General features: G+C 65.5%; 110 protein-coding genes, 2 tRNA genes and 1 pseudogene (2 of these 113 running past the window's edge). 64 read left to right on the forward strand and 49 right to left on the reverse strand.

The window, feature by feature from the left end; all coding sequences use genetic code 11:
- On the reverse strand, positions 1-809 hold the 5' portion of the coding sequence (locus ABQF30_RS13665; protein ID WP_448464468.1) for a T6SS phospholipase effector Tle1-like catalytic domain-containing protein. Its footprint begins 253 nt before the window's first position; 809 of the gene's 1,062 nt are visible here — the first part of the coding sequence; its start codon is at positions 807-809; the stop codon falls past the left edge of the window.
- Positions 810-1,455: 646 nt separating this feature from the next.
- Here ABQF30_RS13665 and ABQF30_RS13670 point away from each other — a divergent pair.
- From ABQF30_RS13670 to ABQF30_RS13695, 6 genes are all read left to right on the forward strand, one after another.
- Positions 1,456-4,074, forward strand: coding sequence for a sensor histidine kinase (locus tag ABQF30_RS13670; RefSeq protein WP_448464470.1), 2,619 nt, complete (start codon positions 1,456-1,458; stop codon positions 4,072-4,074).
- Positions 4,071-4,517, forward strand: coding sequence for a roadblock/LC7 domain-containing protein (locus tag ABQF30_RS13675; protein WP_448464472.1), 447 nt, complete (start codon positions 4,071-4,073; stop codon positions 4,515-4,517). Before ABQF30_RS13670 ends, ABQF30_RS13675 begins: the two co-directional genes overlap by 4 nt.
- Positions 4,514-4,891 (forward strand): DUF742 domain-containing protein, encoded by a 378-nt coding sequence (locus ABQF30_RS13680; protein ID WP_448464474.1) that lies wholly within the window; start codon positions 4,514-4,516, stop codon positions 4,889-4,891. The genes ABQF30_RS13675 and ABQF30_RS13680 overlap by 4 nt, the downstream gene beginning before the upstream one ends.
- Positions 4,872-5,456: a GTP-binding protein gene (locus ABQF30_RS13685; RefSeq protein WP_448464476.1), complete on the forward strand. Its 585-nt coding sequence runs from the start codon at positions 4,872-4,874 to the stop codon at positions 5,454-5,456. The genes ABQF30_RS13680 and ABQF30_RS13685 overlap by 20 nt, the downstream gene beginning before the upstream one ends.
- A 14-nt stretch (positions 5,457-5,470) precedes the next feature.
- Entirely contained in the window at positions 5,471-6,256 is a 786-nt protein-coding gene (locus ABQF30_RS13690; protein WP_448464478.1) for an MHYT domain-containing protein, read from the forward strand.
- 506 nt (positions 6,257-6,762) lie between these two features.
- Positions 6,763-8,055, forward strand: a complete 1,293-nt coding sequence (locus tag ABQF30_RS13695) for a hypothetical protein (protein WP_448464480.1) — start codon at positions 6,763-6,765, stop codon at positions 8,053-8,055.
- A gap of 124 nt (positions 8,056-8,179) precedes the next feature.
- On the opposite strand, the gene ABQF30_RS13700 is transcribed toward ABQF30_RS13695, so the two are convergent.
- The 5 genes from ABQF30_RS13700 to ABQF30_RS13720 form a co-directional block, all read right to left on the reverse strand.
- Entirely contained in the window at positions 8,180-9,118 is a 939-nt protein-coding gene (locus ABQF30_RS13700; protein ID WP_448464482.1) for a type IV toxin-antitoxin system AbiEi family antitoxin domain-containing protein, read from the reverse strand.
- A 250-nt stretch (positions 9,119-9,368) separates the two neighbouring features.
- Positions 9,369-9,854, reverse strand: a complete 486-nt coding sequence (locus ABQF30_RS13705; protein WP_448464484.1) for an SRPBCC family protein — start codon at positions 9,852-9,854, stop codon at positions 9,369-9,371.
- Positions 9,855-9,856: 2 nt separating this feature from the next.
- Positions 9,857-10,198, reverse strand: coding sequence for an ArsR/SmtB family transcription factor (locus tag ABQF30_RS13710; RefSeq protein ID WP_448464486.1), 342 nt, complete (start codon positions 10,196-10,198; stop codon positions 9,857-9,859).
- 59 nt (positions 10,199-10,257) lie between these two features.
- A complete protein-coding gene (locus ABQF30_RS13715) occupies positions 10,258-11,706 on the reverse strand; it encodes a GntP family permease (RefSeq protein ID WP_448464488.1) in 1,449 nt (482 codons plus the stop codon).
- 90 nt (positions 11,707-11,796) lie between these two features.
- Entirely contained in the window at positions 11,797-12,303 is a 507-nt protein-coding gene (locus ABQF30_RS13720) for a gluconokinase (RefSeq protein WP_448464490.1), read from the reverse strand.
- Positions 12,304-12,426: 123 nt separating this feature from the next.
- Between ABQF30_RS13720 and ABQF30_RS13725 the strand changes: the two genes are divergently transcribed.
- A complete protein-coding gene (locus tag ABQF30_RS13725; RefSeq protein WP_448464492.1) occupies positions 12,427-13,149 on the forward strand; it encodes a FadR/GntR family transcriptional regulator in 723 nt (240 codons plus the stop codon).
- A gap of 12 nt (positions 13,150-13,161) precedes the next feature.
- On the opposite strand, the gene ABQF30_RS13730 is transcribed toward ABQF30_RS13725, so the two are convergent.
- Positions 13,162-13,662 carry a cupin domain-containing protein gene (locus ABQF30_RS13730; protein ID WP_448464494.1) on the reverse strand — a complete coding sequence of 167 codons (501 nt, stop codon included), beginning with the start codon at positions 13,660-13,662 and terminating at the stop codon, positions 13,162-13,164.
- A 125-nt stretch (positions 13,663-13,787) separates the two neighbouring features.
- On the opposite strand from ABQF30_RS13730, the gene ABQF30_RS13735 reads away from it, so the two are divergent.
- On the forward strand, positions 13,788-14,687 hold the full coding sequence (locus tag ABQF30_RS13735) for a LysR family transcriptional regulator (protein ID WP_448464496.1): 900 nt from the start codon (positions 13,788-13,790) through the stop codon (positions 14,685-14,687).
- 86 nt (positions 14,688-14,773) lie between these two features.
- Entirely contained in the window at positions 14,774-15,781 is a 1,008-nt protein-coding gene (locus ABQF30_RS13740; protein ID WP_448464498.1) for a sugar-binding transcriptional regulator, read from the forward strand.
- Here ABQF30_RS13740 and ABQF30_RS13745 read toward each other — a convergent pair.
- A complete protein-coding gene (locus tag ABQF30_RS13745; protein WP_448464500.1) occupies positions 15,702-17,036 on the reverse strand; it encodes an MFS transporter in 1,335 nt (444 codons plus the stop codon). The two genes, ABQF30_RS13740 and ABQF30_RS13745, sit on opposite strands and share 80 nt — an antisense overlap.
- Positions 17,033-18,427: an FAD-dependent oxidoreductase gene (locus tag ABQF30_RS13750; protein WP_448464502.1), complete on the reverse strand. Its 1,395-nt coding sequence runs from the start codon at positions 18,425-18,427 to the stop codon at positions 17,033-17,035. Before ABQF30_RS13750 ends, ABQF30_RS13745 begins: the two co-directional genes overlap by 4 nt.
- A gap of 192 nt (positions 18,428-18,619) precedes the next feature.
- Here ABQF30_RS13750 and ABQF30_RS13755 point away from each other — a divergent pair, with 192 nt between their 5' ends.
- From ABQF30_RS13755 to ABQF30_RS13765, 3 genes are all read left to right on the forward strand, one after another.
- Positions 18,620-18,997, forward strand: a complete 378-nt coding sequence (locus tag ABQF30_RS13755; protein ID WP_448464504.1) for a VOC family protein — start codon at positions 18,620-18,622, stop codon at positions 18,995-18,997.
- 37 nt (positions 18,998-19,034) lie between these two features.
- Complete coding sequence (locus ABQF30_RS13760; RefSeq protein ID WP_448464506.1) at positions 19,035-19,319, forward strand: DUF1905 domain-containing protein; 285 nt, start codon at positions 19,035-19,037, stop codon at positions 19,317-19,319.
- 166 nt (positions 19,320-19,485) lie between these two features.
- Entirely contained in the window at positions 19,486-20,091 is a 606-nt protein-coding gene (locus tag ABQF30_RS13765) for a hypothetical protein (protein ID WP_448464508.1), read from the forward strand.
- A gap of 22 nt (positions 20,092-20,113) precedes the next feature.
- Here the strand turns inward: ABQF30_RS13765 and ABQF30_RS13770 are convergent, their stop codons facing one another.
- From ABQF30_RS13770 to ABQF30_RS13800, 7 genes are all read right to left on the reverse strand, one after another.
- Entirely contained in the window at positions 20,114-20,752 is a 639-nt protein-coding gene (locus tag ABQF30_RS13770; RefSeq protein ID WP_448464510.1) for a TetR/AcrR family transcriptional regulator, read from the reverse strand.
- 71 nt (positions 20,753-20,823) lie between these two features.
- A complete protein-coding gene (locus tag ABQF30_RS13775; RefSeq protein ID WP_448464511.1) occupies positions 20,824-21,699 on the reverse strand; it encodes an LLM class F420-dependent oxidoreductase in 876 nt (291 codons plus the stop codon).
- A gap of 19 nt (positions 21,700-21,718) precedes the next feature.
- Positions 21,719-22,597 carry an NAD(P)H-binding protein gene (locus ABQF30_RS13780; protein ID WP_448464513.1) on the reverse strand — a complete coding sequence of 293 codons (879 nt, stop codon included), beginning with the start codon at positions 22,595-22,597 and terminating at the stop codon, positions 21,719-21,721.
- A 34-nt stretch (positions 22,598-22,631) separates the two neighbouring features.
- Entirely contained in the window at positions 22,632-23,519 is an 888-nt protein-coding gene (locus ABQF30_RS13785; protein ID WP_448464515.1) for an SDR family oxidoreductase, read from the reverse strand.
- The gene (locus ABQF30_RS13790; protein ID WP_448464517.1) at positions 23,516-24,313 is read right to left on the reverse strand and encodes an SDR family oxidoreductase; all 798 of its coding nucleotides are present in this window, start codon (positions 24,311-24,313) and stop codon (positions 23,516-23,518) included. Before ABQF30_RS13790 ends, ABQF30_RS13785 begins: the two co-directional genes overlap by 4 nt.
- Positions 24,314-24,366: 53 nt before the next feature.
- Positions 24,367-25,626 carry an MFS transporter gene (locus ABQF30_RS13795; RefSeq protein ID WP_448464519.1) on the reverse strand — a complete coding sequence of 420 codons (1,260 nt, stop codon included), beginning with the start codon at positions 25,624-25,626 and terminating at the stop codon, positions 24,367-24,369.
- A gap of 128 nt (positions 25,627-25,754) precedes the next feature.
- A complete protein-coding gene (locus tag ABQF30_RS13800; protein ID WP_448464521.1) occupies positions 25,755-25,925 on the reverse strand; it encodes a hypothetical protein in 171 nt (56 codons plus the stop codon).
- Between the two features lie 271 nt (positions 25,926-26,196).
- Between ABQF30_RS13800 and ABQF30_RS13805 the strand changes: the two genes are divergently transcribed.
- Positions 26,197-27,528 (forward strand): DUF2252 domain-containing protein, encoded by a 1,332-nt coding sequence (locus ABQF30_RS13805; RefSeq protein WP_448464523.1) that lies wholly within the window; start codon positions 26,197-26,199, stop codon positions 27,526-27,528.
- Positions 27,529-27,553: 25 nt separating this feature from the next.
- Here the strand turns inward: ABQF30_RS13805 and ABQF30_RS13810 are convergent.
- Both ABQF30_RS13810 and ABQF30_RS13815 read right to left on the reverse strand, forming a co-directional pair.
- Positions 27,554-27,990, reverse strand: a pseudogene (locus tag ABQF30_RS13810) (hypothetical protein).
- Positions 27,991-28,130: 140 nt separating this feature from the next.
- Complete coding sequence (locus ABQF30_RS13815) at positions 28,131-29,225, reverse strand: helix-turn-helix transcriptional regulator (protein WP_448464525.1); 1,095 nt, start codon at positions 29,223-29,225, stop codon at positions 28,131-28,133.
- A gap of 23 nt (positions 29,226-29,248) precedes the next feature.
- On the opposite strand from ABQF30_RS13815, the gene ABQF30_RS13820 reads away from it, so the two are divergent.
- The 3 genes from ABQF30_RS13820 to ABQF30_RS13830 all read left to right on the forward strand — a co-directional run bounded on the left by ABQF30_RS13820 (position 29,249) and on the right by ABQF30_RS13830 (position 32,600).
- Positions 29,249-30,715 (forward strand): FAD-dependent oxidoreductase, encoded by a 1,467-nt coding sequence (locus ABQF30_RS13820; RefSeq protein ID WP_448464527.1) that lies wholly within the window; start codon positions 29,249-29,251, stop codon positions 30,713-30,715.
- Positions 30,712-31,434, forward strand: coding sequence for an alpha/beta fold hydrolase (locus ABQF30_RS13825; protein WP_448464529.1), 723 nt, complete (start codon positions 30,712-30,714; stop codon positions 31,432-31,434). The genes ABQF30_RS13820 and ABQF30_RS13825 overlap by 4 nt, the downstream gene beginning before the upstream one ends.
- Before the next feature lie 257 nt (positions 31,435-31,691).
- Entirely contained in the window at positions 31,692-32,600 is a 909-nt protein-coding gene (locus ABQF30_RS13830; RefSeq protein ID WP_448464530.1) for a serine hydrolase, read from the forward strand.
- 24 nt (positions 32,601-32,624) lie between these two features.
- Here the strand turns inward: ABQF30_RS13830 and ABQF30_RS13835 are convergent, their stop codons facing one another.
- From ABQF30_RS13835 to ABQF30_RS13845, 3 genes are all read right to left on the reverse strand, one after another.
- Entirely contained in the window at positions 32,625-33,728 is a 1,104-nt protein-coding gene (locus tag ABQF30_RS13835; protein ID WP_448464532.1) for a coiled-coil domain-containing protein, read from the reverse strand.
- A gap of 148 nt (positions 33,729-33,876) precedes the next feature.
- Positions 33,877-34,626, reverse strand: a complete 750-nt coding sequence (locus tag ABQF30_RS13840) for an SDR family oxidoreductase (RefSeq protein ID WP_448464534.1) — start codon at positions 34,624-34,626, stop codon at positions 33,877-33,879.
- A 34-nt stretch (positions 34,627-34,660) separates the two neighbouring features.
- Positions 34,661-34,960, reverse strand: a complete 300-nt coding sequence (locus ABQF30_RS13845) for a type II toxin-antitoxin system ParD family antitoxin (RefSeq protein WP_448464536.1) — start codon at positions 34,958-34,960, stop codon at positions 34,661-34,663.
- Between the two features lie 227 nt (positions 34,961-35,187).
- On the opposite strand from ABQF30_RS13845, the gene ABQF30_RS13850 reads away from it, so the two are divergent.
- From ABQF30_RS13850 to ABQF30_RS13860, 3 genes are read left to right on the forward strand one after another with little or no spacing between them, the layout of a single operon-like run.
- A complete protein-coding gene (locus ABQF30_RS13850) occupies positions 35,188-35,553 on the forward strand; it encodes a MarR family winged helix-turn-helix transcriptional regulator (RefSeq protein ID WP_448464538.1) in 366 nt (121 codons plus the stop codon).
- Between the two features lie 19 nt (positions 35,554-35,572).
- A complete protein-coding gene (locus tag ABQF30_RS13855; protein WP_448464540.1) occupies positions 35,573-36,325 on the forward strand; it encodes an NADPH-dependent F420 reductase in 753 nt (250 codons plus the stop codon).
- Positions 36,326-36,376: 51 nt separating this feature from the next.
- Entirely contained in the window at positions 36,377-37,273 is an 897-nt protein-coding gene (locus ABQF30_RS13860; protein WP_448464542.1) for an LLM class F420-dependent oxidoreductase, read from the forward strand.
- Between the two features lie 622 nt (positions 37,274-37,895).
- Here the strand turns inward: ABQF30_RS13860 and ABQF30_RS13865 are convergent.
- Entirely contained in the window at positions 37,896-38,798 is a 903-nt protein-coding gene (locus tag ABQF30_RS13865) for a LysR family transcriptional regulator (RefSeq protein WP_448464544.1), read from the reverse strand.
- 161 nt (positions 38,799-38,959) lie between these two features.
- Here ABQF30_RS13865 and ABQF30_RS13870 point away from each other — a divergent pair, with 161 nt between their 5' ends.
- Both ABQF30_RS13870 and ABQF30_RS13875 read left to right on the forward strand, forming a co-directional pair.
- Entirely contained in the window at positions 38,960-39,271 is a 312-nt protein-coding gene (locus ABQF30_RS13870; protein ID WP_448464546.1) for an EthD family reductase, read from the forward strand.
- A 149-nt stretch (positions 39,272-39,420) separates the two neighbouring features.
- A complete protein-coding gene (locus ABQF30_RS13875) occupies positions 39,421-39,912 on the forward strand; it encodes a MarR family winged helix-turn-helix transcriptional regulator (RefSeq protein ID WP_448464548.1) in 492 nt (163 codons plus the stop codon).
- A 5-nt stretch (positions 39,913-39,917) separates the two neighbouring features.
- On the opposite strand, the gene ABQF30_RS13880 is transcribed toward ABQF30_RS13875, so the two are convergent.
- Positions 39,918-40,664 (reverse strand): SDR family oxidoreductase, encoded by a 747-nt coding sequence (locus ABQF30_RS13880; RefSeq protein ID WP_448464550.1) that lies wholly within the window; start codon positions 40,662-40,664, stop codon positions 39,918-39,920.
- 194 nt (positions 40,665-40,858) lie between these two features.
- Between ABQF30_RS13880 and ABQF30_RS13885 the strand changes: the two genes are divergently transcribed.
- Complete coding sequence (locus ABQF30_RS13885) at positions 40,859-41,008, forward strand: hypothetical protein (protein ID WP_448464552.1); 150 nt, start codon at positions 40,859-40,861, stop codon at positions 41,006-41,008.
- A gap of 483 nt (positions 41,009-41,491) precedes the next feature.
- Here ABQF30_RS13885 and ABQF30_RS13890 read toward each other — a convergent pair whose 3' ends face one another.
- From ABQF30_RS13890 to rpsF, 5 genes are all read right to left on the reverse strand, one after another.
- Complete coding sequence (locus ABQF30_RS13890; RefSeq protein ID WP_448464554.1) at positions 41,492-44,560, reverse strand: replicative DNA helicase; 3,069 nt, start codon at positions 44,558-44,560, stop codon at positions 41,492-41,494.
- Positions 44,561-45,045: 485 nt separating this feature from the next.
- A complete protein-coding gene (gene rplI / locus ABQF30_RS13895; protein ID WP_448464556.1) occupies positions 45,046-45,501 on the reverse strand; it encodes a 50S ribosomal protein L9 in 456 nt (151 codons plus the stop codon).
- 12 nt (positions 45,502-45,513) lie between these two features.
- Positions 45,514-45,774, reverse strand: a complete 261-nt coding sequence (gene rpsR, locus ABQF30_RS13900) for a 30S ribosomal protein S18 (protein ID WP_395309231.1) — start codon at positions 45,772-45,774, stop codon at positions 45,514-45,516.
- A 35-nt stretch (positions 45,775-45,809) separates the two neighbouring features.
- A complete protein-coding gene (locus tag ABQF30_RS13905) occupies positions 45,810-46,328 on the reverse strand; it encodes a single-stranded DNA-binding protein (protein WP_448464558.1) in 519 nt (172 codons plus the stop codon).
- Positions 46,329-46,395: 67 nt separating this feature from the next.
- Positions 46,396-46,686: a 30S ribosomal protein S6 gene (gene rpsF / locus ABQF30_RS13910; protein ID WP_069414353.1), complete on the reverse strand. Its 291-nt coding sequence runs from the start codon at positions 46,684-46,686 to the stop codon at positions 46,396-46,398.
- Between the two features lie 156 nt (positions 46,687-46,842).
- On the opposite strand from rpsF, the gene ABQF30_RS13915 reads away from it, so the two are divergent.
- The 3 genes from ABQF30_RS13915 to ABQF30_RS13925 all read left to right on the forward strand — a co-directional run bounded on the left by ABQF30_RS13915 (position 46,843) and on the right by ABQF30_RS13925 (position 48,984).
- Entirely contained in the window at positions 46,843-47,529 is a 687-nt protein-coding gene (locus ABQF30_RS13915) for a hypothetical protein (RefSeq protein ID WP_448464561.1), read from the forward strand.
- A gap of 63 nt (positions 47,530-47,592) precedes the next feature.
- Positions 47,593-48,102 carry a hypothetical protein gene (locus tag ABQF30_RS13920; protein WP_448464563.1) on the forward strand — a complete coding sequence of 170 codons (510 nt, stop codon included), beginning with the start codon at positions 47,593-47,595 and terminating at the stop codon, positions 48,100-48,102.
- Between the two features lie 90 nt (positions 48,103-48,192).
- A complete protein-coding gene (locus tag ABQF30_RS13925; protein ID WP_448464565.1) occupies positions 48,193-48,984 on the forward strand; it encodes a phytanoyl-CoA dioxygenase family protein in 792 nt (263 codons plus the stop codon).
- A gap of 36 nt (positions 48,985-49,020) precedes the next feature.
- Here the strand turns inward: ABQF30_RS13925 and ABQF30_RS13930 are convergent, their stop codons facing one another.
- From ABQF30_RS13930 to ABQF30_RS13940, 3 genes are all read right to left on the reverse strand, one after another.
- Entirely contained in the window at positions 49,021-50,670 is a 1,650-nt protein-coding gene (locus tag ABQF30_RS13930) for a glycosyltransferase family 87 protein (RefSeq protein WP_448464567.1), read from the reverse strand.
- Positions 50,667-53,036, reverse strand: a complete 2,370-nt coding sequence (locus ABQF30_RS13935; RefSeq protein WP_448464980.1) for a transglycosylase domain-containing protein — start codon at positions 53,034-53,036, stop codon at positions 50,667-50,669. Before ABQF30_RS13935 ends, ABQF30_RS13930 begins: the two co-directional genes overlap by 4 nt.
- Before the next feature lie 142 nt (positions 53,037-53,178).
- Positions 53,179-53,610 carry a DUF5318 family protein gene (locus tag ABQF30_RS13940; RefSeq protein WP_448464569.1) on the reverse strand — a complete coding sequence of 144 codons (432 nt, stop codon included), beginning with the start codon at positions 53,608-53,610 and terminating at the stop codon, positions 53,179-53,181.
- 90 nt (positions 53,611-53,700) lie between these two features.
- Here ABQF30_RS13940 and ABQF30_RS13945 point away from each other — a divergent pair, with 90 nt between their 5' ends.
- The 10 genes from ABQF30_RS13945 (at position 53,701) to ABQF30_RS13990 (ending at position 64,226) form a co-directional block, all read left to right on the forward strand.
- Positions 53,701-54,540 (forward strand): DUF1707 SHOCT-like domain-containing protein, encoded by an 840-nt coding sequence (locus ABQF30_RS13945; RefSeq protein WP_448464982.1) that lies wholly within the window; start codon positions 53,701-53,703, stop codon positions 54,538-54,540.
- Between the two features lie 120 nt (positions 54,541-54,660).
- Positions 54,661-55,206, forward strand: a complete 546-nt coding sequence (locus ABQF30_RS13950; protein WP_448464571.1) for a PadR family transcriptional regulator — start codon at positions 54,661-54,663, stop codon at positions 55,204-55,206.
- A 51-nt stretch (positions 55,207-55,257) separates the two neighbouring features.
- Positions 55,258-56,337 carry an inositol-3-phosphate synthase gene (locus ABQF30_RS13955; protein ID WP_448464573.1) on the forward strand — a complete coding sequence of 360 codons (1,080 nt, stop codon included), beginning with the start codon at positions 55,258-55,260 and terminating at the stop codon, positions 56,335-56,337.
- 34 nt (positions 56,338-56,371) lie between these two features.
- On the forward strand, positions 56,372-57,310 hold the full coding sequence (locus tag ABQF30_RS13960; RefSeq protein ID WP_448464575.1) for an Rv0045c family esterase: 939 nt from the start codon (positions 56,372-56,374) through the stop codon (positions 57,308-57,310).
- A 103-nt stretch (positions 57,311-57,413) separates the two neighbouring features.
- The gene (locus ABQF30_RS13965; protein ID WP_448464577.1) at positions 57,414-59,471 is read left to right on the forward strand and encodes a PhoX family protein; all 2,058 of its coding nucleotides are present in this window, start codon (positions 57,414-57,416) and stop codon (positions 59,469-59,471) included.
- A gap of 94 nt (positions 59,472-59,565) precedes the next feature.
- Positions 59,566-60,366, forward strand: coding sequence for an LLM class F420-dependent oxidoreductase (locus ABQF30_RS13970; RefSeq protein WP_448464579.1), 801 nt, complete (start codon positions 59,566-59,568; stop codon positions 60,364-60,366).
- Between the two features lie 87 nt (positions 60,367-60,453).
- Positions 60,454-61,119: a GntR family transcriptional regulator gene (locus ABQF30_RS13975; protein ID WP_448464581.1), complete on the forward strand. Its 666-nt coding sequence runs from the start codon at positions 60,454-60,456 to the stop codon at positions 61,117-61,119.
- Positions 61,120-61,164: 45 nt separating this feature from the next.
- The gene (locus ABQF30_RS13980) at positions 61,165-62,940 is read left to right on the forward strand and encodes an ABC transporter substrate-binding protein/permease (protein WP_448464583.1); all 1,776 of its coding nucleotides are present in this window, start codon (positions 61,165-61,167) and stop codon (positions 62,938-62,940) included.
- Positions 62,940-63,674 (forward strand): amino acid ABC transporter ATP-binding protein, encoded by a 735-nt coding sequence (locus ABQF30_RS13985; RefSeq protein ID WP_448464585.1) that lies wholly within the window; start codon positions 62,940-62,942, stop codon positions 63,672-63,674. Before ABQF30_RS13980 ends, ABQF30_RS13985 begins: the two co-directional genes overlap by 1 nt.
- A gap of 75 nt (positions 63,675-63,749) precedes the next feature.
- Positions 63,750-64,226, forward strand: coding sequence for a MarR family winged helix-turn-helix transcriptional regulator (locus ABQF30_RS13990; RefSeq protein ID WP_448464587.1), 477 nt, complete (start codon positions 63,750-63,752; stop codon positions 64,224-64,226).
- Between the two features lie 7 nt (positions 64,227-64,233).
- Here the strand turns inward: ABQF30_RS13990 and ggh are convergent, their stop codons facing one another.
- Entirely contained in the window at positions 64,234-65,574 is a 1,341-nt protein-coding gene (gene ggh, locus ABQF30_RS13995) for a glucosylglycerate hydrolase (protein WP_448464589.1), read from the reverse strand.
- Between the two features lie 54 nt (positions 65,575-65,628).
- On the opposite strand from ggh, the gene ABQF30_RS14000 reads away from it, so the two are divergent.
- Positions 65,629-66,294: an SDR family oxidoreductase gene (locus ABQF30_RS14000; protein WP_448464591.1), complete on the forward strand. Its 666-nt coding sequence runs from the start codon at positions 65,629-65,631 to the stop codon at positions 66,292-66,294.
- Between the two features lie 54 nt (positions 66,295-66,348).
- On the opposite strand, the gene leuS is transcribed toward ABQF30_RS14000, so the two are convergent.
- Positions 66,349-69,186 carry a leucine--tRNA ligase gene (leuS, locus tag ABQF30_RS14005; RefSeq protein WP_448464593.1) on the reverse strand — a complete coding sequence of 946 codons (2,838 nt, stop codon included), beginning with the start codon at positions 69,184-69,186 and terminating at the stop codon, positions 66,349-66,351.
- 231 nt (positions 69,187-69,417) lie between these two features.
- Here leuS and ABQF30_RS14010 point away from each other — a divergent pair, with 231 nt between their 5' ends.
- Together ABQF30_RS14010 and ABQF30_RS14015 are read left to right on the forward strand one after the other, a co-directional pair.
- Positions 69,418-70,284 carry an LpqN/LpqT family lipoprotein gene (locus ABQF30_RS14010; RefSeq protein WP_448464595.1) on the forward strand — a complete coding sequence of 289 codons (867 nt, stop codon included), beginning with the start codon at positions 69,418-69,420 and terminating at the stop codon, positions 70,282-70,284.
- A 70-nt stretch (positions 70,285-70,354) separates the two neighbouring features.
- Entirely contained in the window at positions 70,355-70,705 is a 351-nt protein-coding gene (locus tag ABQF30_RS14015) for a hypothetical protein (RefSeq protein ID WP_448464597.1), read from the forward strand.
- A gap of 7 nt (positions 70,706-70,712) precedes the next feature.
- On the opposite strand, the gene ABQF30_RS14020 is transcribed toward ABQF30_RS14015, so the two are convergent.
- Entirely contained in the window at positions 70,713-71,318 is a 606-nt protein-coding gene (locus ABQF30_RS14020) for a YqgE/AlgH family protein (protein ID WP_448464598.1), read from the reverse strand.
- 123 nt (positions 71,319-71,441) lie between these two features.
- Here ABQF30_RS14020 and ABQF30_RS14025 point away from each other — a divergent pair, with 123 nt between their 5' ends.
- Complete coding sequence (locus ABQF30_RS14025; RefSeq protein ID WP_448464600.1) at positions 71,442-72,728, forward strand: MFS transporter; 1,287 nt, start codon at positions 71,442-71,444, stop codon at positions 72,726-72,728.
- A 10-nt stretch (positions 72,729-72,738) separates the two neighbouring features.
- Positions 72,739-73,527: a TIGR03084 family metal-binding protein gene (locus ABQF30_RS14030; protein ID WP_448464602.1), complete on the forward strand. Its 789-nt coding sequence runs from the start codon at positions 72,739-72,741 to the stop codon at positions 73,525-73,527.
- 83 nt (positions 73,528-73,610) lie between these two features.
- Here the strand turns inward: ABQF30_RS14030 and ABQF30_RS14035 are convergent, their stop codons facing one another.
- Together ABQF30_RS14035 and ABQF30_RS14040 are read right to left on the reverse strand one after the other, a co-directional pair.
- Entirely contained in the window at positions 73,611-74,102 is a 492-nt protein-coding gene (locus tag ABQF30_RS14035; protein WP_448464604.1) for a pullulanase, read from the reverse strand.
- An 18-nt stretch (positions 74,103-74,120) separates the two neighbouring features.
- Positions 74,121-75,605, reverse strand: coding sequence for a CCA tRNA nucleotidyltransferase (locus ABQF30_RS14040; RefSeq protein ID WP_448464606.1), 1,485 nt, complete (start codon positions 75,603-75,605; stop codon positions 74,121-74,123).
- 84 nt (positions 75,606-75,689) lie between these two features.
- On the opposite strand from ABQF30_RS14040, the gene ABQF30_RS14045 reads away from it, so the two are divergent.
- From ABQF30_RS14045 to ABQF30_RS14080, 8 genes are all read left to right on the forward strand, one after another.
- Positions 75,690-76,502 (forward strand): NUDIX hydrolase, encoded by an 813-nt coding sequence (locus ABQF30_RS14045; protein WP_448464608.1) that lies wholly within the window; start codon positions 75,690-75,692, stop codon positions 76,500-76,502.
- The gene (locus ABQF30_RS14050) at positions 76,484-78,910 is read left to right on the forward strand and encodes a DUF6049 family protein (RefSeq protein WP_448464610.1); all 2,427 of its coding nucleotides are present in this window, start codon (positions 76,484-76,486) and stop codon (positions 78,908-78,910) included. The genes ABQF30_RS14045 and ABQF30_RS14050 overlap by 19 nt, the downstream gene beginning before the upstream one ends.
- Entirely contained in the window at positions 78,907-82,530 is a 3,624-nt protein-coding gene (gene murJ / locus ABQF30_RS14055; protein ID WP_448464612.1) for a murein biosynthesis integral membrane protein MurJ, read from the forward strand. Before ABQF30_RS14050 ends, murJ begins: the two co-directional genes overlap by 4 nt.
- Before the next feature lie 100 nt (positions 82,531-82,630).
- Positions 82,631-83,245: an RNA polymerase sigma factor SigM gene (gene sigM / locus ABQF30_RS14060; RefSeq protein ID WP_448464614.1), complete on the forward strand. Its 615-nt coding sequence runs from the start codon at positions 82,631-82,633 to the stop codon at positions 83,243-83,245.
- Positions 83,208-83,915, forward strand: a complete 708-nt coding sequence (locus ABQF30_RS14065) for an anti-sigma factor family protein (protein WP_448464616.1) — start codon at positions 83,208-83,210, stop codon at positions 83,913-83,915. The genes sigM and ABQF30_RS14065 overlap by 38 nt, the downstream gene beginning before the upstream one ends.
- Before the next feature lie 97 nt (positions 83,916-84,012).
- Entirely contained in the window at positions 84,013-84,948 is a 936-nt protein-coding gene (gene trxB / locus ABQF30_RS14070) for a thioredoxin-disulfide reductase (protein ID WP_448464618.1), read from the forward strand.
- A gap of 36 nt (positions 84,949-84,984) precedes the next feature.
- On the forward strand, positions 84,985-85,317 hold the full coding sequence (trxA, locus tag ABQF30_RS14075; protein ID WP_448464620.1) for a thioredoxin: 333 nt from the start codon (positions 84,985-84,987) through the stop codon (positions 85,315-85,317).
- 129 nt (positions 85,318-85,446) lie between these two features.
- A complete protein-coding gene (locus ABQF30_RS14080; RefSeq protein WP_448464622.1) occupies positions 85,447-86,637 on the forward strand; it encodes an N-acetylmuramoyl-L-alanine amidase in 1,191 nt (396 codons plus the stop codon).
- 437 nt (positions 86,638-87,074) lie between these two features.
- On the opposite strand, the gene ABQF30_RS14085 is transcribed toward ABQF30_RS14080, so the two are convergent.
- From ABQF30_RS14085 to rpmH, 9 genes are all read right to left on the reverse strand, one after another.
- Entirely contained in the window at positions 87,075-87,830 is a 756-nt protein-coding gene (locus tag ABQF30_RS14085; RefSeq protein ID WP_448464624.1) for an acetyltransferase, read from the reverse strand.
- Positions 87,831-88,058: 228 nt separating this feature from the next.
- Positions 88,059-89,063: a ParB/RepB/Spo0J family partition protein gene (locus tag ABQF30_RS14090; protein WP_448464626.1), complete on the reverse strand. Its 1,005-nt coding sequence runs from the start codon at positions 89,061-89,063 to the stop codon at positions 88,059-88,061.
- Between the two features lie 60 nt (positions 89,064-89,123).
- On the reverse strand, positions 89,124-90,125 hold the full coding sequence (locus tag ABQF30_RS14095) for a ParA family protein (protein WP_448464628.1): 1,002 nt from the start codon (positions 90,123-90,125) through the stop codon (positions 89,124-89,126).
- Between the two features lie 2 nt (positions 90,126-90,127).
- Positions 90,128-90,835: a 16S rRNA (guanine(527)-N(7))-methyltransferase RsmG gene (rsmG, locus tag ABQF30_RS14100; protein ID WP_448464630.1), complete on the reverse strand. Its 708-nt coding sequence runs from the start codon at positions 90,833-90,835 to the stop codon at positions 90,128-90,130.
- A 60-nt stretch (positions 90,836-90,895) separates the two neighbouring features.
- The gene (locus tag ABQF30_RS14105; protein WP_448464632.1) at positions 90,896-91,438 is read right to left on the reverse strand and encodes a Jag family protein; all 543 of its coding nucleotides are present in this window, start codon (positions 91,436-91,438) and stop codon (positions 90,896-90,898) included.
- Between the two features lie 36 nt (positions 91,439-91,474).
- Positions 91,475-92,569 carry a membrane protein insertase YidC gene (gene yidC, locus ABQF30_RS14110; protein WP_448464634.1) on the reverse strand — a complete coding sequence of 365 codons (1,095 nt, stop codon included), beginning with the start codon at positions 92,567-92,569 and terminating at the stop codon, positions 91,475-91,477.
- On the reverse strand, positions 92,562-92,876 hold the full coding sequence (gene yidD / locus ABQF30_RS14115) for a membrane protein insertion efficiency factor YidD (RefSeq protein WP_448464636.1): 315 nt from the start codon (positions 92,874-92,876) through the stop codon (positions 92,562-92,564). Before yidD ends, yidC begins: the two co-directional genes overlap by 8 nt.
- Positions 92,873-93,229, reverse strand: coding sequence for a ribonuclease P protein component (gene rnpA, locus ABQF30_RS14120; RefSeq protein ID WP_448464638.1), 357 nt, complete (start codon positions 93,227-93,229; stop codon positions 92,873-92,875). Before rnpA ends, yidD begins: the two co-directional genes overlap by 4 nt.
- A 31-nt stretch (positions 93,230-93,260) precedes the next feature.
- Positions 93,261-93,404 (reverse strand): 50S ribosomal protein L34, encoded by a 144-nt coding sequence (gene rpmH / locus ABQF30_RS14125; RefSeq protein ID WP_003898363.1) that lies wholly within the window; start codon positions 93,402-93,404, stop codon positions 93,261-93,263.
- Positions 93,405-93,906: 502 nt separating this feature from the next.
- Between rpmH and dnaA the strand changes: the two genes are divergently transcribed.
- From dnaA to ABQF30_RS14190, 13 genes are all read left to right on the forward strand, one after another.
- Positions 93,907-95,406, forward strand: coding sequence for a chromosomal replication initiator protein DnaA (dnaA, locus tag ABQF30_RS14130; RefSeq protein WP_448464984.1), 1,500 nt, complete (start codon positions 93,907-93,909; stop codon positions 95,404-95,406).
- Between the two features lie 499 nt (positions 95,407-95,905).
- A complete protein-coding gene (gene dnaN, locus ABQF30_RS14135) occupies positions 95,906-97,099 on the forward strand; it encodes a DNA polymerase III subunit beta (protein ID WP_448464641.1) in 1,194 nt (397 codons plus the stop codon).
- Positions 97,096-98,019, forward strand: coding sequence for a phosphogluconate dehydrogenase (NAD(+)-dependent, decarboxylating) (gene gnd / locus ABQF30_RS14140; protein ID WP_448464986.1), 924 nt, complete (start codon positions 97,096-97,098; stop codon positions 98,017-98,019). Before dnaN ends, gnd begins: the two co-directional genes overlap by 4 nt.
- Before the next feature lie 40 nt (positions 98,020-98,059).
- The gene (recF, locus tag ABQF30_RS14145) at positions 98,060-99,214 is read left to right on the forward strand and encodes a DNA replication/repair protein RecF (protein ID WP_448464643.1); all 1,155 of its coding nucleotides are present in this window, start codon (positions 98,060-98,062) and stop codon (positions 99,212-99,214) included.
- Positions 99,211-99,780, forward strand: a complete 570-nt coding sequence (locus tag ABQF30_RS14150; RefSeq protein ID WP_448464645.1) for a DUF721 family protein — start codon at positions 99,211-99,213, stop codon at positions 99,778-99,780. Before recF ends, ABQF30_RS14150 begins: the two co-directional genes overlap by 4 nt.
- Positions 99,781-99,999: 219 nt before the next feature.
- Positions 100,000-102,027, forward strand: coding sequence for a DNA topoisomerase (ATP-hydrolyzing) subunit B (gene gyrB / locus ABQF30_RS14155; RefSeq protein WP_448464646.1), 2,028 nt, complete (start codon positions 100,000-100,002; stop codon positions 102,025-102,027).
- 38 nt (positions 102,028-102,065) lie between these two features.
- Positions 102,066-105,131 carry an intein-containing DNA gyrase subunit A gene (gene gyrA / locus ABQF30_RS14160; RefSeq protein ID WP_448464648.1) on the forward strand — a complete coding sequence of 1,022 codons (3,066 nt, stop codon included), beginning with the start codon at positions 102,066-102,068 and terminating at the stop codon, positions 105,129-105,131.
- Between the two features lie 52 nt (positions 105,132-105,183).
- Positions 105,184-106,044 (forward strand): DUF3566 domain-containing protein, encoded by an 861-nt coding sequence (locus ABQF30_RS14165; protein WP_448464650.1) that lies wholly within the window; start codon positions 105,184-105,186, stop codon positions 106,042-106,044.
- A gap of 80 nt (positions 106,045-106,124) precedes the next feature.
- Positions 106,125-106,198: transfer RNA gene (locus tag ABQF30_RS14170), tRNA-Ile, on the forward strand.
- A 160-nt stretch (positions 106,199-106,358) separates the two neighbouring features.
- A tRNA-Ala gene (locus tag ABQF30_RS14175) sits at positions 106,359-106,431 on the forward strand.
- Between the two features lie 311 nt (positions 106,432-106,742).
- Entirely contained in the window at positions 106,743-108,857 is a 2,115-nt protein-coding gene (locus tag ABQF30_RS14180) for a hypothetical protein (protein ID WP_448464652.1), read from the forward strand.
- Positions 108,858-108,966: 109 nt separating this feature from the next.
- Complete coding sequence (locus ABQF30_RS14185; protein WP_448464654.1) at positions 108,967-109,431, forward strand: SRPBCC family protein; 465 nt, start codon at positions 108,967-108,969, stop codon at positions 109,429-109,431.
- Between the two features lie 170 nt (positions 109,432-109,601).
- Positions 109,602-110,204: an Rv0361 family membrane protein gene (locus ABQF30_RS14190; protein WP_448464656.1), complete on the forward strand. Its 603-nt coding sequence runs from the start codon at positions 109,602-109,604 to the stop codon at positions 110,202-110,204.
- A gap of 2 nt (positions 110,205-110,206) precedes the next feature.
- Here ABQF30_RS14190 and cwsA read toward each other — a convergent pair whose 3' ends face one another.
- A complete protein-coding gene (gene cwsA / locus ABQF30_RS14195; RefSeq protein ID WP_448464658.1) occupies positions 110,207-110,602 on the reverse strand; it encodes a cell wall synthesis protein CwsA in 396 nt (131 codons plus the stop codon).
- Positions 110,603-110,705: 103 nt separating this feature from the next.
- On the opposite strand from cwsA, the gene ABQF30_RS14200 reads away from it, so the two are divergent.
- Positions 110,706-111,251, forward strand: a complete 546-nt coding sequence (locus tag ABQF30_RS14200; protein WP_448464660.1) for a peptidylprolyl isomerase — start codon at positions 110,706-110,708, stop codon at positions 111,249-111,251.
- Between the two features lie 75 nt (positions 111,252-111,326).
- Here ABQF30_RS14200 and ABQF30_RS14205 read toward each other — a convergent pair whose 3' ends face one another.
- The gene (locus tag ABQF30_RS14205) at positions 111,327-111,734 is read right to left on the reverse strand and encodes a PH domain-containing protein (protein WP_448464662.1); all 408 of its coding nucleotides are present in this window, start codon (positions 111,732-111,734) and stop codon (positions 111,327-111,329) included.
- A gap of 155 nt (positions 111,735-111,889) precedes the next feature.
- A complete protein-coding gene (crgA, locus tag ABQF30_RS14210; RefSeq protein ID WP_448464664.1) occupies positions 111,890-112,174 on the reverse strand; it encodes a cell division protein CrgA in 285 nt (94 codons plus the stop codon).
- Positions 112,175-112,268: 94 nt separating this feature from the next.
- Here crgA and ABQF30_RS14215 point away from each other — a divergent pair, with 94 nt between their 5' ends.
- Positions 112,269-113,018 carry a DUF881 domain-containing protein gene (locus tag ABQF30_RS14215; RefSeq protein ID WP_448464666.1) on the forward strand — a complete coding sequence of 250 codons (750 nt, stop codon included), beginning with the start codon at positions 112,269-112,271 and terminating at the stop codon, positions 113,016-113,018.
- Between the two features lie 17 nt (positions 113,019-113,035).
- Entirely contained in the window at positions 113,036-113,710 is a 675-nt protein-coding gene (locus ABQF30_RS14220) for an aminodeoxychorismate/anthranilate synthase component II (protein WP_448464668.1), read from the forward strand.
- Here ABQF30_RS14220 and pknB read toward each other — a convergent pair.
- Positions 113,688-115,343, reverse strand: the 3' portion of a protein-coding gene (pknB, locus tag ABQF30_RS14225; RefSeq protein ID WP_448464670.1) for a Stk1 family PASTA domain-containing Ser/Thr kinase. 219 nt of this gene lie beyond the right edge of the window; the window shows 1,656 of its 1,875 coding nt (coding positions 220-1,875); the start codon falls outside the window, past its right edge; it ends in the stop codon at positions 113,688-113,690. The two genes, ABQF30_RS14220 and pknB, sit on opposite strands and share 23 nt — an antisense overlap.

The raw sequence follows: 115,343 nt of genomic DNA on the forward strand, positions 1-115,343 counted from the left end.
AAGCCCGCCGGTATCGCTCCGTCCAGCATCCACTTCAACGCGATCGTCGGAAGCGTCGGATCGTCATCGAAGGTGCCGCCGACATCGGAGTGCACGCCAGCGAACCAGGCCTCGTCGGTCTCGGGAAACGGGCCCTTGTCCGGCCGCTCGACCACATATTCGCGGTACGGGTAGCGCTTCTCGTCGATCGAGATCGCGTGCCGAACGGTCTTGGCATTACGGAGTGTTCGCGTGTACGGCCAGCGCAACTTCCACCGCAGGAACCCTGCCGCCTTGACCGAGTCCCAGATCCCCACGAAGTGGACGGGCATGCGTGTCGGGAAAGCGACGGTTTGTGCGAACAGCTGGGCGAACTTGCCTTGCTGGGCCCAGTCGTCGTCGGAGCGATCCTTGCTTCGCGTGTAGATCGACACCGCATACGGGACGAGGTTCTCGCAGCCCGGGCGCAGGATGCCGAACCCGTCGAGCATCCCGCACAGCGCGCGCGCCGTGTAGGCCCCTCGGCTGAAGCCGAAGATGAAGATCTGGTCGTCGGGCTCGTAGGTGCGCACAAGGTACGAGTACGCCTCCGCGAGGTTTGCCTTGAGGCCGGATCCGAACGCGAGGCCGAAGACCTTCGACAGCCACCGGGCCACCGGTGTCCACGCCGCACTCGAGCTGAAGGTTCCGACGCCCGGGTCGTAGTACGCCACCTGCTTGGCCGGGTCCCCGAGTTGCAACATCCCGTAGAGGAGCACGACGTTCGTGTTGCCCCTGGCTTTGAGCTGATTCCCCGTGCCGTCAAGGCAGATGACGATGTTCTTCGGCACTTCGACCTCCTTGGCCCACCGTTGATCATCACCTGAGAAGGTTGAGGTGGGCGGGTTTCCGCACCGACGGGATCCGCCCGCACTGGCCATGCCCAAGCGAGCAACAAACGTCGACATTGACCGCTTGGCCGACTAACAACGTTGCGTTCGGCGCACGTGAAGTCACGACTGCTGCCCGGCTGGCGTCGGCAAGGCCGAGGGGAGGTGCGGGATCGTGATCCGCAGGCCGCTCCTGAGGGCGCCGTTCTTCGGCTGGCGAGTTCGGTTTCCTTGTCCCTCGAACCGAAAGCCAAGACCGTCATATCCCCTGGTTAACGCGTGTTTTCAAACGCCGGCCCTCCTCCGCAACATGCCGCTGAGGCAGGTCCGAGTCATCAGGCGCATCGAGCAGACCCCCGCACGACGACGCATTGGGATCGCGGGAGGCAACTGAATCCGTAGGTCGGGTGGCGGCAACAATCGCAACATCCTCTTAGATTGCTGGAAAACCCGCACGTTAACGCGTTGCACACATGCCGCTGCAGCGCCAGCGAACCCGCCGTCGTTCGCCCCGTCGATGCAGAATTGTTATCAGTCATTTACCATCTGCGGTGGCCGAGGTTCTCCTACCTGTACGTCAATAAGCTCGGCGAAGGGTGGTGCGGCCGTGGATGCGAAAGATCCGAATATCGGTGACCATGCGCGTCCGACCGTGTCGCGGGCGTCGGTGGAAGGGTGGCCGCTGCGATGGAAAGTCGCGGCGACCTTGATCCTGCCCATCTTGCTCGCTGCGACGTTCGGCGCGGTCCGGATCTACAACGAACTGACGGCGGCATCAAGACTCAGCGTCGCTTCCGACAACGCCGTGATCGTGGTGCCTGCGGTCGAGCTGGTGGACCGGCTCGACGGGCTCGCATACGCCGCCGCCTCGGGGGCGCCGATCGAGGAACCGCTCGCGCAGTTCGACGCGAGCGCGGCAGACCTGGCGTCGCTGGTCACATCCGCCGAGTTCGACCCGTCGGTCGCGGCAAAGCTGACGACAGCCTCCTCGACCGCCACCGCGTTGCGTGACGAGATCAGCTCCGGGCGGGTACCCCAGCCGGAAATCGCCGAGCGAGCGCAGGATGTGGCGGCCGGCGTCGCCTCGGCGATCGCGACCACCACAGCGACAGTCGACGACGGCGCCGTGCGCCCGTACGCGGACCGGCTCCTGGACGCCCTAGCCGCCCAACGGGCGCTGACAACCCAGCGGGTGCTGGTAACCACGCCGGGTTTCGTCGATTCCGTCGAGCTGCGGACCGAGGCGGCAGATGCGGCCGGCGCCGAAGGAGCGGCGATCGATCGGCTCGCACAGCCGGCGGCCACGGATGAAGCCACATCGTTGCGCGAGGCGTCCGACGTTCGTCGCGACGCCTACACCCGATCGCTGAGCGAATCCGTGCACGGCCCCGAGTTCAGAAGCGCGATGCAGACGAGCGTCGAACAGTATCGCGCGATGACCGAACAGCTGTCCGCCGATCTCGACCGCACACTGCATGCCCGAGCCAACACACTGCGGTCCGACGGCCTCCGCGACACCGCGATCATCCTCGGCGCGGTGCTGGCCGCGCTCGTCTTTGCACTCGCGGTCGGCCGGTCGCTCATCCAGTCGATCGGTCGCCTGCGCCGCGGCGCGCTGCAGGTCGCGCAAGTTGAGCTGCCCGAGGAGATCGATCGCCTCAGCAAGGGCGGAGGCATGCCGGAGATCACCGCGCTGCCCGTCCATACGAATGAAGAGGTAGGGCAGCTGGCGCGCGCGATCGACGACATCCACGCCCAGGCGGTCCGCCTCGCCAGCGAGCATGGCGTCCGCCTGCAGATCGGCGACATGTTCGAAACCCTCTCCCGACGAAGCAGGTCGCTCGTCGAAGAGCAGCTTGCCCTGATCGAGACTCTTGAGCTCGACGAGGACGATCCGGTCCGGCTCGATCACCTCTTCCGGCTCGATCACCTCGCGACGCGCATGCGCCGCAATGGCGACAACCTGCTGGTGCTTGCCGACACGGTCGAACGCCACCGCATGTCAGCGCCCGTTCCGCTGCCGGACGTGCTGCGCGCGGCGATGTCCGAAGTCGAGGAGTACCGCCGGGTCCAGGTCGGCCCCGTCGTCGACGTCTCGATCGTCGGCTCAGCGGCCGGCGATGTCGGCCACCTGATCGCTGAGCTGCTCGACAACGCGCTGCGCTACTCACCGCCGGAATCGCCGGTATTGGTGACGGTCGGGCGCGCGGTCGACGCCGGACTTCTGGTCGAGGTGGCAGACCGCGGGCTCGGCATGCCCAAGGAGGACTTGCGCGCGACGAATGAACGGCTCGCACTCGGTGGCGAGGTCACCTCCGAGACCGCCAAACGCATGGGTCTGTTCGTCGTCGGTCGGCTTGCGCGACGCCATGAGGCGACGGTGCGACTGCGCACCACCAGCGGGCTGACCGATCGGCCCGGTGTGACGGCGAGTGTGCACCTGCCCGGCGCGCTGATCGCCCCGCCGACGGAAATCGTCGATGCACTCGGCGACCCGCATGCCGGTTCGTTTGCAGACGCGCCGCTTCGGTCCATCGAGGACCGGCGGGTATCAGAGCCTGCGTTCGGAGACCTCGAGGTTCCGGTCGCGACACCGCCGCAGGCTACAGATGCGTTGGTCCACTCCACCCGCAATGGCAGCACGCTGCCGAAGCGGTCGCCCGGGGCGAGCGGGGTCAACGGCGTGCCTGTTCCCGCGAACGGGATGGCACCGCCGGTTCCGGAGGAGGCGCGACCGAATCCGCTTTCCTACTTCACCGCGTCAAAGCCGCCTCAGCCGACGCCCTCGCCTTCGCCGGCGTCGCCTTCACCTGAGCCCGCGTCGCCTGAGCCGGCACCGGCCATCGAACCCGCGCGGCTGGACATCGAGTCCGAGAGTTGGGAAAGCGCGCCGATCTTCGAGCGGATGACGTCCGAATGGCTCATGGATCCGGTGGCACGAGAATCGCGTGACAAGATCTGGTCGAGCTCCACCGACGCCCTCTGGGCCGCCGCCGCGAAGGCCGCCGAGCAGGAGCCGAAACGACGCACCGAATCCGGGCTGCCGATCCGAGAACGCGGCGCACGGCTGGTGCCGGAAGATACAAGATCAGAATCGGACACCAGGGCGGAGGCAGGCCATGATCCCGCGGCGATCCGAGACATCCTGAGCCGACAACTGGCCGGCGTTCGCAGGGGCCGGGCCGAAACCGACGCAGCACACCGCCGAATCGAAGGAGACCGATGAACACCGGCACGCAACCACACGCTGGGTCGGCTGGCTCTGCTCCTGCGAGCAAGCGCACCCTCGACTGGTTTGTGTCCAACTTCGTCCGCGATGTGCCGGGCGTGACGCATGCGATTCTCGTGTCGGCTGACGGCCTGCTGATGGCGTCGAACTCACACCTTCCGGCCGATCGCGCAGAGCAATTGGCTGCCGTGACATCTGGTTTGGCGAGCCTGTCGACCGGCGCGGCCCGGTTGTTCGAGGCCGGGAACGTTCGTCAATCGATCGTCGAGATGGACGATGGTTTCCTGCTTTTGATGGGCGTCGGAAACGGGTCGTATCTCGCTACGCTGGCGTCGGTCTCGTGCGATATCGGTCAGGTCGGGTACGAGATGGCGTTGCTCGTCGACCGGGTCGGCAAGACCGTCGAGGCGGCCCCGCGCGGCGCGCAGGGAGTTCGATGACGCTCAGTATGAACCGGCCCGAGCAGAAGCAATCAGCCAATCGCGCCCGGCCATACACGCTGACGGGCGGGCGAACCCGGGCCCCGATCGAGATTCCGATCGAAGCTTCGGTGGAGGCCCTGGCGTCGAGCGACGAGTTGGACTGTGCGCCAGGGGATGTCCCCGCTGTCATCGTCCGGTTGTGCAGCGACCGGCCGTCGATCGCCGAGATCTCGGCCTACGCCGGTCTGCCCATCGGGGTGACCAGGGTGCTCGTGGGGGATCTGGTCGAGAGCGGCCATCTTCGGGTTCACGCCACGCTGACCGACCGTTCGACCGCGACGGAGCGGCGCCGACTGATCGAAAGGACCCTCAGTGGATTACGCGCACTCTGACTCCGGCGCCACGGTGTCGTCGACGAAGATCGTGATTGCCGGCGGCTTCGGCGTCGGCAAGACCACGTTCGTCGGTGCCGTGTCGGAGATCGTGCCGTTGCGCACCGAGGCCCTCGTCACGACCGCCTCTCAGGGCCACGACGACCTTGAGGCCACTCCCGGCAAGGACACCACCACGGTTGCAATGGATTTCGGCCGGATCACAATCGCGAGCGACCTCGTGCTATACCTGTTCGGCACACCGGGGCAACGCCGGTTCTGGTTCATGTGGGATGACCTGGTCCGCGGTGCGATCGGCGCCGTGGTGATGGTCGACACCCGCAGGCTTGAGGACAGCTTCGCGGCCGTCGACTTCTTCGAGGCGCGAAGCCTACCGTTCCTGGTCGCGGTCAACGAGTTCGACGACGCGCCGACCCACGCCGTGGAAGATCTGCGCGAGGCGCTGGCCGTGTCCCCCAACGTACCCATCATCAGCGTCGATGCGCGGCAACGCGATTCGGCGAAGAACGCGCTGATCGCGATCACCTCCTACGCGCTGGATCGTCTGCCGACGACCGTGCCCTGATCCAAGGAATAGTCATGAACCATCACGTGCACCACTTCGACATGGGCCTCTGGCTGCTGTTTCTGGCGTACATCGTCTCGGTGACCGGCTCAGTTGTCGGTTTGGCATGCACCCGCTGCGGGGCCCGAGCGGCCGACGAACGCGACCGGCTGCGGTGGCTTCTCGTGGCGTCGATTGCCATCGGCGGGGTCGGGATCTGGCTCATGCATTTCATCGCGATGCTCGGCTTCGCGATCCCGAACAGCGTGGTCCGGTACCACCTCGGGTGGACGGTAGCCTCTGCGGCACTGGCGATCTCGGCGGTGTTCGCCGGGCTTGTCACCATCGGCCGTACCTTCGATCTGCGCCGGCTCATCGCCGGCGGCGTGATCACCGGCCTGGCAGTCGCCATGATGCACTACACCGGCATGTGGGCCATGCAGATTCAGGGCACGATCTCCTACGACAAACTCCTTGTCGCGCTGTCGTTTGTGATCGCAGTGGTCGCGGCGACCGCCGCGCTGTGGTTCACGCTCGTCCTCAAGACACGAGTGCTGCGATTCGGTGCGGGGCTCGTGATGGGCGTCGCCGTCGTCGGCATGCACTACACGGGCATGGCCGCGGTCCGGGTTACCGTCGATCGCACTGTGCCGGTACCGGCCGGGCCCGAGGTGTTCTCGTTCCTGTTCCCGGTCTTCGTGATCGGCCTGCTTGCGCTCGTCGTCCCGATCACCGCCGTCATGCTCGCGCCCGAACGCGGCGCCGGCGGAGACGAATCCGAATCGCGGCCCGTTGCTTCTGCAACCGGGCGACATCGCTGAACCCGACGTAGCCAAAACCCCTGACTGACATCACCTGATGTCATATATTGAGCCGGCGTGTGTTCGCGGCGGCTGGCACTCCCGTCATCGGCGGATCCGGACATCACCGTGGAATGTCAAGGGGGACATTGGTAATGGTGGATGCTCCGAGCTGCCCGCAGCACGACAGACGGATACCACTCCGATACGGCCTGGCCGTCGTAGCGGTCGGCATCGGGATCGCAGGCGCCAGTGGGCAAGCGGTGGCGTGGGCGGACCCCGGCCACTCCGATTCATCGGGCAAGTCATCGAGTCAGACCAGTTCGGAGACTGCCAAAGGCCCCAAGAAGTCGACCGACGGCCACGGCAAACGTCACCGCCCGTCGTCGTCGGCGACGAAGCCGCGGGACTCTGCGACGGACGCATCTGAACGATCCGCGGCCGACAAGCCGAGCGCTCGGGTTCGCACACGTGAGACGGCAACGACCAAAACCGTTCCATCTCACCCGGCGGCGAAGCGCCTGGGGATGCTGACCCCACGCGCGGAACGCGGCTTCGCGAAAGCGCAGGCGGTGGCGGAGCGCGAGATCACCAGGCCCGACACCGTTGCCGTCACACAAACCGCGCCCGGGATCGCTGCGGCAACGACCTCCTCCACCACCAACGTCGCTCCCAGCGAGCCCGAGCCGCTGTCGCCGATCGCTGAGATCGTCGCTCTGCCCGGACGCGTCGTCAATACCGTGCTGCAAGCGCTGGACATCACCTCCTCCGCCGACGGCCCGACCAGCCCGCTCAACTTCGCACCCATCAACGACGCCTTGTTCGCGGCGTTCCGGGAAGCCGAAGAGAAGTTGGGGCTCACCAAACCCCCCGCCGTGCAACATGTCCCGCCGGCACTGGACTACACGGGCCCCACCACGGGCAAGACCCCGACGGTGTCCCAGTTCCTCAACGCCGCGACCGCCGCGTACGTGCTCGGCGGTACCCCGGGCGACTTGAAACCGTTCACGGTCGACGGCAAGCAGATGGAGTCCACGAATGTGCTGACCGGCATGTCCGGCAAGGCGTGGGTGACCCCGGAGGGCCAGATCATCATCGCCTACCAGGGCACCACCGGCGGCACGAACCTGCTGTTCAACCCGCTGATCGCAGTCTCGCAGGTGATCACCGACGTGCAGGTGATCTTCACCGACACCACCCCACAGGCCTTCATCGATGCGCTGGACTTCCAGCGGCAGGTGGAAGCCGCGGCCATCGCGCAGGGTTACCGCAGGGAAGACATCTACCTCACCGGCCACTCGCTCGGCGGGTGGGAGGCGTCATACGTCGCTCAACAAACCGGCCTGGGAGGCATCGCATTTGAGAGCCCCGGCCTCAACACCTCGGTGCCCGGCAACGGCGCCAACTCCGGATTCGTCAACGTCCTGACCTACGGCGACGTGGCGGGCTATTTCTCCACCGACCTGCCGGGACTGCAGCCGTTCATGCCGGAGTATGTGCCCGGCGGAGGAAGCAAGCCGCACTACGGCTCGATCGTAATGATCGGCGATCCCGACGCCGCCATACCGTTGATGAACGCGTCGGCGCTGTGGGGTACGAGCCCCGTCGGAAGCGCGATCTTCCTGGCGGACGTCCTGGGCAACTTCCTCCAGTACCACCTGCCCGGCGTTCAGGCCTACCACCTGGGCGTCACCCCGGACCCTGGCGTGGTGCCGTGGCTCGGATCGCCGATGGGGCCGGTCAACGCCGACTACGCGGACATGACGATTCCGGAACTGCAGTACGCGGCCTCACAGGCGGGCACGCTGATCACGCCATAGGGGTTGTCCACCAGTCTGCGGTACAAGCGCCGATTCAGGGCTTCGCATAGGGCGATCCATCGTTAAGCCTAGGAATCCAGCCACTATGTGGCTGCCACCCTAGGCATTAACGTTTAGCATTCGCTCAGGCGGCGCGGTCGAGCATTGTGAACTCGCAGCCCGGCCCACACATGCGGCCATTCACCGCGATCCCGTGACGCCACAAGACGTGAGCCACCTTCGCGGCGGTCCGACATGGTCGGTCGAAAACCTGCCGGTACGAGAGCCTTACGGTCGATCTGCCGTCGACTGCAGCATCGAGGTCACGCTCGAAATCCGCATCGCGCTTGGTCGCAGAGTCGTGGAACATCCGGCCGTCCAATTCGACCACGAGCCGTCCGCCGTACTCCGTATCGCGGTAGCAGACGCCCACAGATGTCGTCGAACGTTGTTGCCGCGTGGCGCGGGGCAACCCATGCGGGCGCTCCACGCGATTGAGGTACCCGTGCTCGAGGACTGAGCAGGTTCCGTCGGCGATGTCGACCAGGACCGCCCGCAGCCAGCGGCGACCGCGAACGCGCTTGCGCGCATCAAGAGCTCGCAGCAGGTGTCCTGCGGTGGTGCGCCGGGACTGACACGCGTCGGCCAACACCGCGATAGCGTCGAGTTCATTGGTCGCCCGGCACGCGACGTCAAGCGCGGCTTCGTCGTAACGCATCCTCGGCGGACCGACGTTCCATAGCACCCGCCCCTCGAGGTACGCCAGATGGTGAATGCTGACACCCGCGGGCTCGACCAACATGGCTCTGCGCCGACAGACGGCGACATGGATTGGGGAACCTTCATCACGCAAGGCCGATTCGAAGCACAGTGCCGCAGGAGCCGCGTAAAGCACAGCGGCCCAAGCCCGTTGCAACCAGGTCAGAGGCCCGGTGTGATCGACGTACACGCCGTCGTGGACCCGCGCCCACGCGTTGCGCCTGATCATTCGCCTGAGGTCATGCTGTTGCATGCCCAGATCCATTGCCTGTCGACGCGAGATGATCCCGGACTGCTGACGCAGGATGTGGGCTGTGATTTCCACAGCATCGATGATCGTATGCGCGCGCCGCGTCCACCAGAGCTCGATGACGATCTGTGGATAACACGCTACGCCGAGGGATTCAGCCACTATTGAGCAGTAATCCTAGGCGATAACACTTTTCGGCCGCGGGAGACTTCAGCGAGTCGCGCTCGTAGCGTGATGGCGAAGAACTCGTCTCAGACCGCCACGCCAGCCCTGCAAGCACAACCCGATCCTGGGCGGTGAGTGCAGGTTTCCGGCGCGGCAACGATCAGGAGGCGATCAAGTCGTCGATCTGGTTGATCGCCGACGACGCCCCCTCGACCACACCCATGTCCAGCACCTGCTGAAGTGCCTCGGCGGATTCGTAGGTGCTGACGTAGGTCGCGCGCGTGCCGCCGTCGTGCTCGGCAAAGGCGTACACATTCCTGGAGACCGGCATGTCCGGGTTCGGCTTGAGGTCCTCGTCGGCGAAGCCGTCGACGAATGAGAAGCTCGTCGGCTCGTCGACGGCGGTGATCTCCCAGTAGCCGGCGTGCTTGTCGCCTTCCGGACCGGTCATGACGTAGGTCATGCGGCCGCCGGGCGTGAAGTCGTGGTCGACCACGGTCGCCGGGTAAGTCGGTGGGCCCCAGACTTTTTCGAGCTGACGCGGGTCGGCGTAGACCTGCCAGATTCGCGTCACCGGCGCGGCGAAGTCCGCGGTGATCGTCAGAGTCAGGTTGTCGATGTCGTGTTGTACGTCGGTCACGGGCATGGTCAGACCTCCTTGGTTGGATCGGATGAGATGAGTTCGTCGATGCGGGCGATGCGACCACGCCAAACCTGTTCCAGCTCAGTCAACATGGACGCCACCGACCGCACCGCCGCCACGTCACCGCTGGCCAACTGCTCACGACCACTGCGTCGCTTGACGAGCAGGCCGGCCTTCTCCAGCACGGCGACGTGCTTTTGCACTGCGGCGAAGCTCATTTCGTACTTCTCCGCGAGCACTGAGACTGAGTGCTCGCCGGCCAACACCCGGCGCATGATGTCACGCCTGGTCCGGTCGGCGAGTGCGTGGAACAGGGCATCCGCCCTGTCCTCGTCAGCCTCGGTCACGAGACCAACATACAACCAACTGGTTGTAGGTTGTCAAGACCCCTTCGCAGCGCTACCCGTCAACCCACCAACCAGAGCACCACGCTGAGCGCGAACGCGCTCAGGCCGAGTGTCGTCTCCAGCACCGTCCAGGTCTTGAGCGTCGTCTTCACGTCCATGCCGAAGAACCGACTGACCAACCAGAAGCCCGAGTCGTTGACATGCGAAAGGACTGTGGCGCCGGCGGCGATGGCCATGACCAGTGCGGTGAGTTGCAGATTGCTCAGGCCGGCGTCGGCGACCGCCGCGGCCAGTAGACCAGCTGTCGTCGTCAACGCGACAGTCGCCGAACCCTGCGCGACCCGGAGCAATGTCGCGATGAGGAACGCCTGCAGGATCAGGGAGATCCCGAGGTTCGACAACGATCCGCTCAACGCATCCCCGATACCGCTCAACCGCAGCACGCCGCCGAACATGCCGCCTGCGCCGGTGATCAGGATGACCGCGCAGATCGGTCCGAGGGCCTTGTCGAGGATCGTGCTGACATCCGCCATCGAGCCTTGGCGCAGGCCGAGCACGAAGACCGCAACGATCACCGTGATGAGCAGGGCGACACTTGTGTTGCCGAGCAGACGCAGGAACTGCGCCCAGGTGGCGTCCTCCTCGATCACGCCCGCGGTCATGAGCGTGTTGAGCACGGTGTTGAACGAGATCAAGACGAACGGCAGCAGCAGCACTCCGAGCACCGTGGCGAACGACGGAGCTGTGCGGGGCTTGGTCTCGACGGCCTGACCGCCGCCTCCGCCGGCGGTAGCGGTGTCGTCGCCGGCCGGGTCAACGGTGTCGCGGCCATCGTTGATCTCGCCGAACAATGCCGTCGGGATGTCGACGTACACCCGGTGCCCGATGACCCGGGAAACGAGATACGCACCGACGTACCAGGACACGATCGCGACGGGGACGCCCACCAGCAGTGTCAGCCCGATGCTCGCACCCAGTAATTCGGCTGCCGCGACCGGTCCGGGATGTGGCGGCACCAACGCGTGCATGGCGGCGAAGGCACCGGCGGCGGGCAGCGCGTAGAGCAGCACCGACCCGCCGAACCGTCGCGCGACGGTGATGATGATCGGCAGAAACACGACCAGACCTGCGTCGAAGAAGATCGGGAAGCCGAACAGCAACGCCGCAATGCCGAGCGCCAACGGTGCCCGCTTCTCACCGAAGCGATTGATCAGAGTGTCGGCGAGCACCTGGGCACCGCCGGTGACCTCCAGGAGTCGGCCGATCATCACGCCGAAACCGACGAGGAGGGCGACCGATCCGAGAGTATTGGAGAAACCGAACGCCAGGGCATCCGGGATGTCCCCGACGGGAATGCCGGCCGCCAGCGCCGTCAGCAAGCTCACCAATACCAGTGCGACGAAGGCATGCAACTTCACCTTCATGATCAGGAACAGCAGTATCGCGACTGCCGCCGCTGCGATCAGCAATAGCGTTGTGGCGCCATATGCCGGCTCAATTGCTTCCACGAGGCCTCCGAACTGTCAGTGCCCGGCCTTTGCCGGGCGTTGTGCGATCTGTGAATCGAGGTTGATGAATCGGCTTGCCGAACCGGCGGGTCATCGGTTCTCTTGCCCGGAATCGATTGAGTCGACGTAGGTTTGGATGATGGAATCGATGTCCTGATCGACATCGATGATGGTGCCACGCTCGTCGGGTTCGAGCGGCTCGAGCGTGTCGAACTGTGAGGCCAGCAGCGCTGCCGGCATGAAATGTCCCGGCCGGCTCGCCTGCCGTCGGCCGATGACCTCTAGCGACCCGGCCAGATGGAGGAACTCGACGTCGGCGCGGTGCCGCCGCAGCTGGTCACGGTACTTGCGCTTGAGGGCCGAGCAACTCATCACGCCGCCGGCCTGCCGCGCCGCGAGCCACTCCCCGATGGCGTCCAGCCATGGGTAGCGGTCGTCGTCGTTGAGAGCGTGACCGGCCGTCATCTTGGCGATGTTGGCCGGCGGGTGAAAGTCGTCCGCGTCGGCGAACGGCACGCGCAGACGCTGGGCGAGGGCGGCTCCGACGGTCGACTTGCCAGAGCCGGAAACTCCCATGACGACGATGGGTGACTGCATCTACTCCACCTACCCAGTTGTGTTTGGCATCACACAGCTTGCCGTAATAGGCATACGATTGCAAGGAGACTCTGTGAAGATATGTCTTTATAGGGCAGATCGCAGCTATGACAGGATGTCACCATGTCGGATCGACCAAACGTCAGTGCTCTGCACGACAGTTTGCTCACCGCCTTGGGCACCGCGATCGTGTCCGGGAAGTACAAACCCGGCCAGGTGTTGACGCTCGACGGAGTGGGCGCCGAGCACGGTCTGTCCCGTAGCGTCGCCCGCGAGGCGATCCGCGTGCTGGAATCGATGGGCATGGTGGAGTCGCGGCGTCGAGTCGGCATCACGATTCGATCGGCGGAGCACTGGAACGTCTTCGATCCCCGGCTGATCCGCTGGCGGCTCGAGTCGAGTGATCGTGCTGCCCAACTGGTTTCACTATCGGAACTTCGGCGCGGATTTGAGCCGGCTGCGGCGGCACTGGCTGCGAAGCGGGCCGACGCACATCAGTGTCGGATCATGGCGGCCGCGGTTTCCGACATGGTGATTCACGGACGCTCCGGTGACCTGGAAGCATATTTGTTGGCGGACAAGGTGTTTCACCAAACCCTGCTCGAGGCGAGCGGCAACGAGATGTTTCGCGCCTTGAACGCCATGGTTGCCGAGGTGCTCACCGGCCGCACACATCACGGCATGATGCCTGCGATCCCGAACCCGGCTGCCATCGAACTGCACGACGACGTCGCGCGCGCGATCAGGACCGGTGACGAGACCGCAGCCGAACGTGCCATGCGCGCGATCATCGACGAGTCCGAATCGGCCATAGCAGACGAGTTCTCGACGTCCCCTCCGAAGTAGGCCGAGGGTGGCCTAGGGCGCGGGCGGCGGGGCGAGGATGGTGATGCCGTGGCGGGCGGCTGTTTCGGTCAGTGCGGCAAGGTCCGGCGGTACGGCGGGTTCGGGAGGCAGAGTCAGCGCCCGGGCGGGCTCGCCGACCTCGGCTTCGAACTGCTCGAATCCGCCGGGGTTGTGCAAGGTGAGAAAGCGCGCCTGCGCTGAAGTGACTACATACGCGTGGCGAAGACCTTTCGGCAACACCGCAACAGTTCCGGGTCCGACGTTATGTTCGTCGTCGCCGACAATGACCCGCAGTGCGCCGTCGAGCACCACCAAGGTCTCGTCCTCATGGTCGTGGATATGAACGGGACTGGCGTTGCCGCGCGGGGCGAGATTGTCGGTCAAAGAGAAAGCCCCGCCGGTCTGCTCGCCGCTGAGGCGCACCTGGGACAACACACCAAGGAACCAGATAGCTGTCTGGGTGTCCTGCCTGGAGATCACCCCACCGGTCACGGGCGCGATGTGCTCAATCATGGCTTCGACCCCTTCCTGGCCGTGGCTATGGGGGTACGTCGTACTCGCAGCCCCAATCTTCAGGTAACCACTCTTGAATCGATGATGTCCAAGGACTATTTGGTATGGATTGATAACCTGCCTGCATGGATGTGGATGCGCGATTGTGGCGATCGTTCGCCGCTGTGGCCGACGAGCTCCACTACGGCCGCGCCGCCGCCCGCTTGTCCATCACGCAGCCCGCGCTGTCGCGGCAGATCCGAGACCTGGAACGAACTCTGGGTGTCAGGTTGTTCGACCGAACCAGCCGACGGGTCGCACTGAGCCAGGCCGGCCAGGCAGTGCTCGATCAGGTGCGCCACGCACTCGTCGAGTCCGACCGCGCCGTCCGGCTGGCCAGGCTCGCGGCCCAGGGCGACTGGGGCGAGCTGTCCCTCTCGGCCCTCCCATCGGTCACGCTGTCGCTCCTGCCCGCGATCATCCGGGCCCACCGCGAAACCCACCCGGCGATCGGGGTCCGGATCAGCGAGAGCTTCGATGACGAACAGCTGGCGGCACTGACAAGGGGCCGGATCGATGCAGGATTCTTGCGTGCGACCGCGGCGCCGCCGGGCATCGAGCTGGAGACGCTGCTCTCCGAGCCACTGCTGGCCGGCGTTCCCGCCGACCACCGACTCGCTCTCCGCGACCAGATCGCGCTTTCTGAACTGGCCGAGGAGCCCTTCGTATTCTTCCCACGCCATCGCTCGGTGCTCGCGTACGACGAGTTCATCGCCTCGTGTCGCGCCGCCGGCTTCAGCCCGACCATCGTCCAAGAAGCCAGTGGCCTCGCCGCCCTCGGCTTGGTCGCCGCAGGCCTGGGCGTAACGGTCGTAGCTGCCTCGTACCGGTCGGTGTCCCTGACCGGTGTGCAGTTCGTCCGCGTCATCGGCCACCACCTGAGCCTCCAATTGGCCTGGTCGGCGGACAACACCAACCCCGCCCTTCCCGCCTTCCTCGAAACCGCCCGCCAGATCTCCATGCAACACACCCATGATCTGGCGTAGACACCCTCGCAGGGACCGCTGAGCAGGAGTGCTCGTGCCTGACATCCTGGCCTTGAGTGGACGGACGACCGTGAGCGAGGGAGTCGATGGCTGAAGACCACCAGACCGACCATCATCTTGATCATCGAGTCGATGAGGCGTTGCGGGTGGCGCAACGCTATTACCTGCACGGCGTGACGATGGACGTCATTGCCCGGCAGATGGGTACGTCGCGCTCTACCGTCTCGCGCTTGCTGCAGTATGCCCGCGATTCCGGCCTGGTGGAGATTCGGATCATGCCTCCGGATTCCCGGGCCCATCCGCTCGAGCAGTCGCTCGCCGAAACCTTCGGGCTACGAGCTCATGTCGCGCATGTGCCGTCGACGGCAACCACGGTCGAGCGGCTCGAACGGACGGCCGTCGAGGCCGCCCGACTGCTCCATTCAATTTTCGAATCCGACATGACCATCGCGATCTCCTGGGGAACGATGGTGAACGCCATCAGCGAATGCCTGATCCCCAAGGTCACGACCAACTGCCAGTTCGTCCAACTGAACGGGATGGGCTTCTCCCGGACGACTGGTGGACACTATGCGAATTCGATCATGGCCCGGTTCGGTGAGGCGTTCTCCGGTTATGTGCGGCAGTTCCCGGTGCCGGTCTTCTTCGATCGGGCTGAGACCAAAGTGGCTCTGCTAGAAGAGCGCAGCATCAAGAGCATCATCTCCTTGCACCACGGCGCCGACGCCGTCCTGTTCAACGTCGGCACCGTCACCGAGGGGGTCCCAAGCAGCCCCTACCTGAACGGGTACTTCCTCGACGACACCGACTTCGCCGCGCTCGCTGCCGACGGTGCCGTCGGCGACATCGCCACGAGCTACCTCCGGCAGGACGGAAGCCACTCCGGGATCGGCTTGAACGCGCGCACGTCAGGCCCCGACTTGGGCAAGCTCCGGACCGTGAAACACAGGATCTGCGCTGTGTCGGGCGATCACAAGATCGACGCCTTGGATGCTGCGCTCGCCGGCGGATACATCACCGAGTTGGTGATCGACGAGCTGACTGCAGGTCTTCTTCTCGACCGGCATCGGGGCGCGGCGGCGCTTCATCGATGAACGAGATGTCGCGCCCATCCTTGGTCTGGGATGCACCGAAGATGGCGATGACACACATGATCACCATCACCGATGAGATTGCCCAGGTGCCGTCGGTACGCGAGGTCAGGAAGGCAGCGATGAACGGCAAGGTGCCGCCGGCCAGGGCAGCGGAAAGCTCACGGCAGAAGGCGATTCCGGTGTAGCGCACCTTGGTGTCGAACTGCTCGGCCAGCATCGCCGCCTGAGATCCCAGCATCAGATCGTTGGCGAAGGTGAGCACCACGACCATCGCGAGCCAAACCGCCAAGGCATTGCCGGTGTCCATGAGCCAGAACATCGGGAAGGCGGCGACCGCACACAACACTGCACCACTTATGAAGACTTGTTGGCGGCCAAGGCGATCGGACAGCCAACCGGACAACGGCAGGGTGACCAGCTTGATCGTATTGGCGATCATCAGCCCGACCGTTCCGACCGCAGCAGCCATCCCGACGTTGTCGGTGATGTAAGTCAGTGCGTAGACGCTCGGGACGTACGTCGCGACGTTGGGTCCGATGCTGAGCAGGAAGCCGAACAGCAGGGGCTTGGGTGCCGTCTTCACCACGGTGATCAACGGGGCGATCTGCTGCTCGCCTTTCTCGGCCACGTTCTTCTCGAAAGCCGGTGTCTCGTCGACGCGGAACCGGATGTAGAGACCGACCGGCAGGATCAAAATGCTGACCAGGAAAGGAATCCGCCATCCCCACGACAGGAAGGCATCCTCGGGAAGCCAGGTGAAGGGCGTGAAGACCAACGCCGCCAGGATGACGCCGAGCGCGTTGCCGGTCGGCGGGATGGCAGCGAAGAAGCCCCGTCGCCCGGGCGGCGCATGTTCGGCGGCCATCAGCGAACCGCCGGCGTATTCCGCGCCGGCGCCGAGACCCTGGAAGATCCGCAGCAGCACCAGGAGCGCCGGTGCGGCGACCCCGATCGAGCCATAGGACGGGATCAATCCGATCAGCGTGGACGAAACCGCCATCACGATCAGCGTGATCATCAGAATCAGCCGACGACCGTACCGATCACCGAAGTGGCCGAACAACAGACCGCCGACCGGCCGCGCGAAGAAGCCGACCGCGAAGGTCGCCAGCGATGCGAGCGTTCCGACCGCAGGATCGCTGTCCGGGAAGAAGACCCGGCCGAAGACCAATGCCGACGCGGTGCCGTACAGCATGAAGTCGTACCACTCCAGTGCCGTGCCGACGGTGCTGGCCGAGACGACCCGGCGGATCACCGTACGGCCTCGGTTTCGAAGGCGGGACCGAGATAGGCACCTTGGGCGAGAAGTTGATCTTGCAACTTGGTCACGTCGATGGCACGTGGCTGGACGTTCCGGGCCACCGCCTGGGCGGCGGCCGTACCGGCGGCTTCACCCATGGCGAAGGACGGCGGCATGACCCGCACGGCGGCCAGAGCCTCGTGGGTGGCCGAGATGCAGCGGCCCGACATCAGCACGCCGTCAAGGGATTCGGGCACCAGACTGCGATAGGGGATCTCGTAGATATTCGCGGTGGCGGGAATGTCGTCGTTGAACGGACCCGCGGTGCTGACCGGACTGTGGATGTCGACCGGGTAGCCGGCGACCGCAATGACGTCGGGGAAATGGTGACCCTCGACCAACTCGTCGAGGGTCAGGACGTGCTCGCCGACGATGCGTCGGCTCTCCCGGACACCGATCGTGGCCGCGGTGTCCAGGAGCGTGCAGTTCTCCATGCCGGGAAGCTCGGCGCGGAAGAAGCGCATCAGCTCCAAAACCTGATCGCGAGCAGTCAACTCGGCCCGGGTCAGGTCGTCGACGTTGGTGCCGTCGACGCCGAGCACACGGGTGGTGTTGATCCGCCACACCCCGGACTCCAAGGTCTTGAAGAGCTGCACACCTCGGCGCGGTAGGTCATACGTCCCGTCGCGCTGGACCTGTTCGACGATGCCCTGGAAGGGGAAGTAGTCCTCAGGATGCTCGCGTCGGTGGCGCTCCACGGCGGCGTCGTCGACGCCGGCGACCCGGAAGAACAGGGTCATCGGCTGGACCTCGCCGTCCTCGGGACGGCCGTACTCGAATTTGGCGTCACCTCGGGCCGCGACATCGCCGTCGCCGGAACAATCGATGATCACCGACGCGGGTATCAGGCCGAGCCCGCTCTTGCTGGCCGTGATCACCCCCGTCGCGGCGCCGTCTTCAACCTTGGTGTCGACGACGAAGCTGTGCAGCACAAGGTCGACGCCGGCCTCACGGCACATCTGGAGCGCCACCACCTTGGCAACTTCCGGGTCGAATGGAGTAACTGCCTCATGGCCGAACACCATGAAACCCGAATACTGGCTACCCGACTTGGTTTTCGAGGGATGCACCGCACCGCCCTGACATTCCATCCGGCGGACGAACTCGTCGAATATGCCACGCACCAACTGAACCTTGCCGTCGAGCGAGAACGACGTCATGCAGGGGCCGACCAGACCGGCGGTCAGATTGCCACCCAGGAATCCGAACCGCTCGATCATCCGAACCGACGCGCCGTTGCGCGCCGCCGCGATGGCTGCCCCCAAACCGGACGGGCCACTGCCGACGACGAGTACGTCGGTTGGGCGTGCGATCGGGACATCGCATGAGTAACGAGCAGATGCCAACGCCAACTCCTTTGTTGGTCTCAAACCTGAAGGTCGATCAACTACAGCGAAGCGTGCACGCCCGGTCAATGGGTTTGCACATACGTGCACAATGCGCATCGGCCCAACCTCGGTTAGGGCATTAGCGGGCGCTTGCCTCAGCTATACGGGCGATGACTTTCTGCCTGGGGCGGGGTCTCAATGAGCATGACAATGACAACGAGAGTTCTGAGCGTGTCGGTGCCGGTGGCTGACCAGGACGCCGCGTTGAAGTTCTACACCGAGGTGCTCGGCTGCGAGCTCCGCAACGACGTGGAGGTATGGCCGGGTGCGCGGATGGTCGAGGTAGCGCCGCCCGGCTCGAGCGTCTCCCTGGTGCTCCTGCCTGCCGACAGCCAGATTCCGGTCGCGATCCGGTTGGGTACCCCTGATGCTCAGCAGGCCCACGACAAGATCCGCGAAGCCGGAGTCACGCTGCACAACGCCGAACTGGTCCGCATGGACGGAATTCCAGCGATGTTCTCCTTCACCGATCCCGACGGCAACGGCCTGGTCTACCTGGAGGACGCCGGCGACAGCGAATCCCGGTGAACACTCATCCCCACCCACACGTCGGAGGCCCACGATCATGACCGCCCCTCAGCCGTTGGATATCAAGTTCATCGCTCGCCTGGGCAAGATCCGTCCACAAGACACCTGGATCTGTGTCCAATTGCCTGACTCAGCACGGATTTTCGGTACCCGAGGGCTGGTGAAGGTCGCCGGCACCGTCGACGGGCACCCGTTCACCGGGGCGTTCATGGCGCTGGGAGATGGCACCCACAAGCTCCCGGTCGCCGAGTCCATCCGCAGGGCCATCGGTAAGAACGCCGGTGACGACGTCTCGGTCCACCTCACCACAAGACTCAACTGAACTGTCAACGCGCTCAGCGGAGCTCGACACCCGGGCAGGCTAGCGCCGAACAAAGATGTGCCGGCTAGTAACCGTGGTCTGTCCGTCAGGCGGCGATTCTGCGATCATCTGTTCACGGGCGCCGTTCAGGGGCCTTGACGCGGCACACACCGCAGCGGGGAGAATCATGAGCAGCCCGATTGCCGCCAATCTTCTGCTGAACGTGTGGACTGGTTTCGCGACGTTCCAGCCACCCGACGTGTGGGGCCTGGACATCGTTCATACTGATCGCCGGACGTTCGGCGGGATGATCGTTACGAAGACGACTTACCCCAGCGGCGCTTCACGAATGCGCATGGACAGGCCGGATGGGTCTTTCACCATCACTTTCGACGATTCTTCGGGCCGTATCGTCTACAGCGTCGAAGGGCGCGCCAATAAGGACGCGAGCGGTAACACGACTGCCGAGACGACCGCGATCCATTACTCGTCATTTGGTACAGAGCGGGAAACCGTTCGGACGAACTCCGTCACCAGCCAGATCGGAAAAGTGGTGAGCCAGAACATGTTTACCGAGAATGCTGACGACGGAACGCAGACGTCGGTGACATTCGAGGACTATGCGGCCAGTGGGCCGATACGGCACACGACCATCACGACGGACGCTGCGGGCAACACCCAGGAACTCGATATCACGATCCGGATCGACCAGCACGATTACGTCCGCGAAGAAGTGCAGAAGCGCAACGGCGTTGTCACTGGCCGCAATACCGAGCGCGGTCCGATCCCGTAATCGTCCGCCGTCGTCGAGGCACCTAGGACGGCGTTCCTGCAACGATGGGCCCGAACAGATTGTTGATCAGCTTGTCGACGTACTCGTTGTCCAGCGGTTCACCGAAGAGCATGACCTTGTGGTAACAGGCGCCCCACAATTGGTCGGCGAGGGTCAATAGGTCCATGTGGGCGGGGATCTGACCGCGGCCGCGGGCCACTTCGAACATATCCATGGTCAGTTGCCGCCGTGGACGGGTGTAGTACTCATGAAAGGCCCGCGCCAGTGTGCCGTCGCCTTGCGCGGCGCCAACCATTTCAGCTATCACGTGGCCTCGGGTCCGCCCTCCGCGAACCGGGCGCTCCATCAGCGTGCGAACGAAACCGTGCAGCTGGGTGCGCAAATCGCGGATGAAGTCGCCCGTGTCCGGAAACGTGAGAACTGGCTTGACGTCGGCGTGGTAGGCCTCGAAGGCCAGCACCGCTGGTGAAGGCCACCACTTGTACAACGTGACCTTGCTTGCGCCGGCGGCCGCTGCCACCCGCTCAAAGGTCACGGCACCCAAGCTTTCCTCGTAGAGCAAGCGGACGGCGGCGTCGAGGACCGTCCGTCGTACTTCGGCCGCGGGCCGTCGACCCCTTCGCGGGCGGTCGGCGGCTCCAGCGGGTGCTCCGTCGGGCACTGATACCTACTTCCGAGACTTACAAGTAATGAACAAAAAGTATACAAATGCCGCGTGTGAGGCTGCGCCCGTCAAGTGAGTTCGGCGAGCCGGGGCACGGTAGGAGCGAATGCGTCGATCCACGCCGCAGGGGCTCCAGTCGTCGGTGTGACGATGACCGTGTGAACACCGAGGCGCGCATAATCGGCCATCCGCCGGACGAAACCGTCGCGGTCGGCCGGCTCCGGGCGGGGCTGGTTGGCGGTGACGGTGATCCGAATCTGGCTGAAGTCGCGGTCGGCGTCGTCACAATGGCGGCGTAGAACGTCGAGTTTGCGTGCGACGTCCTGCACCGAGGTGGTGAAGAAGTTGCACGCATCGCCGTAGCGGGCGACCAGTTTGAGTGTTTTGCGTTCTCCCCCACCGCCGATCATCACCGAGGGCCGTTTGATGGGCTGCGGTAGGCAGAGTGTCTCGTTGAGGAAGTAGTGCTTGCCGACGAACGGTCCGTTGTTGTCGGGATCCCACATCTGATTGCAGATCCGTAGTGCCTCTTCGAGGCGTTCGAAGCGTTCAGCCAACGGCGGGAAGGGCACGCCTAGCGCGGTGTGCTCGCGCTCGAACCAAGCTGCGCCGAGGCCCAGGGCGGATCGGCCACCGGAGAGCACATTGAGGGTGGTGACGATCTTGGCCAACAGCCCAGGATGGCGATAGGTGACGCCGGTGACCAGCACACCCAATTTCACGGTGCTGGTGTGGGCCGCTAAGAACGCCAGGGTGCTATAGCCCTCCAGCATGTTGGACTCGGCGGGCAGGCCCGTCGGCTCGATCTGAAAGTAGTGGTCCATCACCGACAGCCACGTGGCGCCGGCGTGCTCGGCGGCGGCGCCGACTCGGGCGAGTTCGGCGGCAATGGCGGTGGTGCCACCGTCTATGTCGAAGATGGGAAGGTGGAATCCGAGTTGCATCGTCGTCCTCGCTCGTAATTCAGCACGTCAGGGTGGGTGTGAGAACGTCCTGACACCACTGACGGAACGTGGTGGGCGTGCTGGCCGCGGCGGTGCGTGGTTCAGCGTTGTCGAGCCCATCGTTCTTGGCCAGCGCCATGTCGAGCATCCCTTGGGCCATGGCGTCGGACATGCCCTTGGCAACGAGGTTTGCCTTGTAGGCGGCACCGTCGGTCTGCTGGAACCGCACGGCTCGGCCCAGGACCTCGGACATGATCGCGGCCATGTCGTTGAACGACAGATCTTCTGGCCCCAGCACGGGAACGCTGCTCGCGCCGCTCCAGCAGTCGTCGAGCAAGAGCCGGGTCGCGACCGCGGCGATGTCGCGCGTGGCGCAGCTGGGCATCTTCCGGTCCCCGTCGATGGGCGAGAAGAAGACGCCACGGCTCTTGATCGTCTCGGCCTGGCGCAACAGGTTGTCCATGAAGGACGGCATCGTCAATGCGCGGTAGTTCATCCCCGTGCTGGTGATGAGGTCATCCATCGCCAGGGAGGCGGTGACGAACCCGGCGTTGCGTGCTGCCCCGCGCCCGAGCGCCGAAATCCCCACCACCCGATCGACTTTGCCGACACGGAGGGCGTCGCACGCGGGCCGGGTGAAGTCGACGTAGGCGGCGCGCACGCTGTCAGCGCGCGGATTCGGCGGCACCAGCCAGAACACTGCGTCGGCGCCATTGAAGGCTGCGGCCACGACGTCGGGGTCACCATGGGATCCTTCGATGACCTGCGCGCGGTCTCGCACGCCGTCGGTGAGCCGGTTCGGATCACGTGCGACGACGCGCAGCGGCGTCTCGAGGGCGAGGAGTCGGTCGACGACTTGACGGCCGATGCTGCTGGTGGGTGCGGTCACGGTGATCATCGAGGAGTCCTCTCGATTGCTCTGGGCTGCTGGGTCATTCGCTGTCATCCGGCGCGTGGTCAGCGTCGGGCAAAGCAGGTGTACTGCCACGGGTCAGTTCGCGCAGGAACGCTTGCACCGTTCGGGGTTGCCGGCCGAGCAGGGTGGTGAGCACCTGGGCGTTTCCTGCGGGCAGGCCAACACGGTCGTAGTAGGCCATCATGCGCAGGAACGCAGCGCGATGCGGTTGCGGGAGTCGTTGCGCGTAGCCGGCAGCGGGGATGTGCACGGCGGTGATGTGTTTTCCCGTGATCTCGCTGAGCATGGCGGCCGTGCGGACGCCGTCGAGTATTCCTGGTGAACTCAGTTCGAAGGTGCCATGGCTGAGTTGGTCACTGGTCATCGCTACGGCGGCGACTTCGGCGACGTCGCGGTAGTCCACCCAGGACATGCTGGAAGTCACCGAGTACGGCATCGCCAGCTCGTCGCGATCGGCGAGCCAATAGTCCCGGAGTGTCTGCATGAACCGCGCGGGCTGCAGCACGGTGAAGTCCAGACCGGAGCAGTAGAGAGCATCTTCGACCGGCAACTTCGCGGCGTGGTTGGACAGCGCCGAGATCGTTGGATGGATGACCCCGGAGAACACGAACTTGGGGACCCGGGCGGCGCGGGCGGCGGCAACGAGCGCGGTTCCCATGTCGGCTTCGTGGGGGGAAAGGCCGGGGCCGATGTGAAAGACGCCGTCCATGTCGGCGACCGCCGACCGGAGACTGTCCGGACGAGTCAGGTCGGCTACGACCGCTTCGTGGGCGCCGCGGTCTCGGGCGGCGGCGACGCGCTGTGGGCTGCGCACCAGCGCACGTACCCAAACTTCGCGCCGCAGGAGTTCGTCGAGCACCAGATGGCCGTACCGTCCGGTCGCGCCGACCATAACTACCCTCATCGGCGTCCCCGTCCATCGGGCCGCCGCTGCACCGTGGATGCCGGACCTCGGGGCGCCGGTCGTGGTGGATTCATCGCGCCGAACAGTTCGTCGTAGGTGTGATCGTGTTCGGCCTGGCGCAGCGGTGCGACTCTCGCGACCGTGATCTCGGTGAGTCCGCCCGCGGTGAGCAGTGTCATCGTTTCGGCGATGTAGTCCTCAAGCGGCATCGCCCGCGGATCGTCGGTGTCTCGCAGGGCCGTGCGCACCTGCGGTGGAATGATCTCAATGACCTCGATGGCGGTATCGCGCAACTGATGTCGCAATGACTGCGTGTAGGAGTGCAGCGCCGCCTTGGTGGCGCTGTAGGTGGGCATCGCGGCGTTGGGCACGAACGCCAGACCCGAGGTGACGTTGATAATCGCCGCGCTGGGTTGCGAGGCCAACCCAGGCAACAGCGCTGCGGTGAGTCGGATCGGGCCCAGCAGATTCGTGGCGATTTGCGTCACGGCTGCCTGTACGTCGCCAGTCGTCAGGTCTTCGGGCCGTTGAATGCCCGCATTGTTGATCAGGACGTTGAGTTCAGGTCGCAAAGCAGCCAGCGCGGCGGCGAACCGGGCGATGTCGGCCGGATCGGTCTGATCCAGAACGAGATACTGCATCCCAGAGTTGGCCCGCGCCACCTCTTTGAGTGCCGTTTCGCGTCGGCCGGCCACGGTGACGTGGTTTCCCAGCCGGTGTAAAGATTCGGCGATGCCGCGGCCGATCCCACTTCCGCCACCGGTCACCAGGACGTGGTTGCCTGTCATTCGCATGTCGACCCTCTCCGCTGTCTAGGTGAAAATGATTCGATGAGGCCAGATTTGGTTCATGCGGCGTGTGGGATGGGTGTTGCGCCCTGAAGGTCCATTGCACGCGCGAGCCGCGGTGTCGCCACCAGCATGAGTGCGATCGCCACCACGATTTGTGCCGCTACGGTCGCGTAGGCGACGAGGGGGCCAGCCACTTGGTAGAGCCAGCCGATGACCAGAGGGCCGATCACTTGTGCTAGTGCCATGGTCGCAGCGACGGCCCCCTGAACGCGGCCCTGAGTATGGGCGTCCATGCTTTCCGACATGGCCGCGGTGAGACTGGTCTGCACCAGTGGCTGGCCCAGACCGAACAGCACGACGCCGAGGTAGACAAGCGACGTCGACGCGGTGACAGCGAACGCGGCCAGTGAGATGAATGCGGCCACGGACAACCCGGCGCCGGCAATGGCGAGCTGGATCGCCCGGAAGCGTTGCGCCAGAAGCGGTATGACACCGAGTTGGATCACGACGACTAGCACACCGTAGATAACCAGGATGGAGGCAATACGCCCGGTGTTCCAGGCAGCGCGCTCGGCCATCAATGTCGGCAAGTTCGACGACAGGGCGATGACGCTGGGCCAGAACAACAGGTAGCTCAGCAGCAGCAGACGCAACTGCGGAAACCGCAAGATGTCCCGCAGCTGAGACAGCGGGTTCATCTCGGCGACGTGCAGGCTCACCGCTCGCTGTGCCGGTGGCAGGCTTTCCGGCATCGAGTAGAAACCCCACACCAGCGCGGCGAGAAGCATCGCCAACAGAACAAACAGCGGCGTGACGGGGCTGGTCGTTGAGAAGAGGCCGCTGGTGGCGGGGCCGACGATGAACGCCGATCCGATCGCTGCGGTCAGGAACGCGAAGAACCGGGTGCGCGTGCCTGGCTGTGTGGTGTCCGCAACGTACGAGAACGCCGTCGCGATCCAGCAGTCGCAGGCGCCGACGATGATCCATCCGACGAACAGCACCCACAGCCCAGCGCCGGTCGCCGCGCCTGCGGTGAAGATGGAGAAGCCGATCAAGGCGCCGACCACGCTGAAGACCAGTACGGTGCGGCGGCCGTAGCGATCCCCGAGCGCTCCCAGGACGGGTGCGGTGAGGAACTGCGCGAGGGAATAGGTGGAGAAGAGCAACCCGATGGCCAGCGCGTCCCCGCCCAGGGGCCCGGCGATGGCGGGCAGTATCGGGCCCAGCAAGGCCACGTAGTAGGTGCTGAGGAAGGCGATGCCGAGGACGAAGGGATGCAACCGGCGAAGGGTTGTAGGCGCTGACGTGGACGTCATGATGGATTCTCCTAAAGCGTTGCGGGGGGTGGCGTCAGCGCCTGGCGGGCCAAATGTCCGACGCGTGAACGGTTTTGGGTTACACGAGCGGTGGTAGTCGTACCCGTCCTAATGCGCCGTGGGGAGGTTCAGCACTTCACGTCGACGTAAACGGTTTCGGAGATCACGGTGGCGTTCATCGCGCGGTCCACGGTGCCCACCCCTGATGGGGCGCCGTTCGCTGGACCCGCCAGTGACAGTGCGGCGGCCACGACGCCGGCGACAAGGTATGGGCCGATCCGTCGAGCGGGCGTGGCCATTGGGATCTGAGCATTGCGAAACACTGCTCTACCTTCCGAGTGATGTGAACACTTTGTACAGATTCCCACTATATACAAGTCGTTCATATAAACAAGGGCGCAAATTGCGTACCGCCTCTGGCGGGCGGGGTTGAGAGACATAACTGCAGCTCATGGGCCAGTACGCCACCGCCGCACGATTCAACTGTTGTATGAACCGTTCACATACGGTCAGACGGTTGCACCAGGGCCGTAGCGGTTGAGCAGCGCCCGCGCCGGGCATCTAGTGCAGATGAGTAGTACGGAACTCGGCCCTAACCACGACGAACGGGAGTCGTTCATCGTCGCCAGCCTCGTCGACGCCTTCTCCGATCTGATGGCGGCAGATCCAGACGCGTTTCGAACCAAGTTCCGCAAGATGGCGGCTGACCCGTTCGCATTCTTCCGCGGCAGTGCCTGCCTCTTCTACGCCGACGTATCCGCACGCGACGACAGGTGGGCCGACGAGCGCACCAGCCGGGTGTGGATACAGGGCGATCTCCACTCGGCCAACTTCGGCACCTACATGGACGGCGCGGGAGTGCTGATCTTCGACGTCAACGACTTCGACGAAGCGTACGTCGGGCACTTTACCTGGGACATAAAGCGATTCGCCGCGAGCATCGCACTGATGTGTTGGCAGAAGGCCTTTTCCGACGAGGCGATCACCAAATTGATCGAAACGTTCGTCCGCGCCTACGTGCGGCAGATTCGGTGGTTTGTCGACGTCGAAGACGATTCCACCTTCTCGCTCAATCTCACGACAGCCCACGGGGCCGTGCTGTCGGCGCTTCAGGCGGCGCGACTCTCGACGCGTGCCGAGATGCTCAACCACATCACCGTGGTCGATGAATGCGACCGTCGCTTCCGTGAGCTGCCAGGCGTGGTGCGACTGGACGACGACGAGCGGGCAAAGGTGGAAGCGGCCTTCGACCGCTATCTCGGCACGATTCCGGAGACGCAGCGATTCCGTGGAATCGCCTATGACGTCAAGGATGTGATCGCCAAGACCGGATTCGGCATTGGTAGCGCCGGTCTGCCTTCCTACACGGTGCTTATCGAAGGCTTCAATCAGGCGTTGGACAACGACGTCGTGCTCTCGATGAAGCAGGGCAACGTGGCGGCCCCGAGCCGCGTCGTCGAAGACCGAGAGGTGCACGAGTATTTCAAGCACCATGGGCATCGGACCGCGGTCTCCCAGCGCGCGCTGCAGGCGCACGCTGACCCGCTGCTCGGTTACACCGACATCGACGGGGTTGGATTCGTGGTCAGTGAGCTTTCGCCCTATGAGGCCGATCTGGATTGGAGCGAGCTGACCGAACCGGACGAGCTGGCCGACGTCGTCGAGCAACTCGGCCAAGCGGTCGCCAAGGTGCACTGCGTGAGCGACACCGACAGTGACCAGTCGCTGGTCGACTTTCAGACCGAGGATGCGATCGTCGCGGTAATCGGTGACCACGAAGACGAATTCGTGGCCGACATGGTCGAGTTCGGGTTGACCTACTCCGCCATCGTTAGAGACGACCATCGCCACTTCGTGGAGGCGTTTCGGGAAGGCCGGATTCCCGGCGTCACCGCCATCTGAGTTCGCTCTACCCGTGTCAAACGGCTCAGGTCGTGATCCGCATTTCAGCACCCGGGTGTGAGCTGAGCGTGACGACCACTGTGCCGCTTCCCGTCTCGAACATGGTGTTGGCGTAGCCGATGAAACCGTAGTGCCCGTCAATCGTCGATACCGCGGTGATGTCACTGGTTCCTGAAGCGCCGGTGTCGAGATTCGCCCAATCGGCGGTCACCGTGAGCGCACACGAACCGTCGTAGATGCCGGCGTCATAGTGGATGGCAACGCGGACACCGTTCTCGACACGATCACCGACCTGCACGGCGCCACCTGAGCCTCGGCGCTGACGCTACCGCCACAGGTCGGGGACGCCACGATCGGAACTCGACCGAGTTGCGCGAAGGCCTCGGCCTGGGCTGTTGCCACCCAAAACCAGGACGCCGTCAACGCGATGGCTATCGCGCCGGTAGCGCGGAACAGGGTCATGCCATTGTTATCGGCGGTCGCTAGGGCAGTGTTAGCCCGCGGTCAGACTGCCCGGAGTCAGGCCTTCAGCGACTTCTTTGGGATCGAGTGCTGCTTGGCCCGGCATTCGGAGCGCTTCATTCCTCGGAACCGCTGTGCGCCTACGGGATGATTGCCAGCAGCAGGCGGACCAACTCGGCTTGCCGATGTGTGTCGGTCTTGTCGAATATGTGTTGGAGATGAGTGTTGACGGTTGCCCTCGATAAGGCGAGGTCCAGCGAGATCGGTTTCAGACCGTCACCACGCATTACCCGCAGTGCTACATCGGCTTCCGAGTTCGTCAAGCCGAAGAGCCGTCTTATCAGGACCTTTGGCGGTTCGTGGTCCTGCTCTGGGTCGATGATCATCACCAGAGCCTTTGCCGCTAACAGGCCTTCGGCTAGAGGGAGCGGCAGCACGTGAATAACATAGGGACGTTTTCCAGACGGGCGGCTACACACGAAAGTATCCCCGCTGCGAGAACCGCATCGCTGCTCGACAAGAGCTCCAGTGATACTGCGCTGCAACTGTTCGTCGGTGGACGTGCACGTCGCCTCGACGCTGCCGTCGCGGATACACAACCCATCGCCGGACTTGATAATCCGGTCGGCTACCGAGTTGAGTTGCGCGACAGTCCGTCCCGGCCCGACGATGACGACACCGTGCCGTACAGCCTCGATCACGCCGGCGATCTCCTCTGCTGCTCCGCGTAACTCCGCGAGGTGATCCTGAGTGCGAAGCGATTGCTGCAGGTGGCGGGTTACCGCACTGACGAACTTAACCCGTTCGGCAGTATCAAACGGTTCCTGCCGTTTCGGCGCTGCGGCGAGAAAGCTCGCGGGCGTCGTGCCCACGTTCAACTGCATGAACAGTCCGTCGTCCATGTGATGTGGACGCAGGAAGTCGGACTCGAACTCTGAATGGGTCCTGAGCGCAACGAGCGCCTGGCCGCCGTGTATCAAACCGCCAGGGCCCTTCTCGACGGCTTCGAGTATGTAATCGACCGTGTAAAAGTGTTCGGTATAGGATTCGCGCGCCTCCGAAGGGACGGTGGCGCTCATCAGGGAGCGGCTTGTCCCCCGACCGATATAGATTGCGCAGCCTGATGCGTCGAGCACGCGGCCGATCTCAGACAATGCCACCGGCCAGTTCGCTGGGTTGATCGACGACGCGTAGATCTCGGAAACCACGCGCGAAAACTCATCGATCGTGACCATTGCCGAGTCCCAGCCGTCGCACCGTGGCGTTTGTCGCCCACCGGTTAGCTGGACAGTACTCGGTTTCATTCATTCGGATGATGCTTAGGCAGTTTCCGTGGGGCTTTCTTAACACCATGGTCAAGAACGGGCGCACCTCGGTGAACGGGCAAAATGGTCACGCCGTCGTTCTCGGGGCAAGCGTGGGTGGACTGCTCGCCGCCAGGGTATTGGCCGACTTTTACGACGCCGTCACAGTGGTCGAACGCGATGCGTTGCCTGTCGATCCGGTGAACCGGCGGGGTGTGCCGCAAGGCCAACACGGCCATGTCGTCCTGCCGCGCTGCTCGCAAGTGCTGGACGAATTGTTCCCGGGCTTTCTCGATGAGCTAGTCGCAGACGGTGTTCCCGTCTGGGACGACGGGGACCTGTCCAAGGTCGACGTTTCGGTAGGCGGTCACCAATTTTGCCGCTCCGGTTCACTGCGGAACCGTGACTCATCCCAGTACTATCCGAGCCGGCCGTTTCTGGAAAGCCATCTGCGGCAACGGTTACAGGACATTCCCAACGTAAAGTTCCTCGATCGTCACGACGTCGCCGGACTGACCTCAGACCATGGCCGTGTCATTGGTGCACGGGTCGTGAACCGCCAAGGCGGCGCCGAGACGACTGTGATGGCCGACCTCGTCGTGGACGCGACGGGGCGCGGCTCACGTACCCCGGCCTTTCTGGAAGCGCTCGGTTACGGCCGCCCGCGCGAGGATGAAGTGGTCGTGCACCTGGCGTACGCCAGTCAACTCCTGCGTATCCCTGCGGGAACCCTCGATGTGGGCCTGTTCGGTGTCTTCCCGGAACCCGGCCGGCCGACCACCTTCGCGTTCGTGGGATACGAGAATGACACGTGGATGCTCACTCTTGGCGGGATGCTCGGACTGCAGCCTCCTACCGAGCGGGCCGCAGTGCTGAAATTCGGCGAGCAGTTGGCGCCGCCTTCGGCGCTCGCAGCGTTGCGTGACGCCGAACAAGTGGAGGAGCCGGCGCGCTATCGCGTCCCATCCAACCGGTGGCGCCGCTACGACAAGATGCGTCAGGTTCCCGACGGCCTGATCGTTTTCGGCGACGCCGTCTGCAGCTTCAATCCGATTTACGGGCAAGGCATGACGGTGTCCTCAATAGAAGCGCTCGTGCTGCGCGACTGCCTGCGCCGCGGAGAACGTGACCTGCCGCGACGGTTCTTCCGGGACAGCGCCAAGAAAATTCGTGTGGCGTGGCAGATGGCCGTGGGCTCCGATCTAGCCCTACCGGATGTGGTTGGACCGCGGCCACTTTCGATGCGTATCACGAACGCCTACATAGAGAAAGTTCTGACCGCCGCCGAAACAGACCTGCCTGTCGCCGAGCAATTCCTAAGAGTCAGCGGAATGATCGACTCACCGGCCCGCTTACTGCATCCCTCGCTGATGGTGCGAGTGGTGCGAGCCAACCGCCGGCGGATAGACAGCCCCGCGTGACGACGTTTGCCCTGGTGCATGGTGCTTGGCACGGTGCCTGGTGCTGGGAGCGACTAACTCCACTTCTGCAGCAAGAAGGCCACGATGCGGTGGCTATAGATTTGCCGTGCGACAACGCCTCGGCGAGCTTCGAGACCTACGCCGATGTGGTCTGCGCCGCCCTCGATGGGTGCAACCACGATGTGGTGCTCGTGGGACATTCATTGGGCGGCAATACGATTCCGTTGGTCGCCGCTTCTCGTGCAGTACGCCATTTGGTGTATTTGTGCGCCGTCATCCCGGCCATCGGCCGAAGCGTTTACGATCAGATAGCCGGAACCGACATGATGCTTCCGGGTTGGGACGCCGGTTTGAGTGCACCCGATGCGCAATCCCGAACGACATGGGTCGATCCTGATTGTGGTCGAACGCTGCTATATGCCGACTGTGACGAACCGACTGTAGAGGCCGCGTTCAACCGTCTTCGACCCCAGGCAAGTTACCCGAGCACCCTACCGTTCTCGCTGACCGAATTCCCCGCAGTCAGTTGTACTTCCGTGATTTGTAGCGACGACCGGGTGATCAGCCCTGACTGGTCGAAGCGAATCGCTCGCGATCGGCTCGGCGCCGATGTGGTCGAGCTCTCCGCGAGTCATTCCCCGTTCCTCTCACGACCATCAGCCCTCGCGGCCGTGTTGCTCCGCTTGGCGGAGACGCAAAATGTGACGGCGACTAGGTAAGCCCTGCATTGGCGGTCGGAGACTTTGAGAAGCCTTCGGCGTGTTGATCGACCCAGATGCACGGCCTGCTGACAGGGCGCATTTGTGCCCTGTCGTGTGAGGGCGACCAACAAGTATTCGGATCGCCCTTGTGGTGAGAGGTGACCGGCACCAACTGCGCGATGCCGCGCAAGTTTCATTCCCATAAGCTGGGGGTAATCGGTCCGAACGGCGGTGACCCCCGCTCCCCTGCTTCAGGACCTGTTTGGAGGAGACCAATGCGTCGGTGGTTGCCGAATCAGATGATCACGATGGCGGCGATCGGCTGTGTGGCGATGCTCGTATCCGGTTGTGAGGCACAGGTCTGGGCTACGCCGCCGGCAGCTGACCGCACCCCGCCGGCTTCGTTTGCGCCGATGCCGGAAGCCCCGCCCGCCCAGCCGGTGGCGCCATTCGAGGGACTCGACGCCCGCGTCCGTCAAGCCACCGCCGATGCGGCCGAATCCGGGGCCGATATCAAAGTCGTTGTGCTGGACCGCAACACCGGCCAGATCGTCTCCAACGCGGCCAACAGTCCCTTCCCGATCGCATCGGTGGTGAAGTTGTTCATCGCCGACGACCTGCTGTTGCAGGAGTCCGAGGGCAGGGCGGAACTTTCCCCGGCCGACCGCAAGTCACTCGATGTCATGCTGCGTTCCTCCGACGACAGTGCCGCCCAGAGCTTCTGGGACCGCAGCGGTCAAAACGCCGTCATCGCGCGCGTCGTCGCGCGGTACGGGTTAACGGGCACGACGGCGCCCGCGAATAGGCACTGGGACGTCACGCAAAGCACAGCAAGCGATCTCGTCCGCTACTACGACATGCTGTTGGATGGCGCCGGTGGGCTTCCACCCGAACAGGCCAACGTCATCATCAGCAATCTCGCGCAATCGACACCGACGGGAAATGACGGGTACCCGCAGCGGTTCGGCATCCCCGACGGGCTCAATGCCGAGCCGGTTGCGGTCAAGCAGGGCTGGTTCTGCTGCTGGAACGGCGGCAACCAGTTGCACGTGTCCACCGGCGCGATCGGACCCGAGCGCCGCTACGTGATGGCGATCAGCTCCTTGGACCCCACCAGCGCCGCCGCGGCCCGCGAGAACATCACTCAGGCCGTCAAGACGATGTTCCCCGGTGGGCACATCTGAGCGGGTAGATTGCCGACCCGTCAGTCAGCGGCGTCGTGTCGTGGTGATGTGCACGTGGTCGTAGTGGCCGTAACCCGATGCTTGCGGACCAGATGGCGTGTAATAGGTGCCCCGCCAGATCACGTCCTGTAACCCGAATCGGGCCGCATTACTCATCGCGAACGCAAGAATCTCGTTTCCGAGCGCGATGCCCTCGGGGCTTTCGGGATTGGGAATCATGATGTCGATCGCCAGACCGCTGGGATGCCACGGCTTCGAATCGGGCCGGACCCCATCGATGTCCGCAATCTGGGGAAACCGTGCGCTGACGGCCCGAGCGGCCAGGACCGTGTTGGGCTGCAACCCGGCCTCGTTCGCGACACCGACGGGCAACGCCTCCGGGATGTCAGCCCGAGCAGCTGCGAGAGATGGATCGGCGGGAGGCACGCCGGGCATCGCCACGATCGCCGGGTCTGCCGGCGCGGGTGCACTCGGCGGCGGAGGTGTGCCCGCATTGTCGATCACCGCTTGCTGTTGCGGTGTCAACGCCGCGTATTGCGCCTCCGCGGCGGCGACCTGACGCAACAGTTCACGCCACTTGGCCTGCAGGTCTGCGCGCACCTTGGACGCCTGCTCGGCCGAGGCGCGAGCGTCCGCGGCCGATCTCTCCGAGGCCTGGGCAGCGGTGGCCGCACGCTCACGTGCTGATTTATAGGCCTCCAACTGGTCGGCTGTCCCCTCGGCGAGCGTCCGCTCTAGCGACAGCTGATCGATCAGCTGCTGCGGGGAGGCCGCCGTGAGCAGCGCCGCCACCTGACCCGTGCGTCCACTCATGTAGGTCATCGCCGCCAGGCGGTCGACCGCAGCCTGGTGGGGCTGAAGCTGGGTGTTCGCGGCCTCAAGGGTTTGCAGATCGGCGCGGTGACGCTCATCGGCTGTCGTCTGAGCGGCCAGCTTGGCGTCGACTTCGCGTTGGGCAGTGGTGACGGCCTCGCGCGTCTGCAATGCCTGCTGGGACAGCTCATTGAGTTTGGCCAGCGCGTCAGCGGCCGGGTCTGCGTACGCACCGCTCATCGAAATGGCCAGCGCCAGGATCGCGGCTACCGAACCGCACACCGTTCGCCGAAGTGAATGGCGCACGCGGGTCATTCGGAGAATCACGATCCTTCGCTGCAAGGACCGATCTTGGCCCGGCTTTATCTGACCCGGCAAGGCTACGAACTGACACCGACGATGTCCACTCTTCCTTAGATGTGATTGGCCGATCCGGTCGGACCCCGCACCAGCGAGCAACCGATCAACAGAAGGGGATCGAGGCGATCATCGCTCCGACCCCGGTGACCAGGCTGTCCTTCTTCAACGTCGTACCGAAGTAGGCCGCCTGCCGATCGACCACCACCCGTTGATCGTCGTGGTGGAGGGCCAGCACCTCCCGGGCCAGCCGAGCGAACGAGATCTTCTCGGGCCCACCGATGTCGATCACGTGGTTGCGCGGCGGCGATATCGCAACCTCGGCCAGGAACGCTGCCACCTCGTCGGCCGCGATCGGCTGAATCAGCGCATCCGGCACCCGTACGTCATGCTGGTCGTCCACATCCGCATCGGTCTCGACAACCATCGATTCGACGATCGCCGCCGCGAACTCATGAAACTGCGTGGCCCGCACGATGGTGTAGGGCAGCCCCGACGACGCGATGATCCGCTCCTGGGCGACCTTGGCCCGCATGTAGCCGCTGTCCGGCAAATGGTCGGCGCCCACGATCGACAGTGCGACGTAGTGGCGCACGCCCGCCGCCCGTGCCGCGGCCACCAGATTGGTGGTCGACCCGACGAAGAAGTCCATCACTTCCTCGTCGTCGAAGGACGGCGAATTGGTGACGTCAACGAGGGTGTCGGCGCCCGAGATCGCCTTGGCGAGGCCCGCGCCGCTGCGCACATCGGCACCGGAACGCCGGGATGCGGCGACCACGTCCTCGCCCTCCCGGGTCAGGAGATCGACGAGGAGGGTTCCGATGAGGCCACTGGCCCCCATTACTGTCACCTTCACTGTGCGAACACCTTTCGTCGTGGCCGCCGCCGACTTAGGTGTCGGAAACCCAGATTACGTCGCGCAATGCATCGAAGGTTGCGAAAAGGACGTCCGCTGCATGGGTCAGTCGAGGTGCCGGTCGGCATCCATCCGTTGGTGGCGTCGACTCACCACTTTGTTCGCCAGCAATGAGGGCCAGCCTCAACGCGCGCAGGCGGGTTTCACGATCCTCAAGCAACCGCAGAGCGGACCGCACGACGTCGCTGGCCGAGCCGTAACGGCCCGATGCGACCTCCTCCTCGATGAACGCGCTGTAATGCTCATCAAGGCTGAACGACGTGTTCTTACCCACACGCAAGAGGATACGAATTATTGGTATCGCCAGGCGGGGCAACCGACATCACGACGGCCCTCAAGAACCTTGCCGGCATCGAAGGCCAACCCCCGATTTATCTAGCGTGCTAGTATCTCGAATGATAGCAGATGGCCTGCTAGGGAAGCGGTCGGACTGTGCCGAAGGCATCTCGTAATCACTTGGGTCAGCAGCTTTCGTTTGCGTTGTACGGGGCCGCTAACCGGATGATTCGTCAGCACAAGCCTTTCCTCGAACCGCTGGGCTTGACGTTTCCGCAATACCTAGTGGTACTGGCGCTACTGGATGGCGCGCCGCTTCCGGTCGGCGCTCTAGGCGCCCGCCTCGACATGGACACGGGCACGATCACGCCGTTGGTCAAGCGACTCGAGGCCATCGGCATGGTGACGCGGACACGGGACACGGCTGACGAGCGGAGAGTGTTCGTCGATCTGACAGCCCGTGGCCGCGAGCTCGAACCCGAGATCCGAGGCATTACCGACCAAATCAAGTCAGCGTGCCAACTCACCGACGCGGGCATCGATGACCTTCGGCGCACGCTCGAAGGACTCGCACACCCCGCGGTCGACTAGGCCAGGCACTACGAAGGAGATGGCAATGAAGATCGGAATCATCGGCGTCGGCCACATTGGCAAGACACTGAGTCAGCAGCTCGCGGCCGCCGGCCACGACGTCAAGGTAGCCAACTCACGCGGCCCAGAAACGATCGAGGCCGAGGCACTACGGACAGGGGCACGGGCAGTGCCGGCATCGGACGCCGTGAAGGATGTCGACGTCGTCATCCTTTCCGTCCCGCTCAACCGCGTTCCCGGCATCGCGCCGATTGTGGACGATGCGTCACCGGCCACCGTCGTCATCGACACGTCCAATTACTACCCGACGCGGGATTCCCAGATCCGGGCCATCGAGGACGGCCGGATCGAAAGCCTCTGGGTTGCTGACCAACTCGGTCGCCCAGTTGTCAAGGCATGGAACGCCATTGGATCAGGATCATTCGCCAACAAGGGCGTGCCGCCGGGAACGCCGGGCCGCATAGCGATCCCCGTTGCGGCCGATGATGCCGCGTCGCGGGCCGTCGGCATTGCCCTGGTGGAGGAGACGGGCTTCGACGGTTTCGACGCCGGAAGGCTGGACCAGTCGTGGCGCCAGCAACCCGGAACGCCGGCGTATTGCACCGACCTGACCAGCGATGAGATGCCGGCCGCGCTTGCGGCAGCCGACGTTGCCAGATCACCCAAGCGCCGCGACATCGGTATGGCCGCCATCGCTGAACGGTTCGGCGCGGACGGAACAAACCCGGACGAGGACTATGGCGTTCGCCTGAATCGGGTTCTCAACATGTGACGGAGGCAGGAAGCCACCACGAATTCGAACTCTTATGCAGAACGGAAAGTAATGCGCACCAACGAATCAGGCATCGCTGCAACAGCACCGGCGACACCGCGCGATACGGCCGGCAAACCCGACCTCGGGAAGTTCGGCGTGTGGACGACCACCCCGGTCTCCCCCGAGGTCGCCGTGGAAATCCAAAGGCTGGGCTATGGGGCGGTGTGGGTCAGTAGCGCCGCCCCTGACGACCTGTCCTGGGTCGACCCGATCTTCGATCAGACCACGGCGCTGAAGGCTGCCACCGGGATCATCAACATCTGGACCTCTCCGGCCGCATCCGTGGCAGAGGCGTTTCACCGTCTCGAGCGCAGTTACCCGGGACGGTTCGTGCTCGGCATCGGCGCGGGCCACCGCGAAGCAATCTCTCAGTGGGACAAGCCCTTCGATGCACTCAACGCCTACCTTGACGACCTGGACCGCTACGGCGTGCCCGCGCACCGCCGCGTCCTCGCCGCACTCGGCGACGGGATCTTGAAGCTGTCCGCGCGGCGCGGGGCCGGTGCGCACCCCTATCTCACCACTCCTGAGCACACTGCTCGGGCACGCGAAGTGATGGGGCCGACCGCCTTCTTGGCGCCGGAGCAGAAGGTCGTGCTGTCCGACGACGCCGCAGCGTCCCGCGCGTCAGGCCGCGCGGCACTCGACCTGTATCTCGGCCTGGCGAATTATCGCAACAGTTGGAAACGCCTCGGCTTCACCGACGACGACGTCGCCAAACCGGGCAGCGACGAACTGGTCGATGCCGTCATCGCATACGGCACCGTCGAACAGATAGCTCAACGCATCCATCAGCACAGTGCAGCCGGCGCTGATCACGTCGCCATTCAGGTCATCGGCACCAAGGATCTGGTGCCGGTACTGACGGCTTTGGCTCCGGCGCTCGGGCTTTCACCACACCGCTGACCGCCCAACGCCGCCCGTGACTGCCATCCCGCTCGACTTCCCGGACTGAGCGATTTCGGTGCATCCAGCGGCGGTCAGCGCCGCTAAACGCACCCAAATCGCATGGCTAGAGGCGATTAACGCGGTAGGCCGAACGCCGCGCAAGGACAGGGGCAGCAACGCGCGCTTTATCGAGAGTAAGACGACCGCTACTCAGCGCTTCCCCGAACGGCAGTGCGCCGCTGTCGATGTCAAAAGTGGTTGCGGTCCGTGCGGATCGTCGCTCGTAGGTGCCAGGTCTCGCTTCTACGCACATCGAGCCGCAATGCAGCTTCCGTCGGCCACCCAGCCAGGTTGGTTAGCAACCAAACCAATGGGTCTGGTTTAACAACGAACCGGGTTTTGCTAATTCGCGTTGCGTCTCGACAACAAGTGTAGGGTCTCAAAATTCGTGGCATCTGTCAGCTAACTGACCTGGGCTTTTCTGGTTTGTCTCACGTGGCGGCCAGCGGTTGTTGTCTCAGCGCATTGGCATTTCTTCAGTCCGCTCCAGGTGGGAGATGTCGGCGAGGCTGAGCAGGGTTCGGTTGTGCACGCCGGATTCTCTCGCGCGGGCGGTGAGTTGCTCGGCGATGTCGGCCAGTCAGTCCGGCAGCCAGTGCAGCTCGCGTGCAAGGGTTTTGGCGACAGTACGGATGCGGCGGTGTAGTGGTGACTGCACGGGCGGGAGGACCAGGTGGATCGTCAAGGTGGGTGCGCCCTGCAGCGGCCGCCACGTGAGACCGGCCGGTTGCGTCGTGGCCGCGACTTCACCGGCCGGAGCGAGGGTGAGCCCATCGCGTAGGTCGCGCTGAGACATGTCGAAAGAGACTGCGGGCGTGTAGAACCGGGGGCTCGGCCGGATGTCGCGGAACAGTGCGGACAGCTGATCGTGGATCACGGGGTTGGCCGTACGGTCGGGGAGCCGCAGCGGATACGCGGCCGCATCGCCGATCGCGATCTCCGGATGTTCGGCCAGCGGATGATGCTGTGCCAATTGGACCCCGACGCGCTCGCGCCGCAGCAGGAACCGGCGCACGCCACGACGCGGCTGTTCACCGCGGGTGATCCCGGCATCGATGCGGCCGTCGGCGACCGCGGGAGAGATCTCCGGTGTCGCCATCGGGACCGCGCCGACCGCGAGTCCCGGGCTGCTGCGAATGAGCCTGTCCACCAGGGCCGGTGTCGTGTCGGCCCCAGTGCTGAGGCTGTATCCGATGCTCAGCGTGCCCAGTTCACCGGCCCCGGCATTGCGGGCGGTGTCCCATGCTCGGTCCAGCGCCGCCAGCGCGGGCGGCGCGGATTCCGCCAAAGCCGCACCGGCCGTGGTCAATACGACGCTTCGTGTGTTGCGAACCAGCAGGCTCGTACCGAGTTCCGCCTCCAATCGGCGCATCCGGGCACTGAGTGCGGGCTGCGCGATACCGATCTGTGCGGCAGCGCGGGTGAAGTTCAATTCCTGCGCCAGCACCAGAAAGTACCGCAGGCTCACCGTGTTCGGCGCCACATGCCCTCCCTGCCGATTGATAACGATCCGTTCTGAGTCTATCCCGTCCCGGTCTTTCCCTCGGCCACACATCAAGCCCTAACCTGCGCATATGACGATTCAACTGACCGCGGTACCGGACATCGCACTCACACACATCCTTGATCTGGACGGAGGTCGTCATGCATAAGACGGTGGTCCTATATCCCAAGCCCGCCCACCCTGACCATTTCCGCGACTACTACGTGAACAACCACCTTCCACTGGTCAGGAATTGGCCCGGCCTGCTTGCGTGGCGCTACAGCTTCGACGTCGCGGCGACCAACGGAGAAGCGCCGTATTTCGCGGTCTTCGAAGCCGACTTCGCTGACGCCGCCGCCCTGGCCGCGGCGCGGTCGTCGCCGCAAGGCCAGCGGCTGGCCGCCGATGTCGTCAACTACGCCACCGGCGGTGTGGTCGTCATCGACTATCCGGTGCAGGACGGCACCGACTGAGTCATGCAGAATGCACCATAAGTGCGAACGTCGTATTCGTGTTCTATCCCTACCCCGTTCGGTCAGGTCGCCGACAAGCAGAATCACCGAAACCGCGTGTCCAGGTTGAGTTTTGCTTCGATGGACTGCATGCTTGCCCATGATGCACGATGACTGATTCCGGCGAGTACCCGCTAACGCCGACGCAGCAGCGTGCCTGGCTGAATTTCATGCGGGTCTATCACCGGCTCGAATATGAGGTGAACCGTCACCTGCGCACCGAGTGCGGCCTTTCACTCTACGACTACACAGTACTCAGCACGCTCTCGCGCGCACCGGATCGCCGCCTGCAGCTGACCACACTGGCCACGGTGATCGGGTGGGAACGCAGCCGGGTTTCTCACCACCTGATGCGGATGGCACGCCGCGGCCTGGTCGAGCGCACAACCTGTGACACCGACGGTCGCGGCACTGTCGTTGTCCTGACCGACGAGGGCTGGGACCGGCTCGCCGGCGCTGCCCCGGTGCATGCAGAGTGGGTACACCGGGCGTTCTTCGCCGATCTGGATCCCGAGCACGAGGATGCCCTCGCCGACATCCTCGCCGTTGTACACGAGAGTCTGTTGCGCGAGGGCACCTTGCCGCGTCCCGACCTCAGATAGACCGGCTAAACCTGATTCATGCCCCCGTCGACGAAGATCTCCGCACCTGTCATGAAGCCGCTAGCATCGGACCCGAGGAACACCACCACGGCGGCCAGTTCGGCAGGATCACCTATCCGCTTCATCGGGTTCGTTGCCAGACCGTCGAAGAACGCCTGCCGCTGGTCTTTATCAGGCACCAGTTCAGTGAGTCCCTCGGTCAGGATGGGACCGGGTATGACCGTGTTGACCCGGAAGCCACGCTCGCCCAACTCGGTGGCCCAGGTACGGCCGAAGGACCGGACAGCAGCCTTTGCCGCGGCGTAGGCGCCGAATGCCGGGGTACCCCTCGTGGCCGCGGTGGAGCCGGACAGAACGATCGAGGCACCGGGATTGAGTAGCGGCAGCGTCTTCTGCACGGTGAACACCGTCCCGCCCACGTTGCGGTTGAACGTGTCGATGAGGTGTTCGGGTGTCTCGTCCTCCAGCGTGGCGAACTCACCACTGCCAGCGTTGGTGAAGACGATGTCAAGGCCGGCGCCTGCGTCGCGGATGACCCCGACAAGTCGGTCTAGGTCCTCGCTGTTGGTGACATCGCTGGCTACACCGACGACACCGGAACCCAGCGACGCTGCGGCGGCGTCGACGCGCTGTTGCGTACGCCCGGTGATGAACACCTTGGCGCCCTCGTCGGCGAAGGCGCGCGCCGTGGCATAACCGATGCCGGATGTGCCGCCGGTGATCAGTGCTGTTTTTCCTTCGAGCTGAGCCATCTCGCCCTCCTGTTGTCGAAAACGCTTGTTGCGTTTCACATCCAACAACTAGGTGACATGACACGTTATTCCGGGACATGTCACCTACCGTGTAGGGAGGGACGACGAGACGCGTGTCCGGTCCAGTGAGATCTTCCAGGGTGGCGGGGTTGAAGGATCCGTGGTGCTCGTGTGACACCGAGGTGAGGCGGCGGATGATCCGCGTACCGATCGCCCCTCCGGTGGGATCTGTGCAGAGGACGCCGACCGGTGTCTCGGTGACGGCGCTCATCTACTCCACCCGGGCGACGGTAATGGCTCCGCGGCTGAAGGGTGAGTTCGAAGTCGATGCCGGCGCGCTGTGAGTGCGCTTCGCCGGCTTCCTGGGATGACTGCACCTCACCAGCCGAACATCCTGCGCTCAGAAGCATTGCCGTGAAACCTCCCGCCGCTATCGCGCGGCGAACTGTGTGGCCCCTTGGATGGATATCAATGGGGATCGCCTTCGCGTGGCAGGCCAGGCGATACAGCCCCAGCCGCCACAAGCGCACGAACACCAGGCGCTTGTCAGTGCGCCTTTGCAACGAATTCACCTGTCAGACAGTACTTTTCGAGCTCACCGACCGAGAAAAGGGACCACGTATTCGAGGCCATAGTCGAAGATCCTTACGGGCGTCTCCGTCTTTGTCGTCGAGGAGGGTCATCCGCATACACCTGGCAGGACGTACGGGTCCTCGCTAGCGCACCTGCGGCACCTGAAAATCTCACTCAGATGTCCAATTGGACATCGTCTGAACATTTCACTTGAGAAAAGGACATCAAACTTGAGCAGCCACAAAGAGTTGTGGCTACCGCGCCATATTCGTGAACCGCGACAAGTGAAGCTGATGTGCCACGGTGATCGTCGCCGTCGGCCCGTTGCGGTGCTTGCCGAGGATGATGTCGGCTTCGCCACCACGGGGGTCATCGCGATCGAATGCGTCCGGCCGGTGCAAAAGCATCACCATGTCCGCATCCTGCTCGAGTGAATTGTGCAAGATTATGCAATTCGCTGTAAAGTTATGCAGACCTGAGACGGTGCCGTCGTACACGTCGTGCTCGCCGATGCTCGTGATCTCGACGACCTTGTCCCAGAACACATCGTTGGTGGCGAGATCATGCAGATCCCGATCCTCCAAAGCGGCGGCGACACGGTGCAATGTCGAACGGCCAGGAGCATGTTTCGATCGCGCTTCTGACACAACGACATTCGCCGCAAGACTGAGGTCGCGGTGGTTCCACTGCTTGGTTTCCAACGCCGTTCGAACGGTGTTCCAGACCTCGCGCGGGACGGTGTCGGAGCCAGGCTTACGCGTCCTCTGGCCGAGTTCTTCCAGAACCTCGCGAACCTTCTCGCCACGAGCTCCGTGCACCCCGACTTTGGTGAGGAACGCGGTCTGGTTCGCGGCACGATCGATACAAACGTGCCAGCAGTCGCGATAACCCATCTTTTTGACGCACTTGATTCGCGTGTGCACGCCAACACGAAGGAGCAACTGAGCGACGTCGTCCGCAAGGCGGCGGCTCGTCGTCGCGTAGTAGATCTTGCCCTGACCCGCCACAGGTTCCCACCGCACCGACCCATCCGTCGCCCACAGGTGCTTGAGGAACAACGCCACCTGATCGTTAGGAAGCGCGAAAACCTCTTTGGGAACGAACTTCTCATAGCTGCGCTTGCCGAACAGCCCGAGCTTGTCCAGCCACTCGGCGATCGGATTGCGCTTGCCGCGCGCAAGCCGGTACGGCGCCGGCAGCCTCATCGTGGTCACCCGCGCGGCAGGGTACTCGTCTCGAATCGGCGTGATTCCGAAGTACGCCGCCGATATCTCCACGGCCGTCAGGTTGGCTTCGTCGATCGACGCGTAGCGGATCGGCTGACGCTTCACGCTCGACCCGTCGCCGATCATGTGGGCCAGCATCACGACCTCGGAGTCGTGCATGCGCTCGGTCTGCACGGGCTCGGGCACCCGTCGCGGCGTGGCCAGTCGGTCGCCAGGCTTCAACTCCCCCAACGGAACCCAACCGTCCACGGTCAGGAACGGATGGTTGGCGGTGGCCTCGACCTCGCGCCCGGACGCCAGCCGGAGCTTGAAGACCTCTTTGTGTCCGCTGTAGAACACGTTGGTCATCGGGCGGGCCACCATCCGCTTGCGCTCGTCCAACGACCACACAAGCGGGCGCTCCCCGGTGGCCATCAGCTCACCGAAGGTGACCTCAGCGCCGGTGTCGGCCCGCAGGATTCGCGTGTTCGCGGTCAGGCAGCCGGACTCGCGAAGGTCAGACACCTGTGGCCTCTTGTCCGTCCGCTGCTCGGGACCACGGTTCAGCTGGCTGATCGCGACCACCGGGACGTCAAGTTCCTTGGCCATCAGCTTGAGGCTTCGGGAGAAGTCCGACACCTCCTGCTGGCGGGACTCGTATTTCTTTCCCGAGCTCATCAGCTGCATGTAGTCGACAACGACTAGCCGGAGATCCGCTTTCTGCGCCAGCCGGCGCCCTTTGGCCCGGATCTCCATCATGGTCAGGTTCGGTGAGTCGTCGATGAAGAGCGGGGCCTCGCTGATCTCGCTCATGCGGCGGGCCAGCCGGGTCCAGTCGTCGTCGCTCATGCGGCCCGAACGCATATCGGCCAGTTTGATTTTCGCCTCGGCCGACAGCAGCCGCATGACGATCTCGGACTTGCTCATCTCCAACGAGAAGATGACACTGGCCATCCGGTGCTTGATCGAGCAGGACCGCATGAAGTCCAGACCGAGCGTGGAGTTGTGCGTGGGCACCATGCCGGGGCCTGCGAGGTACAGGTGCTCGGTGTTGTCCACCTCAACGCAACGCACCGGGACGCTGGGCAGCCGGCGCACGGCCGCGATCTGCGCCACTGCCGTCAGCAGGCCACTTCCGTGAGGCGCGACAACGGCGTCCAGCCCGGGCCGCAATGCGCCCGTCGTGCGGATGCCCTCGCCGGTGGGCCACTGATGCTGCGCGTCGGCGACGATCGTTGTCCCGTCGGAGAATTCGACCTCGAAGCACGGCCGGCCCAGCATCACGTCGGTCGCGTCCACAACGCGCGTCGGCTCACCGTCAGCGCCGAGCAGCCAATCCCCCACGGCGACATCGCCCATGGTGGTCCAGCCGGCCGGCGTCGGCAGTGGGGTATCGAGCGCCAGCGCCTTCCCCACACCAGGCCTGGCCGCGATGATGATCATCTGCCCGGAGTGCAGCCCGTTGGTGATGTCGTCGAGTTCGGTGAACCCGGTCGGCACGCCACGGGAGATGCCGCCCGCCGAGGCGATCGCGTCGATCTCGTCCATCGTCGGCTGCAGCAGGTCTTCGAGTGGGACGAAGTCCTCGGACGCCCGTCGTTCGGTGACGTCGTAGATCTCGGCCTGGGCGCGGTCGACGACGTCGCTGACATCGGCGCCGTCGGCCCCGGCGTAGCCGTACTGCACCACCCGCGTCCCGGCCTCCACGAGCCGGCGCAGCAGCGCCTTCTCGGCCACGATGCCCGCGTAGAAGCCGGCGTTGGCGGCGGTCGGCACGGTGGAGATCAGGGTGTGTAGATAGGGCGCTCCGCCGATGCGCCGCAGCAGCCCGCGCCGGTCGAGTTCGGCGGCCACAGTCACGGCGTCGGCGGGCTCACCCCGCCCGTAGAGGTCCAGGATCGCGTCGTAGACGTTCTGGTGCGCGGGTCGGTAGAAGTCACCGGGCCGCAGCCGCTCCAGCACATCGGCGATGGCGTCCTTGCTCAGCAGCATGCCGCCCAGCACCGACTGTTCGGCGGCCATGTCCTGCGGGGGCTGGCGGCCGAAATCCTCGCTCGGCGGCGGGCCGTCCACGCCCGCATGCCCATCCGGATGTCCCAGGTCGTCCACTACAGCCACGGACTCCCCACCCCTTCCGAGACATTGCTCGAACACTTATTCGAATCGGTACCGCGACTGTAATTCAGGCCCCCGACAACCGCCTCACGACGACCGCCCGAACTGCCCTGCGACGGCTCACGCTAGACGTTGCTGGAGGCCGCCGAAACCCGGCCTGTTAGTGAACCTGTGGATGGCATGGGGATATCTGTGGGCAGCGATGTTAGGGCGTTGGGGAGAACCTGTGGATTACCGCCGCGTGTTGTGTTGTTTTCCCAGGTCAGGGTGACATACCACCGGTGGATCACTGTGGATGGGAAATTCTTCGGCGTGTCGTCGCGGGTTGCCATCCCGGGCGTGTTGTGTTGCGTCGAAGGGCCGAACAGGTTAACGCCTGGTTAGATTCGCTGTCCAGCCTTTTGCTCAGAATGTTCGCCAGCCAGACACAGCAACGCCCGGGTAGGAGCCTGACGGCTCCCGACCCGGGCGTATCGACGCTGGCGCTACTACTCGGCGACGACGTTCAGCGACACCTTGGCTTCCACCCCGGTGTGCAGGCGAACGGTCACCGGGTGCGTACCGACGGACTTGATGTGCGCCTTGGGCAACTGCACCGTACGCTTGTCCAGGTTCGGCCCGCCGGCCTTCTTGATGACGGCGACGACGTCGGCCGCAGTGACCGAACCGAACAGCTTGCCGGTGTCACCTGCGGCGTGAACGGGCAGCGACACCTCGCCCAGGTTCTCCAACGCGGTCTTGAGCTCGTTGGCGTGCTCGAGGCCACGCACGGCCTTGGTCTCGCGGGCCCGGCGGATCTCCTCGGCCTGGCGCTCGGCACCACGGGAGGCGACGATGGCCAGCCCACGGGGCAGCAGGTAGTTACGGCCGTAGCCATCCTTGACCTCGACGGCATCGCCGGCGACGCCCAGGTGCTCCACCTCAGCGGTGAGAATCAACTTCATGGTGTATCTCCTCTACCGCGTCGACGAGCCGAACGGCAGCAGAGCCACCTCGCGGGCATTCTTGACCGCGACGGCGACGTCGCGCTGATGCTGGACACAGTTGCCGGTCACCCGGCGGGCACGGATCTTGCCGCGCTCGCTGATGTAGGTGCGCAGCAGCGCGGTGTCCTTGTAGTCGATGATCTGGTTCTTGCCCTTCTTCGAGCAGAACACGCACTTGCGGGTCTTGACCGGCTTTTCCGGTGCCGGCCGACGCTTGTTGGTCTTGGCCATTGGTTATCTCTTCCTTGCAAAAATTTCGATGTTGATCAGAAGGGCGGTTCGTCGTCGGCCCCGCTGAACGAGCCCGATGCCGGGGCGCTGCCCCACGGATCGTCCTTGGGTTCGGACTGCCGCGGTGCACTACCGCCGCCGGCGCTACCGCCACCGCCGAAGCCGCCGCCCCCACCGCCGCTGCCGCTACGGCTGGCCTTGTTGACCTTGGCCGTCGCGTAGCGCAGGGACGGACCGATCTCGTCGACCTCGACCTCCATGACGGTGCGCTTCTCACCCTCGCGGGTTTCGAAGGACCGCTGCTTGAGCCGCCCGGTGACAATCACCCGCGAGCCGCGGGTCAGGCTTTCGGCCACGTTCTCGGCGGCCTCACGCCAGATGTTGCACCGGAGGAACAGCGCCTCCCCGTCCTTCCACTCACCGCTCTGGCGGTCGTAGATGCGCGGTGTCGACGCAACGGTGAAGTTGGCGACGGCCGCTCCGGACGGAGTGAAGCGCAGTTCCGGGTCAGCGGTCAGGTTTCCGACAACGGTGATGGTGGTGTCACCAGCCACGAGATCCTCCTGGGGATTGGCCTATTTCGCGCGAGCCTACGCAACGCGAATGACAGCCTGCAGCGTTCTAGTGCTTGTCGGTCCGCATCACCTTGGTCCGCAGCACCGACTCGTTCAGGTTGAGCTGACGGTCGAGCTCGGACACGGTGGCCGGTTCTGCCTTGACGTCGACGACGGCGTAGATGCCCTCGGCGTGCTTGGCGATCTCGTAGGCCAGCCTGCGGCGTCCCCAGATGTCGACCTTGTCGACAGTCCCGCCATCCTTGCGGATGACGTTGAGGAACGTCTCCAGCGACGGAGCTACGGTGCGCTCGTCAAGAGTGGGGTCGAGAATGACCATGATTTCGTATGGACGCATATGGAACCCATCACCTCCTATGGTCGTTGCGGCCACGGCGTGTTCCGTGGCAGGAGGGTCGCCTGCGTCGGCAACCGGCCCAGGCTACCTGAAAGCGCCCTGATCTGCGAAATCCGGATATGGTGAGCCCGCCATCTTCGAGGATCGGGGGAATCTGTGACCTATCCCAACGGGCCCTATGGTCAGGGGATTCCCGAGCAGCCCGGCTACCAGCCACCGGCTTACCCCCAGCAGCCCGGATACCCGGGCGGGCAGCAACCCGGGTACCCGCAGCACCCCGGGTACCCACCGCATCCTGGCTATCCGCAGCCCGGCTATCCACCGCAGCCCTATGGCCTGCAGCCCCCGCAAAGTGCATCGCCGAGCGGGGTCTCGGGCATCACTGCGGGTGTTCTTGCCGGGCTCGGCGGCTTTGCAAACTTTTTCGGCGGCCTGCTCATGGCCTTCGGACTCGCCGCGATCATGGGCGAATCGACCCTAGAAAGCAGCCCCGCGGTCACCGACGGCGGATGGACGTGGCTGGTCGCCGTTGTCATGCTCAACGTTGTCTGCGGGCTGCTGCTCCTGATCGGAGCACTGATGTTGTTGCTACGCAACATAATAGGCCGCGGTCTCGTGATCGCAGGGTGCTCCGTATTCATTCTGAGCACCCTGATCAACTTCATGTTGGTGCCCTCGACCATCGGAGACTATGAGTACGACCGCGGCACCGGTCCTGACCTCGTGGGCCTCATGTTTGCGATCACCACGCTCGTGCTGGCCCTGGTGCCGTCGACGACCGCGTGGATCCAGGCGAAACGGAATCCGGTCGCACCTCAGTACTACCCGCCCTATCCAGGTTGAGATGACGCCTGTAGGTCTGCGAATCCCTCTGTGCGGCCTGCTATTTGTAGGATCGGAGCCGCAATGACCTCTTTCGATGGACCGGACGTTCCGGAGCAGCCCGCACCGCCGAGCGGGGTCACCGCTGTCATCACCGCCGTCCTGGCCGGGCTCGGCGCGCTGATGACTCTCGGCAACGGCATCCTCGGACTGATCGGGTTCGCCGCACTCGCAGGCAACGCGGCCTTGCGGGCCTTGGCCGGCAGGTCCGCCGGGGTGCTCACACTGACGGTCCTCGCGACGCTGCTGAGCATCGTATGCGGACTCCTACTCCTCGCGGGAATAGTAAAGCTGTTGCAACACAAGGTAATCGGCCGCAGGCTGATCGTCGGAGGATGCGGTTTGATCATCGTGGGCAGCACGATAAGCCTCGGATCGAGTATCGCCGCGACAGGCGGCTACGGGGCCTACGACATCAATGCACTCGCAGCCCTGAGTTTCATACTTCCGATTGCCACGATCGTGCTGGCCCTTCTGCCGTCGACGGCGGCCTGGACCCGAGCAGGACAGAATCCGGTCGCGCCCCAGCTCTAACCGCCTGATCCGGGTTGAGCCGGAGGGCGGATCGTCGGTACGCGACCGCCGGTGACCAGCCGAAATTCCCTGGCTGGCTACGGTATAACCATGACCGACTCCGCACCGGCGTCAACCAGGGCTGCACTCCCGGCCACCCTCATCGACCGTTATCGCAACGACGGCTACCTCCATGTTCGGGCTGTACTCACCGAAGCCGAGGTCGAGGAGTTCCATGCCGACGCGACATCTCAACTCGAAGCCAACACCACCGTCCGGTGGGACGCGCCGGAAGCCGGCACCGTCATGGACTGGGTCGCCGAACCTGAACACACCAGCGCAGCCATGCGTCGGTTGGCCTTGCATCAGCGGATCACCGCTATCGCCGAACAACTGGCACGCCACCGCCTGCGCATGTTCAAGACCGAACTGCTGCGCAAAGCAAACAGCGGATCTGCGCCCACTCCCGCGCACATCGACGGCCCGGTGTTCCCGATCGAAGCGGCGCCTGTGACGCTGACCGCCTGGGTGGCCTTGGTCGACGTACCTGTCGAACGTGGGTGCCTGACCTTCTTCCCCGGCTCGCACCACTGGCCAGAGGGCTCTCGCCCTGACGCCGCAACCGTGGACCCATTCGGTGTCCGGCCCGAACTGCACTGGTGGCCGCGCGTCACCGTGCCACTACGTGCCGGCGACTGCACCTTCCATCACGCAGATCTAGTCCACCAGGCCGGCGCCAACGCCACCGGCACCCCGCGCATCTCGCTAGCCACGGTGTACATGGACGCCGATGCCGTGTACCGGCCCAACCCCGATGCGTTCTTTCAAGACACCGTGGTCGGCCTCGAACCCGGCCAGCCGATGGACACTGCGCGTTATCCGCTGATCGGCGCCAACGGATAGCCCCGCGAGCAGACACAGACTCGCACGGCTGAGGGGCTAAACGTGCGACTCTGCGTCTGCTCGCGGGAGAGATGCGGGAGGCTCGACCCGCACCGCACCCGAAGCCGGCCGTAACCAGTCCGGGAGCCAGCGCGGCGGATTATCGGGAGCCTGGTCGAACACCCCGCCCGTCGGGTCGTCGATACGCCCACCATAGCGGACGACGTCTAGCTCGGGACGGTAGATTTGTCGAATCACCAAGGCGCACAGGGCAATCACTGCGATGTCCCGCAACACCACAGTGGTGGTGAACCACTGCTCGGGCAGGCCCTTGTTCTGCTCGCCGTAGAGGTAGAGCATCCGCGGCACCCACACCAACGCGTCAATCGTCATCCACGCCAACAAGATCCGTCTGTGCGGCAACGCCAGTACGGCCAGCGGCACCAGCCACAGCGAGAACTGCGGACTCCACACCTTGTTGGTCAACAGGAACGCCGCCACCACGAGAAACGCCAACTGGGCCACTCGTGGTCGTTTGGCTGCCGTGAGCGCGATATAGCCGATCGCGATACAGCACGCCGCGAAGAGCGTCGCCGAGACCGTGTTCAGCACCGTCGGCGGCTGCCAGAAACCCAAATCGGGGTCGAACCCACGCCAATCCGTGAACGACTTCACCACGTTGTACAGCGAGTCCATATCGTCCCCGCGGCGGGTGTTGAGCCGGAAGAACTCCGACCAGCCTCGCGGGAACAACACCATGATCGGCAGGTTCACCACCAACCAGGTGAGCACCGCCGTCAGCACAGTCTTGCCCACTTCACGCATGCGGCCGGTGCGCACGGCCAGCATCACCAACGGAATCAACAGCAGCAGCGGATACAGCTTGGCCGCCACCCCCAGCCCGATCAACGCGCCGGCCAGCGCCGGTTTTCGTCGAGCCCAGGCCAGCATCGCGCCGGCTGCCGCCGCGGTGGCGAGCGCGTCGAAGTTGGTGAAGATCTGGAAGATCACGATCGGCGAACCGGCCACCAGCGCGGCATCCCACACCCGCCGGCCGGCCATCCGCGCGGTCGCCCAGACCGTGGCCAGCCAGGCCAGCGCCAAACCGAACGCGGCGATGTTGAAGAACATCACCACCTCGGCGATAACCGGCATCGACACCAGCTTGGTGATCGCGGTGTAGGTCTTGGCCAACGACATCGCCAGATACTGGTAGATGCCGGTGATCACCGGATATTCCATGTAGCGGATCGCGGGGCTGCCGTCGTACTGGATGCGCGGCTTGCCCGTCGCGTCCTTCTCCACCCAGCTGGACTTGTACGGAAACTTGCCCTGGTTCAACAACTCTGCGGTGTAGAGCGGGACGGTGTCGGAGTAGCACAGCTCGTAGTACGCGCGGTTGTTCTCCCAGTTGGCCACCCGCTGCCCGGCGGTGCCGGTTCCGGTGCTCTGCAGGCAGGCCGCCTTCGTCGAGTACCCCAGCGCGAGAAACACGACCGCGATGACGAGCATCGCCCGCAGCGGTGTCATGAACCGGGCCCGGCCGATCAGTGCATGCCGGCCCACCGGTCCGCCGATCACCTGCGACAGCGCCGAACTCAGCCGGTCGTTGCGGCTGGGTAGGTCGCGGTCGTCGTCGCTCCGCCGATTGTCGGCGAGAGGCTCCGGCGAAACCAGCCCCGCGCGCGGCTCCGAACTTTCCGTCACGGAGGCGGCAGTGGTGCCGGTCCGCCGGGAACGACCGGCACGGGCGGCGCACCCGGGCCACCCGGCACACCCGGCACACCCGGATTAACCGGCGCGCCCGGCGGCGGTCCGATCGGCACGGTCGTCGGGGGGCCGATCGGGATCGTAATGCCCGGGGCCACTTCGATTGTCGGCTGAATGACGGTCTGCGACGGCATCACGGGTGAGCCCGGCGTGCCCGGCGTCGGCGGACCGGAGGTAGCCGGTGCCGGAGCCTGCGGGGCACCTGCGTAGCCGCCGATCTCGCTGGGCTTGGGGAACGACTCGTTCTCGGTGTCCTCCAGCGCGCCGTCCATCGTCGCCTTCCAGATGTCCGACGGCAGGCCGGATCCGTAGACAGGCGAACCCCATTGATTCTCCAAGGGTTTTACGCCTTCGGTGGTGCCGACCCACACTGCGGTCGACAGCGAGGGCGTGTAGCCGACCATCCAGGCGTCCCGGTTGTCGTCGGTGTCGCCGAGTTGATTGGTGCCCGTCTTGGCCGCCGACGGGCGCCCACCGGCCAGATTGTGTCCGCGGGAGTACCCGGCGATCGGCTGCATCGCCGAGGTGACGTTGTCCGCAACCGCCTTGTCGATGCGCTGCTCGCCGTTGTCCTCCTGCGACGCGTCGAACAGCACCTGCCCCGAGGAGTTCACGACCTTCTGCACGAAATGCGGCTTGTGATAGACGCCCGACGCCGCCAGCGTGGCGTAGGCCGAGGCCATGTCCAGCACGCGCGACTGGTACTGACCGAGCACCACACCGTTGTTCGGCGGGCCACCCTGACCGTCCTCGGAAAGCGTGTGCTCGACCCCGGGGAAGCTTTCGGCGATGCCTGCGTCATGGGCGGCCTTGGCGACGTCCTCCGGACCGTTCTCCAGCTTGAGCATCAGCCGGTAGTAGCTCGTGTTGAGCGAGCGTTTGAGCGCCTCGGCAATCGAGCAGGTGCCGCAGCTTCCACCCTCGACGTTGCCGATCTCGATGCCGTTGACCGTCAGCGGCCCGCTGTCGATCTGGTAGCCCAGCCCGATCCCCTGCTGCAGCGCCGCGACGAGCGCGAAGACCTTGAACGACGAGCCGGTCGGCAGACCGGCCTGCGCGAAGTCGAATCCGTTGGCGTCGGATCCGCCGTAGTACGCCTTGACCGCACCGTCGCGGGGGTCGACGGACACCACCGCCGTCCGCATGTCGGGATCCTGGCCGTCCATGTACTTGCTGACCGCCTCCTCGGCGGCCTCCTGAGCCTTGGGGTCGATCGTGGTGGTGATCTGCAGACCCTCGGTGTTGAGCGCCTGCTCGCTGATGTCGAACAGATCCAGCAGCTCCTTGGTGACCTGCCGTTCGATCAGCCCGTTGGGCCCGGTGGTCTGGTTCTGCTGACTGGCCTGATCGGGCGGAACAGTCGGCGGGAAAACCTGCGCGGCGCGGTCACTCTCGGACAGCGCGCCGATGTCGACCATGCCGTCGAGCACCCAGTTCCACCGGTCGGCGGCACCTTCCGGGTCCACTGCGGGGTCTAGCGTCGAGGGCCGCTGAATCAGCGCGGCCATCAGGGCGCCCTCGGCGACGGTGAGCTGTTCGACGGGTTTGCCGAAATAAGCCTGGGACGCCGCCGCGATCCCGTAGGAACCGCGGCCGAAGTAGATGATGTTCAGATAGGCCTGCAGCACAGCGTCTTTGGACCATTCACCGGTCATCTTCGTGGAGATGACCAGCTCCTTGGCCTTGCGGATCAAGCCGCCGACGCCGGAGCGCTCGTCGCCGACGAGCGCGTTCTTGACGTACTGCTGGGTGATCGTCGACCCGCCCTGCAGGCCCCCGCCACCGAACAGGTTGTTCTTGATCGCGCGCAGGAAGCCCGTGAACGAGAACCCGGGGTTGGAGTAGAAGTCGCGGTCCTCGGCGGCCATCACCGCATCGCGGACGTGCACCGGAATCTGGTCGATGTTGACATCGACCCGGTTGCCTTCCGGCGGCACGATTCTCGCGATCTCGCTGCCGTCGGCGGCCAGAATGGTCGACACCTGGGCAGTGCGAATGTCACCGGGCTGCGGGACGTCGACGATCATGTACGCCATACCGAAGGTCACCAACGGCAACAGCAGCATCGCCACAACTGCGGCAATCGACCCGCGCCGCACCCACTTCCAGTTGATCCGGAACTGCTTGCCGGGGGTCGGCCCCGACGGGCCGGATGGTCCCGACGGCCCGCGACCGCGGGGCGGTGGTGGCGGCGGCTTGGGTGGCGGGGTGCCGTCCAGCGCGGCCTTGACGACGTCGATCGGGGCCGGGTGGCCGTCACGAACCGGCGGCAGCACCGTGGTCATCCGATCGTCAGGCGGCATTCCTGGACGGCCGGGCGCCGGCCGCCCGGTGGGTCGGTTCTCCCGCGCCTTCTCCCGCGCCTTCTCCCGCGCGTTGTCGCGCGCGCCAAGCCGGTCAGCGGCATCACGGATGTCGTTGGCTGACCGGGAATGGCGCCCTTCGCTATTCACTGGCCGTACGCGCAGACTTGCGCGTGGTCGGAGTTCGTTTCGGCCTACGCGCTTGTGGTGGCCGGGGCGCACCGAGCACATATGACTTGACCAGATGGTTCCAACTGCAGGTCCGGCAGACCTCCACCACGTGTACCGCGAACTCGTCGTAGCGGCTCGCCAACAAAACCAGCTCCTCTGCCGTGCGTGCCGACCCCGACACGGGGCCCAGATGCTCGCCGAATACCCAAGACACCAACGTGAGTTGTTCTTTGCGGCAGATCGGGCACATCACCGAGCTCTGCTTGCCGTGGAATTTCGCGGCACGCAGCAAATATGGATTCGCGTCGCAGACCTCCGAGACGCCGGTGCGCCCCGAATAGACCTCAGCCAGCAGGGACCGCCGCCGAAGCGCGTAGTCCACCACCTGTCTCTGCAATCGCACGATGACCAGAGTACGTCGGCCCAGTGGACACTGAGGCGCGACCGCGTCACAGCTCATACGATCTTGCGCGTGGCAACAAGGCAGACCTCGATGACTCGGGCCAAAGACAGCGACCGCAATGACACCTGCAAAGTGCTCGACAACGCACTCAGCGAGGGACAGCTGTCCATGGCCGAACACCGCGAGCGCGTGAGCGCCGCCACCAATGCCGCCACCCTCGGCGAGCTGGCCGCACTGGTGAAGGATCTGCAGAACGCCAACGCCCCGGTCCAACTGCCTGATCTGAAACAGCCCCACGTCGCGAGGGCGGCGGGCGCCGGCTGGGGCTTCAGGCTGGCGACGGCCGTTGTGCTGGTGCTGCTGGGTATGGGTATCGGCTGGGGCGTGTACGGCAATACGTCGTCCCCGCTGAGCTTCGCCGCCGATCCGGGCGCCAAGGCCGACGGCATCGCACCGCAGGTGCTCACGCCGCCGCGCCAGCTGCAGTCCCTCAACGGGGTCAACGGGCTGTTCGAGCAGATGCGGCAGAAGTTCGGCAACACGATGGGTTATGAGCTGCACATCGACCCGGACTCGGCGATGCTCTACCGCCCTGATCCGCAGGACAGCCGCAAGGAGGTCTACTACCGCTACGTCGGCGGGTGGGGAGACCCGCAGTCGCCCGACGCGGTCGACGCCGAGGACCGGCTCGTCGACGTCGCGAAGTTCGACTACGAGAAGGCGCTGGCCGTGTTGCGCGGCGCACCCGAAACGTTGACCACCAAGCCCGAAGACGTCGAGAGCTCGTGGTTGCGCATCACGCCGTCCGAGGATCCGTCGACCCCGGATCTCGTCAACGTCCAGGTCATCGTCAACAGCGACTTCGGCGGCGGAACCATCGATCTGTACCCGGACGGCACCGTGAAGCAGGTCTACCGCCACAGCAGCTGACCAGACAAAGCACGAACTTTGTCACCCTCTCTTGGCAGTCAATATATCGGCGCGATACAGTTGACCGAGGTGTTGAACCGTCGTAGCGACAACCTATATCTGCCATAGGGGGTGATTTCAGTGCTGGAGCTCGCAATCCTGGGTCTTCTGCTCGAATCGCCCATGCACGGCTACGAGCTGCGCAAACGGCTGACCGGTTTGTTGGGGGCGTTCCGTGCTTTCTCGTACGGGTCGCTCTATCCGGCACTGCGCCGCATGCAGACCGATGGACTGATCGTCGAGGACGCCGCTCCGGAGGGGGCCACGAAAGTGCGGCGCGCTCGCAGGGTCTACCAGCTCACCGATGCCGGCAAACAGCGGTTCACCGAGTTGGTCGCCGACACCGGACCGCAGAACTACTCCGATGACGGATTCGGTGTGCACCTTGCCTTCTTCAACCGCACCCCGGCCGAAGCCAGGATGCGGATCTTGGAGGGGCGCCGCCGCCAGGTGGAGGAACGGCGGGAAGGTCTGCGCGAAGCCGTGGCGCGGGCCAGCAGCTCGTTCGACCGCTATACCCGCCAGCTTCACCAGTTGGGGCTGGAGTCCAGCGAACGAGAAGTGAAATGGCTCAACGAATTGATCGCGGCAGAACGCTCGGCGCAGGGACGCGCCGAAAACACATGAACTAGCCAGGCCGCTGGGCCGAGCAGTACGGAACGAGTAAGGAGACCGTCCATGTCTGAGCACGCAGGAGAGATCCGAGTCGCCATTGTCGGCGTCGGTAACTGCGCATCCTCCCTGGTCCAGGGTGTGCAGTACTACCACAAGGCCGACGAGAACACGACCGTGCCCGGCCTGATGCACGTCAAGTTCGGCCAGTACCACGTGCGCGACGTGAAGTTCGTTGCCGCGTTCGACGTGGACGCCAAGAAGGTCGGCTTCGACCTCTCGGAAGCCATCTTCGCCTCCGAGAACAACACCATCAAGATCGCCGACGTGCCGCCCACAAACGTGATGGTGCAGCGCGGACCGACGCTCGACGGCATCGGCAAGTACTACGCCGAGACCATCGAGGTGTCTGACACCGAGCCGGTCGATGTGGTGAAGGCGCTCAAGGACGCCAAGGTCGACGTGCTGGTCTCCTACCTGCCGGTGGGCTCCGAAGAGGCCGACAAGTTCTACGCCCAGTGCGCCATCGACGCGGGTGTCGCGTTCGTCAACGCCCTGCCGGTGTTCATCGCGTCGGATCCGGTGTGGGCCAAGAAGTTCGCCGACGCCGGCGTGCCGATCGTCGGCGACGACATCAAGAGCCAGGTCGGCGCCACCATCACCCACCGGGTGATGGCCAAGCTGTTCGAGGACCGCGGCGTGCAGCTCGACCGCACCATGCAGCTCAACGTCGGCGGCAACATGGACTTCCTCAACATGCTGGAGCGCTCGCGCCTGGAGTCCAAGAAGATCTCCAAGACCCAGGCCGTCACCAGCAACCTGCAGCGGGAGTTCAACACCAAGGACGTGCACATCGGCCCGTCCGACCACGTCGGCTGGCTCGATGACCGCAAGTGGGCCTACGTCCGCCTCGAAGGTCGTGCCTTCGGAGACGTGCCGCTGAACCTCGAGTACAAGCTCGAGGTGTGGGACTCGCCGAACTCCGCCGGCGTCATCATCGATGCCGTGCGCGCCGCGAAGATCGCCAAGGACCGCGGTATCGGCGGCCCCGTCGAAGCGGCGTCCGCGTACCTGATGAAGAGCCCGCCGAAGCAACTGCCCGACGATGTCGCGCGGACTCAGCTGGAAACCTTCATCGAGGGCTAATTTTTCAGCGACTTGTGGAGTCTTGGCCGTGATGATGACGGCTGAGACTCCACAAGTCGCTTTGGGTAAGGTCCGGTTCGTGGTCACCGATGACGAACTGCTCGGGCTGGACGAGTTCGGGCTCCTACCCGAGAACGCCGAACAGATCGGCGCGACCGGTCCACTGCCGCCCGTCGAGCGCATCGAGCACGGGCCGATCAGTGCGCTGAAGTTCGGCGCCGAACCGCCGCGGGCGGTGTTCCTGCACGGGGGCGGGCAGAACGCCCACACCTGGGACACCGTGATCCTCGGGCTCGGTGAGCCTGCGCTGGCGGTGGACCTGCCGGGGCACGGCCGCTCCGCATGGCGTGAGGACGGCGACTATGGACCCAAGCTCAACGCCGAGACACTGCTTGCGGTGCTGCGCCGGTGGGCACCCCAGCCGCGCCTGGTGGTCGGCATGTCGCTGGGCGGGCTCACGGCGCTGCGGATCGCGGCCACCGAACCGGCGCTGGTACCCGAACTGGCGCTCGTCGACGTCACGCCGTCGGCCCCCGAGCGCCACACCGAGATGACCAAGGCGCAGATGGGCACCGTCGCCCTGGTTCAGGAGAACCACACCTTCCCCACTTTTGCGGCGATGCTCGACGTCACGATCGCCGCTGCCCCGCACCGGGACCGGAACTCGTTGCGCCGCGGCGTCTTCCACAATTCCAAGCAACTCGATGACGGCACCTGGACATGGCGCTACGACTCGTTCCGCAAAGGTGACGGTTTTGAGGGACTCTGGGACGACGTGCCTTCGATCACCATGCCCACGACCCTGATCCGCGGCGCCAACTCGTTCTTCGTCAACGACGAGGATGCCGAGTTGTTCGCCAAGACGGCGCCCGGATTCCAGCGGGTGCACGTCGTCGAGAATTCCGGACATTCGGTGCAGGGTGACCAGCCGGCTGCGCTCGTCGAGATCCTGCGCGGCCTTCTCGGTCGCTAGCTCGTCGCCTTCCGTTAACCCGCCGCTAGCCCAGCTCCCGTAGGTTTCCGCCGGACCGGCCGCCCAGCCCGCGGTCGGTATCGACCGGAAGGATCTGCGCGCGATGGCGCTTGTACCGTTGAATCTCTTTGTCACCCACCGTGGAATCTCGTCGCGTCAGCACGTGACCTGTCGCTATCGCTGCGGCGATGCGTGTTCCAAGCCCGTTCCCAACACCAGTGACAACGAGTATTTCGGGGACATCGTGCAGCGTGTGTCGCGCCGTTCGATGCTGCAGGCCACCGGCGTCACGGTGTTGGCCGTCGGCGCCGGGTCGGTGCTGGCCGCCTGTGGGACCGATGCGCCCGCCGCGGTGCCGTCCACCTCGGCGGTACCCGCCGAGACCCCGCCCGGCATGAAGTTCGCCGCGGTGGCGCCCAATACCGAAGACGCCGTGGTGATTCCGGACGGCTATCGGCAGCAGGTGGTGATCGCCTGGGGTGATCCGGTACTTCCCGACGCGCCGGCGTTCGACCTGACCCGGCAGACCGCCGACGCGCAACGCAAGCAGTTCGGCTTCAACAACGACTTCGCCGCGCTGATGCCGGTCGAGGGGCAGGACAACCGGTTCCTGTTGGTGACCAACTTCGAGTACGTCACACCACAGTTCATGTTCCCCGGCTACAACGCCGATGCGCCCACCCGCGAACAGTTCGACATCGAGATCGCCGCCATCGGCATGGGTGTCGTCGAGGTGGAGCGCGGCGCCGACGGTGCGCTCAAGCCGGTGATGGGCCGCTATAACCGGCGCATCACCGCCGACACCCCGTTCGCGTTGACCGGGCCTGCCGCAGGCACCGACTTCGTCAAGACCGCTGCCGATCCGACCGGGCGTACCGTGGCAGGCACCTTCGCCAACTGCGCGGGTGGCGTGACACCCTGGGGCACAGTGCTTTCCGGCGAAGAGAACTTCAACAGCTACTTCGGTGCCGCCGAGGGCAGCCCGGACCCCAAGCCCGTGGACGCCGACCGCTTCGACCGGTACGGCATCGCGCAGGAACCGTCGGAACTCAAATGGGAGACCTTCGATCCCCGGTTCGACCTGACGAAGTCCCCCAACGAGGTCAACCGGTTCGGCTACGTCGTCGAGCTCAATCCGTGGGACCCGGCGTCGACTCCGGTCAAGCACTCCGCGCTCGGACGGCTCAAGCACGAAGGCGCCAACGTCCACGTCACCGACGACGGCACCGTCGTGGTCTACACCGGCGACGACGAACGCTTCGACTACATGTACAAGTTCGTGTCCGCCAAGAAGATTCAGCCGGGCAACATCGCCCACAACATGACCCTGCTCGAAGAGGGCACGCTGTACGTCGCGAAGCTCAGCAGCGACATCCCAGCCGGCGAGATCGACGGCACAGGCAAGTTGCCGTCGAAGGGTTCCTTCACCGGGTCCGGCACCTGGATTCCGCTGCTTCGCTCCGGCCCGAACGGAGCAGGCGAATCTCTCGTCGACGGCATCACCGCACAGGAGGTTGCGGTGTTCACGCGGTTCGCGGCCGACAAGGCCGGCGCCACAAAGATGGACCGGCCCGAGGATTTCGAGGCCAATCCGCACACCGGCAAGGTCTATGTCGCGCTGACCAACAACGACAAGCGCGGCACCGACGGCAAGGCGCCCGTCGACGCGGCCAACCCGCGCAACGAGAACAAGAACGGCCAGATCCTGGAGATCACCGACAACCATGCGGGCACGGATTTCACCTGGGATCTGCTGCTCGTCTGCGGCGACCCCAAGGCGGCCGACACCTACTACGCCGGCTTCGACAAGACCAAGGTCAGCCCGATCTCCTGCCCTGACAACCTGGCCTTCGACAGCCATGGCAACCTGTGGATCTCCACCGACGGCAACGCATTGGACGCCAACGACGGGTTGTTCGCCGTCGCACTCGACGGGCCGAACCGCGGAGAGACCAAGCAGTTCCTCTCGGTGCCGATCGGGGCCGAGACCTGCGGGCCGGTGGTCACCGATGACGTGGTGACCGTCTGTGTGCAACATCCGGGTGAGGGCGACGACTACAGCGTGGAGAAGCCGTTGTCGCATTGGCCCGGCGGTGGCAACACGCCCGCCAGGCCTGCCGTGGTCGCGGTGTGGCGTGACGGGGGCCAGATCGGGGTCTAACCGCGTCGAGGCCGACGTTGTGGTTGCTGTACGGCGCTGACAGCCACCACAGCGTCGGTTTCGAGGGCGATGCGGTCTGGGTACGCTCGCAAACGTGAGTTTTCCCGTACGCATCGGCGTCCAACTTCAGCCCCAGCACTCCCCCACCTACCGCCATATCCGCGACGCGGTGCGCCGCTGCGAGGACATCGGCGTGGACATCGCGTTCAACTGGGATCACTTCTTCCCGCTCTACGGTGATCCCGACGGCGCGCATTACGAGTGCTGGACCATGCTCGGCGCGTGGGCCGAGCAGACGTCGCGCATCGAAATCGGCGCCCTGGTGAGCTGCAACTCCTACCGCAACCCCGAGCTGCTCGCCGACATGGCCCGCACGGTGGACCACATCTCCGACGGCAGGCTCATCTTGGGCATCGGATCCGGTTGGAAGCAAAAGGATTACGACGAGTACGGCTACGAGTTCGGCACTGCGGGCAGCCGGCTCGACGATCTGGCGCAGGCGCTGCCGCGGATCACCGCCCGGCTGGCCAAGCTCAATCCCGCGCCCACCCGCGAGATCCCGATCCTGATCGGTGGTCAGGGTGAGCGCAAGACGCTGCGACAGGTCGCCGAGCATGCCAACATCTGGCACGCATTCGTCGACCGCAACACCTATCCTGGCAAAGCTGCGGTGCTCACCGAGCACTGCGCAACGGTGGGGCGGGACCCGGGAACCGTGGAGCGTTCGGCCGGCGTCCCGGAGAGCGGTGGCCTGGACGCCATGCTCGCCGAGGCGGACGCTTTGGTGGATCTCGGCGTCACCATCCTGACGGTCGGAGTCAACGGCCCGGACTACGACCTCACCGCCGCCGAGGCGTTGTGCCGCTGGCGGGACGGCCGCAGCGCGGCGCGCTGAGCATAGTTCCCGTCGCTAAGGGGCACTCAATGGGCAGGTGCGTGAGACACTGGCGAATCGCAAACACGGCAGGGGAGCCACAGCAGGGTGCCGAAGAAGTACGGGGTCAAGGAGAAAGATCAGGTTGTCACGCACATCATCAACCTGGTGATGACGGGCAAACTTCGCTCCGGTGATCGGATCGACCGCAACGAGATCGTCCGCGATCTCGGGCTCAGCCGTGTCCCGATCCAGGAAGCCGTGGTGCAGCTGGAGCATGACGGCTTCCTGTCCACGCGATATCACCGCGGCGCGTTCGTGTCCAGGTTCGACGAGGCCACCGTCGCCGAACATCACGAGCTGTACGGCCTTCTCAACGGGATCGCGTCGGCCCGCTGCGCCACCAATCCCACGCCGCGCATCCTCGCGCATCTCGAAGACAGCCTGCGCACTCTGCGAAGCGCCAAGGACACCAAGTCCTTCCAGGAAGCGTGCTGGACGTACCGCGACGCGATCAACGAGGAGTACGCCGGCCCACGGCTGCAGGCTGCGATCCGCGCCGGCAAGAGCTTTGCGCCGTCCGAGTTCTGGCTGTCCTACCCGAAGGCCAAGGCCGAGTTCGTCAGCGGGTACGAGGAGGAAACCGCCGCTATCCAGGCTCGTGACCCCGAGGGGGCACGCCAGGCCTGCATGGAACGCGCCGAGCGCATGGCCAAGGTCATGATCGCCGAGCTCACGCGGCGCGGGGTGTTCGGCGACTTGCGGTCTCCTTGAGCTGAATCCCGCACCGCCGCGGTCAGGCCCACTAGGTTTCAACAGATGAGCGTCAGACGATTTGCGGCGCTGCTGGCATCGACCCTGATGGTCATGGGGCTGGTTCTGGCGGGGCCGGCCCTAGCCGATGTCGACCAGTGTTCCCCGCCCGGTGTGGACAGCGCCAGCTCGCTACCCACCAATCTGGCCGCCGCGGCCGGCGGCCCGGGTGCCGACAAGTACACGACCCCCGCCGTGGTGCCGCTCGACGCGGTGCGGACCGAGAATCTCGGGCTGGGAACCCCCGGCGTGCTGACGGTCGGCACCCTGTCGGACGCCCCACCGAGCATCTGCATCAATTCGGCAGGCGAATTCACCGGCTTCGACAACGAGGTGCTGCGGGCGATCGCAGACAAACTCGGCCTGCAGATCAACTTCGTCGGCACCGAATTCTCCGGGTTACTCGCCCAGACCGCGGCCCGGCGCTTCGACGTCGCGTCATCGTCGATCACCACCACCGACGCCCGCCGTCGCACCGTGGGATTCACCAACGGCTACGACTTCGGCTACTTCTCGCTCGTCGTCCCGACCGGCTCTCCCATCACGGGCTTCGACCAGCTCGCCCCCGGCCAGCGCATCGCCGTGGTGCAGGGCACCGTGCAGGAGTCCTACGTCATCGACACCTTGCGTCTGCAGCCGGTGAAGTTCCCGGACTACAACACCGCCTACGCCAGCCTGAAAACCCGGCAGGTCGACGCCTGGGTGGCACCGTCCCAGCAGGCGTCGGGCAGCGTGCAACCCGGCGATCCGGCGCAGATCATCGAAAACACCTTCAGCTTGGACAATTTCGTGGCGTGGGCGGTGGCCACGGAGAACCAGCCGCTGATCGACGCGCTCAACTCGGGCCTGGACGCGGTGATCGCCGACGGCACCTGGGCCCGGTTGTACTCCGACTGGGTGCCGCGGGCCCTGCCGCCCGGCTGGAAGCCCGGATCCAAGGCGGCGCAGGAACCGCAACTGCCCGACTTCGACGCCATCGCCGCAGGCCGAGAACAACCGGCAGCCGCCGACGCGGTTGCCCCCAAATCCACCCTCTCGCAACTGGCTGACTCGTTCCTGGATTGGGAGCTCTACAAGCAGGCCATCCCCGACCTGTTCAAGACCGGCCTGCCCAACACCCTGATCCTGACCGTGTCCGCCAGCATCATCGGCCTGGTTCTGGGCATGGTTCTGGCGGTGGCCGGGATCTCCCCGTCTCGACTGCTGCGCTGGCCCGCCCGCGTGTACACCGACATCTTCCGCGGCCTGCCCGAGGTCATGATCATCCTGCTGATCGGGTTGGGCATCGGCCCCGTGGTCGGATCGTTGACCGGCAACAGTCCCTATCCGCTGGGCATCGCGGCGCTGGGGTTGATGGCCGCGGCCTACATCGGGGAGATCTTCCGGTCCGGCATTCAGAGCGTCGAACCCGGGCAGTTGGAGGCCTCCCGCGCGCTGGGCTTCAGCTATCCGGCGTCGATGCGGCTGGTCGTGGTGCCCCAGGGCGTGCGGCGCGTGTTGCCCGCGCTGATGAACCAGTTCATCGCACTGCTCAAAGCCTCGTCGCTGGTGTACTTCCTCGGCCTCATCGCCAATCAGCGTGAGCTGTTCCAAGTCGGCCGTGACCTCAACGCCCAGACCGGCAATCTTTCCCCGTTGGTGGCGGCCGGACTGTTCTATCTGATGTTGACCATTCCGCTGACCCACCTGGTGAACTTCATCGACAACCGGCTGCGGCGCGGGCGGCCACCGACCGAAGAGGATCCGCTGCTGCCACCCGCTGCCAACCAGGAGATGATCTGATGGCCACCGAAGCAGTCTCGTTGGCAGCCACCGACATTCATCTGTCCTTCGGGCCGAATCCGGTGCTGCGCGGAGTAGACCTCGATGTCCCGGCCGGCACCACCACCGCCGTCATCGGTCCGTCCGGCTCCGGAAAATCCACGTTGCTGCGCACCCTGAACCGGCTCTACGAACCCGACCGGGGCGACATCCTGCTCGACGGGCGTTCAGTGCTGGCCGACAACCCCGACCAGTTGCGCCAGCGCATCGGGATGGTGTTTCAGCAGTTCAACCTCTTCCCGCACCGCAGCGTGCTGGACAATGTCACCCTCGGTCCGCGCAAGCTCAAAGGCCTCGGCGCCGACGAAGCCCGCGAGCAGGGCCTGGCCCAGCTGGACCGGGTTGGCTTGCGGCACAAGGCAGATGTCCGGCCCGGCACCCTCTCCGGCGGACAACAGCAGCGGGTCGCGATCGCGCGGGCACTCGCGATGGCGCCGCAGGTGATGTTCTTCGACGAGGTCACCTCGGCGCTCGACCCCGAGCTGGTCAAGGGGATCCTGGAGTTGATGGCCGCCCTGGCCGCCGACGGCATGACGATCATCGCGGTGACCCACGAAATGGGGTTCGCCCGATCGACGGCCGATGCCGTGGTGTTCATGGATCACGGCAAGGTTGTCGAGTCCGGAGTTCCCGAGCAGATCTTCGAAGCTGCCGAGACAGATCGGCTGCAGCGCTTCCTGTCCCAGGTGCTCTGATTCTGTGCTGATTCGTCGCGTCAAACCCCGGAAGCTGACATCGTGGCAGGAACAGACAGGTTAGACTAGCGAATTATGGTGGAGACCGAATCGCAGGTCACGGAGCTTGCTGGAGAACTGCAGCGGGTCCTGTCCAAGGTGTTCTCGGTGCTGCGCCGCGGCGACACCCACAAAGGGACCGCCGGAGACCTCACCCTGGCCCAGCTCTCCATCCTGCTGACCCTGCTCGACCAGGGTCCGATCCGGATGACGGAACTGGCTGCCCGCGAGCGGGTCCGCACCCCGACCACCACCGTCGCGATCCGGCGGCTGGAGAAGTTGGGCCTCGTCAAGCGCTCTCGGGACCCATCGGACCTGCGTGCCGTGCTGGTCGACGTCACTCCCCGCGGCCTCGTGCAGCACCGCGAATCGTTGGCCGCCCGCCGTGCCGATCTGGCCGCCCGCCTGGCGAAGCTCAGCTCCGACGATCTGGAAACTCTCGCCAAAGCACTGGCGCCACTGGAACGTCTGGCCGGCCAGGAAGAACCGCACCCCGCCAAATCCGAGGATTAGTCTCGCTTCATCCGAGCCAGTCCAACACCGCTGCCGCAGTCCACGATTGCTGCATGCTGCCCAGCGGCTCACCCGTGAACGGCTCGTAGTACTCGGCGAACGTACCGTCGCTGGCCTGACGCAATCCCTCCCGGCGCAGCGCCAATGACCGCTCCGCCCAACCGCGCCGCGCGAAGCACCACGAGAACAGCCAGGTCATCACCGGCCATACCGGCCCACGCCAGTATTCGCGGGCCCGGAAGTCGCGCGACACCGGAGACGTCGACGGAATGAGTCCGTACCGCAGATCCGGATGCCCACAGAACCGCGGACCTTCCAGCAGCCGCAGCAGTGCGCGTTCCTGGTCGTGCGGCAGGCCTCCGCACAGCAGCGGCGCGAACTGCGCGACAGTCTCGGTGGCCACCCACTGCTTGGTTCGCACGTCGAAATCCCTTGCCGCACCGGTGCGTTCCTCGGCGGTTTGGACGACGCCTGCACGGAATCGGTCCGCCCAGGAATACAGTTCACGAACGTCGGCGTCCGGCCGCTTGTAGTCCTCACCGATCTCGGCGAGCACCTGGCAGGCCACCGAGAAGATCGCCGAGACGAACACGTCCTCCACGGCGAAGCTCATCACCTTGGGCAGCAGACCGTCGTCGTACCGAACCGACTTCATCTCCTCGAGCAGCCACAGATACCGGTCGTACTCGATGTCGGACGGCCGCTGGCTGGCGTCGGTCACGATCGTGTTGTCTTCACGCTGGTACTCCGGCACGCTGCCGGGAATCACGTTGGTGTAGGCGCTGTCCCACCGCGGCGAATTGTCCATACCGGATTCCCAGCCGTGGTACAGCGTGATCCGGCCGTGGCCGTCCTGATCGCGGCTCTCGGCCAGCCAACGATGCCAGCGCACCAGATCAGCCCAGCGTCGGTCCAGGAACGTAGCTGCCACCGCGCGGGTGGACCGGCCCCGGCTACGGGCATGGTCGAGGATGCGCTGCACCGCAATCGCGTGCACCGGAGGCTGGGTGATGCCGGAGGTGTGCCGGATCCGCGGCGCGTTGGCGGCCAGCGCCGAAGTCGCCCACCGGGCCGGACCGGGGAAGTAGCCGTCGACACCGTTGGCGAACACGATGTGCGGGATCATCCCGTTGCGCCACTGAGCCGACAGCAGCGTGTCGAGTTCCACCACCGCGCGCTCGACGCTCAGTGGGGCCAGCCCGATCGCCACGAACGCCGCATCCCAGCTCCACATGTGCGGGTACAGCAGCGGCGCAGCGGTGGTCATCACGCCCAGGTCGTTACCGCGCAGCAAGTAGGCGGCGCGGGCAGCGAGTTGTGTGGGAGCGAAGCTCGGGTCGGGTGGCATCGGTACCATCATGCGTCGCCGACGCGCGAGTTGCAGGTCGGTAGGCTGATCGGCGTGCCGACCGCGTTGATCACCGGAGCGGGCGGCGTCATCGGTTCGGCCATTGCCGCCGCGCTCGCGCCCACTCACACCCTGCTGCTGGCCGGACGCCCATCGGCCCACCTCGACGAGGTCGCCGAACGGCTGGGCTCGCCGACCTGGCCGCTGGACCTCACCGACACCGACTCGATCGAGGCCAGCTCCGAGGTGCTCGCCGAGCTCGATGTACTCGTGCACAACGCCGGGGTCATGTACCCGGGCCGGGTGGCCGAATCCAGCGCCGACGAATGGCGGGCCACCTTCGAGGTCAACGTCACCGGGGCAGTCGCATTGACACTGGCGCTGCTGCCTGCGCTTCGCGCCGCTCGCGGGCACGTCGTATTCATCAATTCCGGTTCGGGACGGTCGGTTTCGGCCGGGATGGCGTCCTACTCGGCGAGCAAGTTCGCGCTGCGGGCGTTCGCCGACTCGCTACGCGTCGACGAGCCCTCGCTGCGAGTCACCACGATCTTCCCCGGCCGCACCGACTCGGAGATGCAGCGCGAACTCGTCGGGTATGAGGGCAAGGACTACGACCCGGCGCGCTTTTTGCGTCCGGAGACCGTCGCAGGGCTGGTCGCCACGGCCGTCACCACCCCGCCCGATGGCCATGTCCACGAAATCGTGGTCCGTCCGGGGTGATTTCGGTGCATTTACCGGCGGTGACCGCCGGTAAATGCACCCAAATCGCACGGTTTAGACGACGAGGTTGACCAGCCGGCCGGGAACGACGATGACCTTCTTCGGCGTGGCGCCAGCCAGGAACGCCTGCACCTTCTCGTCGGCGAGGGCCGCGGCCTCCAACGCTGTCTTGTCCGCGTCGGCCGCGACAGTGATTTTGCCGCGCACCTTGCCGTTGACCTGGACCGGGAACTCGATGGTGTCGGTTACCAGATACTGCGGATCTGCGACCGGGAACGGGCCGTGTGCCAGCGAGGCGTCGTGGCCCAGGCGTTTCCACAGTTCTTCGGCCAAATGCGGCGCCAGCGGAGCCACCATCAACACCAGCGGTTCAAGCGCGGCACGTGACCGCACACTTTCTTTGGTCAGGTGGTTGGTGTATTCGATGAGTTTGGCGGCGGCGGTGTTGTTACGCAGTGCGGCATAGTCTTCGGTGACACCGGCGATGGTGCGGTGCAGGACCCGCAGCGTCGCCTCGTCGAGCGCCTCGTGCTCGGCGGCGCGTTCGGTGCCGGTGGTCTCGTCGACCACCACCCGCCACACCCGTTGCAGGAACCGATACGCCCCGACCACGTCCTTGGTCGCCCACGGGCGGGACGCGTCCAGCGGGCCCATCGACATCTCGTAGACCCGCAGGGTGTCCGCCCCGTAGTTGTCGCAGATCTCGTCCGGCGAAACCGAGTTCTTCAGGCTCTTGCCGATCTTGCCGAATTCCTGGTTGACCTCGCTGCCCTGGTACCAGAACTTGCCGTCGCGCTCCTCGACCTCCGCGGCGGGCACATAGGAACCGCGGGCATCGGTGTAGGCGAAGGCCTGGATGTACCCCTGGTTCACCAGGCGCCGGTACGGCTCGCGCGAGGACACGTGACCCAGGTCGTAGAGCACCTTGTGCCAGAACCGGCAGTACAGCAGGTGCAGCACAGCATGCTCGACACCGCCGACGTACAGGTCGACGCCACCCGGATCGTCCGGGCCGTGCTCGGCCGGCCGCGGGCCCATCCAGTAGGCCTCATTCTCCTTGGCGCACAGTTCTTCCGAATTGTGTGGATCGGTGTAGCGCAGCTCGTACCAGGAGCTGCCGGCCCACTGCGGCATGACGTTGGTGTCGCGGGTGTACGCCTGCAGCCCGTCGCCGAGATCCAGCTCGACATGCACCCAGTCGGTGGCCTTGTTCAGCGGGGGCGACGGCTCGCTGTTGGCGTCATCCGGGTCGAACAACACCGGCGAATAGTCCAGAACGTCCGGGAGTTCTACGGGCAGAGCCGATTCCGGAAGCGGATGGGCACGGCCGTCAGCGTCGTAGACGATCGGGAACGGCTCGCCCCAGTACCGCTGGCGGGCGAACAACCAGTCCCGCAGCTTGTATTCGACGCGGCGCTGGCCACGCCCGTCGGCCTCCAGCCGTTCGATGATGGCGTTCTTCGCCGCCTCCACGTCCATGCCGTCCAGGTAGCCGGAGTTCACCATCGTGCCGTCGCCGGTGTATGCCGCTTCCGAAATGTCGCCACCATGAACCACCTCGACGATCGGCAGCCCGAACTCCGTGGCGAAGTCCCAGTCGCGCTGGTCGCCGCCGGGCACGGCCATGATCGCCCCGGTGCCGTAACCGGCCAGCACATAGTCGGCGATGAAGATCGGAATGCCTTCGCCGTTGGCCGGATTGGTGGCGTAGGAGCCGAGGAACACCCCGGTCTTGGCCTTGTTCTCCTGACGCTCCAGATCAGACTTGGCCGCGATGGCGGCACGGTAGCTCGTGACGGCCTCGGCCGGATCGGCGGCCTCGTAGGTCCAGCGCGCGTCGGTCCCGGCCGGCCACACGTCCGCGACCAACCGGTCGACCAACTCGTGCTCGGGCGCCAACACCAGATAGGTGGCGCCGAACAGGGTGTCGGGCCGGGTGGTGAACACCTCGACGTCGCCGGCGGCGGTTCCGAAATGCACCTGCGCACCCGTCGAACGCCCGATCCAGTTGCGCTGCATGGTCTTGACCTTGTCCGGCCAGTCCAGCACATCGAGATCGTCGAGCAGCCGGTCCGAGTACGCCGTGATCCGCATCATCCACTGCCGCAACCGTTTCCGGAACACCGGGAAGTTGCCGCGATCGCTGCGCCCGTCGGAGGTGACCTCCTCGTTGGCCAGCACGGTGCCCAGGCCCGGGCACCAGTTGACCATCGAGTCGGCGCGGTACACCAGTCGGTAGCCGTCGATCACATCGGCGCGTTCACCCTTGGACAGCTCTTGCCAGCGCCGCCCGTCGTCCAGAGTTCTTGCGCCCGAGTCGAACTCGGCAACCAGCTCGTCGATCCGGCGGGCCCGGTTGAGCGCGGTGTCGAACCAGGCGTTGTAGATCTGCAGGAAGATCCACTGCGTCCACTTGTAGAAGTCGACGTCGGTGGTGGAGAAGCTGCGCCGCGCGTCGTGGCCGAGTCCGAGCCGGCCCAGCTGACGGCGGAAGTTGACGATGTTGGCCTCGGTGCGGGTGCGCGGATGCGTGCCGGTCTGCACCGCGTACTGCTCGGCGGGCAGCCCGAACGCGTCGAAGCCCAGGGCGTGCAGCACGTTGTGCCCGGTCATGCGGTAGAAGCGGGCGTAGACGTCGGTCGCGATGTAGCCGAGCGGATGGCCGACATGCAGACCCTCGCCGGACGGGTACGGGAACATGTCCTGGACGAACATCTTGTCGGCCGGCAACGCCGACCCATCCTGAGGCGCGAGCGACCCCACCGGGTTGGCCACGTTGAAGGTGCCCAACTCCGCCCACCGCTGCTGCCAGGTGCCCTCGATCTGCCCGGCAAGCTCCGCGGTGTAGCGGTGCTGCGGGGTTTCTGACTGCGTGGTCGCGGGTTCGGTCACGCCAAACAGGGTATAAGGCGAAGTTCCTCAGGGTCTCGAGTGGGTTTGGGCAGCTCATCGCCCATCTCCCGGTTCCCGACGGCACGGCTTGGTATCGGTTGCGTCGCAACATTGTCAGGGCTTGGTTCCAGGTCGGTTGAGTACCTGGTGGCGTAGGCCGCGTGGTGGATACAGTCGGCGCCTGACGCGGGGCAGCAAATCAGCCCCGAACCGTTTTGGGAGGACCGAGCAATGATCGAGCGTGCGCGCCGATGGCGGGTTCTGGCAGCAGGAGCGGCCGTGGGCCTGGCAGGATTCGTGGGCCTCGCGGGGAACACCGCATCAGCCGAACCCGTGTTCCCGCAGCCGACCGTGCCGAGCCCGGCGACGGTGACCCAGACCGTGACGGTGGCACCGGCCGCCGCGCCGGCCGCTCAGAGCATCCCGGGCGTTGCGGCAGCAAGCCCCGCTACCGCTCCCACTCCGCTGGCCATCACACCGGCCTCCTCCGGCACCCTCGCCGAGTTCTTCAAGAGCAAGGGGGTGACGATGGAGCCCCAGGTCAGCAACGGATTCAAGGCGCTGAGCATCGTGTTGCCGCTGCCAGCGGGCTGGACCAAGGTGCCCGACCCGAACGTGCCCGACGCGTTCGCCGTCATCGCCGACCGCACCAGCACCGATCTGTACACACCGAACGCACAAGTGGTGGTCTACAAGCTCGTCGGCGACTTCGACCCGGCCGAAGCCATCAGCCACGGATACGTCGACAGTCAGCAGCAGCTGGGTTGGCGCACCACCGACATGTCGATGACGGATTTCAACGGCTTCCCGTCAGCCTTCATCGAAGGTAGCTACAACTCCGGCAGCCAGATGCTCAACACGTCGCGGCGGCACGTCATCGCGACGTCCGGCCCTGACCGGTATCTGGTCTCCATGTCGGTCAACTCGTCGGCCGCCAACCAGGGAGTATCGGCAGCTGCCGACGCTGCCGACGCGATCGTCTCCGGGTTCAAGGTGAGCGCACCCGCGCCGGCCTCGCCACCGGCGCCGCCGCCGCAGCCTGCGCCCGGGCCGCCCGCACTGCCCGGTTTGCCGCAGCTCCTGGGGGCGCCGAGCTGACCACGCGCGGACTGAAACCAGTTCTAACCCGACCCCACGGATTCGACGCGCGCCTCGTATTGTGTGGCGCATGCTGATCGCCGCGCTGCTGTGCCTGAGCGCCGCCGTCGTCGTCGGAGTGCTCGGGCTGTGGTTGTTGACCAAGCCGCGCACCGAGGACCCCGTGCGTAGCGTGCTTCGGGCGGTGGCCCCTACTCAACTGGCCGCCGCCGTGATGCTCGCCGCCGGTGGGGTGGCCGCGCTGGCCGCCGCACCCCAGACCGGCCTGACGGTCGTGGTGGTGTGCATTGTCGGTGCGGTCGCAACGGTGGCCGCCGGCTGCTGGCAGAGCGCGAAGGTCGTGGCCCGCAGCGAGGCGAACGCGGGCTCGGGTGCGGACTGCGTCGGCTCCTGCGCCAGTTGCACCCTGTCGTGCAAATAGCTCGCGGCTAGTTGCGGCTGATGTCGATCGGGTGGCTCGCCAGCATCGACGTCGGCAACGGTTGACGCCGCAGCACGCGGCCCCACAAATCGACCCGCGGCTCGATCAGCACATCGGAAGGCAACGCGGACAACACAATCCAGTCGTCCCGCTCGATCTCGCCGTCGAGCTGTCCGATCGTCCAACCGGAATACCCCGCGAAAATCCGTACACCCTCAAGCATCGGCGCAAGTAAGTCGGGATCGGCATCGAGATCCACCATCACCACGCGGCCCTGCACGTGCCGTAGTCCGGGAACACCGTCGGCCTGCATGCCGACCCGCAACGTCGCCAGGCACAGCGCGGAGTCCCGTTTGACCGGACCGCCGATGAACATCGTCTTCGGTTTGGCGGTGAGTTTCGCCCACTGCGGCAGCACGTTGTAGACCGCGGTGTCGCTCGGTCGGTTGAGGACCACGCCGAGGGTTCCGCCGGCGTTGTGCTCGACGATGTAGATGACGGTGCGACGGAACGTCGGTTCCAGCAGATCGGTGTTGGCGAGCAGCAACGTGCCCGCCCGTACCCGATGCGCCGCAGGCGCGATGAAATCCTCCGGATCCTCTGACTGCGCCACTCATCCATCATGGCACCAGCAGAGTCCCGAAGGTGCGAACAACGCAGGCGTGGCCTGACGTTTGTACTGTGGAGCGGGTTGCCGATTGCTCTGTAGAGAGCCCCCGAACAGGACGTGATTGCCGTGGTTGACGCTCGCGCGCCCATCGCCCTATGGCGATCGCTGCGGGGTCTCACGGAGTTCCGGCGGCTGCTCGAACTCCGCGCGGTCAGCCAGTTCGGTGACGGCCTGTTTCAGGCCGGCCTGGCGGGCGCCATCTTGTTCAACGTGGAACGCGCGGCCGGACCGTGGCAGGTGGCCGGGTCGTTCGCTGTGCTGTTCCTTCCGTACTCGGTGCTCGGCCCGTTCGCCGGCGCCCTGCTGGACCGCTGGGACCGACGTCTCGTGATGATCGGCGCCAACCTCGGCCGGCTGCTGCTGGTGTTCCTCGTCGGGCTGCTGCTCGCGTTCGGCGTCGCGGATCTGCCGATTCTGTTGGGCGCACTGATCGTCAACGGGTTCACCCGGTTCGTCTCATCGGGTTTGTCGGCCGCCCTGCCCGACGTCGTGCCTGCCGAGCGGGTGGTGACGATGAACTCGATCGCCGCCGCGACGGGCGCGCTCGCGGCGTTTCTGGGTGCCAACTTCATGCTGTTGGCGCGCTTGCTGTTCGGAGCCGACGACGCAGGCGCGTCCGTCGTCATCTTCACCGTCCTGGCCCCGGTGGCCCTGGCGTTGTGGTTGTCGGTGCGGTTCGAACCGCACGTGCTGGGTCCCCACGAGAGCAAACGGGCGATCCACGGCTCGGCGGCCTACGCCGTCGCGACCGGCTGGGTGCACGGCATGCGCACGGTCGCGGCCGTCCGCACGGTCGGGGCCACGCTGGCCGGGTTGGCCGCGCACCGGATGGCGTTCGGCATCAACACGCTCCTGGTGCTGGTGATCGTCCGCCACACCGACACCCCGGCGGTCGCGGCCGGACTTGGCCTGGGCGCCGCTGCGGTGTTCATGGCGAGCACCGGGCTCGGTGCCTTTCTGGCGATACTTGCTGCGCCGACGCTGATCGCCCGCTACGGCCGCTACGCCACCGCCAACGGCGCGCTCGGTTTCGCGGCGGTGATCCAACTCGTCGCCGTCGGGTTGCAGGTGCCAGTCATGCTGGTGTGCGGATTCCTGTTGGGCGCGGCCGGACAGCTGGTGAAGCTGTGCGCTGATTCGGCGATGCAGCTCGACGTCGACGACGCACTGCGCGGTCACGTATTCGCCGTGCAGGACGCCTTGTTCTGGATGTCGTACATCGGCCCGATCGCCGCCGCGGCCGCGGTCATGCCTGCCGACGGGCATGCCCCGGCACTGGTGGTGGCCGGGTCGGTGTTCTATCTGGCCGGGCTGGCAGTGCACGCAGCGGTTGCGTCGCCGCGGCGGGTCTAGTCTGTCCGGCATGTCGACAGCCGAGAACATCGTGGCCGACTTGCGTGCCGAGAGCGACGAACTCGACGCGCTTGTGGCCGACCTGCCCGCGGGACGCGCAGAGCCGGGCTGGGCGACGGCCACGCCGGCGCCGGGCTGGACCATCGCCCACCAGATCGCCCACCTGTTGTGGACCGACCGCGTATCGCTGATCGCGATCACCGACGAGCCGGGTTTCAACGACGTGCTGGCCGACGCGATGACCGACCCGACCGGGTTCGTCGACGCCGGCGCCGAGGAGCTCGCGCTCACCCCGCCGGATCAACTGCTGGCCGACTGGCGCAAGACCCGCACGCGGTTGCACGACGAGCTGGTGGGCGTCGCCGAGGGGCGCAAACTGCCGTGGTTCGGGCCGCCGATGAGCGCGGCGTCGATGGCCACCGCCCGGATGATGGAGACCTGGGCGCATGGTCTGGATGTCTCCGACGCGCTCGGGGTGCGGCGTCCGGCCACCGCGCGGCTGCGCTCCATCGCCCACATCGGCGTGCGCACCCGCGATTTCGCTTATGCCGTCAACGGTTTGACCGCACCCGCCGAGGCGTTCCGCGTCGAGTTGCGTGCCCCAGACGGGTCTATTTGGGAGTGGGGTCCCGAGGATGCCGCGCAGCGGGTGACGGGATCTGCCGAGGACTTCTGCATGCTGGTCACCCAGCGCCGCGCGCCGTCCGAGTTGGACGTGACGGCTTCCGGTGCCGACGCCGCGAGATGGTTGACGATTGCGCAGGCGTTCGCTGGGCCACCGGGCGCCGGGCGGGGTTGAGCGCACGCTCGTGCGGCGCGAGGGTGCGCAAACTGCCGGGGTTTGACGGCGTGTCGGCCGGCAGACCCGCACGCTCGGCGAAACTAGGTGACCGAGTCGGCGCGGCCGTCGCCGTCGGTGTCGGTGAGCTTGAGGTCCCACCGGCCGTCCCCATCGGTGTCGACGTGAGCGAGATCGCCGACAAGCGCCCGGTCGGCCAGGCCGTTCCCGTCGGCGTCGAGCAAGCGGTCGTCGGCCGCGCCGTCTGCGTCGAAATCGACGAGCGGTCCACCGGTGTGTTCCACCCCGTCCAGCCCGAACCACCGCACCTGCCCGGACCGGTCCACGCTCACCGCCCAGGTGCCGAATCCGTCGTCGGTGAAGTAACTTTCGGCCCGATCGTCGTCGTCGAGGTCACGCACCGCGTGCTCGGCCACGCCGTCACCGTCGAGGTCGGCCATCACATCGTCGATCCGGCCGTCGCCATCGAGATCAAGGCCGACGCCATCGGGCGTGCCGTCGCCATCGGTATCGATCGCGGGCTCTCCCGACCACATGGTCGCCGCGCCGTCCGGATCACCCAAGCAGTAGTCCATGACTGATCAGACGCACGATCAGCCCCTGGCGTTCCACCACTTCAACAATTCGTCGATCGCCTCTTCACGGCTCAGCGGTCCGCGCTCCAGGCGCAACTCCTTGAGGTAGCGCCAGGCCTCGCCGATCTGCGGGCCTGCCGGGACACCGAGGATCTCCATGATCTCGTTGCCGTCCAGGTCCGGCCTGACCCGCTGCAGGTCCTCTTTGGCCGCGAGTTCGGCGATCCGCTTCTCCAGGTCGTCGTAATTGGCCTGCAGGCGGGCGGCGCGGCGCTTGTTGCGGGTCGTGCAGTCGGCGCGGACCAGCTTGTGCAACCGGCTCAGCAGCGGCCCGGCGTCGGCGACGTAGCGGCGCACCGCCGAGTCGGTCCACTTGCCGTCCCCGTATCCGTGGAACCGCAAATGCAGGTACACCAACTGGGAAACGTCCTCGACCATCTGTTTGGAGTACTTCAGCGCCCGCAACCGCCTACGGGCCATCTTCGCGCCGACCACCTCGTGATGGTGGAAGCTCACCCCGCCGTCGGACTCGTGCTTACGCGTATCGGGCTTGCCGATGTCATGCAGCAGCGCGGCCCAGCGCAGCACGAGGTCGGGACCGCCCGTTTCCTCCCCCGAGTCGCTTCGCTCCTGCCCCGCCGGTTCCTCCAGGTCCATGGCCTGGCGAAGCACCGTCAGCGAATGCCAGTACACGTCCTTGTGCTGGTGGTGTTCGTCGATGGCCATCCGCATCTCGCCGACCTCAGGCAACACCACGGCACCCAGCCCGGTCTGCACCATCAAATCGATGCCCGCCACCGGGTCGGCGCCCAGCAGCAGCTTGTCCAGTTCGGCCGCCACCCGCTCGGCGGTGATCCGGCCCAATTGCGGGGCCATCTCCAACAGCGCCTCGAGCACCCGCGGCGCCACGCTGAACCCGAGCTGTGAGACAAACCTGGCCGCCCGCAGCATCCGCAGCGGATCATCGCCGAAAGACACCTCCGGCGCCGACGGTGTGTCGAGCACCTTCTCGCGCATGGCCGCCAAACCGCCTAGCGGATCATGGAATTCGCCCAAACCGTCGGCCGTGATCCGCACCGCCATGGCGTTGACGGTGAAGTCGCGGCGCACCAGATCATCCTCGAGGCGCTCACCGAACACCACCTGCGGATTGCGCGACACCTGGTCGTAGCTGTCGGCACGGAAGGTGGTGATCTCCAGGCGATGAGCACCCTTGCCGACGCCGATGGTGCCGAACTGGATGCCGGTATCCCACAGCGCGTCTGCCCAGGGGCGCAGGATCCGCTGCATCTGCTCGGGCCGGGCGTCGGTGGTGAAGTCCAGATCGCCTTGATCGGTCAGCCGGCCCAGCAGCGCATCGCGCACACTGCCCCCGACGAGATACAGCTCGTGACCCGCCGCAGCGAACACCGCGCCGAGCCCGCGCAGCACCTCGGCGCGGCGGTTCAACGCGACAAACGCACCGGCCAGCAGTTCGGCATCAGCAGCAGCAGCTTCGGACACGTTCGATGAGCCTAATGTGCGCAGTGCGGTCACTACCGGCGAGTGTGGCAGGAGCCGACCCGCGTGGCAGCTACTATCGCTTGGGTGTCGGACGGCGAACAGGCCAAACCACGACGGCGCCGGGGTCGGCGTCGTGGTCAACGCCGTGCGCAACGGGCCGCCGGACCGCCGGTCCCCGGTGCCGAGCACCACACCGGGCAGCCCAGCGAACCTCCCCCCGATAAAGTGAGCGCCCCCGCCGCCGTTCCCACCCCCAAGGACCAGTCCAAGCAGCGCAAGGCGCGGCCGCGCCGCCCGCCCGAGAGGCTGCGCACGGTCCACGAAACCTCTGCCGGTGGGCTGGTCATCGACGGAATCGACGGTCCCAAGGACACCGCGCTGGCAGCACTCATCGGCCGGGTCGACCGGCGTGGCCGCATGCTGTGGTCGTTGCCCAAGGGCCACATCGAACTCGGCGAAACCGCGGAGCAGACCGCCATCCGGGAAGTCGCCGAAGAGACCGGGATCCAGGGCAGCGTGCTGGCGGCGCTGGGCAGCATCGACTACTGGTTCGTCACCGAAGGCCGCCGGGTACACAAAACCGTGCATCACTACCTCATGCGCTTTCTCGGCGGTGAGCTGTCCGACGACGACGTCGAAGTGACCGAAGTCGCCTGGGTTCCGCTCCGCGAGCTGCCGTCGCGACTGGCCTACGCCGACGAGCGCAGGCTGGCCGAGGTGGCCGGCGAGCTGATCGACAGGCTGCACACCGATGGCCCCGCAGCGTTGCCACCGCTGCCGCGCAGCGCGCCGCGGCGGCGCGCTCAGACGCACTCCCACACCCGCAATCACCGCCGCGACGACTCCGCTCAGTCCCAGGCCCGCCGGCGCACGAACGGATGCGGACAGGGGCCGTGATGGCCGCCGCGGCGGCGCGTCAGCTGTCAACGGTGGCGCGGGTGGTGCTGGTCGCCGCGTTGTTGTCGCTGTTTGTGGCGCTGTCCGGGACCGTGCCGCCTCGCGCCGCCGCCGGTGAGCCAGGGGCAACACCCTTCCTGCAGATCCGCATCGACCGGGTCTCCCCCGATGTCGTGACGACCACCAGTGAATCGGTCCTGACCGTCAGCGGGGTCGTACTAAATGTCGGTGACCGACCGGTGCGCGACGTGGTGATCCGCATGGAGCATTCGCAGGCCGTGACGTCGTCGACCGAACTGCGCACCGACCTCAGCGGCAACCTGGACCAGTTCGAACCGGTCGCCGATTTCGTGACCGTGGCCCCTGAGATGCAGCGCGGCCAGGCCGTTGGATTCACGCTGTCCTATCCCCTGCGCGGCAGCGACGGGCCGTCCCTGCACGTCGAACACCCCGGCGTCTACCCGCTGCTCGTCAACGTCAACGGCACACCCGACTACGGGGCACCCGCACGCCTCGACGACGCCCGTTTTCTCCTGCCGGTGCTCGGGGTTCCTCCCGACCAGGCGAGCGCGACGGGGTCAGCGGCCGAAACCCTCAATGCAGTGGTGCCGCCCGACACGTCCAATCCGGTTCAGCTGACCATGTTGTGGCCGCTGGCGGATCGGCCGAGGCTGGCCGCCGGCGCCCCCGGCGGCACCACCCCCGTCCGGCTCATCGACGACGATCTGGCCGCTTCGCTGGCCCCCGGCGGCCGCCTGGACACGCTGCTGTCAGCGGTCGACTTCGCCACCGGCCCGACCGTCGACGAGTCGGGACAGGTGCGCGCCGCACTGTGCCTCGCGGTGGATCCGGACCTGCTCGTCACCGTCAACGCGATGACCGCCGGCTACGTCGTCAACGACGGGCCCGACGCAGGCCGGGCCACCCCCACCCGCCCAGGCACCGGCCAAGAGGCCGCCGTGGCCTGGCTGAACCGGTTGCGGACGCTGGCTCATCGCATGTGCGTCACACCCACCACCTACGCCCAGGCCGATCTGGCCGCGTTGCACCGCGTCGGCGATCCGGGCCTCGGCGCGATCGCCACAAACGGGGCCGGCGACATCGTCGACCAGATTCTGGGCATCGCCTCTACCCGGGGCGCCAGCATCGTCGCCGACGGCGCGCTGACCGGGCCCGCCGTGGACCTGCTCGCCGCGCACGGCCAGACCGTCGCCATCGCCGCCGCGCAGGATGCCGCGCCAGGCGCGCCGGGCACCGCCGACGTCGTGCCCTTGCGCTACAACCCCCACGTGGTGTCGGCCGGCTTCGATCCCGCTGTCGGCGCCGCACTTGCCGGCGCGGGCACCGATCCGGTGGCGCCGTCGTACCTTGACCCGTCGCTGGACATCCCGGTCCGGAACGACTCCCTCACCGCGCGACGCCAGGATGCGCTGGGGGCGCTGCTGTGGCGCGGGCTGACTCCCGAGGCCCAACCGCGCACCCAGGTCCTGATGCCGCCGCTGGTGTGGAGCCTGCACCCCGACGATGCGCAGGCCATCCTCACGTCGGTGGCCACCACGATCCACGCGGGGCTGGCGGTGCCACGGCCGCTGACCGCGGTGATCGCCGAGGGCAACGCGCTGCCCGCCGAACCCGTACAGCCGCTGCCCGCCGCGGATCTGGGCAATCCGAACAGCCGCATCGACGACGGCATCACCCGCGGGATCGCCGCGGTCACCGGCCGGCTGTGGGGACTGACCGGCGCGCTGACCACCGACGAGCGCACCGGGCTGACCGGCGCGCAGTACACCGCCCCACTGCGCGAGGACATGCTGCGAGCGCTGAGCCAGTCGGTGCCGCCCGAGGTTCGCAACGGATTGGCCCAGCGCAGGCTCGATACCGTGACCGGCAGCGTCAACGACATGTTCGGTGCGATCACCGTCGTCAACCCCGGCGGGGCCTACACCCTGGCCACCGAGCGCAGTCCGCTGCCGTTGGCGTTGCGCAACGATCTGCCGGTGCCGGTCCGGGTGCGGCTGCAGGTCGACGCCCCACCGGGGATGACCGTGACCGACATGGGCGAAATCGAACTGCCGCCCGGGTACCTGCCGCTGCGGGTGCCCATCGAAGTGCACTTCACCCAGCGGGTGGCGGTCGATGTCTCGCTGCAAACCGCCACCGGGATGGCACTCGGCGAGCCGGTGCGATTGTCAGTGCATTCCAACGCCTACGGCAAGGTGCTGTTCTTCATCACGCTCTCGGCCGGTGCGGTGCTGTTCCTGCTGGCCGGTCGCCGGTTGTGGCACCGGTTCCGCGGCCAACCCGACCGCGCCGATCTGATTCCCCCTGGCGAGGATCCCGATCCCCTCGAGGTGGCCATGGCGTTCAGCCGGGAGGAAGCCGATTCGCCTTCGGACGGCCGACGATGACGACGCGGCCACTGGGGCCGGCACGCATACCCCGCGGCCCGGCACCCCGCCGCAGGGCCGGACGCCCCGAACTGTCCGATGCCGCTGTGGTGTCGCGGTCCTGGGGCATGGCCTTGGCGACGCTGATCTCGCGGATCACCGGGTTCCTGCGCATGGCGCTGCTGGCGTATCTCCTCGGCGACGCCTTGTTGAGTTCGTTCTCGGTGGCCAATCAGCTGCCCAACATGGTGGCGGCACTGGTGCTGGAAGCCACATTCACGGCGATCTTCGTGCCCGTGCTGGCCCGGGCCGAACGCGACGACGTCGACGGTGGCACCGCATTCGTCCGGCGGTTGGTCACGCTGGCCACCACGTTGCTGATCGTCACCACGGTGCTGTCGGTGGCGGGCGCTCCCCTGCTGGTGCGGGTCATGCTGGGCAGCGACCCGCAGGTGAACAATCCCCTGACGGTGGCATTCGCCTATCTGTTGCTGCCGCAGGTGCTGTTCTACGGGCTGTCGTCGGTGTTCGCGGCAATTCTGAACACCCGCAACGTGTTCGGTCCACCGGCGTGGGCGCCGGTACTCAACAACGTCATCGCCATTCTCACGCTGGGCGTGTACATGCTTGTCCCGGGCGAACTTTCGCTCGACCCGGTCGAGATGGGCAACGCCAAGCTGTTGGTCCTGGGCATCGGCACCACGCTGGGTGTGGTGGCTCAGACCGCGGTGCTCCTGGTGGCGATCCGGGCCGAGCGGGTCAGCCTGCGGCCGCTGTGGGGGCTCGACAACCGGCTCAAGAAGTTCGGCGGCATGGCCGTCGCGATGGTGCTCTACGTCGTCATCAGCCAGATCGGCCTGATCGTCGGCAACCAGATCGCCAGCACCGCAGCGGCGTCGGGGCCGGCCATCTACAACTACACGTGGCTGGTGCTGCAGCTGCCGTTCGGGATCATCGGCGTGACCGTGCTGACCGTGGTGATGCCGCGTCTGAGCCGCAACGCCGCCGCCGACAACCAGCGCGCGGTGCTGGACGACCTGTCGTTGGCCACCCGGCTCACCATGGTCACGCTCATCCCCATCGTCGCGATGATGACCGTCGGCGGGCCTGCCATCGGCAGCGCGCTGTTCGCATACGGCAACTTCAGCGAGAGCGCCGCCGGGTATCTGGGCATGGCGATCACCTTGTCGGCATTCACCCTGGTCCCCTACGCGCTGGTGCTACTGCAGTTGCGGGTGTTCTACGCGCGCGAACAACCATGGACCCCGATCCTCGTCGTCGTGGTCATCACGGTGGTCAAGGTCGCGGGTTCGATCGCGGCCCCGCACCTCACCGACAATCCCGATCTGGTGGCGGGCTATCTGGGTATGGCCAACGGCCTGGGTTTCGTGGCCGGAGCAATCGTCGGCCATGTGCTGCTGCGGGCCACGCTGAATCCGCCCGACGGTCGGATGATCAGCCTGCCGGTGATCCGCACGATCCTGGTGACGATCACCGCATCGCTGCTCGCGGGCCTGGTGGCCCAAGTGGTCGATCAGCTGCTCGGACTGGAGTCGTTGACCACCAACTGGGGCCCCGTGGGCTCGCTGCTACGGCTTGTGGCGCTCGGCGTGATCATGGTGCCGATCATCGCGGGAGTACTGATCGCGGCCAAGGTTCCCGAGGCGCAATCCGCCGTCGCGATGGTGCGCCGCCGGCTCGACCGCAGGCGAGAGCCCCCTGCTGCGGCACCCCGAAAGGTAGCCCTGCAAACAATTTCGCCGCCCGTCGGACCGCATCGGCCCGGCCCGGTCACGTACCCTGATCAGAGGAATTCTTCTCCTCATCGGTGGCCGCCAACCCCGGCAGCCACCTGGGATGGGGCTTCGGCCACCGTTGCCGGAGCGGGGACGCGGAAAGGATCACCGGTGACCGACGAATCTGCGGGCGGCCCGGCACTTGAAGGGACTGCGACAACCAAGCTGCCGCGTCCGGCCCCGGACGACTTCCAGCCCGACGTGCCCGCAGGTGCCACGCCGACCACCGACGACACCGTGAACCTGCCGAACTCCGGCCGCCCACCCGCCGACTACGGCGGGGACCCCACCCGGGAACCGATCTCGTTCGTCCCGCCCCGCGAGCCTGCTCTCGAATCGGCCACCGCGGGCGAGGACATCCACCTGATACCGGGCGCCACGATCGCCGACGGCCGCTACCGGCTGCTGGTTTTCCACGGCGGGCCGCCTCATCTGCAGTTCTGGCAGGCTCTCGACACCGCCCTTGATCGGCAGGTGGCACTGACCTTCGTCGACCCCGACGCGTCGATGCCCGACTCCGAAGTCGCCGACATCCTGTCCCGCACGCTCAAACTTAGCCGGATCGACGTACCCGGCATCGCCCGGGTGCTCGATGTGGCCCACAGCGGCTCCGGCGGGTTGATCGTCTCGGAGTGGATTCGTGGCGGATCCCTCGCCGAAGTCGCCGACACCTCACCGTCCCCGATCGGCGGAGCGCGGGCCATCCAGTCACTTGCCGCAGCGGCCGAAGCCGCACACCGGGCCGGAGTGTCGTTGTCGATCGACCATCCCAGTCGGGTGCGGGTCAGCATCGAGGGTGACGTCGCGCTGGCCTTCCCGGCCACGCTCCCGGACGCCACCCCCGACGACGACATCCGCGGGATCGGCGCGGCGCTGTACGCCCTGCTGATCAACCGTTGGCCCTTGCCGGAGTCGGGCTCGCGCAGCGGGCTGGAACCGGCTGCCCTCGACCCCGCGGGCAATCCCGTCGAGCCGCGTGCGGTGGACCGCGACATCCCGTTCCAGATCTCGGCTGCGGCCGCCCGGGCAGTTCAGCCCGGCGGCGGTATCCGCAGCGCTCCCACACTGCTGAACCTGCTGCAGCAGGCCACGGCGATCGCCGACCGCACAGAGCTGATCGACTCGGTCGACGAGCCGCCACCCCCGCCGGCCGCGAGGCTGGCGAGCGCCGGCGACGGTGACGAGGGCGCCGCCGCGGAGGCCCGGCGCCGCAAGGCCCTGATCATCGGCCTGAGCGCGGGAGCCGCGATCATCGTCGTGGCGCTCGTGGTGATGGCATCGGTCCTGAGCAGCATCTTCGGCGATGTCGGCGGCGGGCTCGACAAGGACGAGCTCGGGCTGAACGCGCCCACCAGTGCCACCGAGACCGAAGGTGGTGACACCACGAACACCGGCGGCACCGTGAAACCTGTTCGCGCCACGGTGTTTTCGCCCGAGGGCGAGGCCGATTCGCCGGGCCAGGCCGACCTGGCGATCGACGGCAGCACCAGCACCATGTGGGCGACCGACACCTATTCGGACCCGGCCCCGTTCCCCGGGTTCAAGGACGGCGTCGGGCTGCTGCTGCAGCTGCCGGAGCCCACGGTGATCGGCGCGGTCACCCTCGACATCACCAGCACGGGCACCTCGGTGCAGATCCGCTCGGCAGAGAATGCGTCGCCCTCATCGCTGTCGGACACCACCGAGCTGACTCCGGCGACACCGCTCAAGCGCGGATCGAACACCATCTCGGTGGAGAGCGCGGAGCCGACCTCTTACGTGCTGGTGTGGATCTCCACGCTGGGCTCCGTCGACGGCAAGAGCCGCAGCGACATCTCCGAGATCACCATCAAAGCGGCGGCCTGACGGATTCATCCCCAACCCGACCCGTGACCTGACCACGCGGTACGTCCGGCGCGCCAAACAAGTGTCCGAAGGCACCTCCGGCACCCTTTAGGTTCGGTTTGTGGGCAGGTTCGCGGGTGAGGGCGCGGGAGCGGAGCGCTCCGATGCCGAATTGCTTGCCGCCCACGTCGCCGGGGATCGCTACGCCTTCGAGGAACTCGTGCTCCGGCACCACCGCCAACTGCGCCGGCTGGCCTACCTGACCAGCCGCCACGACGACGAGGCAGATGACGCCGTGCAGGACGCCCTGCTCTCGGCGCACCGCACCGCGGCATCGTTCCGATTCGATTCGGCCGTGAGCAGTTGGCTGTACCGAATAGTGGTGAACGCGTGCCTGGACCGGCTACGGCGGGCGAAGACGCAACCTTGCGCCACCCACTACGACGAGCTGGGCAAGATCAGTCACGTCCGCGATCCAGCAGGAGATCCCGCGCTGCGGGTCGATACCGCGATCGTGGTGGAACGCGCCCTGCTGCAGCTGCCCGTCGAGCAGCGTGCCGCGGTGGTCGCCGTCGACATGCAGGGCTTCTCGGTGGCCGAGACGGCCCGGCTGCTCGGGGTCGCCGAGGGCACAATCAAGAGCCGGTGTGCCCGCGCCAGAGCCAAACTGGCCCACTCGCTGCAGTATTTTGAGGGCGATGAACGGCAGCACGCGCGACGAGCCGATCACCCCTGACCTGCTGGCCGATCTGCAGGCCGGGCTGCTCGACGACGCCACAGCCGCCCGCCTGCGCCGCCGGGTCCGCACCGAACCCGAGGCCGCGGCGATTCTGGCCGAGCTGGACAAGGTCCGCCGCGACGTTGCGGCGCTGGGCACCGACCCGGCCTCGGCGCCCGAGGTGCCGCCAGAGGTGAGCGCACGCGTGATCAGCGCGCTACGGGCCGCTGAGCGTGGGCGCCGTCGACCGCCCACCCACTGGCGGATGTTCGCAGCCGTCGCGGGTGGGTGCGCGGCCGTGCTCGCCATCGGCCTGGGCGTCAGCACCCTGCTGCGGGCACCCGAGCCGGCGCGGTCGACGATGACGAGCCTCGGCCAGATCACGGTGTCACCTCGAGCGACCGACATCGGGCTGTCCGAGCCGGAGATTCTGCGTCTGTTGTCCGCCCCGCCCGACCTTGGTCCGCTGTCCGATACCAACCGCCGGACGGCCTGCCTGTCAGCCCTTGGCTATCCCCCGGGTGTGCGCGTCCTCGGCGCACGGCCACTCGACGTCGCCGGCCGCAGTGGGGTTCTGGTTCTGCTACCCGCAGACACTCGCGACGCGGTCGTGGGACTGGTAGTAGCTGCCGACTGTGACTCCGCACACGCCGAACGGCTGGCCGAAACCGTCGTCCACCGGCCATGACCTCTCCCGGTCCGTGCCGCAGACCACATCGGGAACAGCGCGCCGTAGGCTGGCGTTGCATTGCGTGCCGAGCAAGATCCGCGGCAGAAAGGCCCACATGACCACCTCACCGACGGTCCACGACGTCATCATCATCGGTTCCGGTCCCGCCGGCTACACCGCGGCCGTCTACGCCGCCCGCGCCCAGCTCAAGCCGCTGGTGTTCGAGGGCACGCAGTTCGGCGGCGCGCTGATGACCACCACCGAGGTGGAGAATTATCCCGGCTTCCGCGAGGGCATCACCGGCCCGGAGTTGATGGAAGAGATGCGCGAGCAGGCGCTGCGGTTCGGCGCTGATCTGCGCATGGAGGACGTCGACGCCGTCGCGCTCGAGGGTCCGGTCAAGACCGTCACGGTCGGTGACGAAACCCATCAGGCCCGCGCGGTGATCCTCGCCATGGGCGCCGCTGCCCGCCATCTCGGCGTCCCCGGTGAGGACACCCTGCTCGGCATGGGCGTGAGCACCTGCGCGACGTGTGACGGGTTCTTCTTCCGCGACCAGGACATCGTGGTCGTCGGCGGCGGTGACTCGGCGATGGAGGAGGCCACCTTCCTCACCCGCTTCGCCCGCAGCGTCACCCTCATTCACCGCCGCGAGGAGTTCCGCGCGTCGAAGATCATGCTGGAACGCGCCCGCGCCAACGACAAGATCACGTTCCTGACGAACACCGCGATCACCGAGATCGAAGGCGACCCGAAGGTCACCGGTGTGCGACTGCGCGACACCGTCACCGGCGAGGAGTCCAAGCTGGCCGTCACCGGGGTGTTCGTCGCGGTCGGCCATGATCCGCGCTCGGAGTTGGTGCGCGGTCAGATCGACCTCGACGACGCGGGTTACGTGCAGGTCGCCGGACGCACCACCTACACGTCGCTCGAAGGCGTCTTCGCCGCCGGTGATCTCGTCGACCACACCTACCGGCAAGCCATCACAGCGGCCGGCAGCGGCTGTGCGGCATCGATCGACGCCGAGCGCTGGCTCGCTGAGAACGCTTGACCCCCAATAGTTTTCGAACCGACAGGAGATACACCCATGAGTGAGGGAAGCGCAACCGTTGCGGTCACCGACGATTCGTTCTCCAACGACGTCCTGACCAGTTCCACCCCCGTGCTGGTGGACTTCTGGGCGACCTGGTGCGGACCGTGCAAGATGGTCGCCCCGGTCCTCGAGGAGATCGCCGCCGAAAAGGCCGGTGAACTCACCGTCGCCAAGATCGACGTGGACGCCAACCCCGCCACCGCACGCGACTTCCAGGTTGTGTCAATCCCCACAATGATCCTGTTCAAGGATGGTGCCCCGATCAAGCGCATCGTCGGTGCCAAAGGCAAAGCTGCCCTGCTCCGCGAGCTCGCCGACGCACTGTAGAAGACGAGTTAGAGCTCGGTTAGACCGGCGCCGGAACCGCCTGGCGTTTTCCGGAATCGGGTCGAAATCTGCGACAATACTGGCTAGCTAGTCCGGCACAGTGCCGCAAACCAGCCTGGAGGGGCCCGTATGTCGAGTCTGCGTCGCGGTGATCGCGGCGGTGCGGTCACCGAGATCCGGGCAGCGCTCGCGGCGCTCGGGTTGATCGATAATCCCGACGCCGATCTGAGTACCGGCCGCCATGTGGCGTTCGATGCCTTCGACGACGAACTCGACCAAGCCGTCCGCGCGTTTCAACAGCACCGCGGGTTACTGGTCGACGGCATCGTCGGGGAGGCCACCTACCGCGCGTTGCGTGAGGCCTCCTACCGCCTTGGGGCGCGCACCCTCACACACCAGTTCGGTGCGCCCATGTACGGGGACGATGTCGCAACCCTGCAGGCGCGGTTGCAGGATCTCGGCTTCTACACCGGTCTGGTGGATGGGTACTTCGGCCTGCAGACCCACAACGCGTTGTCCTCCTACCAACGGGAGTACGGGCTGTACCCCGACGGCATCTGCGGTCCGGAAACCCTGCGCTCGCTGTACTTCCTCGGCTCGCGGGTGACCGGTGGGTCGCCACATGCGATCCGTGAAGAAGAGTTGGTGCGCAGTTCCGGTCCGCGCCTTTCCGGCAAGCGCGTGATCATCGATCCGGGCCGCGGCGGCGCCGACCACGGGCTCATCATGCACGGACCCGACGGCCCGATAAGCGAAGCAGACATCCTGTGGGACTTGGCAAGCCGACTCGAGGGCCGCATGACGGCCATCGGCATGGACACCTTCACGTCCCGGCCGGCCAACCGCAGCCCGTCCGACTCCGAACGTGCCGGCACCGCCAACACCGTTGGTGCCGATCTGATGATCAGCCTGCGTTGTGCCACCCAGGGCAGTCCGGCTGCCAATGGCGTCGCGTCGTTCCACTTCGGCAACTCGCACGGTTCGGTGTCCACCATCGGGCGGAATCTTGCCGACTTCATTCAACGTGAAGTGGTGGCACGCACCGGTTTACGCGACTGTCGCACCCACGGCCGGACCTGGGATCTGCTCCGGCTGACCCGAATGCCGACCGTTCAGGTCGACGTCGGCTACATCACCAACCCTCGCGACCGCTCGCTGCTGGTCTCCACCCAGACCCGTGACGCCCTCGCCGAAGGCATCCTCGCCGCCGTCAAGCGGCTGTACCTGTTGGGCAAGAACGACCGTCCCACAGGAACTTTCACGTTCGCCGAACTGCTGGCCCACGAGCTTTCAGTCGAACAGGCCGGCCGCGGCGCCTGATTCAGGGGTCCTGGCGCCATCACTCACCCACGGGTCTCTTTCCAAGGGTCCGAGTCTCTTTCATCTCCAGTCGCGCACCGGCTGCAGCGACAATGAATCGTGAAGCGGGAATTGCCGAGTCGAAGCCGATCGAGGCGATGAACCACCGTTGACCGTCATAGACGTGGACGGAGCGCAGCGAACCCACACCGACACATCTGTGCCCCAACCCTTTCGGTCGTCCCTGGCGATGTTTGTCCTCAATCGTCGTTTGCCACAACCAATGTCGAGTGTCTGCTCGTCTTAGCCGAGTTCGATGGGCGTGTGTACTACTGTCCGCTCCACGGGCGGTCCATCCGGCACCGTCCGACCCCGAATAGCACTACACGCGGTGCCGGCTGATCTGGCGAGAATAGACCGAAGCCATCTAACGCATCGCCGTTACAGCCCAACGGGTTTCACGACAACGACCCGGCTCCGACCGGCAGCTCGAGGTGGGAGCTCTCGATCAACCGCTCCAGCGCAGCCTCTACCTCGGCCTTCCAGCCCAGACCCTTGTCGAGTTCGAGCCGCAGCCGCGGAAAGTACGGATGCGGAGCCACAACAGTGAATCCGACGTCCTGCAGGGAATCCGCGTCGAGCATGCACTGGTCTACCGAACAGTCCCCCAGCACTTTCAGCACCGGAAGCAGTTCGTGCGGTACTGACCCGCCGTCCCCCATCTCGCTCACGGCCTGGGTATAGGCGAATGCCTCGAGAGCGCGGACACCGCGCCGAACGAGATCGCCCACGACAGCTGCAAGCAAACTCCCCGTCAACCCTTCCGTACCCTGCGCCGATTCCACCCTGACGGAAGTCAGCAGCACCGCATCGGCGCTGACGGGAGCCGTGGGAAACAGCCGGGCGCGCGGCACCGCCCCCGGTGGCGCGTAGAAGGCATAGCCGAGGCACGGTTCGTCACCGGTCAGCGGCCGTGCGGTGTCATCGTCGAAACCACCACGGTCGTCAGGTGAGACCGCTACCGCCAACTGGCCGCAGGAACCCCACTCCAGCATCACCATGGACAGCCAGGCTTCTTTCTCGAACTCCGGATCAGTCAGATGATCCTCGCCGTGCAGCGTCGACGGATCGACCTCCCAGAACACGCACCGGCGCGCATGCTTGGGCAACTGCTCGAATCCCTCGAGCCGGAGCGGCGTGATTCGTGCTGACACTAGACTCCCCGGGTTCCACACGTGGTTGACGTGTGCGACTGTCCCTCAAGGATAGGAGAGCGTGGGGCCAACGGCCCAGTCTGCGGTGGAACTCTCATCGAACGCCGCCTTTCGAACGAAAAACGATGGCGCACAAGCGTTTTACCTCTGCGACCGCCTGTGCCGACGGCACTGAAAGTCCGATGTGTCACAGTGACGGAACAACCGCGTGTCGTGGGTCGCCGGTTTTCAGTGGTCTTGGGCGCTCATCATGTCGACGATTCGCTGCAAGTCGTCGACCGATCCGAACTCCACCACGATCTTGCCTTTGCGTTTGCCAAGACTCACGGTGACGCGAGTGTCGAACGCCGTCGAGAGCCTTTCGGCAACGTCCTGCAGCCCCGGCATCTGGATCGGCTTACGGCGTGGCGTCGGCGCAGTCTTACCGTCCCGATTGGCAAGCGTGACAGCTTCCTCCGTCGCCCGCACCGACAGGCCTTCGGCGACGATCCGGGCCGCGAGCTCCTCCTGCTGCTCGGCTCCGCCCTCCAAGGACAACAACGCACGGGCGTGGCCGGCGGACAGCACTCCCGCCGCCACCCGCCGCTGGACCGCGATCGGCAACCGCAACAACCGGATCATGTTGGAGATCAACGGCCGGGACCGGCCGATGCGGGCGGCCAGTTCATCGTGGGTGACGCCGAACTCGTCGAGGAGTTGTTGGTAGGCCGCCGCCTCTTCCAATGGGTTGAGCTGCACCCGATGAATGTTCTCCAGCAAGGCATCCCGCAGCATGCTGTCGTCGGCAGTGTCCCGCACGATCGCGGGGATGGCGGTCAGTCCAGCTTGCTGGGCGGCGCGCCAACGCCGCTCCCCCATCACAAGTTGGTATCGGGTCTCGCCGTCGCGCGGAACCGCACGCACCACGATCGGTTGCATGAGACCGAACTCGCGGATGGAGTGCACGAGCTCGCTCAGTGCCTCCTCGTCGAACACCTGGCGGGGCTGACGGGGGTTCGGGTCGATCGAGCCGGGATCGATCTCCCGGTACGTGGCCCCGACGGCTTCACCGTCGACGGGTGCGGCGTCACCGTTCAGAGGTGGCGACGACGGAGCCGCGCCGAGCAGAACGTCGGCCGCCGTATCCCCCATCTTCGGGCTGATGCCGTCGCCACCGTCTTCGGTTGGACCGGTCGGAATGAGAGATGCCAGTCCCCGGCCGAGGCCGCTCCGTTTCCGTGCCGGCTGATTCATACTCGTCTCCTACTCATCGGTGCCGTCCGCTGCCCACCATCGCGCCTGCCGTTCATGCTGTTACTGCGCACGATCCGGCGCACCACGCTCCGCAAGCTCCCGGCTTGCGTCGAGGTAACTCAGCGCGCCACGTGAACCGGGGTCGTAGTCCAAGATGGTCATGCCGTAGCCGGGCGCTTCCGAGACCTTCACGCTCCGCGGGATCACCGTGCGGAGCACTTTGTCTCCGAAGTGCTCCCGGACATCCTCAGCCACCTGATCGGCCAGCTTGGTCCGCCCGTCGTACATCGTGAGTATCACCGTCGACACCGACAGCTCCGGGTTGAGATGCGACTTGACCATCTCGATGTTGCGCAAGAGTTGCCCCACACCTTCCAGCGCGTAGTACTCGCACTGGATAGGGATCAGCACCTCGGGGGCGGCCACCAGAGCATTGATCGTCAGCAAGCCCAGCGATGGCGGGCAATCGATGAAGACGTAATCGAAGTTGTGGTTCTTGAGTTCGGCGAGCGCCGACCGCAGTCGCCCCTCACGCGCCACCATGCTCACCAGCTCAATCTCGGCGCCCGCCAGATCGATGGTCGCGGGGATGCAGTAGAGGCGGTCGCTGTGTGGACTCCGTTGCAGCGCCTCATGGACCGGGATCTCACCGATGAGAACCTCGTACGACGAGGGAGTGCCCGGCCGGTGCTCGATGCTCAACGCGGTGCTGGCGTTGCCCTGTGGATCGAGATCGATCACCAGAGTTCGTAGACCCTGCAAGGCGAGCGCCGCCGCCACATTTACGGCAGTCGTCGTCTTCCCGACTCCGCCCTTCTGGTTGGCGATGGTGAATACCCGCTGCCGCTCCGGTCGCGGGAGTTGGCCGTGGGAGGTATGCAGCACTCGCGTCGCCTGTTCTGCTTCGGCCGCGATAGGGGTGTCCATGCTGACATCCGTCGACCATGCCGGATGTTTGGCGGGCGCGTTGTTCGTGCCGGTCCATGTTTCACGTGAAACCGTTTCACGTGAAACATCCGGTCGGCTTCCCGCGCCTGGGACTTCGTTTGGACCCGAACTCATCGTCATCTCCTGCTCGTTCTCCCCCGCGGGCCGGCTTTGGCCGCCGGCCCTTCGCGCCCCCGTTTCGTCGATCCGCGCCGCGCGGCGACGACGGTTACGGGTGGGTTCAAATAGTTCGCGCCACATCTCACTACCCTGGCATCCACTGCCCCGAGCGATGCCATCACACGCCGGAACTCTTCAATCTCTGCTTCGGCTCGCTCCCCTTTGATGGCAAGCATCCGACCGTTCTCTCGCAGCAGCGGCATACTCCATCGCGTCAACTTGTCCAGTGAGGCAACGGCACGCGATGTCACCACGTCCGACTCCCCCGCTTGTTCACGTACCGCCGCATCTTCTGCCCGACCCCGAACGACGTCGATGTCGAGTTCGAGTTCGTCGACCACTGCACGCAGGAACTCACTTCGCCGAAGAAGCGGTTCGACCAACGTGACGCGGACATCCGGTCGGGCCAACGCCAACGGTATCCCGGGCAGTCCCGCACCACTACCGATATCCGCGACTCGTTCGCCCGCGCTCAGGAGTTCACCGAGCGCGGAGCTATTAAGGATGTGTCTTTCCCAAAGGCGGTCGACTTCGCGCGGACCCAGAAGACCCCACTCGACGCCTGCGCCGGCGAGGATCGCCGCATAGCGTTCGGCCGTCCCAAGTCGGTCCCCGAGGACCAGAAAAGCGGCCTCCGGTGCCGCGGGGACTGGGCCATGTTTCACGTGAAACATCCTCCGCACTCCCGCGGCAACCGTGGCCGCTGATGAACTACACCGTTGTAACTAGCCAAGCAGAACGACGACGCGGCGCGACGGCTCAACGCCCTCGCTCTCGCTGCGTACACCCTCGACCGCCGACACTGCGTCGTGCACGATCTTGCGTTCGAACGGTGTCATGGGCGCGAGCTCCTCACGCTCTCCGGACTCCAGGACACGGTGGGCAACCTTGTCGCCCAGCGCCGCCAGCTCGTCCCGACGACGCCGACGCCACCGCGCGATGTCGAGCATCAACCGGCTACGCTCCCCGGTCTTCTGATGCACGGCCAGCCGAGTCAGTTCCTGAAGGGCATCGAGCACCTCGCCCTTGCGACCGACCAACTTGTTCAGGTCACCGCCGCCGTCGATGCTCACCACTGCACGGTCTCCCTCGACGTCGAGATCGATGTCTCCGTCGAAGTCCAGCAGGTCCAGAAGTTCCTCGAGGTAGTCGCCGGCGATCTCGCCTTCGGCGACCAACCGCTCCTCCAGGTCCTCGACCTTCGTCACCGGCTCGGCGGTTTCCTCGCTCAGCTCGGCGTCCGACTCGGTCGTCTGTGCGTCCGTCATATTCGTCATCTCCCTACTTTTGCCAGTCGGAACTGGTCAACGTTTCCGCTTCTTGGGCCGCGCCCCCGGCTTCGGTGTGCGGCTTACGCCGGACGTGCCCGTCGCGCCAGACGAACCCGTCGCGCTTGATTGACCGTCGGTCGGCTCTTCCACCGCGTCGACCGCGTCCACCGCGTCGGTGGCATCAGCGCCGGCGGCAGCAGCCTCGGCTTCGGCCTTGCGCGCCCGCTTCGGCTTGGCGCCGGGGGCCGGAGCATTGGCCGCCCGCCGTTCCAGCGCCTCGACCTTCTTGGCTTCCTCTTCCTTCTCGATCTTGCCGAACACGTAGTGCTGCTGACCGAAGGTCCAGATGTTGTTGGCCAACCAGTACATGAGCACGGCCAGCGGAAGGAACGGTCCGCCCACTACGACGCCCAGCGGGAAGACGTAGAGCGCGAGCTTGTTCATCATCGCGGTCTGCGGATTTGCCGCCGCTTCTGGACTCTGTCGCGCGACCGACGCCCGGCTGTTGAAGTACGTCGCGATGCCGGCCAGGATCATGATCGGCACGCCGACGATGATCACCGACAGTCGGTTGAAGTCCGTGAAGGCCTCCAGCCCATGCTGCTGAATCATCGTGGCGCCCAGCGGAGCACCGAACAGATTCGCATCCAGGAAGTGCCCGACGTCTGACGCGCTGAAGACGTAGTTGGGCAGGCTCTTGTTCTCCTCCACCGACAAACCCAGCCGGCCGATGCCGGTCTGCGTCCGGTTGAAGGACATCAGCACGTGATACAGACCGAGGAAAACCGGGACCTGGGCCAGCATCGGCAGACAGCCCAGGATCGGATTGAAGCCGTGCTCGCGCTGCAGCTTCTGCATCTCCAGCGCCATCCGCTGACGGTCTTTGCCGTACTTCTTCTGCAGCGCCTTGATCTGCGGCTGCAGTTCCTGCATCTGCCGAGTCGTGCGGATCTGCTTCACGAAGGGCTTGTACAGAATCGCGCGCAACGTGAACACCAGGAACATCACCGACAGTGCCCAGGTGAAGAAGTTGTCGGGGCCCAGAAGGAAGCCGAACGCCTTGTACCAGACCCACATGATCGCCGACACCGGGTAATAGATGATGTCGAGGCTGAACCAATTAAACACGCAACTTGCTCCTGACAAGGTCGGCGGAAGCTGTCTCACCGGAGACATCGGACTCATGGGTGTGCGTGCAGCGCTCCGGTATGGGGTCCCATCCTCCCCGATGCCACGGGCCGCACTTCAGCAGTCGCACCGTGGCCAGCCAGCCGCCTCGCAGCAAGCCGTATTCGGTGAGTGCGTCCACCGCGTACTGACTGCACGTCGGCATGAATCGACACGTCGGCAGGCGCAGCGGGGAGATGGTGTGGCGGTAGAGCTGAATCAGGAAGATCACACCGCGGGCAGCGCCCGCGCCCGCGCGCCTGATCATGGAGAGGTCCCGCGCCGCGAGGCAACTCGCTCGAGGGCCTGACGCAACTGCTGCTCCAACCGCGGGGACACGGCGTGGCCGCTGCCCGGACGGGCGCGGATCACCACCAGGTCGGCCGGATCGAGCCGAGGCAGAATTGTGCGGGCGGCGTGGCGAAGGCGGCGTGACACCCGATGGCGTACGACGGCGTTCCCGACGGACTTGGACACGATCAACCCGATCCGCGGGCCACTCTGATCCGCACCGTCGCGGTAAGCGTGTACGACAACGTCTGGTTGCACTGCACGCACACCACGACTGACGGTGGCACTGAACTCCGCGGACCGCCTCATCCGGTATCGAGCCGGAAGCACCAGCGTCAAATCCTGCCGGAAAGCCGAAGTATCACGCAGTGAGCGCGCGACGGCCCTTGCTACGCCGGTTGGCGACGATGGCGCGACCGGCGCGCGTACGCATCCGCAGCCGGAACCCATGCACCCGCGCACGGCGGCGGTTGTTGGGCTGGAAGGTCCGCTTGCCCTTGGCCACGGCAATTTCTCCTTGTTTCGTCTGGCGCCCGCGTCTCACCCACACCGTTGTGTCGGCAAGGACGCGATTGCCCTCAATAAGCTAGGTCGTCGTGCTTTACTAACCGGCGCGGTCTCCAGGCAAGCCCAGTTCGCAGCCGTATCGCCACGTGCGGGCGACTGGTCAAGGTTACTGACGAGATTTCCCTGGGTCAAACCTCGCCCCAGCTCACAATTTCAGGTGCCCTCGGATGTTGCAGAACTGTTGGCACTTCGAGAGAAAACTGTTAGCTTCTGGCAATGCCGTTCCGCGCCTGGAGCGGCCCAGGACAATGAAACGAGGACGTCGCCCAGCCGCCCACCGCGCAGCACGTGACGAGTCCCGGCCGACGCCCTCGCTACAGACAACAGAGCGACGACGACTGTCCTTTCTCCACAAGCTGTGGATAAATATGTGGACAGCTCGTCATCGTTCTTTTGGTCGTCCCTAGGTCGGCCCCAGCACCTCAAAGGGGGTAACAGTCATTACAGCTGACCCCGACCCTCCTTTCGTCGCCGTCTGGAACAGCGTCGTTGCCGAACTCAACGGCGACCGTGACGGCAACCACCAGGGCGACCCTTCCGTCCCGACCCTCACCCCCCAGCAAAGGGCGTGGCTCAAGCTCGTCAAACCGCTGGTGATCGCCGAGGGGTTTGCTCTGCTGTCGGTTCCCACGCCGTTCGTACAGAACGAGATCGAACGCCATCTGCGCGAGCCCATCGTCGCGGCCCTGAGCCGTAAGCTCGGCCAGCGGGTCGAGCTCGGGGTGCGGATCGCCACACCGCCCGACGAACCCGAAGACGCCGGCGCGGACATTCCGGCCGAGTCGACTCCCCCGCCATCCGACGGCGACGAGATCGACGACGACCGCGCCGCCAAGGTCAGCGCCCAGGAGAGTTGGCCGACCTACTTCAGCAGTCCCCAGCAGGACCTCGCGGCCACCGATGGCAACGCCGTCAACCTCAACCGCCGATACACCTTCGACACGTTCGTCATCGGCGCGTCCAACCGCTTCGCCCATGCCGCCACCCTGGCCATCGCCGAGGCGCCGGCCCGTGCGTACAACCCGTTGTTCATCTGGGGTGAGTCCGGTCTGGGCAAGACGCATCTGCTCCATGCCGCCGGGAACTACGCCCAACGGCTGTTTCCGGGCATGCGGGTGAAGTACGTCTCCACCGAGGAATTCACCAACGACTTCATCAACTCGCTGCGCGACGATCGCAAGGCGTCGTTCAAGCGCAGCTACCGCGACATCGACATCCTGCTCGTCGACGACATCCAGTTCATCGAAGGCAAAGAAGGTATCCAGGAAGAGTTCTTCCACACCTTCAACACACTGCACAACGCGAACAAGCAGATCGTCATCTCCTCGGACCGCCCGCCCAAGCAGCTGGCCACCCTCGAGGACCGACTGCGCACCCGCTTCGAGTGGGGCCTGATCACCGACGTCCAGCCACCCGAGCTGGAAACCCGTATCGCGATCCTGCGCAAGAAGGCGCAGATGGACCGCCTAGACGTTCCCGATGACGTGCTCGAGCTCATCGCCAGCAGCATCGAACGCAACATCCGTGAGCTCGAGGGCGCGCTGATCCGCGTCACCGCATTCGCGTCGCTCAACAAGACCCGCATCGACAAGTCACTGGCCGAAGTGGTGCTGCGCGACCTGATCGCCGACGCGACCACCATGCAGATCAGCACCGCAGCCATCATGGCGGCCACGGCCGAGTACTTCGAGACCACCGTCGAGGAACTCCGCGGCCCGGGCAAGACCCGCGCGCTGGCCCAGTCCCGCCAGATCGCCATGTACCTATGCCGCGAGCTCACCGATCTCTCCCTGCCCAAGATCGGGCAGGCGTTCGGCCGCGATCACACCACGGTCATGTATGCGGAGAAGAAGATCCGGGGCGAAATGGCCGAGCGCCGTGAGGTCTTCGATCACGTCAAGGAACTCACGACGCGGATCCGTCAGCGCGCCAAGCGCTGAAACGCCCACTTCCGTCTCACATCGTGGTCACGCGGCAGTGTTCCGCGAAACATTTTCGAACAACTTCCGTCCCATCGGCGTCTGCTGCCACACCCAATCGCTGTGGACAGCGCTGTGCACAACCTGCGCGCAAACCACAGGATGATTGTCATCTCCATCCACACCGCCGCAACTGTCCACACCCTGCACCCGTCAAGTGCCGCGCTCTCCACAGTCGACACACATTGCGACACACCTGCCGTACTGGGCGAACGACACTTCATCCCCAGATTCCACAGCACCTATTACTGTTACTTGAATATCTCCCTAGTTCTCTCTTTAGAAGAAGCACCTGGGGAACATCCCGCCCGCACCACACGCGGCCGGCCCGTCGGAGGCTGATGTCAGCCCGATCGATTAGCTTTCAAGTTGGTGCGGAAAGCTCTACGGTGGTTCATCGACGGCGCTTACCACGCTGGTTAAAGCTCATTGCGGGGATTATCGAAGGGGCGCATAGGACGTGGCGACGACGACGGCTGGGCTGACCGACTTGAAGTTTCGCGTCGTGCGCGAAGACTTCGCGGACGCGGTGGCCTGGGTGGCCCGTAATCTCCCGACCCGGCCGACCATCCCGGTGCTGGCCGGCGTGCTGCTGACCGGAACCGATGACGGCCTGACGATCTCCGGATTCGACTACGAAGTTTCCGCCGAGGTCCAGGTCGGTGCTGAAATCGCTTCTGCGGGAAGCGTTTTGGTGTCTGGCCGGCTGCTCTCCGACATCACCAAGGCGTTGCCCGCCAAACCGGTGGAAGTCAGTGTCGACGGCACTCGAGTGGCGCTGACCTGCGGAAGTGCCCGGTTCTCCCTGCCCACGCTGCCCGTCGAGGACTACCCCGCGCTCCCGACCCTGCCGGACGAAACCGGGGTCGTGTCCTCCGATCTGTTCGGCGAGGCGATCGGCCAGGTGGCCGTTGCCGCCGGCCGCGACGACACACTCCCGATGCTGACCGGCATCCGGGTCGAGATCTCCGGCGAATCGGTGGTGTTGGCCGCCACCGACCGGTTCCGGCTTGCCGTGCGCGAACTCACGTGGGCCACCAGCACCGCAGATGTCGAGGCCGCGGTGTTGGTACCCGCCAAGACACTGGCCGAGGCCGCCAAGGCCGGCACCGACGGCACACAGGTCCATCTGGCGCTGGGGTCGGGTACCGCCGTCGGCAAGGACGGTCTGCTCGGCATCCGCAGCGACGGCAAGCGCAGCACCACCCGGCTGCTGGATGCGGAGTTCCCCAAGTTCCGTCAGTTGCTGCCCAACGAGCACACCGCGATCGCCACCATCGCGGTCGCCGAGCTGACCGAGGCCATCAAGCGTGTTGCGCTGGTCGCCGACCGCGGTGCCCAGATTCGGATGGAGTTCAACGAGGACGTGCTGCGGTTGTCCGCCGGTGCCGACGACGTGGGCCGCGCCGAGGAGGACCTGCCGGTGGAGTTCGCAGGCGAACCGCTGACAATCGCGTTCAATCCGACCTATCTGACCGACGGATTGGGTTCGTTGCATTCGGAGCGGGTGACATTCGGCTTCACGACACCGAGCCGTCCCGCGGTGTTGCGCCCGGCAGGCGAGGATGATGGCACGGGAGGCGGTTCGGGTCCGTTCCCGGCCGCACAAACCGATTACGTCTATCTGTTGATGCCGGTGCGGCTTCCGGGCTGACCGGCCCGTCGAGAGAGAGCGCACACATGCAACTGGGGTTGGTCGGCCTGGGCAAGATGGGCTTCAACATGCGGGAGCGTCTGCGTGAAACCGGCCACGAAGTCATCGGCTATGACCCCCGTCCGGAAGTCAGCGATGTGCCGACCTTGACGGAGCTGGCCGCGGCGTTGACGGCACCTCGGGTGGTGTGGGTGATGGTGCCCTCCGGGACGATCACCCACGACACGATTCTGCAGCTGTCCGAGGTGCTCAGCGAGGGCGATCTGGTGATCGACGGCGGCAACTCGAGATACACCGAGGACGGTATTCACGCAAAGTTGTTGACCGCCAAGGGTATCGCCTTCATCGACGCCGGAGTGTCCGGTGGCGTGTGGGGTTTGACCGAGGGTTACGGCCTGATGGTCGGCGGCAGTGATGCAGATGTGGCCAGGGCGATGCCGATCTTCGACGCGCTGCGGCCGCCGGGCGAACTTGCCGATGGTTTCGTCCATGCCGGACCGGTCGGTGCCGGCCACTACGCCAAGATGGTGCACAACGGCGTCGAGTACGGGCTAATGCACGCCTACGCCGAAGGTTACGAACTGCTGGCCGCCGAAGAGCTCATCGCCAATCCGCAGGCAGTGATCCAGGCGTGGAGTAATGGCACCGTGGTGCGGTCCTGGTTACAGGAACTGTTGGCCAAGGCCCTCAAGGAGGATCCCGGATTCACCGATATCAGCGGCTACACCGAGGATTCCGGTGAGGGTCGGTGGACGGTGGAAGAGGCTATCGCCCACCGGGTCCCGATGCCGGTGATCGCTGCCTCGTTGTTCGCGCGGTTCGCCTCGAGGCAGGACGACTCCCCCACAATGAAGGCGGTCTCGGCGTTGCGTAATCAGTTCGGTGGGCACGCCGTCAAGAGGATCAGCGAGTCCGGGTGATCCGGCGGGGCAGGAGCGTAGCGACTCAGGGGGTATGTACGTGTACGTCCGTCACCTGGCGCTGACCGACTTCCGCTCCTGGGCCCACGTCGACCTGGACCTGGAGCCCGGCCGGACGGTGTTCGTCGGACCGAACGGGTTTGGTAAGACGAATCTTGTTGAAGCACTGTGGTATTCGTCGACGCTCGGGTCACACCGGGTGGCCTCCGATGCACCCCTGATCCGGGCCGGTGCCGAACGGACGATCGTCTCGACGATCGTGGTGAACGAGGGCCGCGAACTCGCGGTGGACCTCGAGATCACCAGTGGGCGGGCCAACAAGGCCCGGTTGAACCGGTCCCCGGTGCGCAGCGCCCGCGAGATCCTTGGGGTGTTGCGTGCGGTGCTGTTCAGTCCGGAGGATCTGGCCCTGGTGCGCGGAGACCCGGGTGAGCGGCGTCGGTATCTCGACGAACTCGCGACTACCCGCCGCCCGTCGATCGCGGGGGTCAGGGCCGACTATGACAAGGTGCTGCGACAGCGCACTGCACTGTTGAAAACCGCTGCAGGAGCACGATATCGGGGAGACCGCAGCGTGCTGGACACCCTCGAGGTGTGGGACGGTCACCTAGCTGCGCACGGTGCGGCGTTGATCGCGTCGCGGGTGAACCTCGTCGAGCAACTGCACCCCGAGGTTGAGAAGGCCTACCAACTTCTGGCGCCCGGATCGCGGCCCGCGGCCATCCGGTACCGCAGCAGCGTCGAGGCCATCGAGAATGCTGCCGGAGGCGAATCGGTGGAGTTCTACGAAGCCGCATTGCTCGACGCGTTGGCCCGGCGCCGCGATGCCGAGCTCGAGCGTGGCGTCTGCCTGGTCGGTCCACATCGCGACGATCTGGAACTTCGGCTCGGAGATCAACCCGCGAAAGGCTTTGCCAGCCATGGCGAATCGTGGTCGATGGCGCTGGCGTTGCGACTCGCGGCCTATGAATTGCTACGCTCAGACGGTGTCGAGCCGGTGCTGTTGCTCGACGACGTTTTCGCCGAGTTGGACACCGCGCGCCGGAGGGCCTTGGCGGCCGTGGCCGGCGCCGCCGAGCAGGTATTGGTGACCGCCGCGGTGCCCGAGGACATTCCGGAGGACTGGGACGCCCGCCAGATCGAGATCCGGATGACCGACGACGATGCCGGGCGGGTCTCGGTGGTGCAGGTATGACGGACGAGGACCGGCAAGACGACGCAGTGCCGGGAATTCCGGACCACCTGGCCGGATTGCGTGGCATGGATCTGGTGCGGCGCACGCTCGAGGAGGCTCGAGGCGCGGCACGCAGCCAGGGAAAGGACGTCGGCCGGGGCCGTAACGCGCCGGTGCGTCGGGTCGCCGGTTCCCGCCGGCGCCGGACGTGGTCCGGACCGGGCCCCGACACTCGCGATCCGCAATTGCTGGGGTCGGCAACCCAGGACCTGGCCAAATCGCGGGGCTGGTCGTCGCGCGTCGCCGAAGGATCGGTGTTCGGTCAGTGGAACACGGTCGTCGGCGAGCAGATCGCCGAGCATGCCAACCCGACGGCCCTGCACGAGGGTGTGCTGACAGTCTCGGCCGAATCGACGGCGTGGGCCACGCAACTGCGCATGGTGCAGGCTCAACTGCTGGCCAAAATTGCCGCTGCGGTCGGTGACGGCGTGGTCACGTCGCTGAAAATCACCGGTCCGGTGGGACCGTCCTGGCGTAAGGGGCGCTATCACATCGCCGGCCGCGGCCCGCGGGACACATACGGCTAGGTCAATATCAGTCTGGGCTCAGAGCGCCGAGGCGCTCAGCAAGAATGTTCTTAAGCGTCCTCCCGCACCTGTGGCCGAGAAATTCCGCGCACGGCGCAATCAGATAGGCAGAAACGCGGCTACAGAATCGGTCCTGTCGGGATGTGACGGTAGACTGATCGATGGATCTCAGGCGGTATCTGTACCGCCTCCCGCGAACCCCAAGGAGACGCGTCCAACGTGGCTGCCCAGAAGAAGAGTGCTCCCAAGGAGTACGGCGCCGATGCAATCACAATTCTAGAGGGGCTCGAGGCGGTCCGGAAACGTCCGGGCATGTATATCGGTTCCACTGGTGAGCGAGGTCTGCACCACCTGATCTGGGAAGTTGTCGACAACGCCGTCGATGAGGCGATGGCCGGCTATGCCACCAGCGTCGCCGTCAAGATCCACGGCGACGGCAGTGTCGAGGTCACTGACGACGGCCGTGGTATCCCGGTGGCCATGCACGCCACCGGCGTACCGACCATCGACGTCGTCATGACGCAGTTGCACGCGGGCGGCAAGTTCGACGGCGAATCGTATGCGGTGTCCGGTGGTCTCCACGGCGTGGGCGTCTCGGTGGTCAATGCTCTATCGACCCGGCTCGAGGCCACCGTGCTGCGCGACGGCAGTGAGTGGTTCCAGTACTACGACCGCTCGGTCCCGGGCACCCTCAAACAGGGCGGCGCCACCAAGAAGACCGGCACCACCATCCGGTTCTGGGCCGACCCCGACATCTTCGAAACCACTGACTACAACTTCGAGACCGTCGCGCGACGGCTTCAGGAGATGGCGTTCCTCAACAAGGGCCTGACCATCGAACTGACCGACGAGCGCGTCACGGCCGAGGAGGTCGTCGATGACGTCGTCAGCGACACTGCCGAAGCCCCCAAGAGCGCTGACGAGACGGCGGCCGAAGCAAGAGGCCCGCACAAGGTCAAGCACCGCACCTTCCACTACCCCGGCGGCCTGGTCGACTACGTGAAGCACATCAACCGAACCAAGACGCCGATCCAGCAGAGCATCATCGACTTCTCCGGCAAGGGCACGGGTCATGAGGTCGAGATCGCGATGCAGTGGAACGCCGGGTATTCGGAGTCGGTGCATACGTTCGCCAACACGATCAATACTCACGAGGGCGGTACGCACGAAGAGGGTTTCCGCACGGCGTTGACGAGCGTGGTGAACAAGTACGCCAAGGACAAGAAACTTCTCAAGGAGAAGGATCCCAATCTCACCGGTGATGACATCCGCGAGGGTCTCGCCGCGGTCATCTCGGTGAAAGTGGCTGAGCCACAGTTCGAAGGCCAGACCAAGACGAAACTCGGTAACACCGAAGTGAAGTCCTTCGTGCAGAGGATCTGCAACGAGCAGTTGCAGCATTGGTTCGAGGCCAACCCCGCCGAGGCCAAAACCGTTTTGAACAAGGCGGTTTCGTCGGCGCAAGCGCGGATCGCGGCGCGTAAGGCCCGCGAGCTGGTGCGCCGCAAGAGTGCCACCGACATCGGCGGTCTTCCGGGCAAGCTCGCCGACTGCCGGTCCACGGATCCGAGCAAATCCGAACTGTATGTCGTGGAGGGTGATTCGGCCGGCGGCTCGGCCAAGAGTGGCCGGGACTCCATGTTCCAGGCAATTCTTCCGTTGCGCGGCAAGATCATCAACGTCGAGAAGGCGCGGATCGACCGCGTGCTGAAGAACACCGAAGTCCAGGCGATCATCACCGCGCTGGGCACCGGTATCCACGACGAGTTCGACATCGCCAAACTGCGCTATCACAAGATCGTGTTGATGGCCGACGCCGATGTCGACGGTCAGCACATCTCGACGCTGCTGCTGACGCTGCTGTTCCGCTTCATGAAGCCGCTCATCGAGAATGGCCACGTCTTCCTCGCCCAACCGCCGCTGTACAAGCTGAAATGGCAGCGGACAGAACCGGAGTTCGCATACTCCGATCGCGAGCGGGACGGACTGCTGGAGACCGGCCGAGCCGCCGGTAAGCGGATCAACACCGAGGACGGCATCCAGCGCTACAAGGGTCTCGGTGAAATGGACGCAAAAGAACTGTGGGAGACCACGATGGACCCGTCGGTCCGGGTGTTGCGCCAGATCACCCTGGACGACGCCGCGGCAGCCGACGAACTGTTCTCCATCCTGATGGGAGAGGACGTCGAGGCACGTCGCAGCTTCATCACCCGCAACGCCAAAGATGTTCGCTTCCTGGATGTTTAAGACGCCGAGACTGCTGGTTCTAGCAACCCGAGGATTACATGACTGACACCACATTGCCGCCCGGCGGCGAAGCCGGCGACCGCATCGAACCCGTTGACATCCAACAGGAGATGCAGCGCAGCTACATCGACTACGCGATGAGCGTGATCGTGGGCCGCGCCCTTCCGGAGGTCCGCGACGGCCTCAAGCCCGTGCACCGCCGCGTGCTCTACGCGATGTTCGACTCCGGGTTCCGCCCAGACCGCGGACACGCGAAGTCGGCCCGCTCGGTTGCCGAGACCATGGGTAACTATCACCCGCACGGTGATTCGTCGATCTACGACACCCTGGTCCGCATGGCCCAACCGTGGTCATTGCGCTATCCGTTGGTCGACGGGCAGGGCAACTTCGGTTCGCCGGGTAACGACCCGCCGGCGGCGATGAGGTACTGCATTACCGGTGATGCGCTGGTGGCACTGCCTGAGGGCAAGTCGGTACGTATCGGCGACATCGTCCCTGATGCCCGGCCGAACTCCGACAACGTCGTCGACCTGAAAGTCGTTGGTCGTCATGGGACTCCGGTCATTGCCGATCGCCTGTTCCACTCGGGTGAGCATCAGACCTACACGGTGCGCACCGTCGAAGGCTACAAAGTCACGGGCACGGCGAACCATCCCCTGCTCTGCCTCGTAGACCTGGGCGGCGTGCCGACGCTCTTGTGGAAGCTGATCGAGGAGATCCGCCCGGGCGATGTCGCAGTGATGCGCGCCGAGACTACGGTTCCTGACGAAAATTGTCAGAAATCCGTCATACAACGCAGTCTCGACGAATTCCTGAAGCTGCATGGCGACGATCCCGACGCAGAAGCCATCGCGACTGAGCTGACTGACGGCCGGTTCTACTATGCGCGTGTCACGTCGGTGACCGACGCTGGTGTGCAACCCGTGTACAGCCTGCGGGTCGACACCGAAGACCACGCGTTCATCACGAACGGATTCGTCAGTCATAACACCGAGGCACGCCTCACTCCGCTCGCGATGGAGATGTTGCGCGAAATCGACGAGGAAACAGTCGATTTCATTCCGAACTACGACGGGCGCGTACAGGAGCCGACGGTCCTTCCCAGCCGGTTCCCCAACCTGCTCGCCAACGGGTCCGGCGGCATCGCGGTCGGTATGGCGACAAACATCCCGCCGCACAACCTCAACGAACTCGCCGAGGCCGTCTACTGGTGCCTCGAGAACTACGAGGCCGACGAGGAGGCGACGCTCGCCGCGGTCTGTGAGCGGGTCAAGGGTCCCGACTTCCCGACGCACGGCTTGATCGTTGGCTCGCAAGGCATTACGGACGCATACACCACGGGCCGCGGCTCGATCCGGATGCGTGGTGTGGTGGAGATCGAGGAGGATTCGCGTGGCCGAACCTCCATCGTCATCACCGAGTTGCCGTATCAGGTCAACCACGACAACTTCATCACGTCGATCGCAGAGCAGGTCCGCGACGGCAAGATGGCCGGCATCTCGAACATCGAGGACCAGTCCAGCGACCGGGTCGGTCTGCGGATCGTCGTGGAGATCAAGCGCGACGCTGTGGCGAAGGTCGTGCTGAACAACCTCTACAAGCACACCCAGCTGCAGACGAGCTTCGGCGCCAACATGCTGTCGATCGTCGACGGGGTGCCGCGCACACTGCGGCTCGACCAGATGATCCGCTACTACGTCGCACATCAGCTCGACGTGATCATCCGCCGGACCACCTACCGGTTGCGCAAAGCCAATGAGCGGGCCCACATCCTGCGCGGTCTGGTCAAGGCGCTCGACGCGCTCGACGAGGTCATCGCGTTGATCCGCGCTTCGGAAACCGTCGACATCGCCAGGGCGGGCCTGATCGAGCTGCTCGACATCGACGACATCCAGGCACAGGCGATCCTCGACATGCAGCTGCGTCGCCTGGCCGCCCTGGAACGTCAGCGCATCGTCGACGACCTGGCCAAGATCGAGGCGGAGATCGCCGACCTCGAGGACATCCTGGCCAAGCCGGAGCGGCAGCGCGCCATCGTCCGCGATGAGCTCAAGGAGATCGTCGAGAAGTACGGCGACGCCCGTCGCACCCGGATCATCCCGGCCGACGGCGACGTGGCCGACGAAGACCTGATTGCCCGCGAAGAAGTTGTCGTCACGATCACGGAGACGGGCTACGCCAAGCGCACCAAGTCCGACCTGTACCGCAGCCAGAAGCGTGGCGGTAAGGGTGTCCAGGGTGCCGGGCTCAAGCAGGACGACATCGTCAACCACTTCTTCGTGTGCTCGACGCACGACTGGATCCTGTTTTTCACCACGCAGGGCCGGGTGTACCGGGCCAAGGCCTACGACCTGCCTGAGGCGTCCCGGATCGCGCGCGGCCAGCATGTCGCGAATCTCCTGGCCTTCCAGCCGGAGGAGCGCATCGCCCAGGTCATCCAGCTCAAGACCTACGAAGATGCGCCGTACCTGGTGCTGGCGACCCGCAACGGACTGGTGAAGAAGTCCAGGCTGGTCGACTTCGATTCGAACCGGTCCGGCGGCATCGTCGCGGTGAATCTGCGTGACGGTGACGAACTAGTCGGCGCGGTGCTGTGCTCGGCGGAGGACGATCTGCTGCTGGTATCGGCGAAGGGCCAATCGATCCGCTTCTCGGCAACCGACGAGGCGCTGCGGCCGATGGGCCGGGCGACCTCGGGTGTGCAGGGCATGCGGTTCAACGAAGAAGACCGCCTGCTCTCCCTCAACGTGGTGCAAGAGGGTACGTATCTGCTGGTCGCGACGTCCGGCGGGTACGCAAAGCGCACCGCGATCGAGGAGTACACCGTTCAGGGTCGCGGCGGTAAAGGCATCCTTACGATCCAGTACGACCGCAAACGTGGCACTCTGGTCGGAGCGCTGATCGTCGACGATGACACCGAGCTCTATGCCATCACGTCCGGCGGCGGCGTCATCCGAACTCGGGCACGTCAGGTGCGCAAGGCCGGGCGTCAGACCAAGGGTGTGCGCTTGATGAACCTGGGTGAGGGCGACACACTGATTGCCATTGCGCGTAACGCCGAGGAGGACCCGGATGCGGAAGGCGCCGAGTCGGACGAGTCGTGACGCAGCCGTCGAGGTCCGCCGGGGTCCTCGGCCCGAGCTAAGGAGCTGTTAGGTGAGTTCACCGAACGAGTCGGGATTCCCGCGCGCGGGCGACCGGCCGGGCAGCAACAACGGCTCAGCGGCCGGGGGCGACGGCGGTGCCGTCGGCAGCACGGCGTCGCGGGCAACCGGTCACATCACCGATTCGGGTGAGGTGCCACCGTGGCAACGCGGTCCGGCCCGTACTGCGCAGCAGCCGCCCGCGGAGTCCCGCGGCGAGGGCAGCCGGCCCTCCCCCGGTGCCGATGCTCGGCCGCAGCGTTTCACTTCGGGAGCAGAGGCCGCCGAACCCGACCAGCCGCCGCGGCCGGCGCCGCGCAGTGAGCCCCGCAACGAGACCCGCACGGAGACCGTGCGGCCCGAGGCGTATGCGAGCGAGTTGCCTGATCTGTCCGGCCCGGTGCCGCGGCCGCCGCAGCGCAAACCGACCGACACCGCGGCGGCGCGTGCGTCGTCGACGCCAACCACCCGCATCCAGGTCGCGAACCGGCCCCAGTCGGCAGCTGCGGGCCCAGTGCGGGCCAGCATGCAGATCCGCCGGGTCGACCCGTGGACGGTGCTCAAGGTGTCGCTGGTGTTGTCGGTGTGTTTGTTCTTCGTGTGGATGATCGCGGTGGCGTTCCTGTACGTCGTACTGGGCGGCATGGGTGTGTGGAGCAAGCTCAACAGCAATGTCGGCGACCTGTTGACCAGCGCGAGCGGCAGTACCGGCGGTGAGCTCGTCTCCAGCGGCACCATCTTCGGTGGGGCCGCACTGGTCGGCTTGGTGAACATCGTGGTGCTGAGTGCGTTGGCCACGGTTGGGGCGTTCATCTACAACCTCACCACTGATCTGGTGGGCGGTGTCGAGGTGACGTTGGCCGACCGAGATTGATGGTCAGCCCACCGATGTTGTTGATTTGGGTAGCTGACCACCGGTGAGGTAATCTCGTCGCTCGGTCGTTCCCCAATTTCGGGCCTATAGCTCAGGTGGTTAGAGCGCTTCGCTGATAACGAAGAGGTCGGAGGTTCGAGTCCTCCTAGGCCCACGAAGCCGGCAATGCCGGCCCTGCTGGAACCGACCACCGGAGGTGCACCGTGCGAGTGGTGTTACTACTGGCGGCGGCGGCCGTGGCGGTGATCGTGTGGCGGTCACGACATGGCGAGGAAGTTTGGCATGAGGCGGCCTAGCCGCCTTCATCCATTCAAGGGGCCTTAGCTCAGTTGGTAGAGCGCTGCCTTTGCAAGGCAGATGTCAGGAGTTCGAATCTCCTAGGCTCCACAAGTTACACATTGCAAGAGCGGTCCCGGCGTTCGCCAGGGGCCGCTCTTGTCGTTCTACAGCCGCAGCGGTTCCTCGACCCCGTCCGAGCGCCGGATTCCAGTTGATCACTGGTGCTTGACGATTCCGCCATGCGCCGTTCATCCGCGCGATGGGGTGTAACGCCGTTCGCTGTGACACCGTTGTTTTCGTGCAAGGTAAACTTTCCACACAAGGGAAATCACTTAGGGCCGGGCGTGAGGGCCCGCCTTGATCCTGAAGAAACCGTGTCCCACGCCGAGCTGCCGTGTGTCAAAGCTGTTGTGAGGCTGATGGAACAGTGCGATCCGACGCTGCCGGTGATGGGACAGTTGGCGGCCCGAATCTGGATGTTCGCTAACGCTGGTTTGCTGCGCCGGGTCACGGTCCTTCCCCTGATGGTCAACGTTGTGCTGGCGGTGCTCTCGATCGCATTTCCAGCCAATGCACACGCTGTGCCCGCGCTATGGGAGACGTCTGGCTCCGGCGTCCTCGGGATGCTGTCGGTGACCGACTCCTACGGCGTCTCGCTGTGGAAGTACCGGATGTCGACCGACATGGGGAATCCATTCAACTTGGGCAACACCATGTTTGGTGGCCAACTGCGCATCATCGCCTCAGTGTTCGTCGTGATCGGCGGGTTCGCGATCTGGCTTCTCATGTATGTCCTCAGTTTCGGGTTTCTGCGGGATCTGGTTCTTCCCGTGGCAGAAGGCCTACAGACCTATGCCGAGCAGATTCTTCCCGGAATCGCTGTGATCGCGGCGCTGGTCACGGCAATGGTCATTGCGCTCAACATCATTCGCGGCGATGCGCCCAAAGCTGTCGGCCAAGGAGCGGCCGCGTTGATGGTCGCGGTACTCGCCGGGGTGATCGCCTATACGCCTATCACCTGGACGATCTCCGACGATGGTCCGCTCGTGCAGGGGCGCGACCTCGCGATCGCCGCCGTCACGAACTCCTCGGTGAGCTCCGGCCACGCCGGAGACACCTTGGCCGAACTGGAGGCAGTTCTGGCGACCAACCTCGTCCGTCGGCCCTTGCAGGCGTGGAACTTCGGCGCCGTCGTCGATGACACACCGTCCTGCGCCGCAGCGTGGAGCGCCGGCGTCAACTCCGGCGACGCCGACCGGATCAAAGACGGCGTCGAAGATTGCGGTGCCCCTAACTCGCATGCGATGAAGCACAGCGCCGACAATCCCGAGGCTGGCCAGATCGGTGCCGGGTTCCTGCTCATCGTCTTCGTCAGCATCTTCCTCTTGTACGCCACCATCACCGCGTTCCGGATCGTCGCGGAGTTCTTTCGCGCCGTCGTCAGCGCCTGCAAACTGCTCTGGGGTCTCGCCGTGGGGTTCATCCCTGGGCCCGCCCAGCGCAGTGTCTATACCTCGGCAGTGGAACTCGGGTACTCCGCGATGGCGATGTTCGGCTATGTCGCCATCACCGTGTTCGTCGGCGAGATGTTCACGATCATCTTCCGGCAACAAGGCAACATCATGGTGTCCACGGTGTCATCCGTGATCTTGATGATCGTCGCCCTCGGCATGCTGCTGAAGCTCGGTCGCAACAGGCGTTCGACGAGTGCGTCGATTACCGACAGCATCCTCGACGGTCTCAGTCCGGACAAGGCGCCCGGTGGTGGGCTGGGGGGCGCTCCGTCCAGCATCCCGGAGAGACGCGCGATGCCCAACATGACAACACCGGATGCCGGTGCCTTCACCAATTTCGCCTACAACTTGCCACCCCCCAGCTTTGCGACCGGCGCAGCCATCTCGTACGGCCTCCACGTGGCTGGAGAAACGGTGGGGCGCCGAGCTCCCGGCCTTGGGTCAGGGCTGCAGAGAATCACCGCGTTCTTGCCGTCCGGTCCGGGACGATCTGTGGAGAAGGGACTGGAGCGAGGCGAAAGGCTCCACGAGGCGGCGGCCAAAGCGAAGAAGGCTGCGGAGGCACCGAATTCCGGGAGGGGTCCCGGTCAGCCCCCACTGCCGGGGAATGGAGCGCCTTGGCCCGCACGCCCCTCTCCGCCACCGATACCGGGGGGATCGCCAGGCATCCGGCCGCCGACGGAGGTGACGCCTGCGTCTTCGTGGCCGCGGCTGCGGCCGGAAGATCCCAACCTAGACGCGAATCCTCCTCTGCCAGAGAGGAACAGCGCCGTCCGGACCGGACCTGATTCGTCCGGTGGAGGGCCACGTCGAACGGAAGATCGAACCCCGCCTGTCCTGTCCCCTCCGCCGCGAGCGGGGTCACCGCAGCCCAGCGGTGCTCCGACCACGCCGCCGCCGTCACCGTTCGATCGACCGCTCACGCCGCCACAGAACCAGGAGGAAGCCAACCCACAGCAGGCTCGACAAGCAGATCCCCGGACTGCGCCGAATCGCCCTATGCCGTCTCAGCGATCGTGAGCTTGGGACCGGGAACTACTGCTGGGATTTGAGGAGCAGTGGCCGGCGAGGGTATCCGAATACATAACCCGTCGAGCGGCATGGTGACTGAACCGGGTAGAACTACACCGTGACTCAGCTTGAGTTCTCCGACTCGATACACGTGGGCCTCCCTCCGGAAGAGCTCTATTCGATCGTCTCCGACGTCACCCGCACGGGCGAGTGGAGTCCGGTGTGCCGGGAATGTTGGTGGGACGAGGGCGCCGGGCCGCATGTGGGCGCATGGTTCACCGGCCGCAACGTCACACCGGAACGCGAGTGGGAGACCCGCAGCCAGGTGGTGGCTGCCGAGCCCGGCCGTGAGTTCGTCTGGGAAGTCAACAACGGTTGGGTGCGCTGGGGTTTCACTTTGGAGCCCGAAGCCGGGGGCACTCGCCTGACGGAGTCGTGGAACTTCTTGGAGCCCGGAATCGCGGGTTTCCACGAACGGTTCCGCGAGCAGGCCGATGCGCAGATCGCTGCACGCAGCGAAGCGGCCCTCAGTGGTATCCCCGCGACCCTGGCCGCGATCAAGGCGGTCGCCGAAGCGGCGTAGCGGGTTTCGGCTCGCGAAACCGACGCAGTGGCGGAATCCGTTGTGCCGCAGCGACCATTGCGTTGGTTTGGAAGTACCTCTACGGCATCGCCGGGGTAAGCTGCCGCTGTCCGTGGACGGCTGGCCGGAGACCTTCCGCCTCGGGGTGCACAGATGGGGGAACTCTTGTGATGCGTGTGTTCATCGTGGGTCTGGCCGTTGCGGCGCTCGCCGGTTGCGGTTCGGAGAGCACGTCGGCGGCGCCGTCGAGTCCGGCCACCAGTTCAGCGGTGGTGGCGAGCGACGAACAACAGATCCGTGACCTGATCGACCAGGAAGAAGCTGTGATGGCCGGCTTCGACTTCGGCAGGATGGCCGAGCTCACCTGTGTGGAGTACCGCGATGACGTCACAAAGCTGCCGGACACCATGTTTCCGCCGATCACCGAGGCCGGGACTCGCGAGGAGTTGGCCGCCAAGCCTGCCGACGTGCTGACCGACGCGCTCAAACAGCAGTACCCCGCTGCATCGGATGCCACCATCGGCGAGCTGGTCGATGCGTTGATCCGGTATGACGAACCGGCTTACAAGGCGGCGAACCTTGACGTTCTTCGGCAGACGACGACGGTGACGATCGACACGGTCGAGAACATCAAGGTCACCGGCGACACCGCGACCGCCGATCTCACCACGACGTGGAAATCAGGCGACGCGCAGCCGACCACAGAGACGCAGTCCAACCGGTTCCTCAAGGAGGACGGTCAGTGGCTGGACTGCGAAGAGCCGTCGCAGTAGCGCTACGGCTTGGGCGTGACTTCCACGCTCGGGGGCAGCGGTGACGGCGGCTCGGGGCGGCTGGAGCGTCGCACCATCGAGAACGCCACCGCTCCCCCGGCCAGGACGACAGCGGCCGCCGCGGCGATGAGCAGTGGGCGGCGGCGCCGCTTGGGTGGCTCGGCGGCGGTGTGCAGGACTTCGGGCAGTGCGGCGACCGCTTCGGCAGCGGCGGCCAACTGGCGGCGCAGCTTGCCGGACTGGTAGCGCCGACGTAGTCCGGTTGCGGTGGCCTGCGCGGTGTCCAGCCCCAGGCCGACGACGCCGCGCGTGATGTCCACTGGTCCGACGGCGGTGTATTTCAGGCCGCGGGAAAGTCGTTGACTGGGGGCCAACCGGGCATCGGCGTTCACGGTCATCTCGCACCTTTCTGGGCCATGGGTGGGACTGCCAGTCCAGCCTGCCATCTCTGTCACCGTCACGGGCGCAACTGACGGGTGCCGGTGGCCGCGCGAGAGCGGGATGGCACACTGGCTTCCCGTGACGAGCCCCATTCAGACCGCGACAGCGACCCTGCACACGAACCGCGGCGACATCAAGATCGCACTGTTCGGAAACCACGCTCCCAAGACCGTGGCCAACTTCGTCGGCTTGGCGCAGGGCACCAAGGACTACAGCACCGAGAACGCGTCGGGTAGCACGTCCGGCCCGTTCTACGACGGGGCGGTCTTCCACCGCGTCATCGACGGCTTCATGATCCAGGGTGGCGACCCGACCGGTACCGGTCGCGGCGGCCCGGGCTACCAGTTCGCCGACGAGTTCCACCCGGAACTCCAGTTCGACAAGCCCTACCTGCTGGCGATGGCCAACGCGGGCCCGGGCACCAATGGTTCTCAGTTCTTCATCACTGTCGGCAAGACCCCGCACCTGACTCGCAAGCACACCATCTTCGGTGAGGTTGTCGATCCGGAGTCGCAGAAGGTCGTCGACGCCATCGCGACCACCGCCACCGATCGTGGCGACCGGCCGACCGAGCCCGTCGTGATCGAGTCGGTCACCGTGTCTTAATTTGCGGTCAGCCCCACACACGTAACACGCGACGTCCCCGTCAGCGGGGACGTCGCGTCGTGTGTGCGGGCGTTGTCAGTAGCCGGCCGCGGTGAGGGCGTCCAGGACGTTCAACGGGTCGGTCCCGAGATCCCATCGGGTGAAAACCACCAACCGGTCATCGACGGTGTCGATTTCCAGTAAGCGCACCTTCCGGGCGATCCGGCGGAACTCAGTGATTCGGACAGCGCGGATGTCGCTGCGCTGAAGTGTCCGGGTGCGCCACCAGCCGGCGACGGTGAGACAGTCTCCACGAATTGCCAGTTTTGGCCGTGCCCGCCAAGAGAACGTTGCAAACGTGAGCAGGCCCACGGCGGCAATGCCGGCAAGAACACGTCCGGGTGGATCTGTGATCAGCGTCACAGCCGCGATAGCCATCATAAGTCCGGCTATGCCGCAACCTGCGATTCCTGCTGTCGATGGGCTCCACTGTGTTTGCTGCACGCGTTCTTCACACCCTTTTACCGCTGCTAATGAAGTTATCCACAGGTGCTATCCCCAATGGGGATGAATCACATCGATGTGATTGAGCGCGCGCGACGTTGCTAAACCGGCGACCTTCAGAACGTAAGATGAATTCATTAGGGTCTCGTTTCAGCTCAGCGCCAGCGCATCGTGAGCAACAGACCGGTGATCATGAAAGCAAAGGCGATGGCGTAGTTCCACGGGCCCAGATCGGCCATCCACTGAAGCCATGTCGGGGTGTCGACGGGGTTGGTCGCAGCCAGCTGGAACACCAGCAGCCAAATGAGGCCGAAGAGCATGAGGCCGATGAACAGGGCCACGAACCAGACGCTGGACGGTCCGGCCTTCACCTTGACCGGTGTCCGGCTCACCGGCTTGATGGTGAAGTCGTTCTTTTTGCGGACTTTGGACTTGGGCATGGGTACCTTCGCGGACAGTCGGCGTCACACGGTGCGACGATGAAGCAGGATGCTTCACGAGCCTAACGTAGCTGTACGTCCGGAAGAGGAGCCGATGGACCAGGCCAATCGATCCAGGTGGCGCTTCGGCGTGCCGGTGGTGTGCCTGCTCGCCGGCCTTCTGCTGGCCGCCACGCACGGCGTCTCCGGCGGTGATGAGATTCGCCGGAGCGACGCACCTCGGCTCGTCGACCTGGTCCGCGAGTCCCAGCAGTCGGTCGACCGGCTGACCACGCACCGCGATTCGCTGTCGACGCAGATCGACAGCCATCACGGCGGCTCCCCCAGCTCCCACGCAGCACTCACCGCCATCACCGAACGCAGCGCGCAGTTGGCCGTTGAGGCCGGCATGGAGCCGATGCGCGGTCCTGGCCTTGTCGTCACCCTCAACGACGCTCAGCGCGACGCTGAGGGCCGTTTCCCGCGCGACGCCTCGCCCGACGACCTTGTGGTGCACCAGCAGGACATCCAGGCGGTCCTGACCGCCCTGTGGAGCGCCGGCGCGGAGGGCATCCAGATGCAGGATCAGCGCATCATCGCCACCTCGGCACCCCGTTGCGTGGGCAACACGCTGCTGCTCAACGGCCGCACCTACAGCCCGCCCTACGTCGTCACCGCGATCGGCGACGCGGCGGCCATGCAGTCGGCCCTCGCCGCGTCACCGCTGGTCACTCTCTACAAGCAATATGTGGTCAGGTTCGGGTTGGGTTACCTCGAGGAGCCGCGCGCTCAGGTCGAACTCGTCGGGCACACCGAGCCGGTCCGGATGCGCTATGCGAAACCCGCGGGCCCACTCGGCTATTGAGCCGGTAACCTGGGCCGATGCAGATCCTGGTCGTCGACAACTACGACAGCTTCGTCTTCAACCTGGTCCAGTACCTGGGCCAGCTCGGAGTGGACGTCCAGGTCTGGCGAAATGACGATGAGCGGCTGGGCACCGAGGCCGACATCGCCAAGGCCGTCGTCGACTTCGACGGCGTACTGCTCAGCCCAGGCCCCGGCACGCCGGAACGCGCCGGCGCGTCGATCCCCCTGGTGCGGGCCTGCGCAGCGGCAGGCACTCCCCTGCTCGGTGTCTGCCTGGGCCACCAAGCCATCGGCGTCGCATTCGGCGGCACGGTGGACCGCGCACCCGAACTGCTCCACGGCAAGACCAGCGTGGTCCATCACGCCGATGCCGGTGTGCTGCAGGGCCTTCCGGACCCCTTCACCGCGACGCGCTACCACTCGCTGACCATCCTGCCGGACACCGTTCCTGCCGAACTCGAGGTCATCGGACGCACGGACGGCGGCGTGATCATGGCGGTCCGCCACGTCGAACTGCCCATCCACGGCGTGCAGTTCCATCCCGAATCGATCCTGACCGAGGGTGGCCACCGCATGCTGGCCAACTGGCTCGGGTACTGCGGCGGCGCCCCCGCCGAGACGCTCGTCCGTCAGCTCGAGGACGAAGTCTCGCGCGCGGTCGCAGCGGCTACGACGCGAAACTCAGCGTAATCCGCGCGTCGCGGTTCACCCCGGCGCCCGGTGACGGGCTCTGGGTGACCACGGCGTTGGTGCGCTGACCGCTGTCGCGGATGTCCGGACCGCGGTCGAGCACTCCGGTCCAGCCGAGAGCGGTCAGCCGCGGATAAACGTCAGCCCAGAACTGACCGACGAGGTCGGGCATGACGAACTGGTTGCCGCGCGACGCCTGGATCGTGATCACGGTGTCTTTCGCCACCGACGCCCTCGCAGCCGGGGCCGTGCTGACCACTTGACCGGCGGGTGCAGTGTTGTCGACCTCGATGACAACGGTATTCAGGAAGCCGGACGCGGCGAGAATCTGCTTGCACGTGTCAACGTTCTGCCCGACGCAGTCGGGAACCTCGGCGTTGGCCGGTCCTGATCCCACCACGATGGTGATCTCGTTGATGATCGCCGCGAGCTGGTTGGCAGGCGGGTTGGTCAAGAGAACCCTACCCTTTTCATCTGGAGTGGACGGACTCTGTGATTCCTTCGTCTTCTCGAATCCCGCATCTTTGAGCTTCTGTCGCGCCTGGACCGGCGTCAGCCCCTTCACATCCGGCACCTGGGCCTGCTCGGGACCGGTGGAGACGTTGATTGTGATCTCGTCGCCGGCACTGGCCTCGGTGTCGGCCTCCGGTTCCGTGCCGATCACGCGTTCGGGCAGCACGGAGTTGTCCGGGCGGGTCTCGATGCGCGTCTTGAAACCCCGGTTCTGCAACGCTGCCTGAGCGTCGTCGAAATGCTGGCCGCTCACGTCGGGCACCTGCACATCGCGCGGACTGCTGCCGATCATGTTGATCGCCACCGTCACCACCACGGTGAGCACCGCAAGTACCGCCACCGCGATCAGCCAACGGGCCACCGAGTTCCCGCGATCGCGGGAGTAGCCGGCAGGCCGGGGCACCGGCATGTTCTGGGTCGGGATGCCGCGGTCCATCGACGGCGAGGCCATCATCGAGCTGCGATCGGCGTCGGTGAGCACCTTGGGTGCGTCGGGCGCCTGCCCGCTGTGCACCCGGATCAGGTCGGTGCGCATCTCGGCCGCGGACTGGTAGCGATTGTCCGGGTTCTTGGCGAGCGCTTTGAGCACCACAGCGTCGAGCTCCGGAGAGATGCCTTGATGTCGCTGCGACGGCGGCACCGGATCTTCGCGGACATGTTGGTAGGCCACGGCCACTGGTGAGTCACCGACGAAAGGCGGTTCGCCAGTGAGGATTTCGTAGAGAACGCAGCCCAGCGAATAGACGTCGGAGCGGGCGTCGACCGTCTCGCCGCGGGCTTGTTCGGGGGACAGATACTGGGCGGTTCCGATCACCGCGGCCGTCTGCGTGACGCTGTTGCCGGTATCGGCCAGCGCCCGGGCGATACCGAAGTCCATCACCTTCACAGCGTTGTTCTTGCTGATCATGATGTTGGCCGGCTTGACGTCGCGGTGGATGATGCCGTGCTGGTGGCTGAAGTTCAGTGCCTGGCAGGCGTCGGCGATGATCTCGATCGCCCGCTGCGGCGGAATGGGTCCTTCGGTGTGGACGATGTCGCGCAGCGTCACACCTTCGACGTACTCCATCACGATGTAGGGCAGCGGCCCGTTGGGCGTCTCAGCCTCACCGGTGTCGTACAC

Source organism: Mycolicibacterium sp. XJ870, assembly GCF_053483975.1.

Excerpts from the sequence above, each read along its gene's own strand:
- ABQF30_RS13830 (WP_448464530.1), top strand. The coding sequence starts at position 31,692 with ATGCGTCGGTGGTTGCCGAATCAGATGATCACGATGGCGGCGATCGGC.
- ABQF30_RS14035 (WP_448464604.1), bottom strand. The coding sequence starts at position 74,102 with ATGGACTACTGCTTGGGTGATCCGGACGGCGCGGCGACCATGTGGTCG.
- ABQF30_RS13805 (WP_448464523.1), top strand. The coding sequence starts at position 26,197 with ATGAGTAGTACGGAACTCGGCCCTAACCACGACGAACGGGAGTCGTTC.
- ABQF30_RS13835 (WP_448464532.1), bottom strand. The coding sequence starts at position 33,728 with ATGACCCGCGTGCGCCATTCACTTCGGCGAACGGTGTGCGGTTCGGTA.
- rpsF (WP_069414353.1), bottom strand. The coding sequence starts at position 46,686 with ATGCGTCCATACGAAATCATGGTCATTCTCGACCCCACTCTTGACGAG.
- ABQF30_RS13855 (WP_448464540.1), top strand. The coding sequence starts at position 35,573 with ATGGCAATGAAGATCGGAATCATCGGCGTCGGCCACATTGGCAAGACA.
- ABQF30_RS14105 (WP_448464632.1), bottom strand. The coding sequence starts at position 91,438 with ATGACGGACGCACAGACGACCGAGTCGGACGCCGAGCTGAGCGAGGAA.
- ABQF30_RS14220 (WP_448464668.1), top strand. The coding sequence starts at position 113,036 with ATGCAGATCCTGGTCGTCGACAACTACGACAGCTTCGTCTTCAACCTG.
- ABQF30_RS13925 (WP_448464565.1), top strand. The coding sequence starts at position 48,193 with ATGACCGACTCCGCACCGGCGTCAACCAGGGCTGCACTCCCGGCCACC.
- ABQF30_RS13690 (WP_448464478.1), top strand. The coding sequence starts at position 5,471 with ATGAACCATCACGTGCACCACTTCGACATGGGCCTCTGGCTGCTGTTT.
- ABQF30_RS13760 (WP_448464506.1), top strand. The coding sequence starts at position 19,035 with ATGACCGCCCCTCAGCCGTTGGATATCAAGTTCATCGCTCGCCTGGGC.
- ABQF30_RS13965 (WP_448464577.1), top strand. The coding sequence starts at position 57,414 with ATGGCGCTTGTACCGTTGAATCTCTTTGTCACCCACCGTGGAATCTCG.
- ABQF30_RS13800 (WP_448464521.1), bottom strand. The coding sequence starts at position 25,925 with ATGGCCACGCCCGCTCGACGGATCGGCCCATACCTTGTCGCCGGCGTC.
- ABQF30_RS13885 (WP_448464552.1), top strand. The coding sequence starts at position 40,859 with ATGATCCGCGTACCGATCGCCCCTCCGGTGGGATCTGTGCAGAGGACG.
- ABQF30_RS13790 (WP_448464517.1), bottom strand. The coding sequence starts at position 24,313 with ATGCGAATGACAGGCAACCACGTCCTGGTGACCGGTGGCGGAAGTGGG.
- yidD (WP_448464636.1), bottom strand. The coding sequence starts at position 92,876 with ATGATCAGGCGCGCGGGCGCGGGCGCTGCCCGCGGTGTGATCTTCCTG.
- ABQF30_RS13680 (WP_448464474.1), top strand. The coding sequence starts at position 4,514 with ATGACGCTCAGTATGAACCGGCCCGAGCAGAAGCAATCAGCCAATCGC.
- ABQF30_RS14190 (WP_448464656.1), top strand. The coding sequence starts at position 109,602 with ATGCGTGTGTTCATCGTGGGTCTGGCCGTTGCGGCGCTCGCCGGTTGC.
- ABQF30_RS13785 (WP_448464515.1), bottom strand. The coding sequence starts at position 23,519 with ATGAGGGTAGTTATGGTCGGCGCGACCGGACGGTACGGCCATCTGGTG.
- ABQF30_RS13955 (WP_448464573.1), top strand. The coding sequence starts at position 55,258 with ATGTCTGAGCACGCAGGAGAGATCCGAGTCGCCATTGTCGGCGTCGGT.
- ABQF30_RS13725 (WP_448464492.1), top strand. The coding sequence starts at position 12,427 with ATGTCGGATCGACCAAACGTCAGTGCTCTGCACGACAGTTTGCTCACC.
- ABQF30_RS13980 (WP_448464583.1), top strand. The coding sequence starts at position 61,165 with ATGAGCGTCAGACGATTTGCGGCGCTGCTGGCATCGACCCTGATGGTC.
- ggh (WP_448464589.1), bottom strand. The coding sequence starts at position 65,574 with ATGCCACCCGACCCGAGCTTCGCTCCCACACAACTCGCTGCCCGCGCC.
- gyrA (WP_448464648.1), top strand. The coding sequence starts at position 102,066 with ATGACTGACACCACATTGCCGCCCGGCGGCGAAGCCGGCGACCGCATC.
- ABQF30_RS13675 (WP_448464472.1), top strand. The coding sequence starts at position 4,071 with ATGAACACCGGCACGCAACCACACGCTGGGTCGGCTGGCTCTGCTCCT.
- ABQF30_RS13780 (WP_448464513.1), bottom strand. The coding sequence starts at position 22,597 with ATGATCACCGTGACCGCACCCACCAGCAGCATCGGCCGTCAAGTCGTC.
- ABQF30_RS14090 (WP_448464626.1), bottom strand. The coding sequence starts at position 89,063 with ATGAATCAGCCGGCACGGAAACGGAGCGGCCTCGGCCGGGGACTGGCA.
- ABQF30_RS13960 (WP_448464575.1), top strand. The coding sequence starts at position 56,372 with ATGACGGCTGAGACTCCACAAGTCGCTTTGGGTAAGGTCCGGTTCGTG.
- ABQF30_RS13990 (WP_448464587.1), top strand. The coding sequence starts at position 63,750 with ATGGTGGAGACCGAATCGCAGGTCACGGAGCTTGCTGGAGAACTGCAG.
- ABQF30_RS13775 (WP_448464511.1), bottom strand. The coding sequence starts at position 21,699 with ATGCAACTCGGATTCCACCTTCCCATCTTCGACATAGACGGTGGCACC.
- ABQF30_RS13735 (WP_448464496.1), top strand. The coding sequence starts at position 13,788 with ATGGATGTGGATGCGCGATTGTGGCGATCGTTCGCCGCTGTGGCCGAC.
- ABQF30_RS14095 (WP_448464628.1), bottom strand. The coding sequence starts at position 90,125 with ATGAGTTCGGGTCCAAACGAAGTCCCAGGCGCGGGAAGCCGACCGGAT.
- ABQF30_RS14215 (WP_448464666.1), top strand. The coding sequence starts at position 112,269 with ATGGACCAGGCCAATCGATCCAGGTGGCGCTTCGGCGTGCCGGTGGTG.
- ABQF30_RS13815 (WP_448464525.1), bottom strand. The coding sequence starts at position 29,225 with ATGGTCACGATCGATGAGTTTTCGCGCGTGGTTTCCGAGATCTACGCG.
- trxA (WP_448464620.1), top strand. The coding sequence starts at position 84,985 with ATGAGTGAGGGAAGCGCAACCGTTGCGGTCACCGACGATTCGTTCTCC.
- ABQF30_RS14180 (WP_448464652.1), top strand. The coding sequence starts at position 106,743 with ATGGAACAGTGCGATCCGACGCTGCCGGTGATGGGACAGTTGGCGGCC.
- murJ (WP_448464612.1), top strand. The coding sequence starts at position 78,907 with ATGACGACGCGGCCACTGGGGCCGGCACGCATACCCCGCGGCCCGGCA.
- ABQF30_RS13765 (WP_448464508.1), top strand. The coding sequence starts at position 19,486 with ATGAGCAGCCCGATTGCCGCCAATCTTCTGCTGAACGTGTGGACTGGT.
- trxB (WP_448464618.1), top strand. The coding sequence starts at position 84,013 with ATGACCACCTCACCGACGGTCCACGACGTCATCATCATCGGTTCCGGT.
- ABQF30_RS14200 (WP_448464660.1), top strand. The coding sequence starts at position 110,706 with ATGGCACACTGGCTTCCCGTGACGAGCCCCATTCAGACCGCGACAGCG.
- ABQF30_RS14080 (WP_448464622.1), top strand. The coding sequence starts at position 85,447 with ATGTCGAGTCTGCGTCGCGGTGATCGCGGCGGTGCGGTCACCGAGATC.
- ABQF30_RS13695 (WP_448464480.1), top strand. The coding sequence starts at position 6,763 with ATGCTGACCCCACGCGCGGAACGCGGCTTCGCGAAAGCGCAGGCGGTG.
- ABQF30_RS13870 (WP_448464546.1), top strand. The coding sequence starts at position 38,960 with ATGCATAAGACGGTGGTCCTATATCCCAAGCCCGCCCACCCTGACCAT.
- ABQF30_RS13875 (WP_448464548.1), top strand. The coding sequence starts at position 39,421 with ATGACTGATTCCGGCGAGTACCCGCTAACGCCGACGCAGCAGCGTGCC.
- cwsA (WP_448464658.1), bottom strand. The coding sequence starts at position 110,602 with ATGACCGTGAACGCCGATGCCCGGTTGGCCCCCAGTCAACGACTTTCC.
- ABQF30_RS14150 (WP_448464645.1), top strand. The coding sequence starts at position 99,211 with ATGACGGACGAGGACCGGCAAGACGACGCAGTGCCGGGAATTCCGGAC.
- ABQF30_RS14065 (WP_448464616.1), top strand. The coding sequence starts at position 83,208 with ATGAACGGCAGCACGCGCGACGAGCCGATCACCCCTGACCTGCTGGCC.
- ABQF30_RS14010 (WP_448464595.1), top strand. The coding sequence starts at position 69,418 with ATGATCGAGCGTGCGCGCCGATGGCGGGTTCTGGCAGCAGGAGCGGCC.
- ABQF30_RS13920 (WP_448464563.1), top strand. The coding sequence starts at position 47,593 with ATGACCTCTTTCGATGGACCGGACGTTCCGGAGCAGCCCGCACCGCCG.
- ABQF30_RS13795 (WP_448464519.1), bottom strand. The coding sequence starts at position 25,626 with ATGACGTCCACGTCAGCGCCTACAACCCTTCGCCGGTTGCATCCCTTC.
- ABQF30_RS13720 (WP_448464490.1), bottom strand. The coding sequence starts at position 12,303 with ATGCAGTCACCCATCGTCGTCATGGGAGTTTCCGGCTCTGGCAAGTCG.
- ABQF30_RS13935 (WP_448464980.1), bottom strand. The coding sequence starts at position 53,036 with ATGCCGCCTGACGATCGGATGACCACGGTGCTGCCGCCGGTTCGTGAC.
- rplI (WP_448464556.1), bottom strand. The coding sequence starts at position 45,501 with ATGAAGTTGATTCTCACCGCTGAGGTGGAGCACCTGGGCGTCGCCGGC.
- ABQF30_RS13740 (WP_448464498.1), top strand. The coding sequence starts at position 14,774 with ATGGCTGAAGACCACCAGACCGACCATCATCTTGATCATCGAGTCGAT.
- ABQF30_RS13705 (WP_448464484.1), bottom strand. The coding sequence starts at position 9,854 with ATGCCCGTGACCGACGTACAACACGACATCGACAACCTGACTCTGACG.
- ABQF30_RS14050 (WP_448464610.1), top strand. The coding sequence starts at position 76,484 with ATGCGGACAGGGGCCGTGATGGCCGCCGCGGCGGCGCGTCAGCTGTCA.
- ABQF30_RS14030 (WP_448464602.1), top strand. The coding sequence starts at position 72,739 with ATGTCGACAGCCGAGAACATCGTGGCCGACTTGCGTGCCGAGAGCGAC.
- rpsR (WP_395309231.1), bottom strand. The coding sequence starts at position 45,774 with ATGGCCAAGACCAACAAGCGTCGGCCGGCACCGGAAAAGCCGGTCAAG.
- ABQF30_RS14015 (WP_448464597.1), top strand. The coding sequence starts at position 70,355 with ATGCTGATCGCCGCGCTGCTGTGCCTGAGCGCCGCCGTCGTCGTCGGA.
- ABQF30_RS13860 (WP_448464542.1), top strand. The coding sequence starts at position 36,377 with ATGCGCACCAACGAATCAGGCATCGCTGCAACAGCACCGGCGACACCG.
- crgA (WP_448464664.1), bottom strand. The coding sequence starts at position 112,174 with ATGCCCAAGTCCAAAGTCCGCAAAAAGAACGACTTCACCATCAAGCCG.
- ABQF30_RS13985 (WP_448464585.1), top strand. The coding sequence starts at position 62,940 with ATGGCCACCGAAGCAGTCTCGTTGGCAGCCACCGACATTCATCTGTCC.
- ABQF30_RS13945 (WP_448464982.1), top strand. The coding sequence starts at position 53,701 with ATGACTCGGGCCAAAGACAGCGACCGCAATGACACCTGCAAAGTGCTC.
- ABQF30_RS13850 (WP_448464538.1), top strand. The coding sequence starts at position 35,188 with ATGATTCGTCAGCACAAGCCTTTCCTCGAACCGCTGGGCTTGACGTTT.
- ABQF30_RS13730 (WP_448464494.1), bottom strand. The coding sequence starts at position 13,662 with ATGATTGAGCACATCGCGCCCGTGACCGGTGGGGTGATCTCCAGGCAG.
- ABQF30_RS13755 (WP_448464504.1), top strand. The coding sequence starts at position 18,620 with ATGACAACGAGAGTTCTGAGCGTGTCGGTGCCGGTGGCTGACCAGGAC.
- ABQF30_RS13880 (WP_448464550.1), bottom strand. The coding sequence starts at position 40,664 with ATGGCTCAGCTCGAAGGAAAAACAGCACTGATCACCGGCGGCACATCC.